Source organism: Bacillus sp. Root131 (assembly GCF_001429475.1).
Lineage (GTDB): Bacteria > Bacillota > Bacilli > Bacillales > Bacillaceae_G > Bacillus_A > Bacillus_A thuringiensis_S.
On the sequence record NZ_LMJQ01000001.1, the window covers coordinates 1,921,844 to 2,037,186 of the forward strand.

Consider the following 115,343-nt stretch of genomic DNA (forward strand, 5'->3'; position numbering starts at 1 on the left):
TTTAGTTATCTGCGCTTCTTAATTATGTTTTCTATCACAATTTGAAGTGAATTTCAGTTAATCTTATTTATTTTATGGGAATTATAAGGTATACTAAAAGTAGGTGCAAAATGTACCATTTGAAAAAGAGTGAATTGCAAAAAGGAATCCGTAAAGGATTCCTTTTTTGTTTCTTTGAAAATGAAGCAATGTTCTAATTATCTCATTCATTTTTATGAATACGCTGCGATCTTATAAACTAAAAAGGCTTTTATGGAAATTTGCCATATTCCTGTAACAAAACAAAGGTATGTTATGTGTGTTAAATATAAAGAGAAAGAAGGAAAAGTTGTGAAAAAAATTTTGCCAATTGTTGCGTTATTAGGCATGATGAGTTTTGGAGTACAGGAAATGAATGTAAGAGCTGATACATACCACAAGGGCGATTCGAAAATTAGTTTTTGGGATTCGAAAAGAAAGGGTACTAATTTCATGAATAGTACGTCATTACCTGAAAACTATAAAAGTGCAAAAGAAGCTAATATTGAATATGTACGTTTAGCACCTGATAAATGGGCAAAAGATAAAGATTTTCTATTTGAGGATAAACCAGATACTTCTGGAAAGGATTTTCTGATAGGTAATGCAGATAACTATCAGGGATTAGTAAAGGAGGATTTAGAAAAATTAAAGGCGGATTTAGATGCCGCACAATCACAAGGAATGAAAGTTGTTCTTACAATGTTATCGTTACCTGGTGATCGATGGCGCCAATTTAATAATAACAAGAATGACGACAGAATATGGGAAGAAGAGAGGTATCAAGAACAAGCAAGTCAATTTTGGAAGGACCTTGCTCTGGAATTAAAAGATTATCCTGCGGTGGTGGGTTATAATATTATAAATGAACCACATCCAGAAACAGCTAAAAATAATAGATATAATGATTTTTGGACAGAAGATTACGAGAAATGGTATGCAAAAGTGAAGGGAACGACAGCGGATTTAAACAGATTGTATCAAAAAGTAATCAATTCCATTCGTGAAGTAGACCAAGAAATACCAATTATTTTAGATTCAGGTTTATATGCTACTCCATGGGCTTTTAAATATTTAAAACCAGTAAAGGATAAAAAAACGCTTTACGCATTTCATATGTATGAACCATATGAATTAACGAGTCAAGGTGAAAAGAAAAATAAAGAATATCAATATCCAGGATTAGTAAAAGTAGGAGACTTAGAGAAACCTGTAATGTGGAATAAGCAGGGATTAGAGAAATTTTTGAAGCCAATCCAACAATGGTCTAAGAAAAATCATGTATCATCTAATCGAATTATTGCAGAGGAGTTTGGAATTAACCGTACTGTTCCGGGAGCTACCCAATACATGCAAGATCTTATTTCTATCTTCAACCAAAAAGGTTGGCATAAATCATTCTATGCATTCCGTGAAGACACATGGACAGGGATGAATTATGAATTGGGAACAGGAAAAATAAAATGGGATGAAGAGGGTAAACCGGTGCCTCAAGATAATTCACTCTGGGAAGTAATAAAAAAAGATTTACAACCACATAAATAGTTTAGAATATTTGTCCTAAGGACTAAATGTAAGCATCTAATTCAAGTAGAATTAGATGCTTTTTTTCAAAAAAGGTGGAAGTTTAAACAAATATAGTTGCAATTGAATTGACCTTTAAACTGAAAAATTTTTATGAATTTTTTGTGAGATTCCAACCCTTAAATGTTGAAAATTATTTACTGATTTCTCCAATTGGATATATTTCTCCAATCGGATGGAAGTTTAGAATACAGAATCAAAACATAATAAGTTGTTATCGATGAGTTTATCGTAAAGTTGTTATTTAATGTGTCATCAAATAACATTTATATACAATAATAAATAAAGAAAAGGAGATGTTTATGAAAAAATATAGAGTAATAGATACAACTTAAATAGTATGAATAGTTTAGATTGTAAAAACATGAAGAAGAAAACAAAAAATCCTTAAGAGTACTAAGGAAAAATGAAGGAGATAATATGGGGAATAATTCAAAATATAAAACTAGAAAAATACTTGCAGCTACTGCTACAGTAACTATGCTTGCGACTGGAATGATTTCTTCATCAGATGTCTTTGCGGAGCAAAAGGAGCAGCAAAAAAATTTATCGACATCACTGCAAAGTGAAAAATCAGTTAAATCAGAAAATAGAACATTTACAGTCCCAGGAAAAGGGGATGTTGAGCTAATAAAACAACAGGAAAGAAAAAGTATGGCATTTAGTCCATATGAACCAACTGGTTTATATGCAAAACCAAATGAACAAATAACGATTAATGTAGAAGGTAATCAAGATATTCAGGTATATATTGGAACGTATTCATATGATGCTTCTTGGAGAGAAGATTCTAAGATAAAATCATTTACATTAAAACCAGGTATAAACACAATCCAATCTCCAAATGGGGGGATGATTTATTTTTATAATAAACAACAAGGTGGTACCATTCGAACAACAATTACAACAGGCGGAACGACTACGCCTTTCTTTGAACTAGGAAAGCATACGAAACAAGATTTAATTAACATGCTGGACCAATATCCAAATGCACATGCAGTGGAGTTAAAAGGAGAACGTGTATTAATTACGGCCAGTCCTGCACGTATTAAGAAATATTTGTTGGGTTCTAATACAGATCCTGTACAACTCTTAAAAAAGATGGATGAAGCTACTCGAATTCAAGACAAAGTAGCTGGATTATCTGAAGAACAAGTAGATAAACATTATGTTCATTACGTAGAAGAAAATCATTCTCCTNTTAAGAAATATTTGTTGGGTTCTAATACAGATCCTGTACAACTCTTAAAAAAGATGGATGAAGCTACTCGAATTCAAGACAAAGTAGCTGGATTATCTGAAGAACAAGTAGATAAACATTATGTTCATTACGTAGAAGAAAATCATTCTCCCGATTATTATATGTATGCGACTTCTTATCGAACTGCATATGTAGGAGATGCAATTCAATATGTATTAGATATTAATAAATTTATAAAAGATGGTTGGGGTCCATGGCATGAGGCAGGGCATTTGAGACAGCAATCACCTTGGAAATTTTATAATATGACAGAAGTACAAAATAATATATACAGCCTTTCTGTAGAAAAAGCATTTACATCTAATCAACCTTTTAGATTGCAACAAGAGGGTGCTTATACTAAGGCATTTCAATACTTAGAACAACCTAATAAAAATTATGACGAAGTTAGTGATGTTTTTGTTAAGCTTGTTATGCTTTGGCAACTACAGCTAGCATATGGAGAGGATTTCTATCCTAAATTGCATCAATTGTATAGAGACATGCCTTCAAGTGAACTTCCACAAACTGATGAAAATAAAAAACAATTATTTATCATTTCAGCATCAAAAGTAGCCAAACAAAATTTGATTCCTTTCTTTGAGAAGTGGGGATTACGTCCAAATAACGATACTATTCAAAAAGTAGCTGCATTAGGATATCCAATTTTAACAGCAGAGATTTGGAAGAGTACGGATTCTAATCCAATTAAACCAGATATGCCTAATGAAAATAATATTTTAGAAGGAAACCAGTTTGCATGGTCACTAAAAGGAATTAGTGATTTCGAGTTTGCAAAAGTCAATTTTAATAAGTCGACAGAAGAGATGCAAATTGATTTAAAAGCAGGCGTACCACATCATTATTTTAATGAAACATATGCGAGTATTAAAGTACAAAATGCATCAGGAAAAGTAGTATACAATAAAGATATTTATGGGAACAAACAACAAAATGCTGAATCGCAAAAAGTTCCAGTTAAAATAGGGGATTATGTTGAGCTGACACATCTAGAAGGTGTGCATAGAGCTACTTTAATAAATGTAGGTAACAGTAAACAAGAAAGTTTTGGAAAAAAAGGCATGTACGAAGTTACAAAAGAAGGCTTGAAGAAAGTAGAAAAAATGCCAGAAACAACGGTTTTAGATGGAAATCATTTTGGGTGGTCTTTAAAAGGATATAGTGATAGAGAAATCGCAAAAGTAGATTATAATAGGACAACAGAGAAAATGCAGGTGAATTTAGAAGCAGGCGTACCACATTCTTACTTTAATAATACGTATGCAAGTATTACAGTAAAGAATTCAAATGGTGGTGTTGTGTACAATAAGGAAATAGTAGGGAATAGACAACAAACTGCTGAAAGCCAAACCGTGCCCGTAAAAGTGGGAGATTACATTGAGTTTACCCATATAGAAGGGGAAGCAGTAAAGGAAAAAACACGCGCTACACTTATTAATCTTGAGAATAATAAACAAGAATATATGGGCAAAAAAAGAACCTATCAAGTTACTTCAACGGGATTAAACAAAATAGATTAACATGAAAAACATTCTAAGTATTAGTTGGATGCAAATAGTCGTTCATTATGAACGGCTATTTGGCTTTTATTTAAAGAAAGGTGAAATGAAAATACTCTCTCTTTTGTATATACTTTCGTTTCCAAAAATTTCTACGTTTTTTTATCAGGGGGAAAATAATTTAAAAAATGTGCTTGAGAATTGATACATGTTTAATTGCTATAGATTTGAGAAAAAAGAAACAGAATAGTAAGGTATTTGTTGATAAATCCTCTCAAGTGTTACAAAATTTTACATATTTAGTATGATATATATGAGTTCTATGTATATTAAGGGAGGAATGGGAATGAAAAGGTTCATAACACGTGCAAGTGGTAATACAATCTCAAAAAGGTTAGTTTTAATGGTGTTGTCGATGGTTTTAATGATAGTGATGATTACACCATCGAATGATGTATCGGCAGCCAATCTATCAAAAGCAGGTTCACTAAAAGGCGTGAATTTATTTAATGGAAGTTGGACAGTTGCTATACAGGCAGCAAATTTACAATATGTTTCGGCTGAGCCTTCGGGAAATATAATAGCAAATCGTAATGCAGTTAATGAATGGGAGAAATTTGAATTAATTTCGACTGGGGAATTATATACGTACGCTTTAAAAGCTAAAAGTAATGGGAAGTATGTTTCGTTTGAGCCAAATGGTAGAGTAGTAGCAGATCGTACATCAATTGGTGCATGGGAAAAGTTTATCTTATATAATGGTGGAGACAATAGGATATATGTATTACAAGCACTAAGTAATGGTAGATATATATCAGCAAATGGTGGTAGAGAATTAACAGCTACTAGTTATGTAGCTGGAAGCTGGGAAAGATTTGTTATTGTATACTTCTAAACTTTGAAGTGTTATATATCTAAATGATAATAGCATGTTTAGTTTGTATAAATACCTAATACAATAAATTGTTAAGTATGTAATACAAGTGTATATTAACGTGTAAAAGGGCTGCAAATAATTAGCGGGCCTTTTTGCATGTTAAATAAGCACTTACTGAGGTTATAATGAAAAGAAAAAGAACCCTATAGGGTTCTTTTTCAAGGCATATTAACAGTAAGGAGAATCATGAAATGCTACTTCAAATCTTTATTAGGGGAAAGATTTTGAATAAGCTTAACATACATCTATTTTTACATAAATGTAATATATAGTAAATTGATAATGTTTATACTTACTATTACTAATATTCAATTAAGATAGTTAGCACTATTTGTATAGTGTTAATGAAGTGCATATTTAGAAAACTAATAATGGCCACAAGTTGGTTATATATGTCTAATATTATATTTTATTTACTAAAAGAGCTTATAGATATATTATTTTAAAAATTAATTAACATTTAAACAATTTTAACTGAAATTGGGTGTGTATTAACTAAAAGTAAATAAAATAAACAAAGACCCTGTAATGAATACAGGGTCAAATACAGGGTTAAGGGAACGCATAGTTTCTCAAAATCATAATAGCATATATTCTTTGTATAGCTACATGAGGATTTTGACAGAATTAAGAAAAAGACAGAAATCTGTAAGAAAGCAAATATATTGCTGGAAATTTGATTTGAAATTAAACTATAAGGCATATTGAAATAGATGGAAACTCTTGAGTACCGTGATTAAATATGAGGTTTAGATTAGAGGGATAATTGGATCTTACTGAAAAGGCAAAATGTTTTTTAGATTAAAAGAAGAAAAGGCACTTTTGGGTGCCTTTTCTTTAGGTAAACAGTTTACATATTGCTGAATTATACACGAAACCATAATTCGACTATGAAGTAAATCTTAATATAATTCTAAATAGAAAAATATGTAATATTATATTTGAGTTTTTAATTATTTTATCGAATATAGAGTAGCAATGTAAATAAAAGGGCATGCATTCGTATCTGCAGCCCTTTTTAGGAGGAATTCAAGATACCAATAGGACACGTATTGGTAAACAGGTTCAAAAATAGTATATGTGAAAAGAAAAAGTCCTATACCAAAAGTAGACAGGACCTTATTTTTTACAATTTCAAAAATGACATTCTGTCCTTTTTGAAATTAGTACAACACACACTTGGTTTGTAATAAAGTTAGAAAAAGTATACATGAAAATGGCAGACAACTATTTTGTTGCCTGCCGGTGCTAGTGGGTTGAATGAGTTAGTCAATTCAATAAATTGCTACCCCATTACCAGAAGAGTGAAGCCGCTAGTTCAAACGGCTTATACATAGTTTTCCTAATAAAGAAAAAATTATGAGTGAAGATTTTGTTTGCTCTATATGAAAAGATAAATAGATATTCATTAGACAAGGATAATTTAGCATACCTTGAATAGGGTGAAGGAACGAATTAAATAAAAGGATTTTTGTTTAGGAAGGGACTGACTCAGGAATGGGACTTTCGGACAGGGTTTGGGGGGCGATGATTGCCTTTGGCATTGCGACTAATATCGTTGCTTGTATGATGGCAGTATACATTCAAAAATATGAGCTAATGATAAATCATCTTACAAATATTTTATTTTTAATAATTATCTCTTTAACGTTTATTAAGATGAAAATTAACAGATGGGTGGCTTTAGGATTTACATTTGTTGTAATAGAGAAAGGTATTAAGGCGGGATATGACTTCTACACACATGATTATTATGGTGTCAGCTGGAGTTTAGCTATCATTGTCTATTGCATATACGAGATGAAAAAGTATCATATTGAAATAAATGAATAGTCTCAACAATAAGATGTTAGTAGGTGTAATTTTTTAAATAATAAAAAAAAGACACTACAAGAGTGTCTTTTTTTTGAAAATACTCTATAATTAACTTTGGGGAAGGTAATGTTAGAGTATTCGTTTAGCATTATCTTTATATTTGATAAACCATGAAATCGAAGGATTTTGTGGTTTATTTTTTGAACAATAGATATTACAGTATTGGCAGTGAGCTAGTGATCATTTTAAGCATTAGGAGAGAATGGATTAAAAGTCTAACATCGAATAACGGTTCCGGAATATAGTGTTGCGAAATGATCTCCCATATCCCAAACGGTACTTGCCTGTATATAGCCCTTAAAGCCTTCTGAAGAATAATAAATCTCTTTTGGTATACTTTCTTTAGTTTGGAAATGTGCTTTAGAGTACTTTACATAATGGTTTTTAACAACTTTTGCATCTGGAACAATAGTGTTTTTTTGTTCCAATGTTGGCCTAGCACTAGAAGGTGATATAAATTTTACAGTGTCTTGGTAATTAGGATCTAAGGTGTCAGCTTGTACACTGTGTGACGAAACAATTGTGCTTAAACTACTTCCCGCGATTAAAGTTGCAAATACTAACTTTGAGAATTTTGTTAATCTACTCATTCTATAATCTCCTTTTTATTATTTTGTAAGGTATCTCCTTACACCTCACAGTCTATATCCACTACAAAAGGGTGTACATACATATTGATAGACAAAATTCTACAAAATACCTCATGTTTTTGGGGACGTGTATAATAATCCAATGTTTAATAATTTATCAGAAGTAAAAAAGTAAGTCTTATATAAAAGAAAAAGAATAATTTATGCAGGTAATGTATATAAAATTATTGTTTGAATATTCTAAAACGAGTTGATAAAGATGTGGGATTGTTTTTTAGAAAATAAATGATTCCAAAGATTAAATTTAGAAGTTTAATTCTCTTTGTAAGTTTATTTTTATAATACTATTCACAGGTGTAGATTATTAAGATTTAAATATAAAATGTCTAAAGATTTTTGTACAACCAAACAGTTAAAATATAAAAAAGTGAGAAAAATGATAAACATTCTTCTCACTTTCATCAATTAGGGTGGCATATACATAAATATGCGTTTGGGTAGATTTTTGAATGAAAAATCCACATGCATAGTATAACAAAAAAAATAGGGCTTTTCACATGTAATATTGCATATGAAATATAGTAAAGTTTTAAATTTTAATATTACAAACTTGTATATACGTGTTACAATGTAATTCTCTAATTTATTTTATTCAGCTATTTAGAATTTATGTTTTAGTTAATTTATTATGGTAAGGATTTCATCTGATTGGATTAGCGCTAAACTAGATTTTTATCCAAACAAATCCAATAATTATTTTTAAAATGAAGTATATGTTGTATCCAATTTATTTGGAATAATTCGTAGTCTAATAATTGCTGAATCTAGAAAAAAACATATTCGAAAGGAGGACAGATAAAACTCTGCCTGTGAAATTTAAATCGCTAAATGGTAAAGTGCGGATGATAGGATGTAATTGTGATTTCATTTCGAATGGTACCATAAATGGATATGGAAAAATATAGGATAAAAATTTAAATAAACTATATAAGTAGTAAAAATGAAAAGGAGAAGTATCTAGTGTTTAATATAAAAGAAAGATTGGGACAAATAAAGCTTAAAACGAAGTTGTCTATGGCATTTATAGCAATATTAATTATACCAAGCCTTATCGTAGGAGTATCATCTTATAATAAAGCAAAAACAGATCTTAATGAAACAATTCTACAATCAGCAAAAGATAATATAAGTATTTTAGACAAGATTGTTGATGATGAATTAGAAAATAAGCATACAGATGTCACTCATTTTGCAAAGGTACTCACACAAGGGGATTATAATCCTGAACAATCGCAAAATGTACAGAGTAAATTTGATCAATATATACAGTTACATCCAGAGATAGAAACGATTTATACGGCATCCAGTAACAATCAATTTATTCATGCACCTGTTGGCAAAATACCAGAAGGGTTTAATCCGTTAGAAAGTAGTTGGTATAAGGATGCAGTAAAAGCAAATGGAGAGATTATTGTTTCATCTCCCTATAAATCAAAGTCTACAGGAAATATGGTAATTGCAATTGCAAAGCAAAATGCAGATAAAAGTGGTGTCATTGGCGTAGATTTGAATATTACAGATATCGTAAAAACATCCAAAATGATAAAAATTGGAAAGCAAGGATTTGTATCTATAGTTAGTCAAGATAAAACTATAGTTGTTCATCCATCACTAAAGCCTGGAGAGAAATTAGAGAAAACTTTAGCGGATGAATTGTACAAGACAGAAGATGGAGTAATTACTTATAGCCTCAATGGCGAAGATCGAAACATAAGCTTTAAGACAAATAAAAAAACAGGTTGGAAAATAGCTGGCGTAATGCCTACGAAAGAAATTGAAGAAGCTACTAATCCTATTTTTTATAAAACGTTCACTATAATAGGGGCTTCATTATTGTTAGGTGGAATTGTAATTCTATTCATACTCAGATCTATAATTACTCCACTAAGACAATTAGTCATTTCAGCTCAAAGAATTAGTCAAGGAGATTTAACCGAGAAAATAGATATTCGTTCAAAGGATGAACTTGGTCAATTAGGTGGTAGTTTCAATACAATGGCAGAGTCGTTACGTAATATTATTTCTCAAATTAACACATCTGCAGGACATGTAGCTGCGTCTTCTGAGGAACTAACTGCTAGTGTAGAGCAAGCAAGTGTTGCGACAGAACAAATTACAAAAGAGATGGAAGAAATCTCGAACAGTGCAGAAGTTCAAAATAATGAAGTTGAGTCTGGAGCTGAATTAATTGGTGAGGTAACACGAAATATTCAATATGTAGCTGAGAATGCATCTGAAGTATCGGCTTCATCCATATACACAAAACAAAAAGCCAATGAAGGTGAACAATTAGTAGAACAAACTGTAGCACAAATGCAGTCTATCCATCACTCTGTTTCTCAATCCGATAATGTAATAAAATTATTAGATAAGAAATCGCAACAAATTGGAAGTATATTAGAAGCGATTCAAAATATTGCGGAACAAACAAATTTATTAGCATTGAATGCAGCAATTGAAGCAGCTAGAGCAGGAGAACAGGGTCGAGGGTTTGCAATTGTTGCGGATGAAGTTAGGAAGCTAGCAGAGCAATCATCCGAATCTTCGATGGAAATTGGAAGCTTAATTAAGGAAATACAAGCAGACGTACATGAGACTGTAAAAGCTATGAATGAAGTGGGAGTAGAGGTACAGTCGGGAATTAAAGTTGCGAACGATACAAAGCAAAGTTTTTATGAGATTTCAAAATCTGCAAATGATATTGTGTCAAAAGTGCATGGTATGGTGGAACTATCTAATACAATGACTACTGATGCAATGAAAGTCGATACATCGATTGATCAAATAGCTATGGCTGTAAAAGAGAATTCTTCAAGTATGCAAACGATTGCTGGTTCATCTGAGGAACAACATGCTTCTATGGAAGAGATAAATTCTTCAGCAATACAATTAGCACAGATGGCAGAAGAACTTCAAGAGTTAATTGGTGGATTTAAGATTTAAGTTGAGATTCTAGGAGAGAATGCTAGAATCTTGTTACAGAGTGGAAATGCATAGTAAATAAGTATAATATATACTCTCTATGCGCGTATTGAACAGGCAGAAAACCCATTTAAAAACCCTCCATTTGGAGGGTTTTTAAATACATTTACATTAAATTTGTGGTGGTGCACCACCATAATCGCCAACACTATATGAAGGAGCAGGATAATGCCCATGAGTAGCAAGCTGATCTGTTTTAGAAAACTGAAAAATTCCCACCGTTAATACCCCAATAAAAGCAATGCCTGATAATAATAAGCTAATTTTTTTCATTATTTTAACACTCCTTTTGCAATTGATTTTTGTCTTGCTTGATAACAAATATGGAAATAGTCACTTACTTTTTGGTGGTTCTCTAATTGTCTACATTTTGTGGCAAATAATTCAGCGTATTCGACAACATATTCCCATAATTCTTCTTCCTTAAAGTATAAGATTCCTTCTTGAATGATTTTTTCTAATTCTTCCAATGGAATATTTTCGTTTAATCTTTTTAAAATAGAGAAGTGGTGTGTGTATTCTTCGTTATGAATTTTTCTGCAAATCTGTAATCCCTTATCAATGAGTTGGCTGGCCGTTGATTGTTCTCCTAATTTATAATGTTCCTTAGCTTGTAGGAAGATGGCCTTGAAGTGTGTAGGGATTTTCTCTGTTACTTCTGAAAGGTGACGAATAGCTAAAGTAGACATACTTTGATCAGAATACAGCCACCCCATAGTATTTTTTACATATAACAAGGAATCTTCTTCCCTATTTTTTTGTAGTAAATCAATTGCACAATGTAGATATTCTTCTGCTTGTTCGTACTGTTTTAAATAGATGCAGCAACCACCTAGCAAACTATTACAAAAGGCTGTTTTTACTTCATAACCTTCATACTTTGAAAAGATTGCTCTCGATTTATTTGCGTATTCGATAGAAGCGAGATTGTTATAGGTATGGTGATAGAAAGTAGCAATTCTATAGTAAAATTCAGCATGTTCAATTTCATCTGGTATAGCTACCAATATTTTTTCTGCTAGTTTATAATGTTCTTCTGCCTCAGTATAATTTGATATAAAAGTGGAATGAATGGATTTGAAAAAGTGATAATAGAATCGTAGAAATTGATCTGTAGGCATATCATAATCGCTAATAGTATCAAAACTATTTTGTTGAATACCAAGGCTATCTGTTAAGACCTTGTAACGAAATTCGAGTAGTGAATAGTATAGTAACAAATTTTGATCCTGATGTTCTTGATCCGGTTCAATGCTTAACTTATTAATTTTTTCATCAATTTTCTTTTTTAGATTAGTAGCTTTTATAACTTGTTGAGATAGCATTGCTCGATACCAGTCGTTCAATAGAGAGGTTAATTGCTCATTTCCCTTTACTGAAACACTCATAATATACGCCCCCATTTTCTAAAAAAATCCTAATCCAATTTAATTATAAACATCATAACAAAATAGAAGAAAAAATGGAGTGATATTACAATATTTTTCAAGAAAATTCAGAAAAAATAATCAATTTATGTCGAATATACTCATAATAAAACATCCGAAAATTATCAAAAGATAATATGAGTCTTTATACGTTCTATCAGGTGAACTTAGAAACTGTGATTGAAGATTTATGAAATTTTCTTTTCTTAAAACGGATCAATTACGTATTAATTTTTAAATTATTTTATCGGATACATATAGTATGTATCACCACCAAATGTATAAATCTTGCGTATGTAAATAAGAAAAGAATAAAGAAAACAAAAGAAGAACTTGTAAGAATTTCTACAAGTTCTTCTTTTGGATAATGTAAAAAGGTGAAACAGACTATCTCATTATTTGTAATAGTGAAATTATCTTACTTATGGTTTTGTTTTATAGAAGATGTACTATTATATTGGAAGATTTGTTCTAAATGTTGATTAAAGGAAAATTAAAGACTGGTAGGGGAGAAGTGCATAAAAGAGAAAGCCTTCTTTACTTATTCTGAAAAGATAATTCAAAAAGCAATTTGTGTATAGAATAAGCAATGCATGAATTCATCGACATTGGTGATAATAAATAAGAGAATCATAAGCATGAACTTTAGTGGAATAGCTACAAGAAGGGGATAATTATAAAATTGTTAAAGCTCAGTATAATTCTATAATAGTAGATATAATTATTGGAATTTTCAACTTAGTTACTTTTCGGGTAGGGTAAGTAGAAGAAAATAGGAAGTTTTTCTTTGAAGAAAGCTCTTTTGACAGGAATAGATTTTCTCATAACTAGAACAAATAAATTAATAATCGCATATACTGTATTGTCGTTAAAGCAAGACAGTATTTTCTCATAACAAGGGAATCACTAGAAAAATATGTGATTCCTTTATTCTTCAGTATAATGTCAATAGTTGATTTGAAATAATCGAAGAAATAAAATCTTTGTTAATGGACAATCACATCATTTTAGGTATAGTAGGTTTATAATTTAGACTATAAAAATTAATGTGTCTTTTATTATTTTAACCAAGAAGACTCCCTCCATAAGGAACTCACAGCAAGTATGAGTAAGTGGGAGTAGTTCAAAGCATGCAATATTGTTTGATTTGGCTAATACATAGATTTATCATCTCAGAACTGGTGTAAGAATTATAATGTTTATACCATTCTATTGTATTTTCTAAAGTCTGTTGTAGGGACCATTTTGGTTGCCAATCAAGATTGAATTTTGCTTTGCTAATGTCAAGATTTAGTAAATTTGCTTCATGAAAATTTATTGCGCCTATATTTTCTGCTGTCCAATCCCCACAGCCCCAAATATCTAGTAAACTTGTCACTAATTTTTCTACTGGAACAATATTGCTTAAGGATGGCCCGAAGTTCCATGCTCCTGAATAAAGGATACCATTATTTATAATTTTTTCTGTAAGGAGTAAATACCCGCTTAAGGGTTCTAGTACATGTTGCCAGGGTCTAATAGCAGTAGGGTTTCTAATAATAATCTTTTTGTTTGATTCTAATGCTCGTATACAATCAGGAATAATTCTATCTATTGACCAATCACCACCACCAATTACATTACCAGCTCGAACGCTTGCAATTATTTTCTTGTGGTGAGAAAAGTTTTCTTCTGAAAAGTAAGAATTTCGATAGGAAGAAATTAAAAGTTCGCAGCATCCTTTGCTTGAGCTATATATGTCATGGCCACCCATAGGATCAATTTCACGATAACCCCAAGGCCATTCTTTATTTTCATAGCACTTGTCACTTGTCACCATAATTCCTATTTTAGCTGATTCATGTAATCGAATTGCCTCTAGTACATTCATAGTTCCTACAACGTTTACCTCGTATGTTTCTCTAGGATATTCATATGAATACTTAACTAGAGGTTGGGCAGCTAAATGGAATACAATTTCAGGTTTATAATCTGTAAAAACCTTATTTAATTTATTAAAATCCCTAATGTCTCCACGAATATCAATTATATTGTTTTGAAGGTTAGTAATGTTAAAGTTATCATTTTTATTTTTAGGATCCAATGAATATCCGATTACAGTAGCACCTAATTCATTCAACCATAGGGATAACCAAGAACCTTTAAAACCAGTATGTCCAGTAATTAAAATTGTCTTTCCGTAAAAAGCATTATTAAAGTTTTGATTTAACAATTAGTCCACCTCCTTTAGTACCCTATTTTTAGGGGATTAGGTATAAATGTTTATTATTTTTATACCAATTAACAGTTTTTATAATTCCTTCTTCAATATTAATTCTAGGTTCCCAGGAAAGAGAGTTTTTTATTTTTTGCACATCTGCTTCAGGAACCCATCTTTCATTCGTTCTAGATGGAATTGCACCGTAATTTGGTCTGGAATTGGTTTTCAAATGTTTGAATAATAATTCTACATAATGTTTCAAGGGGTAAATAGTGCCACTCCCAATATTAAAGATTTCATTTTGTACAGTAGTATTCTCTACTGCTAGGATACAGGCATCTATTATATTTTCTATATAACAATAATCTCTTAATTGATTACAGAAAGTTAAATTTACATCTTTGTTTTGTAATACTTGCAAGATTATATAGCTAAAAATTTTATGTGGCTCCTCGCTTTCTCCGAATATGCCAAAAGGTCTTAATGTTATAAGATTAATGCTGTTTTCGCTAGCAATTTGATGGGCGAGTATAGTAGCAGCAGCTTTGGTACTTCCGTAGATATCCACAGGAGTTAGTAACATATTTTCATGAATAGGTTCCATCTTGTTACCGTATTCAGAACTACTCCCAAAATTGATAATTTTTTTACAATTCACCAATTTTGCTGCTTGAATAATGTTACATGTCCCTATAATATTTGTTTCTATAGCATGCATGTAATCTGTATGGGCAGAATTTACACCATAGGCTGCCAGGTGAAAGATATAATCCGGATTAACTTTCTTTATTGCATCCTGTACTTGTTTTCTATCTCGTATATCTATTTCATAGGTTTCAATATTTTTTATAATATCCTTTAGTCTCCAAAAATTTGATGGTGTTCTTATGAAAAGAACAATTCGTGCTTGTAAATTTAAAAGTCTTCGTGCCAAGTGAGAACCAATAAAACCGTATCCACCAGTAATAAGGAAAGTTTTATTTTTAAATGAAGTAATCATAGTGAAAATCTATCCTTTATTAAGATTTATTTTTAAATAAGGAGAGTATCAGTCTTAATTGTAATGAGGGGAGGAGTATTTAAAATAATTTTTTATTGTCGTTGTATCAATTTGGTCAGCAAATAAAGAGGAGGGGGATTTTTGAAAAGTATTATGAAGGGTATGACATGTCTTGTTCAATTGTTCAATATAAGGAATGTATATATAATCTAAAACTTCTGGAGGTAATTCTAAAGTTTCTTGTTTCCATAAATCGAACTCATTTGGATTAATAATTTGCATACTTCCAAAATGAAAAGCTATTAATTCATCTTGATCAATAAAAACTTTTTTATCTGTTTTTGATATAGAACTGCTATTTAAAATGACATTCCAAGGTGCTGCATCAATACCTTTATGAGTCATGATTTTTATATTAGAAAAGATGTTAGGAATGTGATTTAAATATTTTTGGTCACCCCATCTATTCATTTCAACATCATAATGATTATTGCAATATTCTAGGCATTTATCTTTCCACCATGTTAAAATTTCTTTGCTATTTTGATCGTTTTTGAAGCCTACTAAACCAGCTTGATATATACCGTGTATGTTTTCAATTTCAGTAGAGCTTCTTTGAGGGCAAAGGAATACAGAGTATTTCCACCATTCATCAAGAATGATATTAGGTGCTGTAAAGAAATACATATCAGCATCACAATATATAATGTGATCAACTTCCGGATAAAGACTAAGGACATGTAGACATAGGGGCGCTTTTAATGTCCAACAATATTCTTGTAAACTTCTATCATTTTTTATACTGAGGAGTTCATGATTTTCAATATCTTTTACTGGAATTAGTATGGCGTGCTTTAATTTTAATGTCTCTAATATTTGATAAGTTAAATCATCCATACAACAAATCCATACAGTAAATTTAGCGTTGAAATTTTCTAAGGAATAATAAGAGGTCAATCCTTGAATTAATCGTTCTTTACTTATAATCATGGAAAAGTTCATAAAATGATTGGATTGATTCATTTTTCTTCTTAATTGTGAATCTTTATATAAGGTTTGAGCTTTATTTATATCTTTTTTACTTAAAAATTGTTTAGTATCTTTATTGAATTTATTTTTTAATTGATTTAAAACAAATTGAATTCTCTCTAAATACGGAGTGTAAATATGGTTTAATATATTATTGGGTATTGAAATTGCTCCTAAAGACCAAAGATCAAAATCATTTTCATTAAAGATAGTAATACATGCAAAATGGTAAACAACTAGTTTGTCGTTTTCAATAAATACATCGTTTTTAGTCTTGTCAATTTTATAATCGTTATTATATATACAGTTCCAAGGCGCAGCATTTATACCTAAGTTATTTGAAATTTTTACTTTTGGAAAATATATAGGGATATAATCTAAATACTTTTGGTCTCCAAATTTCCCCTCCTCAGCCTCGGCACTGCACCAATCTAGACATTTATTTTTCCACCATCTTACACTTTTTAGTCCATAGAGATCATTCTTAAATCCAATTAGCCCAGCCTGATATTTTCCATACATTTTTTCTACCCAATCACGATCTCTTTGGGGGGTAAGGAAAATAGAGTATTCACCCCATTCCTCAAAAATAATATTAGGATCAGAGAAAAAGCATAAATCACCATCACAATATAGAATAGATGGTAAATCATAATTGAGCAATAAATATTCTATCAAGACAGATTTTAAAGTCCAACAATATTCATTTACTTTTCTTTTTCTTTTAATTGCTTTTAGTTCACTATCTTCTAATTCTTCAACTTGTAAAAGGTTTACATTAATTAAATTCATTTCTTTTAATAGTGAATATGCAAAAGGGTCTATACAACAAATCCACAATGTGAATTTTTCTGAGTACTGCATTAATGATTGCTGTAAAGCAATGATTTTCAAGACATATTCATTACCTACAATGACACAGAAATGATTATTTAGATCATGTTGTTGATTATAGAATTGGGGATTCATTCTTTTTTGAGTATTTTTTTTGGAGAGATTTGAAGCTTTAATTCCTGTTGAAAGCGGGTTAACTATTTTCTCATTAGAGGGGATATACAATCGAGGTAAACTTATTTTTTTATCATTAGAGTTCAATGTTTATTCAGTCCTCTCCACTAAAATTTATTAGGATTCCAACTTTCATCTACAGTTTTTAAATCTTTAGGTGTATCGACACTAGCCCAAAAGTCATTGTGTTCATAGACTGCGAGCTCATTGTCTTTTATTAAATTGCGAAGAGGATCTTCTTCTAGAACACAATCATCACTATCACCTAAATAATCGAATATTTCTTTGTTAAATACAAAAAAACCGCCATTAATTACTTCATCAAGTAATGGTTTTTCTTTAAAATCAATAGCAATTCCATTTTCGACCGTCAATAGGCCATATTGACTATTTTTTTTAATTCCAGTTAATGTAGCAATTTTTCCTTTTTCTTTATGGAATGCTATTAGTTGATCAATATCTATATTTGCTAATCCATCGCCATAAGTTAATAAAAAGGTTTCATCCTGTACAAAGGGTTCAAGTTTTTTTAGCCTTGCCCCGGTCATTGTATCAATTCCTGTATTTATAAAGTGTATATTCCAATTTTCTAATTCCTGAAGTAGCGTATATTGATTGGTTTTAAAATTCAAACTAAAGTCATTCTCTTTCCAGCTAAAGTCCATAAAATATTCTTTAATTTTCTCACCTTTATATCCTAGGGGCAAAATGAAATCAGAATGTCCATATTTTCTATACCAATTCATTATATGCAAGAGGAGAGGCTTTCCTTGAACTCGAACTAATGGTTTGGGAATGTCCTCTAAAATTCCTTGCATCCGAAGCCCTTTTCCGCCACACAAAATTATGACTTTCATAAATTTCTTTCCTTCCTCTCTATATATTTTACTAATTTAAACTATGTAGTTTGTTTGATAAATGTATACACGGTTGTACCATAATGACAATCAACTAAAAAATATATGTTAGATTTATAATTCAAATGCTGATTAAACGTGAAGAATACGCACTGTAGTTTATTCTCAATCTTATGTAAATTAGGTTATTCTAAAATCAATGCTTTATTTTATTTAATACTAATGAAAGAAATTACTTGTTTGTAAGATAAAAGAAGGGGAGGGGAATCAAGGGAATTAAAGAAGCTTATAATGAAAAATCTAAGAAGGAAATTAACTATTTAAAGGAAGAGTGAACAAATATTACATTGTAGATTTTACAAATTTAAAAAAGAGCACCGTATAAAGGTGCTCTAGTGATGGAATCAATTTTGTAAAGAACCATTTATTCAATAAAGAAGGACTTATGAGTTATTATATGAACGGTTTATTAATTAAGTGTGTATCAATTAGATGGGAATTTTATTTCTCTACACCTATTTTAATTTACTGGAAAAATCATGTTAAAAGTAAGAAGAAAAGTATTAAGTTAATGTTATTTTATTTAAAATATAATTCCAATCGGAATCATCACCTTCCCATCTATCCTGATAACGTGGGAGTTCAATTGAACAAACCCTCGATATTCCCCAATTTTGTTCAACGATATTAGATATATCCTCCTTAAAATTGACAATAAGAATATTAAAATCTTTATTTGTAATTTCGGATAATACGTTTTTTAATTCAACCGCTTCATCTCGATTTCCCCAAATCCTAATGAATAAAATTGATTCACTACTATTTATTTTTTCAAGGAATCGATTAATTCTAGTGTCTAATTTAGCTTTAAAAGAAGGATAGGTTGATTTCCAATCCTTTTCTGAGTCAATAGGAAAGTCATGCATTGAAAAACAATTATAATAAGTGTCCTTTATACAATAGGTAATTCGTTCTGCCCATTTAGTTTGATTATCAAATTCTGATTCAATAAGACCGTAACTTTCTGAACCTTCTATGACCATATTTTCCAACTTCATAAATTTTTCAAATCGATTTTGAAGTAATCTGTTTACATCTGAAAGTGATGGATAATAAAACCAATCTAAAGGTCCAGAAAATGTTCTTAAATGGTGCCTTTTGATTTGGTTAGTGACTTGACACAAGCCTCCTAAACTTACAATTACGCCATAGGATTTTTGTATATCATCTAGGTTCATCCTCATCATCCTTTTTAAAAGTAATTTAAATTATCTATTCAGTATATGATGCAATAACATATTGATGTGGACATATATATCAAAGTACATAGAGCTAAGACATTGGTATAAATTTGAAAAGTCAAAATCCCTAAGTTAAGGGGTTATATCTTTAATGTTATATCATTGAGTTGCTATTGGGATGAAAGCTGGTAGGGATTATACTCTCCAGTAACTTAAATTAGAAACCAGTTCTTGATTACTACAGTAAAATTGTTGTGCCTTTAAAAGAATCCTTAGATAAAAAAGAAAAATCTATTGGTTAGCATTTAACCAGTAGATTTTTCTTTGAGTTATTATCTTTTACATAATAATTATAGAAGATGGAAAATTCCACTTAGAAATAATTTTAAGCAGAAGAATAGACTAGTCTAATTTCTAATGGTTCCAGTATCTTTTATTTTGACGTGTGTCTTTACATTTATTTTAGCCTCTGCTAACGCTTGCAACCAATTTCCTTTTACTTTTTTCCACTCTTTATATTGAAATGCTCTAGCATATTGGGATAATCCGATTGGATCAATTTTATTCTGCTGTATTTCATATAACATATTTTGTAAATTATTATTAATTTCTTTTTGAATAGCATTTTTTAAATTATTTATATTTTTTTTATTATCATAGTGCCCTTTAATTGAATTCGGATTGGTTTTTTCTATTAAAGCTACATTAGCGTAAATATCGAGATTAAATACAAACTTTCCGTTTTGAAAATTAACAACTACCTTCCTTGTCGCGTTCTGTACGAATATGGAAGTGTTTGTTTTTTTGTTGGACTTTTTAGGAGGAAGCGCAAGGTGTAGTATCATTCGCCCGCTACTTTTTTGCTTATTTATAAGATTGAAAAATTTAACATCTTTTTTAGGGATATGAGTTAAATATTTCCCTTTTCGATTTAAAAATGCAATTCCTACTGTATCGATTTCATTCTTTGTTTTTTTGATAATTGGAACAGTTTGCGTCATTCCTTCTTCATTTTGTTCTCTCATTAATTGTTGAATTGTAGAAGAGACGGATTGGTTATTTTGAATTGACGATTCGATTACACCATTTATATAAGATGAAAGTGATGGTTTACTAGGCTTATGAATTGTAAAAATTTGTTCTGCAGGTCCATCTACAAGTACTACTTTAGCATTAATGGTAGCGTAAGGGTCACGGTAAGAAGAATCAAGCTCCTGCAACCAATTTGCTTCTTGCGCTAATTTTTTTCCAATTAAAATGATTTCAGCTTTGGAAGCTGTCATAAAGCCCGTTAACTTCGTATCTATCTTACTGAATCCAGTATATACAGTTGATGCTTGTGTCCAATGTTCTATAGTACTTTTTTGCTGTTTATGATGAAAGAGTGGTATGCTTGTTCCAACTTTTATGTCTCCATTAGGGGTTCTATCCAAGCCAATTAACAGGATTAATGAAACCTTCTCAAGAGGAATTCTCTGACTACAACCAATTATATATACACAACAAATTACAATCCATATCCATTTTCGAATCAAAGTTGTTTCCTCCTAGTAATCCAAGTAAAAAGAATACTGTAAGCGAAAAATAAGATTGGTAATAGAATAAAGAAAACGACATTTAAGATATCCATAAGAGAATATATAAACAAATATTGATCCACATCGGGATTTAGGAAAATAAATAGGCCAACTATAAATAACATAAAAGCAAGCAGCGCCCAATTGCGGGCGTTTTTTTGAAGTGAAATGGCTACAGATTCAAAACTGAAAAATAAATACGGATATATCGTAGTGGAAAATACAATTAAATAGTAAGCGATATATATAATTTCTAATCGTTCCATGAAAGAAAAACGAACCCCTTTTAACAGATGAAATACTGGCCAGATTACGTCTTTTATCCCCTCTGGACTAAAGTATATATAAGAAAGAATAGTAACATATAGATAGAAAAACATGGTTCCAGTATTCGCTATTAGTAGTCCTTTTATGGCTTTTTGCTTTTTTTGTAAGAATGGATATATATAATATGCAATTTCTAGGCCAGCATAAGGAGTAATGGTTTCTTTTGTTGCCTTTACAATAGGGTATAATCCTTCTTTAAATATAGGTAGTAGGTGTAAAGGATTGTAGTTAGTCTTTAGTGAAAAAAGAAGAAATAGTGGCATCCAAGTAGTGAAGAAGAAAACAAGCATAGAATAACTAGTAAGAGCCCTTAACCCACTCAGGGTTAAAATAATAAAAGGTAATAGTAATAATATGGTGATTTGATAAGCAGGAGTGGAAGGGAATATCCACACTTTTACAATATCGGTTGCCTTTAATAAAGTATTAAATCCAGCAAAAAATAGATAAAAGGCATATGCAAGAAAAAGAATTGTCCCTATCCATTTACCAAAGTATGTTTTTAAGATTTGTGAGAAATTTTTGTTAGGATTTTTTTGTAACATTAATATAATAAATACCCCGATTATAGAAGTCACTATCCATCCGAGAATGATCGAAATCCAGCCATCTGTGCCAGCATTAGTAGCAAGGGGGCTTGGCATAATTAACATACCAGATGCAAGTTGAAGCGAATGAATGAAAATAATAAATTCGAATAAAGTTACTTTTTGGAACTTAAGATTTCCCATGTTAACCACCTTCTTTTTTCTTTCTTTGTTTCGGCTGTCCTGTACTCGAGCGGGTGGTAATCATCGAAATAGGAAATCTTACAAAAGAATCTTTTAACTCTTGGAGACGAAATGGTGCGATTGGCATTCCATATGGTGAACCATAGGAAGTTAGTGAAACAAAATGAGCAAATAAAAGCATTAATCCACTAACAATACCTACAATCCCATAAAAGTAAGCCAATAACATCATTGGAAAACGGATAAGGCGTATAGAACTTGATAAATCATAATTAGAAACAATAAATGAAGCAATGGCTGTAATAGATACGATAATAACCATAACGTTACTAACAAGACCAGCTTGAACAGCCGCCTGTCCAATTACAATCCCTCCAACGATTCCAATAGTTTGTCCAATTGGTTGTGGTAAGCGAATGCCAGCTTCACGTAGCATTTCTAGTGTAATTTCCATTATAAAAGCTTCCAATAAGGGGGAGAAAGGGACTTTGACTCTTGATGTTGCAATAGAAGTGTATAAGTCTATAGGAATAATTTCAAAGTGAAAAGAGACTATAGCAATATAAAATGCGGGTAAAAAAATAGCTATAATAAATCCTGCAAATCGTAATAAGCGAAAAAATGATGCGATGAGCCAATGAATATTATAGTCATCTGGGGTTTGAAAAAATCCAATCAAATTCATAGGAACAACCATTGCACCAGGTGATCTATCCATTAACACTGCTACTTTCCCATCAAGTATATGATTTGAAATGGCGTCTGGGCGTTCGCTTAAATAAGCCTGTGGAAAAGGAGTCCAATTTTGATCTTTTGTATAATTAGATAGCTCTCCAATACTTAATACCGCATCTGTTTTGATTTTACAGATTCTAGTTTCTATTTCTTGGACTACATCTGCGTTTGCTACATCACCTAAGTAAATTAAATAGACTATAGAAGTGGCTCGTTCTCCAATCGTCAGCTTTTTGATTTTTAACTCTGTAGAAGGAATATATCGACGAATAAGACCTATATTTTTTGTGGCATTTTCAATAAATCCATCATGGGATCCTTTAATAGTAACTTCTGAAATTGGCTCTTGAATCGCCCTTTCTGCCCAGCCTTTTGTGTTTATTAGAAGTGACCGCTTTTCTCCCTCCATAAACAGTACACATTGCCCCTCAAGTAACCCTTCTTTAATTTCATTCCATGTATATACTATTTTGGTATGAGTAGCAATAATATTAGAATTAAATATTTGACTGTCTTCATTTACTTCTTGTAATAATGGTGTAACAACATTGGTTTTTAATGCAACACCATCTGTAAGGCCTTCAAAATAATATAGTAAAATATTCGTGTTTGTTTTTAATTGCAAAGGATGTTCAATTAAATCTGCACTAATATCAAAGATATTATCTAGTGTATTTTTAAGTTGTTTTAAGTTACTTGTTTGAATCTTTTCAATGGTTTTATCTGTCTTAGTTTCTAAGGTCTCTTCATTTAAGGACAAAATTGACACCTCTTTAATATATAACGATTAGTTGTATTTATTATTTTTATATGATTGAATTTTATTCACTAATTTAAACTAATTGGAGATAAGAATTAATAAATTTGATGTGCTATATTATTAATTCAATAATTGAGAGCAAAAAGCAGATGTAATTTGTGTGGAAATTTAAGTATTAAGATAGAATTGAAATTTGAATGATTATAATAAAAAGAACCCTTGATAGGTTCTTTTTTAGTTGGTAAATATGTTGTCAACAATAGATGGCGATAAAGGTAGTAATTTAGATGTCTTTATGTTAATCAGCTAAATTTTGTAGGAAGAATTCATTTTTCATTTATTTGGGTGTTCTAGTGTATTTGAATTTTGCGCACTAACAAATTTTGTTTAGGGACAAAATGCATTTTCTTAATTATCAGAAAAAATAGCGCGACAAAATTCCTATTAATTATTTTGGTAGGTATCAAATATTTCTTTGGCCTTATTTTCTTGATATTACCGTACGTTTATATGTTTCTAAGGGAAAGAAATACTTTCATGTTACCATCTATTGTTTGATTAAGATGGTAACATGAAAGTGAAACGTTTACAACCAGAAAATAAAGAAAAAATATTAAAATGCGACTTTTTTCGACAATTATTCTATGTTTATATTTAATTTTATTATAGGAAAAGGCGGAGGGAAGCGGACCTTTTCCTATAAACTGTTTTGTTGGAATTAGAAATAACTAAAAAAGTAATAATAGCTTAAAATTAAAATGAAATTCAATGATAAAGTTATTATTGAATTTTTGAACCTCAGGTGTCTTGAAAGTATGGTCAAATTTTAATCCACTTTGCATTTCTTCCTTTTGTAACTAGCTTAATATGGCCAAACAGTTGCAAGGAATTTAAAGCCTTACTGATTGTACTCTCTGCAATGTCTGGATAAGTGTTACGAATACTTTCTTTAGTAAAGGGTTGTTTTTGTTTAAGTATAAAATCCTGAATTCTCTCAACTTTAGTATGTTTACATATAGAATCTAGAACTGTGTTATGAAGATCTTTGTAAGCCTCTAATATAATGGTTAAAAACGTTTTTAACCAAAAGCTATTATTATGTTCCTCGCAGTACCAATTCACCGAAGATTTATAAATCGAATTGTAATAATCAGATTCATGTTTCTTAATATATTTATCCAAACATACATATTTTACAAATGTATGTCCACTCTTAATTAACAGCAATTGCATTAACATAAATGCCAACCTGTTATTACCTTGATTGAAAGGGACTATGCAATAAAAATTTAATATAAAACGAGCTATTAATAAAAGTGAATGAAGCCCCTTACTAGTATTTAATGAGTTGTATTGATCACATAATTGCTCCATAAACTGTGGAATAAGTTCATGTGGAAGAATGCGGTAACTATTCAAGTGCATTCCATGTTCTGGAATTCCTGGAATAATAAAAGGTTTTTCACGCCATTTGGCACTGTCAGAGGTAATGTAATGTATTAGTTGAAAATGTAATTCCTGTATAGTTGCTGGATTGATTAATAAAGTACAGGAGTTTTTATGTACAAAAGAAAGTGTTTGATAATAGCAAAAAATAGCATCTTCCGAAATATTTTGAGGTACGATATCATCTAAAATAAGTTCTTTTAATCTTTTATTAGGAACTTTTATATCCTCGTAAATAGTTGTGAAATTTTTTATGTAATGTAGTGGTATAGTTTTTTCTAAGCTATTAAATATGTCCTTGTTTTGTTCCTGATAAGCAGCTAATTTTCCTTTGAATTCGCTAATTTCACTTATTAAATTTATTAACCTCCTTTTCAATTCAATATTTTTATACTTATCATCAAAAAAGTCTCTCATTTTTGTTCCCCCTGTAACCCCTTAACACGTTGTTGCATATATCTTTCCATTCTAAAGGTATTCCACGACATCATTGTAAAATAACGACATTTTCGTTCTGATTTTAAATATATATCAGAATCTATATTTTTATTTAACAATTAAAACATGGAGATTATAAAGAAGAATCGTTAGGATTCAATTTTAATAGGCATAATCCTAACATCAAATGTACAAATGTACAATAAAAAAATAAAAAATATAAAACTATCGACTCTTTTGAAAGATTATTTAAAAGGGTTTTAAGAAATTGTAGGTATAGAGTGCTTTAGTTTAGCAGTAAATATTGAAGTGGTAATAAAGTTTTCATAGGTAATCATAAAGTAGATAAACTATTAATTTGTGACAATTATGTGTCTAATCTATTATATACTTTTATGAGAATTCTAAAATTAAATCCTAAAGAGCTGAATTTTCTATATTTATCATAAAGATCAGAAGAGGTGTGTTGATGAAATGTATCATTTTATATAAAAATATGTATCATTTTATATAAAAATATGTAACGTTTAATACTCGTATTGTAAAATATTTTGACATACGTTAATTTAAATATTAGGTACAGGAACATTTAATAAAAACTCAGTACTAAAATACCCTTTAAACGTTTCACCCTAAAATCGTTCTCAAGCACACTGAAGTTCATCCTTTGTTTCTGTGCCTTATTAGCTAAAAATAACATAATAAATTGTTAAAATGTGATAATTAAAAATGGGATTTTAAATCTTTTCTCTTTTCTTAAACGTTAACAATCTCTTGATAATCTGTTTAAAGTAAGGAAATACAGGATAGAAAATAGCTATTAATAAAGAAAATACAGTTAAGCTAGATACCTTAAGCTATTTTATGAGTAATTAAGCGTTAGTTTGAATTAGTAGGGGTATTATATGTGTTTTAACCTCAAGTGTATATGTTTAAGGTTAAAGGATTTGTGAGTGGTATAAAAGCAAAAAAGTCTGGAAGAAACGGATATAATCGGTTTCTTCCAGACTTTTTTGCTTTTTGTAATATAAAAAATTTATTTTTCCTATATGAGGAATTTTTTTGTTTTAATATTTGAATTTTTTGTGAAATTAAACGGAGTTTTTATTCTTCTTTTAATACATAATGTTACAAAATTGCGTAATTGTATTTACTTTATTTTTTATAGGAGATTAAAAATAATAATAAATGTACCAATTTATGAGAGATATTAATATATTAATTGATGATTTGTTCGTTTATCCTTATATTGCTATTATATTAGCGAAAGCAATATATTGGGGGGACAAAAATGAAATTGAAATTAACATCTAAATTGGAAAGATTAAGAACAAGTAAAAAGGGGATTGGTGCTTGTGTTTTGGCTGCAGGCATGACGGCAATCACAATGGCTCCTCAAAGTGCGTATGCACATGGGTTTGTTGAAAAGCCGAGTAGTCGTGCTGCTTTATGTAGTCAGAATTATGGGGTATTAAATTTAAATTGTGGAAATGTAATGTACGAACCTCAAAGTCTAGAAGCACCTAAAGGATTTCCAGATAGTGGACCGATTGATGGGAAAATCGCTTCGGCAGGAGGGTTGTTTGGAGGTATTCTTGACCAACAAACATCAAATCGTTGGTTCAAAAACACAATTAAAGGTGGAGTAAATACGTTTACATGGAAATATACAGCAGCACATTCTACAAGTAAATGGCATTATTACATTACAAAAAAGGGATGGGATCCTAACAAACCATTAACACGTGCTGAATTAGAACCAATCGGAACTGTGAAACATGACGGTTCGGCTGCATCAAATAATTTAACACATACAATTAATGTACCAACTGATCGTAATGGTTATCATGTTATTTTAGCTGTATGGGATGTAGCAGATACGTCAAATGCTTTTTATAATGTAGTTGATGTAAATTTAGTAAATAATGAAACTCCTGATACAGTAGCTCCAAGTCAACCAACTGAATTAAATGCCTCTAAAGTTTCTGCCAATAGTGTTGAAATAACATGGAAGGCTTCCACTGATAATATAGGTGTAAAAGAATATCAAGTGTTACGTAATGGAGAAGTAATTGATACGGTACCAGGTACAACTTTTATTGATAAAAAATTAAAAGCAGATACGGAATATACTTATACAATAAAGGCATTAGACTCTGCTGGAAACATATCAAAAGAAAGTGAAAAACTGAAGGTTAAGACAACACATACAATCCCCGATATAGAGGCTCCAACTCAACCAAAAGGATTACATAGTATGGGTACAACATCGACAACTGTTGATTTAATGTGGAGTCCGTCAGAAGATAATGTAGGTGTTGACCATTATATTGTATATAGAGAAAGCGCTGGGGTTATGAATAAAATTGGAACAGCGGCTAATACATCCTTTATGGATAAAGATTTGAAGGCTAATACATCGTATAATTATGTAGTGACGGCGGTTGATTTAGCTGGAAATGAATCTAGTAGAAGTGATGTTTTGAATGTAACAACAAAGTCAGAGAATTCCGCATATGAAAAATGGGATGCAAGAAAAGCATATACTAAAGGTGATAGAGTAGTACATGAGGGGAAAGTGTACGAAGCGGTTCAAAATCATCAAGGAAATGGCGACTCAAATTGGATTTTTGCTTTATCGCTTTGGAAGCCAGTTTTGAATAAATGATAAGCTGAAAAAGATAGTTTACAATTTTGGATTGCTCTTTAAAAATTAAGGGCTGTTCCAAATATAATTATCTAATGGATTAAATGATATGTTAATAAAGTGAAACTGTAATCAGTGGAGGTTTTGTTCATCCCCGACTGATTATCAGCCCTCACCAATCGGGCTTTTACGGGCGCCCGTTAACGCGGGATAAAATTTAATCGCTATCCTAATGTTTACGAAATGAAATTAAAAAAAGAATCCCAATGGAATTCCATTGGGATTCTTTTTTTCTAATTTGTAATAGCGTAAATTTTCACTGTGAATTTGCTAGTGGCACCAATTGGACTTGCAATATAATATTTAGTATTTGTGTAAGCTTCAGTCTTAGATTCATGTGAAATATTCTTCCAACGAGTGGAATCTATTCCCAGGGAAACATCAATCATTACATTGAAAGAAATAGTAGAAGGATAATCTTTTTCTGAAGGCTCAATAACCCATTTTAATTCTTTTGTACCTACAGGTAAACTATCAATTTTAAAGTTTTGGCTGGATCGATTTTGTTGCCCTGATAAAGGACTAGATTCAGATGCTATTTGCGAAATTAATATTTCTTTTTCATTTGAATGTATACCATTTAATTTAATGATACTATCAATTAAACCTGGACCAGGAAAATCAGCTGCGATGATACCAGAATGTTTAATTGCGCCTTGTTGTAAGAGTTCGGTCCCAAGTATATTCATCCCCCCATAGTATACTTGTCCGTTTCTATCGCGAGGGAAATCACTCCACGCATTAGTGGAATTCGTTTGAATCAATTTAGGACTACTGTCAGTATTTCTGCCTTCTTTTCCGCTTGCAACAAACCAAGGATATACATTATTTAAAAATGCGGCTGCGCCCCCCGTACCACTAAGATGGTTGAGGTAAATTTTTCCATTATTAAAGTTAGTATTTGTATTTCGTAGATGGTTTTTTATCGCAATCCATTTTGTGTATATTTCGTTTGGTCCGCTTCCAATTTCAAATTTATCTTGTATATTCAAACCTTCGTAATCAATTCCGTACAATTGAGTGGATGTAAAGTTTTGTAAGATTACAATTTTCCCGCGGGTATCTCCTAAAGTAGGATTATTTCTATCTGAAGTTTGTACGGAATTAGGATCCCAAAAATATGAAGCATTAACGTTTTTGTATTTTAAAAATATCTCCTCAAATGATAGAGATCCATTTTCAGGAGTAGTTTCTTCTTTTAAGCGCATTAATATTGTTTCTGTTGGATGAGCTTTTAAAAATTGAATGGTCTCTTTCAATACATCTTCAAACACAGCTTTTTGATTTACAACACCATGATACATTGCAAAAGAATCTTTTACACGTTTAACACGCATATCTACATATCGAATTCCGGAATTTAATTGTTGGGATAAACTCATAGTTTGATTTCTTGTCAAATTTTCATCAATAAAACTTGCTCCATGTAAAGCCATTGTACCGTGAGTCCCTGGAATAGATATTTCACTTATTTTTGTTGAATCTTCTATTTTCGCCATCCACGATGGATTTTGATACCCTATATTGGATTCATAGGAGTAACCTGGATGACTATTAGCTAAAATAGTAGATGGTGTACTTAAACTTGCTAGTGTAATACAAGTAAGGATACTAATTTTAAAGAAATTTCTCATTTTTATTTTGTTCATTTTTTCTCTCCTGACCTTTAAACAATTGTTAGATGATTTTTTACTATATTTATTGTTTTTCATTCTTAAGATAATAAATTTTTGTATTTGAAAATAATTAACAATAGGGGGAGTAAGTTATTTGAGACTTTAATAATTTGTTATTATAAATTGTCTCTAATAGCCAAATGGATTATTGAAAAATCGAAGTATAGCCTCCCAAAAAAACAACTGTTTATTGCATTGAATACAAACAAAACAGAAGTCCTGAAAAAGACTTCCATTTTGTGACATATAATGAATAATAAGGTGGTAAACAAATCAAGATAATGTGATTGAGTGGTAAAAATTTATTAATAGCTGTTTTAGAATCTCTTATAACAAGGCTGATTACAAAAAGCGGATCTCTACACTGCTAATAAAAATTGAAAAATTCTACTCATTAAAACTTAGACTAACTACAGTTGCAATTGATTGGGCTGCATGTTCCCAGCTTCCATCTATAACTTTACCAATTTGCTGACCAAGTGTATTTAAATCATTTGGATTAACTGGAATTCCATTATACGCAGCAAGAATTGATAAAAGTGGAGCGGCAAATGGTGTCCAACCACCTCTATCAATATTAAATACAGGTTTATCTAGTACCTTTCCATCTTGTACTGTAAACTCATAATAAAATTGATCATCTGGACGAAAACTTAAATGATGAGAAATTTGCCCCTTAACATATTTTTTTCCTGCACCTAGGTTTACTACTTCTATTTCTTTTACATTAAATTCATGTTCAAATACTTTAATTTTTTTGACTTCTGGACCATTTAAGGCAGCTTGAACGGCTGTTTCCAAATTATTTTGTGCCAAAGGTTGAATACTCGATTGTGCCTCTTTGTGTTGAATAGGAGCCTCTTTTTCTGCAGCAAACACCGAGGTAGTAGGTAGTGCACCTGTAGCTAACGTAGCGGCAAGTGCTGTTGTCATAATGATTTTTCTTTTCATCTTCATAGTTTTTCTTCCTCTCTTAAAGTTATGATATATAATCTTTTAAAGACTGGCACGGTGCAATTTTTTTCATAATGCACGTAAAAAATTAGTTTAAGAATTATGTGAAATCTTGTCAGAAAATTAAAGTTAATTATATATGTATTTAAGATGATATCTATCTACACATATTTTTTCAATTTTTAGATAAATGAAATAGTAATGACTTCTTAAGAATTAATTTAGCACCTTGTTTATCTAGAAAAGTCCTATAAACACATTTAATTCATAGTAAAAGTAATATATTTGATATTAAATGTCTTGCATAATGCGATAAAAGTTCACAATTTTTTTATCATTATATACAGAAAAAGGTAACGAAACTTAAGCGATATGTAATACTTGTCATAGTTGTGAATTATGTAAATCTATTTAGTGTAACAGCTAAGATGTTAGATCTTGTTTTTCTTAAAAACATTACTTATTCGGATTCATGAAAAGGATTTTAATGGATTAGTTTGATTTGATATAAAAAGAGGACGCATTTTTATTTGCGTCCTCTTTTTATGATAATTTATTTTACAAGTTAAGAAGAATCTTTGATCATCTAAATAAATTCTATCACCCTATTAGGAGATGCTAGTAGAACAATATGGACTTTTATTTAGTTCATTTTCTAACAGTTCGTTTAATTCAATACTATAGGCAAGCATAGTACTTAGTTCAGAACCTTCTTCTATTGTTTTATTGATTATTGATAATACTCTTTCTTGGTACTATTCTAAGTATTTTTCAGCTAGGTAAGAGGGGTATGTTGAAATAGGAGGGCCCATCTTAAAGTAGGATAAATTGGTCTTTGAAATCGGTATACAGTTCTTTAATAAATATAGTTTTTGCAATATATCTTTATCTATGGGATGAAGCATATAATCTGTCATGATGAAATAATTGTGATGGTAGATAAATACTTTTCCTTCTGGTAAAACCGCGTGACGAGATAAATTTGGATAAATAGGTGGTCCATCTGAAAATTGATTTAAACTACGTTGTGAAACTTTAATAATTTCTTGAACTGAAAATTTAAATTTGCGAAATGCAATGGTGTCAATAAATGGACGTTTTTGATTATTTTCTATATAAAATAACTCTCCTTTTTCACTTTGCACAACCCGTAGATTTGGAATTGACTCTGTAAGGGTTATGGGGGGCCCTTCTGTATATTTGTAGATAAATGGATCGGGAATTAAGACAATTTCATTTTGATTATATTTGAAGTAAGAAAGCATATCTTTCGAAATAAGCCTGCGTTTAAAGTTATCAATTAAAAATACTTTACCTTGTGAATTACTAAATAAAATACCATTTAAATCTTTTGAAGGGAGGTTAGCATATAGGTTTTGGAAAGAGAATGGTGTTTTAAAAGTAATATCGAGCACTTTGTTAATGGGATAAAAAGGTTGAAATGTATTTAGGCGTTTCCAAAACATTGCATCTCCAGCAAACCAATATAAAGGATTTGTATCCCAATATCCACAGTACTTTTCATAGACTTTTAATAATATTCTTCTAGTATGCATAATTGAACAATGATCTACAACATTAGCAGCTGTATATAAAATTTCCGAAGCTTCTCTCACAAATTCATTTGTAGGTTGTAGGTTATAATCAACATATTTTACGTATTGGGAAGAGTAGACTACATCAATTTCAGGATGTTTTTCTAAGAAAGACAACATTTCAGCTAATCTGTTTGGAAGGTATATAGTATCATCTGTTAAATAGCAAATATAATCCCCACAAGTTAATGGTAGTGCCTCATTGATAAGTGTTGCATATCTTGTAGTTTTATATCGTTCATCATCTTGTATAAAACTATTCGTATAAGTAATTCGAGGATCCTCTAGATAATTTTTTATGACATTTATAGTTTCTGGACAGGAGTTATCATCCATAATAAAAAGTTCCCATTCTTTATAAGTTTGCATTAGAACACTTTCAATAACTTGATTAATTAATGATGGCTTATTATAACTAGTAAGGATAATTGATATTTGGGGTTGCAAAGTCTTCACCTCTATTGAGAATATTGAATGTGTTTTTCTAGTGAAATCTAATAATTAAAGCTTTATCGACACTTTCTTTTTTATACTTAAATAATTTATGACTTTTTCATAGATATGGTATGGACTATAGTGGAGAAAAAAGAGACATGGGTGAATATAAATACTGCTATTAATTTTTTATAGATAAAGAAACCTTTTTTAAAATTATCGGAACGGTTTGTCCTTTCTATTTATATAATAACGTAACTGTTTTTGTATTTATTGATAAGGAGGAGAAAGAGATTTGCCTAAAATTTCAGTTATAATGACAAGTTACAATAAGCCTGCGTTTGTTGAAAAATCTATATTAAGTGTATTAAACCAAACCTTTCAAGATTTCGAGCTTTTTATAATGGATGATGATTCAGATGAAATGACCCAGAAGGTGATTCAACCATTCATAAATAATGAAAATGTACATTTTTATAAAAGTAATGTAGCTCATATTTCTGAAAGGACAAAAAAAGTAAGATATGCCGCTTTAATTAATGAGGCACTTAAGCATGCTAAAGGAGAATATATAACTTATATTACAGATGATAATCAATATGAAGAAGAACGTCTTAAAAAGATGTCTAGTTATCTTGATGAGAATAAAGATGTTCAAATTATTTATTCTGCATCAAAAACGATTCATATAGATGAAACAGAGATGCCTATTAAAACGGTTGAGAGACCTGCAAAAAAAATTACGAATAATGCTCCATGTACAATTGATCATTGTTCTATTATGCATAGAGCATCTGTTTTACCAATTCTTGAAAAAAGGTGGAATTCTTATTGGGATGAAGATCCTCAGTTTTACCGGATAGGAGATGCACGCTTCTTTTGGAGATTAAATCACTATTGGGATTTTTATCCCTTAGATGAAATTTTAGATATCAATTATATTACTCCCCATTCAATACATGCGCAGTTATTTGCAGAAGAAAAAAATGAATTTGTGCAATTATTACCACCACAAAGAACATGCAAAGAATTAAGGGAAGACTTAAGAAGAAAAAGAGGGTGAAAAATTGAGTGACATTTATTTGAAAAATTACTGGCTATTAAATTTAGAGTATATAAATATTTTTTCAAGGTTAAAGCAGTATAATATTCCTTTACCATTACTGAGTAATTTTTATCAATATTTAGATGAAGATATAAAAAATAAAATGAAAGATAATAATTTTTACAAGCAATTGTCAATTGAGCCAATAGCAGAAACACAGTTACAGTTAGAGTTTGAAAAAATAATGTCTGTATTTCAATCAAAAATAAAAAGAAAAAACCAAAATGGAGCAATCCTCCTAAATTCAGATTATCTCCGTTTTTCAGTAAGTAACTTTACTCACTTTAATCCAAATCAAACAAAGATATTAACTAGATCAAAAAAGACCGAACTCTATGGTCTTCCTACAGTTTGTGCACCAGATTATATAAATAAATCTGCTAATACCGCACATGTTTTTATAGAAAAAGCTAAAGAAATCTTTTTAAAGTTTAATAAGCACCCACTATTTTCAAACCTCTTTTTTCAAAAAAAATTACTAAGCGACCTTCCTATCATGATTGAGAAACTTAATATGGCTCATTTTATTTTTAAAGAACAAGATATTTCTGGTGTGATTGTCGGTACTACGGAAGATATAACAAGTAGAGCTCTTACTTTTCTTTCTAGTAGTGAGGGTATACCGAGTTATTGTCTGCAGCATGGTGCAGTAATGGGGGAAGAAGCATACTTTCCGGTTTTCGCAACAAAACAGGTCGTATATGGGAAATATGAAGAAGATTGGTACCTTCAAAAAGGGGTCAGTGAATCTCAAATCGAAATACTAGGGCACCCCAGATATGATGAGATCTTTGATAGAGTATATATGGATAAAAAGAATCTTTTTAATAAATTAAAAATAGACCCCTCTACAAAAGTGGTTTTTATTGCAACCCAGCCATTTAAAACTTCATTTTATACTGAATTGACAGAAAAGTTAGTGGAAGACAAAAATATTACGGTTATTATAAAACCACATCCTTGGGAAAAAGGGCGTAATTTAGTGGGAGAATATATTAAGTTAAGTAACTTATATCCTAATGTTAAATATATAACAAATGAAGTAAACATATATGATGTTATTTTACATGCAAATCTTGTGGTTATCTCAAATTCAACAGTGGGATTAGAGGCAATGTTATTAGATATACCTGTAGTTGTTTATAAATCTTTATTAGAGGAAAGGGATTATAAATATTACGATACATTAGATTGGCTTGTAAATCATTCTATGGAGGATATGACTAGCACGATTAAAAAGGTTCTAAATAATCCTTTACAATCAAATTTAGCAAAAGAATTAAGAAGAAAATTTATTAATGAAAACTATCCGCAAGAAGCATGCACAAAAAGATTAATAAATTTAATTCAAATTGAAAAAGATTAAAATCGTCACCATTTATAAATATTTGAAGTAAAAGATTATATCCTCAGTTTTCAATGATTAATATGTATTTTAAACTTGCAATAGAAACGTATGTTTCTATATCCGGCAAACTAGTTTATCTCTCAACAAATGGATTGCCTATGGAATTACAAACAAGTTGAAGAGAGTTTTTTTGCTAAAATTATTTTTTAATATGAGGAGGTATATATTTTCATGTTTTTTAAAGATAAAAATGTTTTAATTATTGGTGGAACAGGAACAATTGGAAAAAGCATTCTTTCTAATGTTCTACAGGAAAAGCCAAAAGTGGTAAGAGTTTTTAGTAGAAGTGAATACAATCAATTTTTATTACAAGAAGAATTTAGGGATAAAAATCGAAATATTCGTTATTTAATTGGGGATATTCGTAATTATGATCGAGTATTTAGTGCGATGGAAAATATTGATTATGTATTTCATGTGGCCGCGATGAAGCATGTTTCGTTTTGTGAATATAATCCGTTTGAAGCAGTTTTGACCAATATTTTTGGAACACAAAATGTAATAAAAGCGGCAATTGCTCAGAAAGTAAAAAAGGTAGTTTTTACAAGTTCTGATAAAGCGATTTCACCAACAAATAATTACGGTGCAACAAAATTGACTGCTGAAAGATTGATTACGTCAGCGGAATATTCAAAAGGTTCAAGTGAAACGACATTTACAAGTGTTCGCTTCGGAAATGTGATGGGATCAAGAGGCTCTGTCATTCCTTTATTTGAAAATCAAATTAAAGAAAACCAAAAAATAACTGTAACGGATCTTAGTATGAGTAGATTTATGATGACACTGAACCAAGCAACTATGTTAACAATTGAAGCAATGAAAATAGCAAAGGGTGGTGAAACTTTTATATTAAAAATGCCAGTTATTTCATTAAACGATTTAAGTGAAGTGATGATAGAAGAAGTTACAAAGTTATATGGATTGTCCAAGGAGAATATTAAAATTGAAGAAATTGGTTTAAAACCGGGTGAAAAAATGTATGAAGAACTTATGACACATGATGAATCTTTACAGGCTTTTGAATTACCAGATATGTTTATCATTCCTAGCCCATTAAAAAAGGGTACTCAATATGAAAATGCAAAAAGGGCGAAGGCAGGCTTTTACCGTTCTGATAATCAAAATGCTATTTCAAAAGAAGAGCTTAGAAATTTAATATTAAACCAGCAGCTATTAACAGGAGGGGAGAAAATATGAAAATATTAGTAACTGGTGGTGCAGGTTTTATTGGTAGGTGGGTTGTAAAGAGATTATTGCAGGATAAGCATGAAGTATGGATATTAGACAACTTAGCAAATTCAACTACTGCAAATATTACCGAGTTTGCACACGATCTAAATTTAAAACAATGCATTCAAGGAGATATTAAAGATAAAAAATTAGTTGCTCAATTATTTGAAAATAATTCATTTGACCTTTGTTATCATTTAGCAGCGAGTATCAATGTTCAAGATAGTATAGATGATGCTAGAGCAACTTTTGAAAATGATACAATAGGTACTTTTAATTTGCTAGAACAATGTCTTAATTATGATGTCAAAATGGTCTTTATGAGTACTTGTATGGTATATGATAAAGCTACTAATATACAAGGGATATCAGAATTAGACCCAATTAAACCAGCCTCTCCATATGCGGGATCAAAAATTGCTGCTGAAAACATGGTTTTATCTTACTATTATGCTTATAAGCTACCAGTAGTGGTTATTCGCCCATTTAATACGTATGGTCCATTCCAGAAAACAGGTGGGGAAGGTGGGGTTGTTGCCATTTTTATAAATAATAAATTAGATAATGTACCACTGAATATATATGGGGATGGAAAACAAACGAGAGACCTTTTATACGTTGAAGATTGTGCAGATTTTGTTGTGGCAGCAGGATACTCTGCAAAAGCAAATGGTCATATTATCAACGCTGGAACAGGGCAAGATATATCCATTAATAAATTAGCAGAATTGATTTCGGGAAATAAAGTAAGCATTCAACATGTAACTCATATCCATCCGCAAAGTGAAATTCAAAAATTATTATGTAACTATGAAAAAGCAAAAACAATATTAAACTGGGAACCAAAAGTTTCTTTAGAAGATGGAGTTATTAAAACAGAAGAGTGGATTAAATCTTTAAAAATTAATCCTAAGGAGAAAGAGTAATGGTAAGGGGAATCCTCGGTATGCATGGAGGAAAGCCTGTTAGAGAAACTTATTTACCATATGGCCAGCAACAAATTGATGAATATGATATTCAGGCTGTTGTAGATGTATTAAAAGGGGATTTTTTAACAACAGGACCAATGGTTCAACAGTTTGAAGAGGCTATAGCGAAATATGTGGGAGCAAAATACGCTGTTTCCTTTTCAAATGGTACAGCTGCATTGCATGCTGCCTGCTATGCAGCAGGCATAACTGAGGGAGATGAAGTAATTACAACTCCGATGACATTTGTAGCAAGTGCAAATTGTATTTTATACCAAGGGGGAAAGCCGGTATTCGCTGATATTGACAATGGAACATATAACATTAGTCCTAAATCTATAGAGGAAAAGATTACAAACAAAACAAAGGCTATTATTCCCGTACACTTTACTGGGCAGCCTGTAGAGTTAGAAGAAATACAAAAAATAGCAAAAGAAAACAATTTGATTATCATTGAAGATGCAGCCCACGCATTAGGAGCCACATATAAAAATAAAAAGATTGGTTCAATTGGTGATATGACAATGTTTAGCTTTCATCCGGTGAAACATATTACTACCGGAGAGGGGGGGGTAATTACCACAAATAATCCTCTGTTTTACGAAAAACTTTTTCAATTCCGTACGCACGGAATTGAAAAGAATCCTCGAAATCTTCTTGAAAATCATGGGCCTTGGTATTATGAAATGCAATTCTTAGGTTACAACTATAGAATAACGGATATACAAGCTGCTCTTGGCTTATCACAGTTAAATAAATTAGACTCTTTTATTAAAATTCGAAAGAAATATGTAGACATTTATAATAAAGAATTTAGTTGTTTATCTGAAATCATCATACCAAAGCAATTGCCTCAAACCGATTCAAGCTGGCACCTTTATATTATTCGTTTAAATACTAAATTATTAAAATGTAATCGAAAAGAAGTTTACGAGGCATTACAAAGAGAAAATATCGGTGTGAATGTGCACTATATACCCGTACATTTGCAACCGTTTTATCAAAAATTAGGTTATGGAAAAGGTATTTGTCCGCAAGCAGAAAATGTATATGAGGAAATTATTACGCTGCCTCTATTTCCTAAAATGACAGAAGCTGATGTGTGGGATGTAATACAAGCTGTGAGAAAAGTTCTTTCGTTTTATAGAGTTGCTAAAAATTAAATGAAAGGGGTGTTATTAAAATTGCAAAACCAAAAATTGTTAAGAGCAGTTACAAAAGGTGACATTAAAAAAGGAGAGATTATTACAGCTAATAAAGTAACAATGGAATTAAATGTTGTAGAAAATGCGCTGACCGAGCTTGAAGCAGAGGAATTATTACCTCAGGTAGCTGTATATAATTTGTCTGCAGGTACCCCAATAACAAAAGAGGTTATTGAACCTCCAAAGGTAGTAATAATTGTACTTTGCCGCTTAAAATCTACTAGGTTACCTTTAAAGGCAATATTGCCAATACACGGAGTTCCTTCCATTGAACGATGTCTTATAAATACATTAGCTATTCCAGGAAAACACCAGGTCATACTTGCTACTTCAGATATTGCACAAGATGACCCTTTGGAAAAATTTAATTTAGACGGGAAAGTTAAGATTTTTAGAGGTGATCCAGAAAATACCGCTGATCGCATGTTCCAAGCTGCAAAACAAGAAAATGCAAATATTGTCATACGGATTACAGGGGATTGCCCAGCTGTGTCACCTGAAATAAATACTTTTTTACTAGATGAACATTTGAAAAGTGGTGCAGACTATACACAGGCAGAGTTAAGTACGTTACCTGTTGGAACAGCAGGTGATATTTTTACATTAGAGGCAATCGAACGATTACTACAAACCCCAAAACCTTTAACTTATGCAGAATACCTTCCGTTTTATTTTATTAATAATCCACATTTATTTCGTATCAATGTAGTGAAACTTCCTCCAGCAGTTTGTTATCCTACTTGGAGGTTAACATTAGATGAACAACCAGATTTAGATATGTTCAATGAACTTTATAGAGGTCTGAATGTAAAATCTAAACCTTTATTCTTTCATCAAATAAAAGATTACATCCTTCGAAACCCTGAACTTATTGAAATTAATAGTCATGTAAAATTGAAATGGGCAAATCAACAATCATTAGTAGATGAGTTAAATAGAGAAACGATATTATAAATTAATAAATTGTAGTGCTTTTAGTGAGGAGGGAGTATCTTGCTTGAGAAAAAAATTGCCTTTCGCGCCGACGCATCTATTGAAATAGGTACCGGTCATATTATGCGTTGTTTAACACTGGCCCACGAGTTACGGAATAAAGGTGCTCAAGTATATTTCATTTGTCGTAAGCTAGAAGGTGATTTACATCAATATATTTTAAATAAGGGATTTTGTGTGTTTGTATTAGATGAAGATGGTGAAAATACAAATTTCTTAAGTTCAGAACACGGGAGTTATTTTAATTGGCTCAAATATCATTGGTTTGTTGATGCACAGCAGACCAATGATATTTTGTCGCAACTTCCCAAGTGTGATTGGTTAATCGTTGATCATTATGGATTAGATAATAGGTGGGAGTCTGCTTTAAGAAAAACTGTAAGGAAAATCATGGTAATCGATGATCTTGCAAATCGAATGCACGACTGTGATTTGTTACTAGACCAAAATTTATACGATAACCCTAATGATCGCTATAAAGATTTAATACCAGAGCACTCATTAGTAAAATTGGGGCCTAAATATGCTATATTACGGCCAGAGTTTCATGCTGCTAAGAAATTTTCACGAAAAAGAACAGGAGAAATTGAGAGGATTTTTATTTTTTTTGGTGGGCATGATGTAACAAATGAAACATTAAAAACATTAAGAGCTTTACAAAATATAAATCAAGATAACTTAAAAATAGACGTTGTGGTAGGAAGCCAAAATCCGCATAAAGAGGAGATTCAAACTTATTGTAAGAGTGTTTCTAACGCTTCATATTATTGTCAAATAGAAAATATGGAAGAGCTTCTCGTACGAGCGGATTTAGGGATAGGAGCTGGAGGAACAACCACATGGGAACGCTGCTTTCTTGGATTACCTTCTATTACAATTATAACTGCCCAAAATCAAATTGAAGTAACCAAGGCTGTAGCAAAGGTTGGAGCTACATGGAATATTGGTACAGCTGAAAGTGTTTCGGATAAAGCAATTATGGAATGTCTAAACAAACTTTTATCAAATTCTAAAATAGTGAAAGAAATGTCTAATAAAGCTCTTTCTATACAGTGTGCCAGTAATTCAAATGAAATAGCAAAAAATATTTTAGGAGGATAGTATGTTAGATATTGAGGATTTTCAATTGGAAAGGTTAGAAAAGAAAGATTTAGAACTTATTTTAAATTGGCGGAATGCAAAAGAAATACGTTCAGTTATGTATGAAGATCATCAAATAACAATAGACGAACATTTAAAGTGGTATGAAAAACTCGTAATGGATGAAACAAAGGTTGCAAGAATATTAATATATAAAGAAAAACCAATTGGATTTGTTAATTTTACAAAAATAGATGAAATGAATCGAACTTGTTATTGGGGATTTTATATAGGTGAAAAACAAAGTGTAAGACGTGCCGGAACTGTATTAGGTTTATTAGCATTAAATTTTATTTTTGAAATTAAAGACATACACAAAGTATATGCAGAAATAATAGAATCAAACTGTATTAGTTTAAATTTTCATCAGAAACTTGGTTTCCAAGAAGATGGAAGATATGAAGATTATATTTATAGGGACAATGATTATATAGATGTCATTACAATGACCTTGTCCCGTGAACAATGGGAGGAAAGAAAAGAAGCTATAAAAATAGAACTTGAAGGTGAAAAAAATGAGTAATGTATATATCGGAGGTAGAGAGATTGGCAATAGTTTGCCACCATTTATTATTGCAGAAATGTCAGGAAATCATAATCAATCATTAGATAGAGCGTTGAAAATTGTAGAGGCAGCTGCGGAGGCCGGGGCACAAGGATTTAAAATTCAAACATATACACCAGATACAATGACTTTAAATATAGAAAATGGTGATTTTTCAATTCACGATACGAAAAGTTTATGGAAAGGCAAATCACTTTATCATTTATACAAAGAAGCATATACACCATGGGAGTGGCATAAACCAATTTTTGATCGCTGTATAGAGTTAGGGATGATACCATTTAGTACGCCTTTTGATGAAACAGCTGTAGACTTTCTAGAGACATTAAATGTTTCATGTTATAAAATTGCATCTTTTGAAAATACTGATATCCCCCTCATACGTAAAGTAGCCGCAACAGGAAAACCAATAATTATTTCGACAGGTATGGCTTCAATTGCCGAACTAGATGAAACAGTAAGGGCTGCGAGAGAAGAAGGGTGTAAAGAACTAATTCTATTAAAATGTACGAGTACGTATCCTGCGTCTCCAAAATCTACAAATATAGTTACCATACCTCATATGAAAGAGTTATTTAAATGTCAGGTGGGTTTATCTGATCATACACTGGGTGTAGGAGTATCTGTAGCGAGTGTTGCCTTTGGGGCCACAGTAATTGAGAAACATTTAACGCTCTCGAGGTTGGATGGAGGAGTTGACGCTAAATTTTCAATGGAACCAGCTGAATTTAAATTATTAGTAAGCGAAACTGAAAAAGCATGGGAATCTTTGGGGAATGTATATTATGGACCGACTGATATAGAAAAAGATTCTTTAAAATTTAGAAGATCATTATATGTAGTAGAAAACATAAAAGCGGGAGAATTCTTTACAAATGAAAATGTTAAAGCTATTAGACCAGGGAATGGCTTATTACCAAAACACATATCCAAAATTATTGGGAAAAAAGCGAATAAGGATATCGAAAAAGGGACGCCTGTTTCATGGGATTTAATTTGATATCGAGGAAATGAGAGTGTTTATAGAAAGATTTATAACAAAAATACTATTTAAGTAGAGAATAAATTTTAAAGGCCCTGTTTAAAAACAGGGCCTTTAAAAAGGGCATAGTATTTAACAACTGAAGGTACCTTCATATTACCATTATTGGAATATCGATACCATATGTTAGGTGTTGAGAAATAAAAAGTTCATTCGGTACAACAAAGTGGCCAGCGAAGCTAGCTAAACACTTGTTGCACAAAAGAAAATTAGGCCCTGAAAGTAATAGATATGTAACCTAAAGTTACATTTATAGTGTTAACAAGCTTGCATATATTATACGAAAAGGTATCTAGTAAAAAATTTATTTTGTAGAAATAAAAAAGAAATTGTCACCGGATCACCTTTTGATAAAACAGCGTACTTTCAAACATAATATATTCAAATCCTTATGATATATGTAAATAAAAGAGCAGCTAGTGAAAGCTAGCTGCTTAATAAAGAAAAGAGAAGAACTACAGGGACGTTTAAATGAGTTCTGGCTTTCGCCTATCTTTAGTATTGACGGAATGTTTAGTTTTATGCTGAAAAACTTAAGAAGAGCATCTATAAAAAGACCTCTTTAAGGAAGAAATGAGATATTGAAAAGTGAATTAGGTTTTTAAAATTCAAGAAAATATATGACTATTTCATTATAATGTGACGATGAAACATAAAATAGTAGTTAACAAACTGGCCAGTATGGAAGCACAAACTTTGCATTTCAGCAAGGTAGGAACTATTTAATTGGTTTTGTACTGTTAATATTAGTTGCAAGTATTGAGTGGGATCAATGGCAAAATTTATCTTGTCCAATGTATATTATTGGATTTGCATCAATTGTTATATTAAAAATACTACCAGAATCAACATTTACTCCCGTTAAATTGGGAGCAAAAAGATGGTTTCAATTTCCTGTTATTGTTCAAATTCAACCATCGGAGTTTTTCAAAATTGCACTAATTATATTTGTCGCAAATTTAGTAATGAATCATAACGCTAAATATATGATTCGGACATATAAAACTGATTTCCTGTTGGTTGGAAAAATTATGTTAGTCTCAATTCCTCCTATTGCTCTGGTATATAGCCAGCCAGATACAGGGATGGTGTTCTTATACGCAGCATCTATTGTATTTATTCATATCAGGGATTCAAAAGAAATTAATTGCATTTTGTACATTCATTCCGGTAACTCTACTATCTACATTAATATTTACATACGTAAGATATCCAGATTTTTTCTTTAAAGAATTAGTTACTAGGTTAAAACCTCACCAACAATCACGCATTATAGGTTGGCTGAATCCAGCTGAAAATACAGATCAAGGGTATCAAACGCAACAATCTCTTTTAGCTGTTGGAAGTGGCGAATTACATGGAAAAGGATTTGGTCAAGGAAGTGTATATATTCCTGAAAAGCATACTGATTTTATTTTTGCTACCATCGCTGAAGAAGGTGGATTTATAATAGCGGCTCTCGTTGTATTGGTCTTGTTACTTCTTATATATCGAGTAACTATAATTGCATATTCAGCAGAGAATCTGTTTGGTACATTACTATGTGGGGGGCAATTAGTGTTCTAACACTTCGAATCTTCGAAAATATTGGTATAATGCCAGTAAAAGGAATTGCACTTCCTTTTTTATCATATGGAGGAAGTTCACTGTTTTCAAATATGATAATGATCGGGCTTATCTTATCGGTGCATAAAAATTATAAAAAATACATGTTTCAAGTGAAATAAAAGTTAAGAATATGTTATAGATTAATTTGAAGAAATCCCCTTGTGCATCTATATGCACAAGGGGATTTCTATTTTAATAAAGCTGTGACTGTAAAATAGTTGTTATAAAGTGGATTCTCTTATGAAAAGTATGCTGTGTTATCACTTTTGTATGAATTTTTTCAACCATTAATCTTTTTGAAATCGTGTCATCCAAATAAAGAGATACTTTATTTAAACAGTCTTCAAAGCTGTTATAGGATATAATTTCATCTTTATTGAAGAACGATAAAAGATCAGACTTTTCTTCAATAATTTGAAAGCCTTGGCAAGCGGCAATATCAAACGTACGATTATTAATAGTATTATTTTTTACTTTATTTTTATTTTTATTTTGTGGAAATAGATGACTACGATGAGGATTTAAAATAAGACTAGCGTTGTTATAATAGAGCGCAACTTCTTGAGGTGGAATCCATTCTTCTATAATTTTAATTCTTCGGTGATTTTTCCATTTTTTTAATAACTTATTTCTCCAATGTCGGCCAATAATAGTATAGTGATAGGGGGTATTTTCTAAAAGGAAATGTATTAATTTTACTCGGTTTGGATAAGGATAGCCAATGAATAATACTTCACTTTTATATTTTATATTTTTTAGACTAGGTTTAAATACGTCTATATTAGTTGCTAATGGTAAGTGATATACATTGGTATATCCTAAAGCTGTGTAATATTTAAGTGCTTCGCTATCAATAGTAAATATAAAATCAAAGTTATTTAATAGAAGAAGAGAAGTATCTATATAAAATGGATCCTCAGTTAACCAGACAGCTAATTTAATGTTCCATTTTTTAAAATATTGAATTGCTTTTTGTGGTAGATGATTACCTAATAAGGTGAATACAATATCGGGATGAAAAGTTGTTGTAATGAAATCCAATTGTTGTATTAATTCACTCGGTTGTATCGCTAACCATTCGAAATTTTGATCTATAAGTGTTCCTTGTATGCTTTGATCTAGATATTGATAAATTTTTGAGTAACCAGAAGTAATGTATAAGAGTTTCATATTTCAACCCCTGCTTTAGGTTTAAAATATATTATGAGATAAACGTAACACTTTCTATTTCTTTACAACTAATTTTAGTAATACTTGTAGTAGGAGGAGTAACTGAATTTTCCTCTTCTAATGTGACGATACAAGTATTAGGGTTAAAATTTGTAAAAATAGCAGGTCCAATAATATTCCCAGATTTACCAGTCACAGTAACGACTTCGCCTGGCTGTAAATTTTTAAAAATACTACATACTCCACCTGAACAACCAAATAAATTGCATAAGAACAAATTTATTCCTCCTTTAAACAATATACTATATCATATGAAGTTTTGTAGAACGATGTGTAGACAAGTAACCTTTAGAAGAGAAAAAATTTAAATTAAAGCAATTTATTGAAATAATAGGTCAATAGAATGTTACATCTCAGGGGATACTGATTAGATTTTTCATGAAAAAAGACATTCATTAGAATGTCTTAAATATGGATTAAGCTAGAAAAATATGAATCATTTCAAAGAGTGGTTAAAGTAACACTTTCTATATCTTCACAACTTATGAATGTAGTATTGGTAGATGAAGGGGTTATCACATCTTCTTCTTCCAATACTACTGCACATATATTCGGAAAGAACAGTGAAAAAGTAGCAGGTCCAATAATTTGACCTGATCTAGTAGTAATTGTAACAACTGTTCCCGTTGGCCACGAAGAGAATAGAAAACAAGCTAAACCTGTACAATCTGCCATAATAAATCCTCCTAACTTTAAGTTTTAATTGAAGTAATAAAGTCCAAACATTTTATAGTGTATGTGGGAGTAACATGAAGTGCTTGGACTAATAGAAATCACTTTCTGGTTTTATCTCTTTATGATCAATGAGATAACTATTAAATCCTACAATACAAAGGTTTAATAAATACAATATGGTCAGAAGGTTTAATGAAAAAGATATTCTATGATATAGTAATTAGCTATTCCAAGGTCAAAATACTGTGAATAGGAATTATAAAGTGAGGAATTTTTCAGAGTAACAAATGGAAGTTTTAATAATGTAACAAAAATTGAACATAATCTTCATTAAAAAAAGAACACAAATCAGTGCTCTTAGAAAGTAGACTATAGGGCTTTCGGATTAGTATATACTATCATATGCTCGTTTTTTTTAAGGGTGTAAACAAAATTAAATAAAAATAATACATATGAGGTTTTTAAAAGAGTAATAGCTCAACAGGATGGATTTGCATACATATAAACTAAATAACCATAATTTCATTTGTAAATTTATATAAACAAAAATATTTGAAAACAAACTTTTCGCATTGCTAAATTGAATATTCCGGTTCTTATAAGTGACAAAGGATACTTTGAGAGAGTATTGAGACAAGGATAAACTGTAAGGAAAAATTATATAAGTGATTAATTAATATAAAACCATCCTATTATTGTATATGTGGACACTGGATGTTTCTATGTAGTTTGTTTCAAGTGACTTATAATCCAATGTCTATTGGCATGTGATGTAATTAAATGTAGCTAGAATACAGTATAATATTGAAAAATATAAAGTTTGTAGTGTTTGAAACAAATTAAAGAAGTAACATAAGGAATTTACGCATAAAGTAATGTTGATGGTAAAATTAACAGAATTTTCATTTTAATAAGATAAAAATGTGATGTTTTTAACGTATAATAATTTTACTACGATGAAAATACGGCCACAAATTAGTTAATTTAAAAATTAAATTTAGATAGGAAGAGGATAATGAAGACCAGAGATAGTTATAAAATTATTGTCGTTGGTGCTGGGACTGCAGGACTATCTTCTACTGCACATTTATTAAGAAATATCCCCCTATTGAAAGAAAATATAGCGATTATTGATCCGTCAAAAAAACATTATTTTCAGCCACTATGGAGTTTAGTGGGGGGAGGAATTGTTTCAAAGGAAAGTACAATGCGTGATCAAGAATCGCTTATTCCAAAAGGGGCAACGTGGATCCCTAAAAGTGTTGTTAAGTTATTTCCGGATGAAAATAAGATACTGTTAGATGACGGACTGCTGCTTGAGTATGAAATTCTTATTGTAGCAGCTGGTATACAAATAAATTGGGAAGGTATTAAGGGCTTAAAAGAATCTATTGGGACTAATGGGGTATGTAGCAATTATTCTTATACATATGTTGATTCTACTTGGAGAGAAATCGAAAAATTTAAAGGAGGAAATGCGCTTTTTACCCACCCTAATACTCCTATTAAATGCGGTGGTGCTCCACAAAAAATTATGTATTTAGCAGAGGAGTATTTTTGTAATAGTGGTGTAAGAAACAGAAGTGAAGTAATGTTTTATTCTGCAAACACTGACATATTTCAGGTTCCACGATATGCAAATACTTTAGAACAAGTACTAGAAAGAAAGCAAATTATAACGAATTATAATAAAAACTTAGTAGAAATTATCGCCGAAAAGAGAGAAGCAATTTTTGAAGATACGCAAACGCTGAAAAGAGAAACCATACCATATAGTATGATACATGTTGTTCCACCAATGGGGCCACCAAATTTTATTAAAGAGAGTGAAATAAGTGATTATCAGGGATGGATAGATATACACCCTTATACTTTGCAGCATGTAAAGTATAAAAATATTTTCGGACTTGGAGATTGTACTAATTTACCTACTTCTAAAACTGGAGCGGCAATTCGAAAACAAATACCTGTCTTAAAACAAAATATTATGGACGTACTTAGTGGAAGAGATTTGCAGGCTAAATATGATGGGTATACATCTTGTCCAATTATTACAGGATATAAAAGTCTTATACTCGCTGAATTTAACTATAAACATGAGCCTCAAGAAACGTTTCCGTTTAATCAAGCGAAAGAAAGGTATAGTATGTTTTTACTTAAAAGATTTATGTTGCCATATATGTATTGGAATTTTATGTTGAAAGGGATCCTATAGGGGAAGATAGAAAGTGGTTATAAAAATTGAAAAGCAATTTGAAATACCTATTTGGAGGGAATAGCTATGCTTTTAAAATATTTTTATGATGAAAAATTAGCACATGCTTCCTATTTAGTCGGTTGTCAGAAGGAAGGCGTAGCAATTGTAATTGATCCAGGTCGCTATATAGAACAATATATAGAATTTGCTAAGAAAGAGGGAATGGAAGTAATTGCTGCGGCTGAGACTCATATTCATGCTGATTTTCTTTCTGGGTCTAGAGAACTTTCCAATCTTTATCATGCAAATTTATATGTATCTGATGAAGGAGATTGTGATTGGAAATATCAATATCTTAATGAAGGTCGATACAAATTGGTTAGAGAGGGCACAGAGTTTAAAGTAGGTCATATAAAATTTAATGTAATTCACACCCCAGGGCATACGCCTGAAAGTATTTCTTTTTTAGTGACTGATACAAGTCAAAATAATTATACGAATGATAAACCGATAGGGATATTCACAGGTGATTTTATATTTGTAGGAGATATAGGAAGACCGGATTTATTAGAAACTGCAGTCGGTATGAAAGATACTGCAAAAATAGGAGCGAAACAATTATTTGATTCTATACAAAAAATAAAAATACTTCCTGATTATTTGCAAATATGGCCATCACATGGTGCGGGAAGCGCATGTGGAAAAGCATTAGGAGCAATTCCAACTTCTACATTAGGTTATGAAAAGATGTTCAATTGGGCATTTCAGTGTAATGAAGAAAGTGATTTTATATCAACTTTATTGACGGGACAGCCAGAGCCTCCAAAGTATTTTTCATTAATGAAGAATTTAAATAAGTATGGTCCGCCAATTCGTAAGAAGAGAAAAAGTAATGCTATTAATACAGTAGAAGAACTTCAAGAAATTTTGAAGAGCGTTCATCAAATAGTTGATATAAGGGATGTAGAGAGTTTTGCTGCAGGTCATATCGAGAAGTCAATTAACATACCTTATAACAATTCTTTCACAACTTGGTGTGGATGGTTATTAGATTATAAAACAGAAACGTTAATAATTCTAGATGAGGAAAAGGTTAAAGTGGAGGCAATTATTAGAGAATTTGAATCTATTGGGTTAGATAATATTATTGCTTTTGCACCCTTAAAAGTAATACAAAGACTTGATAGATTTGAAAGTTACAAAGAAAAAACATCGATTGAATTATATCCGCATATAAAAGGTGGAAGCGTTAAGGTTATCGATGTGCGTAGTAAAAAAGAGTGGGAGGAAGGACACCTTCATGATGCAATACATATCACTTTAGGTAATCTATTTGAACAACTAGATTATATACCGAAAGATTGTCCAATAGTTTTGCAATGTCGAACCGGATTACGTTCCGCTATAGCAGCTAGTATTTTACAAAGAGCTGGTATAAAGGAAGTAGTGAATTTAAAGGGAGGATTTCTTGCATGGAAAAAAGAAAGGCTTCCTTATACAACAAGCAATCTCAATGTGTAGGAAAATATTATTACAATAGTAAAGAAGGTCGCCATTCACGGCGACCTTCTTTACTATGCGTTATACCCAAATAATTTTAAATCTTCTCCAGACCCTGAAATAATCTTCTCAAATCGTAATCCTACTTTTTCTAAAAGCTTTCCTGAGGCGATGTTATCTATAGAAGTAATTGCTACAATTCGATTCATGCCGAGCTTTTGTACACCGTATTCGATTATTGCAGAAGCTGACTCGTAGCCATATCCTTTTGAACGGAATGTTTCTAAAAAGGCAAATCCGATATCAACGTCTTCTAATGAATCTCTTTTAATAAGGCCACACATACCAAGTGGAGTGAGATCTTCTTTTCGTTCTACTAAGTAAAGGCCAAATCCGAGTTTGTTATACATATCGATGGGACCGTTTACAATATAATTTTTTGCATCTTCTAAGTTTCTAACTCCTTTGTCACCGATAAACTGAATCCATGCAGGATCGTTTACTAACTCAAGAATAAAAGGAGCGTCTTTTATATCAAACCAACGAAGGTTAAGACGTTCTGTTTTAAGAACTATCAATGATTACACCACCTTTAAAAGTTATAACAATTAGTATGGATTGTGTAAAACAAAAGTGCAACATATTTTAATGGGGCTTTGTTTGTTCACATAAAGTTCGTTTGTTTTGTATAGAGAGATATTTTATAATTAGGATTGATTGTAAAGAGTGAGGTGCTTATACAATGACTCCTAGGTGACTAGGAGTTTTTACTATATAACTATCATTATTACTAAATATGACACACTACACATTCTACTCAAGGAGGTACATAATGAAGAAATTATATAATGCATCGTTTACGTATTTGATTATCGGTTTATTATCAGGGATTTTCGCTAGGGAGTATGGTAAGTATAAAGGGATTTTAGGATCTACTTTGTTAAATCTTTTGCATACACATACACTTGTACTTGGCTTTTTCTTCTTTTTAATTGCTTTAGGATTAGCAAAAGTATTCGCGTTTCATGAAGTGCAAGGGTTTAATAAGTGGTTTGTTTTACATAACATTGCATTAACATTAATGTTAGGTTCGCTAGCAGCGAGAGGGCTTCTTCAGTTAAATGGAGCTGACTTTAAAGGGTTAACTTATATTGTAGGATTTTCTCATTCGTTGATGGCAGTTACTTTAATTTGGTTTATGTTGTTAATAAAGAAATCGTTTAAAATGTAGTGAAAAAGAACTTGTAGCGTGTGCTGCAGGTTCTTTTTTGTATGTTCAGGTTTAATAATCTTATTTTTCTAATTATTTTGTATAAAGATGGTATACTTGTTTTAAAATTAAAAAGGAGAGTTGATTATGGAAATAACAATTGAACATGTAGTAAATGAATTAAAAGGCATACTTCCTGAAGATCGAGTAGTAATAAATATGACAGTACGAGAGTTACATAGTAAAGATGAATCTTATCATACTAGTAGTTTACCTGATGTAGTTGTTTTTCCAAAAACGACCGAAGAAGTTAGCGCGATAATGAAAATAGCGATTCAGCACGGAACAGCTGTCGTTCCATTTGGAGTAGGGTCCAGTTTAGAGGGACATGTAATTCCTTACGAAAAAGGAATTACAATGGACTTTTCTCTTATGAACAAAATACTTGAAATAAGAGAAAAGGATTTTCTTGTGAGAGTACAGCCAGGGGTGACGCGCTCTCAGCTTAATAAAGAATTGAAAAAGTATGGATTATTTTTTAGTGTAGACCCAGGAGCTGATGCAACGTTAGGAGGAATGGCTGCTACAAACGCGAGCGGAACGACAGCAGTAAAGTATGGTGTAATGCGTGATCAAGTTCGAGATTTAGAAGTCGTTCTTGCGGATGGAGGGGTAATACATACCGGGAATTTAGCGGCGAAGTCATCATCAGGTTATCATTTAAATGGTATTTTCGTAGGATCAGAAGGAACACTTGGATGTTTCACGGAGTTAACTTTAAAAGTATACGGTATACCAGAACATGTTATGGCTGCGAGGGCATCGTTTCCAACTATAAATGATGCAGTAGAAGCTGTAATTAACATATTACAAGCAGGTATTCCAATCGCGAGAATTGAACTCGTTGATGAATTATCTATGAAACAAGTAAATCATTACAATGAAACAAGTTACAGAGAAGAACCGACACTATTTTTAGAGTTTCACGGCAATGAAGCAGGGTTAAAGCAAGATATTGAATTTACGAAAGAAATCGTTCTTGATCATAAATGTAAAGAAATTGCGTTTGAGACGGAAACAGCAGCAAGAAATAAACTGTGGGATGCAAGGCATAACTTAGCGTACTCTTACGTGCATAGTTATCCTGGTAAAAAGCTAATGAGTACAGACGTATGTGTGCCAATTTCGGAATTAGCTGGCGCGATTCAACATGCGAAAGAGGTATTAGATAAAGTAGGGCTTATTGGCGGTATTCTAGGTCATGTTGGAGATGGGAATTTCCATGTACTCTTAATGATTGACACAAATGATAAAGAGGAAGTAAAGAAGGCAGACGAAATAAACGAAAGTATCGTTCTGTATGCTCTTAAACGAGGAGGAACATGTACAGGAGAACATGGCGTTGGAATCGGAAAACGAAAGTATCAAGAAGAAGAACATGGTGCGGCATTATGTGTAATGGAGAAAATAAAGAAAGCTCTTGATCTGCAAAATATTTTGAATCCGAATAAGGTGTTTCAATTAAAAGATAGGGGCTGATCGGGTGAAAGTACTAGAAGCGATAAGTAATATAGCTGGAAAGTATTTTGCATTTTGGGTTATTTGTATTGCAGCTATTGCATATTTCATTCCCGCGCCATTTCTCGGGTTAACTAGTTACATAACGATTTTACTTGGGGTTGTCATGTTTGGGATGGGATTAACATTGAAGGCTGTTGATTTCAAAATCATAGCTACAAAACCATTAGCAGTTATTATCGGTGTATGTGCTCAGTTTATTATTATGCCACTTGTCGCATACGTACTAGCCTACGTTATGAATCTGCCAGCGGAATTAGCAGCTGGGTTAGTGTTGCTCGGTTCAGTACCGGGTGGCACTGCATCAAATGTTATGGTTTATTTAGCAAAAGGGAACTTAGCGTTGTCTATTGCAATGACTTCAGTATCAACGTTACTAGCACCAATTGCTACACCGCTCATTCTACTATTACTTGCAGGGCAATGGATGCCAGTAAATGCTATGTCCATGTTTCTTTCTATCGTACAAGTCATTATTGTGCCTATTATTTTAGGACTAGTAGTGAAAAAGTTTTTCCCTCATATCGTTAATAAAGGAATGACTGTTATTCCTTTAATATCAGTTGTAGCAATTATCATAATTGTTTCTGCAGTTGTTTCAGCAAATGTAAGTAGCGTTACTTCTTCAGGACTTCTTATCTTTATTGCGGTGATGCTCCATAATGCTTTCGGTTTTTTGCTCGGATATATAACTGCGTTCGTACTTGGACTAGACGAAGGGACAAGAAGGGCTATTTCAATAGAAGTAGGAATGCAAAATTCAGGTTTAGGTGTTGCACTGGCGACAGCGCATTTTGGACCGGCGGCTGCACTCCCAAGTGTATTAGCAGCAGTATGGCATAACATTGCAGGGCCAATATTAGCAACCATCTGGTCAAAAAATGCAAAAAATGAAAAGAATACTTTTAGCGATGAAAATGTATTAATAAATATAGAAAAATAGGAATGATAAATAATGCAAAAACGTATTGTACATTTTGAAGGAATGGTTGTATTTTTAGCCGCGATTTATATGTATTCGATATATGAGTTTAGTTGGATTATATTTTTTGTATTCCTTTTAGCGCCGGATCTATCAATGTTAGCATATGGGATTAATAATCACGTTGGTGCGAAAATATATAATGTATGTCACACATATATCATATCCATATTAATTGTTCTAATAGGTGTCTATTTTAAGATAGATACCGTTATAATGATTGGCTTAATATGGACAGCACATATTGGAATGGATCGAATGTTTGGATATGGATTGAAATATGAGACGGATTTTAAGGATACTCATATTCAGAGGTTATAAGAAAAAGTATTCATATTTAAAGCGGGTCTATTAAAATATTGAACAAAATTCAGTGAATGAATTTTGTTCAATTGTTGAGAAATATATATATAGATAGATACAAATAATCGAATTATGTTATTTTTATGATAATTAAAAGAAGGAGAGTGGATTTGATGAATATACAAATCACTGGCAATGAATTAATTAATAAGATGCTGAATGATTGGTATCGAGATATTAGAGCTCAACGTATAAGTGAAGCAAAAAAATTAAAAGAAGAGATCGATAAAAAGCTTTATATTATCGAATCAGATGTAAAGGTTTCATTTCACTATTATTTGTTAGAATTTCGATATAAAGTGCTAATAGATGGTTTAGGTAATTTGAAAAAAGCTTTTGATAAAATAGATGCATTGCCTAAACCGAATGATGAATATTCTAATTATTATTATTATTATTTATTCAAAGCCATTCATTATACAATTCTTACTAATTATAGTGAAGCTAGCAACTATTTTGAAAAAGCTGAAGGGTTATTAGAGCATATTTCAGATGAAATTGAATATGCAGAGTTTAATTATAGAGTTGCTATATTAAAATACCACTTGCATTACGCATATTCAGCTATTGAATACGCTTCAAAGGCAAGAGATATCTTTGTTAAACAAGCAGGGTATGAAGTGAACATAGCGCTGTGCGAAAATATATTAGGATTATCTTTTTCGGAATTAAAGCAGCATGATAAAGGTGAGGAATATATTGCTTCAACAATAAACATTTTACAAAAAAATGATGCTGAAATGTTAGTATTAAGAATCAGACATAATTTAGGTTTATTGTATGCGAGTCAAAATCTTTCAGTTTTAGCAATTAGACACTTATCTGAGGTTTCTAAAAAAATGCCTACTCATTATAAGGCAATCTTTTTAGAGGCAAGAGAATATTATAAATTAGGTGAAATAGAAAAAGCGAAGGAATTAATTGAAAGTGGATTGAAGGTTTGTGAGGAATTAAAAAATGATGAATATAGATATCACTTTTTAATTCTAAAGGGATTTTGTCAGCATTTAGAGGTAGAAAAAATAGAAAAAATTATTCTTGAAGGTTTTTCTTACTTTGAAAGAAAAAATTTATCGGAGTATATTCACGAATATACCGAAAGTCTGGCATTAGAGTTTCATAAGGTAGGTAATATAGAAAAAGCAGAAAAGTATTTTTTTATGAGTTATGAAATAAAAAAGAGAATATTTGAAAAAGAAGCATTAAAATAAAGAAAAAACTTGGATTATCTATAATGGGAATAGCAGCTGGAGTTATGGGGTTTTATGGTAGAAGGTCTTTGCAATAAATTAGCTCACAGTGGATATGGTAGAATGTTTATAATTATAAAACCTAATGAAAATCCATATGCTGTCTCTGAAGATACAACGATGCCTGCAAAACAAATCTTCTATTGAACGTGGGTAATTAAACAAGTCACAAATTATAATTTGTGACTTGTTTAAGGTTGGATACTAAATGTGTTGCTTTCAATATTGAAAGCAACTTTTAAGTTTGTGATTAATAGTTAACTTAATAAATTTTGGGTTAAAATAAAAACAAATTTTTAATCAAGTCCCACAAAAAGTACGATAAGGGCGATTCGTCGGTGCAGGCGGAATGCAGTATTCTTCTTGATCTGTAGAATACGCATAAGGGTTTGATAAAGCTTCAAGAAGTTTCTCCATTACGCTATAGTCGTCATTTGTAACAGCTGCTTCTAGTGCTTCTTCTACACGGTGGTTCCTTGGGATGATTGATGGGTTATTATTTTTCATCATTTCGTAGGCGTTTTCTTTCGATTGTTCTTGTCTTTTTAATCGAGATTGCCACAGTTTGTACCAATCTTTATATTCAGGACTTTCAAATAGAGCTGTATTTTCAATAGCATCAAGAGTTAATGAACGGAATGTATTTGTATAATCTGCTTTATATTTCTCCATCATTTTTAAAAGTTGCTCAATAAGTGGTTGATCTTGTTCTTCGGTACTAAATAGTCCTAATTTCTTTTTCATTCCAAGGAACCAATGGTTTTCATACTGTACGCTAAATTTCGAAATTTCGTCTTGGGCGATCTTTAATGCTTCTTCTTCATCTTCGTGCAGAATTGGTATTAAAGATTCTGCTAATCGAGCGAGGTCCCATGCGGCCATATATGGTTGATTTCCATATGCATAACGACCTTGTGTGTCAATAGAGCTAAATACGGTTCCTTGATTGTAATTGTCCATAAATGCACAAGGACCGTAATCAATTGTTTCGCCACTAATCGTTATATTGTCAGTGTTCATTACACCGTGGATAAATCCAACAAGTTGCCATTTTGCGATAAGACTGGCTTGTCTTTTAATGACTTCTTGTAGTAATGCAGTATATCGGTTTTCATGAGCTTCAATTTCTGGGTAATGCCTTTTTATCGTATAGTCAGCTAGTGATTTCAGGTCCTCTATTGAACCACGAGCTGCAGCATATTGAAATGTACCGACGCGTATATGGCTACTAGCTACTCTAGTTAAAATTGCTCCAGGTAACTTTGTTTCACGATATGTTGCTTCACCAGTTGTGACAACTGCTAAACTGCGAGTAGTCGGAATATCAAGTGCATACATTGCCTCACTAATGATATATTCACGTAGCATCGGACCGAGTGCAGCACGGCCATCTCCTCGGCGTGAATAGGGAGTAGGGCCAGAACCTTTCAGTTGAATATCGAAACGCTCACCTGAAGGAGTAATTTGTTCGCCAATTAAAAGAGCACGACCGTCGCCTAACATATTAAAATGTCCGAATTGATGGCCAGCATATGCTTGAGCTAATGGATGAGCTCCTTCTGGGAGTGCATTACCAGCGAAAATAGCAATTTCAGCTTCCTTTTTCAGTTCTTCAGGGGTCAAGCCAAGAGATATCGCTAATGAATGGTTTAGTTTAACTAACTCCGGTGAACTTACGGGAGTAGGGGGGATTTCTGTATAAAATGATTGTGGTAAAGTCGTATAACTATTATCTAAATTCCAACCTGTTTCATTATTTTTAGTCATTGTATCTCCTCCTTTTTGTATTTTAAGTTATGTATTTGTACGTATGTATTCTTTGTAAAGTTAACTAAAAGTATAATATAATATTTCCCCTTGCAATCTATTGTAAGGACTTCATTGCACTATGTCTATTTAACAGCAAATTTAAAACCTCCATTTTAAGAAAATGGAGGTTTTATTATTATTTAATTTTTACAATTATTTTTCCTTTTGCTCTTCCAGACTCTGAATATTCCATTGCTTTTTGCGCATCTTCAAAAGGGAAGACTTGATCGATTACCGGTTTGATTTTTCCGGCTTCAATATAGTTTGCAATAGTACGTAATTGATCCCCGCTTGGCTTCATAAATAAAAATGAATATTGAGCATTATGCTTTTTTTCAAGTGCAGTAAGTTTTTTGCTGGCTAATGAAAATAAGAGAGTTTTAAAGAATCCTGAACCAAATTCTTTACCGAAGCGTGCATTCGGCATACCTGAAACGGAAACAATGTTTCCTCTGCTTTTTATAATATTGAATGATTTTTCAAGCGTTGCACCGCCGATTGTATCAAATACCGCATCATAATTTTTTAGTATATCTTCAAATTTTTCTGTTTTGTAATTAATAATTTCATCTGCGCCAAGAGACGTTACTAAATTTGCACCAGCTTCACTAGCAGTCGTTGTAACAGTAGCACCCATTATTTTTGCTAACTGAATTGCGAAAGTACCAACACCACCGGATCCAGCGTGAATTAAAATCTTTTGTCCTTTTTGTAATTGCATGATGTCATGTAATGCTTGATATGATGTTAAGCCAACAAGTGGAATCGAAGCAGCTTCCTCAAAACTTAAATTTTTCGGCTTTAAAGCTATATCATCTTCATGAATGGCTATATACTCCGCGAAAGTACCAATCTTATTTTTTCTTGGACGAGCATATATTGCATCACCAACTTTAAAACGAGTTACTTTTGATCCAACCTTCGTGATGACACCGGCAAAGTCATTACCAAGGATTAGGGGCATTTCATATTTCAGTAACATTTTTACTTTTCCGTCGCGTATTTTAAAATCAATTGGGTTAATACTAGCTGCATGAATTTCTGCGAGCACCTCATACTCTTTTATTTCAGGAGTAGGTACCTCTGCCATACGCATTGGGACTTTTCCATATCTATCAATTATCATTGCTTTCATTTCTTATACCTCCAAGTTTTAATAAAAGTTTTGCAATAGCTTCTCAATATCTAATACAAGATTTTTTAATAAACCTAATTTTGTACGTATATCAATATAATAAAAATTCTTTGTACCTTCTTTTCTCATTAAAATAATGCCAGCTTCTCGTAAAATCTTAAGGTGATGTGATACTGCTGGACGGGAAAGGTGTGTTTGCTTCGTGATTTCTCCTACACGTAATCCTGTTTGACATTCCGTTTCCATTAGCACTAATAAAATAGCTTGACGTGTTTCATCACCAATTGCCAATAATACTTTTTGAGAATCAATAAAATCTTTTTTTATAATATTTAATTGTTCTTGTTTATTCATTTCAATCACTTTGCCTCCTGCTAATTAGTCGAAAGGTTTAAGATAACGAACCATTACTTCGATACGGTAATGCTACATGATTGTTGTATGAGGTGCAATATTGGGAAAGAAAATCGAGACGAATGAATTTTTTATTTTTGAAAATTATAGGGAGATAGAAAAGGGATTGGAAGGACTACATAACACAATAGATGAAGTTTTAAAAACAAAAAATGATGTAACAATAAAATAAGCGGTCGTAACCTTGTATAATCCATAAGGTTACGACCGTTTATAATGTTTTTATTATTTTTGATTTTTACGATAGAACATAGTTCAACGTAAAGTACGTTCTTTTGTTTTACACTTTCATACAGATATAATTCAGGTGGATTATATCTGTATGAAAAGGTAAAAGGGATTTTGGGGCGTAATCTATCTATATGATAATTCAAAATGAAATATAAGTCTATATTTTAATGTTTTTTTTGATTATATTTATGTCACTGAGCTCAGAACAATGATGTGGAGGGTAAATATATGAAATCGAATTATGTACCAGTTTTAATTGTTGGAGGGGGATTATCTGGGTTAGCGTCTGCGTTATTTCTTGCAAAACATAACATTGAGTACTTACTTATTGAAAGGCATCCGTCTACTGCCATTCATCCGAAAGCAGGCGGTCTTACTTTACGTACAATGGAGTTATTTCGAGAATTAGGCTTGGAACAAAGAATTAAATTGGCAGGTAAAGCATTAGAGAACTGCCGAGGAAGAATAGCGGTTCATACAATAGCTGAGGCGAATAAAGAAGAATTGGAACAAATGAGAGCGACGCAATACAGAAACGATGAAGAGTTACTTCAAAAAATAGAAAAGATTAGTCCATCAAAACAAACTGCATGTTATCAAATTATTTTAGAAGAGATGATGTTACAAGAAGCAAAAACGCTAGGCGGGCAACTATCTTTTTATCATGAATTAGTTTCATTTGAACAAAATGAAAACGGGGCAAAAGCAAAGATTCGAAATCGTGAAACAGAAAAAGAAAGTGTCATACATTGTGACTATGTAATTGCAGCGGATGGAGCGAAAAGTAAAATACGTGAGCAGTTAGGGATTAAAACTGAGGGGCGTGGAACCATTGGTGGCTATTATATGAATATTTATTTTGAAGCTGATTTAAGAGAGTTTATACAAGGAGACGCATTCGGTTTTTCGATGGTACTTCATCCGGAGGTTCTTGGTGCACTTATCCCAGTTGATAACGTAAAAAAATGGATTTATCATGTAGCCTACGATCCATTAAAAGGAGAGGGGCTAGAGGACTTCACTATAGAACGTTGTAAACAAATTATTCAAATAGCAATTGGAAGTACAAATGTTGAATCAAAAATATTAAGTGTTTTACCGTGGGAAGCGGCCGAAAGTACAGCGGTGAAATTTCAAGGAAATCGAACCTTTTTAGTTGGAGATTCAGCACATATTATGCCGCCAACAGGAGGATTTGGTTCAAATACAGGAATACAAGATGCGCATAACTTAGCTTGGAAATTAGCGGCTGTTATAAAAGGGAAGGCAAAACCAAAATTGTTAGAAACATATCATGAAGAGAGACACTCTGTTGCAAAATTAACGACAGCTTATGCAAGTAGTTTACTGTTTCGTGCTGCGAATAGAGAGGAAGGCAGTTTGAATAATATGGATGTTTTAGCTGTTACAGTTGGATATCAGTATTGTTCAGAGGCAATTATAGATAATTCAGTCACTCCACATAGAATGGATAGCATAGAGTTGAACGGGAGACCTGGAACACGAGCACCGCATTTATGGGGAACGTATGAAGGAAAGAAAGTTTCTACATTAGACTTATTCGGTAACAGTTTTGTATTACTTACAGGAGTAGAAAATAGTTCTTGGGCTGAGGCAGCACATGCTGTTTCAGCTAAATTAGGAATAAATATAAAAGGGTATCGTGTTGGCTTAAGTGGAGACTTTGTTGTTCCAGAAGATATTTTTAGCAAATTATATGGTATAGAGAATGGAGGTGCTGTATTAATTAGACCAGATGGCTTTATCGGATGGCGTTCGGAAAAAACGGTAGTAAATCCAGATATAGTATTGGAAGAGGTAATGAGAAATTTATTATGTGATTTTTAAGTAACTACAGAAATATTGTTTTATGTGCTTCACTGTACTGAAAAAAATATTCACAAATTTCAATAGGTTTGGTATGATTAAATTCGACAAGTTAATAGAGGCCGGAGATATTTGAGAAAAGCCATAAATTTATTTAGGGATACAGGAGTGTATTCTAAATAATTTATGGCTTTTTTTATTGAATGAATCGTACAAAATAGAGAGTTACATATGAAAAGGAGGACTATAGGAATTAAATAGGATAATACTAGTTTTCTATATTAATAATATAGATAAAGTATATTTGTAAGATTGGAATTTTAATATAGGTCTATAAAAATAATGAAAGTGTGTCTTCTATTTCGTGTAAATCTCATTAGCTTGTTGAAATTTGCAACGTAGGAAGGGTTAGAAGGATGAGAAAGATTATTAGCGTTTTAGTTATTTTCTTTATGACGGGAAGTATCTTTGTTGGGGGAGCTGTTCATGCGAAAGCAGAAGGGAAGCATGAATGGAATACGAATAAGTTTTTAAATATTGCACATCGCGGAGCAAGTGGACATGCACCTGAGCATACTTTTGCTTCTTATGATTTAGTGAAAAAAATGAAAGCGGATTATTTAGAGTTAGATATTCAATTAACAAAGGATGGCCAATTAATTGCAATGCATGATACAGCAGTTGATCGCACTACAAATGGAACAGGCGAAGTACGTGATAAAACGTTAAGCGAAATAAAGAGTTTAGATGCAGGAACGTGGTTTAATAAAGCGTATCCAGAAAAGGCTAAGCAAGAGTATGTTGGGCAAAAAGTTCCGACTCTTGAAGAAATCTTCCAAAAGTATGGAAGAAGCATGAAGTATTACATTGAAACAAAATCACCAGATGTGTATCCAGGAATGGAAGAGAAATTGTTAGCATTGTTAAATAAATATAATTTAGTAGGTCAAAACATGTCATCTAGCCGTGTTATGATTCAATCATTTAGTAAAGATAGTTTGAAAAAGATTCATAGTATGAATGAAAATATTCCGTTAGTTCAATTGCTTTGGTATTATTCAAATGAAAACAATGAAATTGTTGAATGGTCTGGCATTACACATGAACCGAAAAGTGTAACGAATGATGATTTTCAAGAAATTAAAAAGTATGCAGCTGGTATTGGACCAAACTTACGTAATGATAACGGAGAACTAATTATTGATGAATCATATATGAAAATAGCTAGGAAAAATGGACTGTTAATTCATCCTTATACAATTAATGAGAAACCAGATATGAGACTGTTAATCAAATGGGGTGCTACAGGAATGTTTACAAATTATCCGGATCGATTACATAGTGTATTGAAGGGGAAATAAGTGAAAAAGGGTATACCAGTGTTTTAGGTACACCCTTTTTAATTTAACTCCCCGATAAACAGAATCTCTTTTTCGTAGCATTCATCTTCATCATAAATAATTTCTTGAAAGCGAAGCGTTTCGAAGGAATGACAAACTGGAATTTCTAATTTCTCCCAAAAATCAATTTCATTTGAAAGAAGAATCCATTTTTGAAATTCACTATTTCTATTAAAAAAATTATGAAAGTAGTCCTCATTTTTAAATATAATGATTTGCGAACCCCACAAATTATTTATAGAAATTAAAACAACAACTCGATATGTATGTGTATCGCTCGGTTTCATATTTATTAAATGATTTGCTTGATTTAATAAGGTTTGAATACATAATCGCTTTACTTTTCTAGGTGTTTTACGAGAGTCGATAAAAGTTTGCGAAACTGGCAATAGCATATTCCAATATTCATCGTTATAGAAAATAGAAGGGAACGTTTTTGTATGTTCCTCAATTCGCTTTATTAAAGTGTTTGTTTTTCGTTTCATACCACGTATTTTCTTTTCACGCATTGTGAGTCATCTCCATAAATTTTTGTAATGCAGCAGAGTGATATATATCTTTTCTAGTAATAAAAGTAGTAGGAACTTTTTTGAAGCTATTTGGTAAAGGGTTGAATGATATGTCATGTTTATGATCATTTAAAATAGACTTCATCATAATTGCTATGCCCATACCTGATTTTACACATGCGAGTATCGCCTCAATTGTTCCGAACTCTAATACTCGCTTAGGTGAAATTCCTTCTTCTTGAAGCCAATCTTCTAATAAATTTCTATAATAGCACCCGCGACTAAATGCAAGTAAATTCATGTCTCCGATGTCTTTAAAGGAAGATAAAGGATTTTTGCTAATGAGAACTAATTCTTCTTCACGAAATATATTTGTATGAAGTTCAGTATGCTGAGTAGAGCCAGCTATAAACGCTCCGTCCAGTTTTCGTTCTAATACAAGCCTAATCAATTGTTCCGTCGTATTTGATTCTAAAATCAATTCGACTTTTGGGTATTTCTCATAATAGGCTGTTAATATAGATGGAAGTCTTACAGCGGTTGTAGATTCTGTACATCCAATTTTTAAAGTGCCTCTTGGTTCGATCCCATTACTTTGAACTGCTTTAACAGATTGATCTATTAAGTGGATAATTTGTTTGGCGTATGTTAATAAAATCTCACCGTTAGAAGTTAAAGTTACACCTTTTCCGTTTCGGTAAAATAAAGGCACACCTAATTCGTTTTCTAGTTGTTTCATACGCATTGTTACGCCAGACTGTACATAGTTTAAATTTTTCGCTGCGTGAGATATGTTTTTTTCTTTCGCAACTTCGTAAAATACAGTTAAATCTTTTATATCCAAGTATCATCCCTCCATAAAAGGTATCATTTTTTTTGATGGATTACATAATAAATCTTTATTTTATATGATATCAGAACTTTCATACAATGAAAGGGGGATGGAGGGATTATTGTGTTAATGGAAGAAAGGGTGAATAGTACTTATAAGTGGGTTATGTTAATTTTTGCGACAGTTGCTCAAACAACAGCGACACTTATAACGTATGGTGTTGGAGCGTTTGCATTATTTTGGAAAGAAGAATATGCACTTACGAATACGGAGAGTGGATTGCTAGTAAGTGTTGTAAATATAGGACCGCTATTTTGTATGCTTTTTGTCGGGCGGCTACTTGATCAATACAATGAAAAGTTGTTAATTTCGATAAGCTCATTTTTACTAGGAGGTTCATTTTTACTGACTAATATGGTCAATGAATTTAATGGGTTACTCTTTGTACTTTTATTAGTAGGAACGTTTTATAGTGTTTCGCAGCCAGGAGGAAGTAAGGTGATAATAAAGTGGTTCCCAAAAGAAAATCGCGGGTTAGCAATGGGGATTAGACAAGCTGGTATACCGATTGGTGGCACGTTAGCGGGAGTATTGATCCCGTTTCTTACAATAAAATATAATATGGCTTATGCGGTAAATAGTATTGCATGCATTTGTATAATTGGAGGGTTTTTATATTTTATAAGGAACCATATATTCAAGAGAAAGTTAAACAAGAACGTATTAAACTTTCTTTTTGGATGCAGTTAAAAGAAGTGATGTGTAAAAAAGAGTTGTATGCAATTTATATAACTGGCATTTGTATGATTTCATTGCAAATGGTGTTAGTTGCACACTTTATAAAATTTTTAGTATTGGAACAATCAATCACGCCAATTTTAGCTGGAAAAGTATTTTCCGTTATGTTCTTTTCTGGAATGGTTGGTAGGGTTATATTAGCAGCTACTAGTGATTTGTTTTATAAGGGAAATCGGCGCACCCCTTTATTTATAACTGTTTGTATTTCTATTCTCTTCATTCTAATATTAGTAATGAGCATACATACAATAACGAATGTATTGTATGGTGTAAGTGCATTGTTAGGGTTCTTTTCGATTGGATGGTTTAGTCTTTTTATAACTGAAGTTGCAGAATCAGCAAGTGAAGAATCGGTAGGGATGACAGTGAGTTTTGCACTTACATTAAATCAAATTTCCATTATTGTTGCACCTGCTTTATTTGGTTATATTGTAGATAAGAAGGGATATACGTATGCGTGGTTATGCATAGTTGTATTACTAACTATTTCAGCGGTTAGCTTATATAGGAATTATAGAAAATAAAGGAATGTTAGCAATGTAAATTTTTTGTGAAGAAAGTCTAAAGAAATGTTGAATGAGCGACATTTCTTTTTTTATTTGTTGTATAATCAAAATGTAAATGAGATTCGTTTTCAATTTCGTTCATTACCTCTTTTGAAATTACCTGTAATTTTAGCCATAATTAGCTGTTTTTCTTTATCGTTATTTGCATGATTTATTTTATTTAAAAATTTTTCAGCATCATTTCCTTTTAATATCATAATTTGTTTTCCGTAATATTCAATTAATACCATGTTGTTTTTTGTTATCCGATAATGAAACATCTTATCATCTAAACGGTTGCGTTTATCGGTGTTTTTCATATTACATCTCCATTCTTTTTAGTATGTAACAAATGTTACAAAAGAATTTGAAATTATAGTGTAATGCATCCGATTGTATGTTGGAAATTTTGCTAGAAAGAAATACAATAGAGAGTAGTCAAAATTGAAAATGAGAAAAAGGAATCTAGTTTTAACATAGTGAATATTAAATAATATTATAATATACTTGATAATTAAAAGATATAAAATAGAATGGATGTACGTTAAGTGAAACTAGATAAAAGAGGGTTCCTAGTATGTTAAAGAAATGGTTAATCGTTTTCTTTATTTTTGCTGTTTTTTGTGGAAGTGTTGTTACACTAATACATGAAAATAAAGGAAAAAAATATGATGTAAAGGCATTTTTAAATGTAAATAGTAAGCAAAAAGATGTTAAGCAGGAAGTTGATGCGAATGCGAAAAAGCGTTATGAAATTGCAGCTGGAAAACTAGATCAGTACTTAAAAGATAAAGGATTTAATGGGAGTGTTCTTGTAGCAAGTAAAGATCATGTCATTTTACGAAAAGGGTACGGTTATGCGAATGTGAAAGATCAAGTATTAACAACTCCAAGAACGAAATATCGCATTGGGTCTATTACGAAAACAGTTGTTGCAATATCTATTATGCAACTAAAAGAAAAAGGGAAGTTGAACATTGAAGACAATGTAAATAAATATATCCCATCGTTTCCGGCAGATAAAAACATTACGTTACGAAATTTGTTAACACATACGTCTGGATTACCAGAACAGGGACAAGGTAGTGTTGACGCAGCATCACGGTTAAAATTAGTAACGTGGATTGGGGCACAAACGTTACAATTTCCAGCAGGGACAGGATGGAAATATACAGATTATAATTATATGGTGCTTGCATATATTGTAGAAAAAATATCGAATAAACCACTTGCTGAATATGTGAAAGAAAATATTTTGACTCCTGTTGAAATGCATGAATCTGGAATGGGCGCAACACTTCCAGAGGATATTTTCTTAGCAGAAGGGTATACGAAAAAAGATAATAAGTTAATAGCCACGCCTCGCTTAAAAATGAACTGGCTGTATGGTTGTGGTGAAATGTATACGACTGTTGAAGATATGAAAAAGTTAGATGAAGCTATTATGGATGGTAAACTACTTTCTAAACAAAGTGTATCAGATATGTTTTCTGCATCACCTGCAAGAAAATATGGATTTAGTTTCTATATTTACCCAGATTATTATCATAACCACGGTGTATTAGCTGGCTGGAACACTTTTAATAATTTTAACTGGGATAAACGAACGTTTGTCATATTATTTTCTAACGTCCAAAATGGTATGAATGATGCATTTAATCAAGAATTTAGGAAAATGGCGAATGATTTAATAGAAGGAAAATAATTATAAAAAATCGGTATTGATATGTAATTATCAATACCGATTTTTTTATTTTGTAAAGTTTTACTTACTGCCCACAAATAGCGGGATAAATAGGTAAGAAAGGTGATTGGCATTTGAATAAACCAAAATAGGTAGTTAAATGCTAAGTAATGTAAAGAATAATTGGTAATTTTTACATTGATAAAAAAGCTTGAGCTTCACACTATGTGAAGCTTTACATTATTGGAGACAAGAACAGGAGGTTGAAAAAATGAAAAAAGTAATAAAGTTTTGTTTAATAGCTACATTATCTACAACGATTATTAGTGGATGCTCTTTTGAGGGTAACAATGAAAATGTTAAAGGGGAAGAAGGAGAAAAAGTAGAGGTACAGAAAAATGCTGGGAAATATACGATGCCAGATGAAAAAGATAAACATGAAGGTACATGGCTGCAATGGTCACATGAATACACATATGGTGAAGAGTATAAGCAGGAAGTTGAACCTATTTGGGTTAAGATGGCAAGTGCTTTAACTGAGGGAGAGAAAGTCCACATTGTTGCATATGACCAGGAAGAAAAGAAGAGAATCAATAAGCTTTTAACAGATGAAGGGTTAAATATGGAGAAGATTGATTTCTTTATCGCGCCTACTGATGATGTATGGGCAAGAGATAGTGGACCGATTTTTGTTTATGACAATAATAAAAATTTAAAAATATTAGACCCGGCATTTAATGGATGGGGAAAGAAAACGCCTTACAAAAATGATGCTCGAATACGAGAGAATGTCAGTAAACAATCAGGAATTGAAAGAATTGATTGGGGGAAATTTGTCCTTGAAGGTGGTGCAATTGAGTTAGACAGCAATGGAACTGCTTTATTAACTCGAAGTGCAGTAACGAATAAAAATAGAAATCCTAATTTATCAGAAAAGGAAATTGAAAAATATATAAGTGACCTTGGGGTATCAAACTTTATTTTGTTAGACGGAGTACCTAATTTAGATATTACGGACTTTCATATTGATGGATTTGCTAAATTCCATAATAACTCTACCATTGTAACGATGAAAGAAGATGACCTAGCCGAATGGGGTTTATCTAATAAAGATATGAATACATTGTTAGATGCCAAAAATGCTTCAGGACAGAAATATAAGTATGAATACTTGCCGCTTAGTAAAGAAAAAGTTGCTTTAGAAAATGGAAAAACTCTCGATTATAAGGGATCGTATATCAATTATTATATTGGGAATACAGTTGTATTAGTGCCTAATTATAATGATCCGAATGATAAAATCGCAAACGATACGATTCAGAAGTTATACCCGGATCGTAAAGTAGTTGGCATTGATGTGAGAGAGCTTTATAAAAATGGTGGCATGATTCATTGTGTGACACAACAACAACCAATTGCATTGAAGTAATTAATTGTAATTTCGTTGTGCTGCTATATAGACAAAATAGGTGAAATCTTATCTTTACCTATTTTGTCGTTCCTTATTATTTGTAAAAATAAAAATTAAATATAATGATAATTGAATTGTAGTGTATGTTCGCTTTTCGTTTTATATGGTAAAGGAGAAAAATGTTTGTGTTAAAGAATTTTAAAATAGTGTTTTCGTATTTCCCTATCGTTTTACAGTACATTTTAAATGTAGCTTTAATTTGCTTAGGGGTTGTTCTAAGTGTATTTCTTATGAAAGAAGTCATTCAGTTTATACAAGAACTGAAATTGGATGGTAATGAATCTAGTTATCATTTAATTGATAGTATCGTCGTATTCTTTTTGTACTTTGAATTCATCGTAATGATTATAAAGTATTTTCAAATGAATTTTCATTTTCCATTACGATATTTTATATATATAGGTATAACAGCTATTGTGCGTCTCATCATTATAGATCACGATAGTCCGTTAGATTTATTGTTATATGCCTGTGCAATCTTTGTATTAATTAGTGCGTTGTTCATTGCGAATTCTAAAATGATGCGTCGGGATTTAGAATAGTGAACATTTGTTGTTGAATTAAATAAGATATTTTATCTTTTTGCAAAAAAGGAGTAACGGTATTGAAAGAAATAATCTTAACCAGCCTCATAATGATAGGGTTTATGATTCTATTATTTAATTGTATACTTTCGTGATTTAAAAGAATAAAAGGTTAATAGAGAAAGAGGTTTTTGTAAATATGGTTCATTACAATAATCAAAATAGTTTACATTTATAAGTTTTGCATTCATAGGTATTGAAGCAATAGGGGTTGAAATTGAAGATCCCTTTGGTCAGGATCCAAATGATCTTCCGCTAGAAGGAATTTGTATAGGAGTAGAAGCGCATTTAGTGAATTTATATAATCAAAACGATCTATTAGAAGTAATGGGTTTGAATCGTGATAAAAAAATCATTTAATCATTTATTGTTGTTTTAAAATAGGTTATTTAAAAAACTTGTCAAGAGTCAATTTAAGGCTTAACGTCAGCTTTATATTTTTTATATAAATATATAATATTTCTCCATGCTATAATCCATTCATGAAATATACGCGGTTCATGAGTTGTAATGAAAAGAGAAATGAATTGAGGAATAGTTGGCTTTGTGAAATCAGTTATGTAACTACTATTAAAAAGCGAGGTAAATAATATGGAACAAAAACATAATGGGATTATTTTTACTGCAATACCAGACGAATCGAATGAATATTATCAACCATTTTATGAAGACTTGATTTACTTTAATGAATGTTTAAATGAAAAGAAATCAATGGCAGATCAACTTATATCTTTATCTGTTGAAGAACAAGACTTTCATACGAGCTGTTTTGAGTATGATGATATTTGGCTAAGAGATGTTGCACCGGTTGCCACAAATCATCTAGTTAAATTTAAATATCGACCAAATTATTTGCCAGATGATCAAGGGCGATATTTAGATCAACAATTTAATAAATGGTTGAAAAAGAATGACTTTGAATATGTAAAATCTCCATTAATATTAGATGGTGGTAATCTTATTTGGAATAAAAAAGATACTGTAATATTAACAGAACGCATATTTGATGATAACGATGATTGGACAGAAGAGGAAATTATTGAGCAGTTAGAATGGGATTTAGATGTGAGCCGAGTTATTATTATTCCTGCTGAAGAAGGGGATGTACTAGCACACGCAGACGGAATGGTTAAATTTATTGATGAACATACAATGTTTATTAGTGATTTTTTAGGGGATCATGAATTTAGATATAGTGTTCAAGAGATTATTCAAGAACAAATGCCAGAAGCTGCATTTATAGTTGTTCCTTCATCGTATACAGAGAAAGGACAATATGATCAAGAGATAGCATCGGCAAAAGGATTGTATATAAATATGTTAGAATCATGTGATGCTCTGTATGTTCCTAAGTTTGGACTAGCTAAAGACGAGGAAGTTTTACGATATATTCAACAGTATACGGAGAAACAAGTTATTCAAATTCATGTAGGAGAAATATCAACAATGGGAGGCGCGATGAATTGTTTAACGTGGTATTGTCCAAGTCATTTGTTACCTTCGAAAATAAGAAGATTGAAAAATCAGAATGAAGATTTTTCAATGAAGAAGATTTTTGATTGGTTTTAATAAATAAGTAATGAAAAGAAAATGTATTCAAGGAGTATTGATATGTATACCATCGCTGAGTTTTCTCGGATTTGTAAAATGAGTACGCGGATGTTAAGACATTATGAAAAAGAGGAGATATTAAAACCGGCATATGTGAATCCGGTTAATGGGTATAGGTATTATGAACAAGGACAGCTGGAAGTAGCGTTGAAAATCAAAAAGCTAAGGGAGTATAAATTTCCTCTTCCAAAAATTAAAATTGTTTTGCAGTCATCGGATCAAGATTCGTTTGTTCAACATATACAATCACAAATTATCGAGTTGTCTCAGGAAGTGAAGCAAAATTTACAGGTTATTTCAGAAATGAATGAAATGGTAAAGGTGAATAGTAGTCTAAATACTGCTCGTCATAGAAATTACGATATATTAATGGGAATGAGGAATGAAGTAACGATAATTATTCAAAGAGTAAAAATAGATATGGATGATATGGATGATATGGATGATTATTTTTATGACTTATATGAAGAGGTACAAAAAAATAATTTTCAAATAGTCGGTTCACCATCTGCAGTCTTTTATGATGAAGAATATATTCCAAGTAACAGTGATATTGAATTAAGAATCCCGGTTATGCAGGGGAATGATGAAGACGTAGCACAAGAGTATGAAATGAAAAAACTAAGTCCACATCAAATCGTTACTACTATGCATTATGGAAGTTACGACTATATTGGTTACGCTTATATAGCGTTAGAAGAATGGGTTGAAAAAAATGGGTGTGTAATAGTTAATTCGCCATATGAGGTTTATATAAAGGGGCCTGAATGTGATTGTTTAGCAGAAGAGTATGTGACACAAATTTGTTTTTTAGTTACGAAAATAGAATGAGAATAAGGATTGACATTAACATTATGTCAATCCTTATTCTATGTACGAAAGCAATTTATCATAATAAAAAGGCGAAATAAAGAGTCACCTTATAAAGTTGCTACAAGTAAATGAAGATATTCCTGTTGACCTTAACACGATGTCAAAGTATAGACTGTACGTACATTCATATAAGGGGTGAACACGTATGAGAAATATAGAAAATAGTTTGTTTTATATGCCTGCGGAATGGGAGAAACATGAAGGTACATGGCTGCAATGGCCTCATGATAAAGCTAATAGAGGTGAAGGTTACAGAGCTAAGCTAGATGATATTTGGGTAACGATGGCAAAGGAGCTTCATTACGGAGAAATTGTGCATATTGTTGTATATGATGAGGAAGAAAAAGTACATGTCCAATCGAAGTTAATGGAAGCGAAAGTGGATATGGATAAAATTGATTTCTTAGTTCAAGAGACGGATGATGTGTGGATAAGAGATAATGGACCGATCTTTGTAAAAGATAAGGAAGGCAATCTCTGCTTAACACACTGGGTTTTTAATGGTTGGGGAGATAAATATCCGTATGAAAATGATGCTGTTATTCCGGCAAAAATAAGTGAGATGTATAGTATTCCAAAAGTTAAATCTAGTGTCTGTCTAGAAGGTGGAGGAATAGAGATAAACGGAAATGGAACCTTAATGGCGGCAAAAACTTCTATTATAAATGAAAATCGAAACCCTACACTAAGTCAGGAAGAGATTGAAATGGAGTTAACGAAGTATTTGGGGGTAACGAATTTTATATGGATAACTGGTATTCGTGGTGAGGATAATTATGATGAAGATACGGATTACCATATTGATGGCGCAGCACGTTTTGTAAATGAAAATACAATTCTTTATGAATATGATCCTTTCGGGGAGAGTGAATCCTACCTTTTGGAGGCGTACGAAAAGCATTATCAAGAATTGAGACAAGCAAGAAATATAGATGGAAAACCATTTCAGCTTATACCAGTACCGGTGACAAGAAAAGCTGTAAAAGAAGCAGATTGTAAGGGCTCATATTTAAACTTTTATATTGGAAATGAGGTTGTATTGGTTCCTATATATGGCGATGAGCATGACAAGTTAGCGCTTCAAATTATTGAAGGGCAGTTTCCGGGAAGAAGAATTGTCGGCATTTATGTAAATGAGCTGTTTGCGTATGGTGGCATGATTCACTGTGTGACGCAGCAACATTTAGCATAAAGTAACCGAAATGAAAAAAGCATGCAGAGTATATACTCTGCATGCTTTTTATAATGCTGAAAACTCCTCAACAAGTTGAGTGAATTGTTTCAATGCACTTTCAATCGGTTCTGGCGTAGTTAAATCAACACCAGCTTTTTTCAATAAGTTTAGTGGATAGTCAGAACTTCCGCCTTTAAGGAATTCAATATAATGTTTTTGAGCATTTGGATCGCCGCTTAATAGTTTATCAGCGATTTGAATGGCAGATGCGAATCCAGTTGCATATTTGTATACGTAAAACGGGCGATAGAAATGAGGGATTCTAGCCCATCCGTATTTTACTTCTTCATCAAATACAAGTGAATCACCGTTATATTCTTTAAATAGCTTTTCATAAATTTCACTGAAGACTTGGGCATTTAATGGTTTACCTTGCTCAGCCATTTCATGTGTGATTTTTTCAAATTCTGCAAACATGATTTGTGTAAAGAAAGTACCTTTAAATTTCTCAATAAAATGGTTAACTAAATGGTTACGCACGTTCGTTTCTTTTGCTTCTTTTAATAAATAGTGAATTAATAACACTTCATTTACTGTAGAAGCGACTTCTGCCACAAAGATAGAATAATGTGCAGAAATTCTTGGTTGGTATCCATGTGAATAGTGCGTATGCATACCGTGCCCGCATTCATGAGTAAGAGTGAACAGGCTATTTAAATCATCGTGATGATTTAAAAGAATGAAAGGATGAACACCGTATACACCAAAGTTATAAGCACCAGAACGTTTTCCTGGTGTTTCTCTTACGTCTATATATCGTTTATCTTTAAAACTTTTTAATGTCTCAATATATTCTTCTCCTAAAGGAGCTAGTGATGCAATCATAATGTCAAATGCTTCACTATATGGGATGTCTTGTTTTGCACCTTCTACTAAATCGATGCCTAAGTCGTATTGTCTTAGTTCATCTACGTTTAATTTTTCTTTTCGAATTTCATTGTATGTATGTAATGTTTGAATGTTTTTTTTCGTTGTATCAATAAGGTTTTCATATACTTCTTTCGGAACCATATCGCCAAATAATGATTTCTCTAGCGCTGATGGATAGTTTCTTAGCTTCGAAACGGTAACATTATTTTTAATAGCAGCGGATAAAGTAGATGCGATGGAATTCTTTAACTGAACATATGGTTTGTAATATGCTTTATAAGCTTCTTTACGCTTTTCACGATTCGTATCTTCTATTAACTTTGCATACATTCCGCGTGTTAAGTTCACTTTTTCTCCATCGTCAGTCGTCACTTCACCAAATAATATATCTGCATTGTTTAACATACCAAATGTGTGCTGTGGAGAAGAAAGAGCTTCACCCATCTGTGATAAAATTGCTTCTTGGTCCTTATTCAATACGTGTTTTTTATAACGATATAATTCAAATAAGTCTTCTTTATAATATTGTAAGCCTTCTGTTTCTTCTATGTAAGAATGTAATGTGCTTTCGTCTATGCTAAGTAAGAAGGGGGAAAAGAAAGATTTAGCTGCACTTACTTTCACGTGTAATTGTGATACTTTATCGACAAGAGATTGCGCGTCAGTATCGCGTGTATCAAGGTCAGATTGTAATCGTGCATAAGCGAACATTAAAGATATTATGCTAGAAATTTCTTCACTCTTCGTTAAATAAGCTAATAAACTATTGCCATCGTGAATATTGCCATTAAACTCGTGTAATTCCTTCGTTAATACTTCAATTTTATGAAAATCACTTTCCCAATCTTCAATTGTATGGTAAATGTCTGTTAAATCCCATTTTTCTATATCAGCTACTTGTAATCGATCTTTAAGTTCTGTCATAATCATTTCCTTTCTAAACATGTAGTTATATTTCTATATAACTATGAAATACAACAAATTGCAAAAAATCCCTGCTGAAAATTGAAAAGCCTTGCTAAAATAACAAGGCTTACATACTTATAGTGTAATTCCAAATTTTGAATGTAAAAGGTTTGTAAATTGCATGTCTGTAACGGTTTCTTTCGTTTTTTTACCATTTTTCGCTACTGTAAGGCTATCTTTCGTTAAAGAGGCATGCCCATCTTCAGTTAGTTTTACAATAAGAGGTAGTTTATTAAAGGGTGATCCTTCATGTTCAACGATAATTTTTTGTGCTGTATTTGCTTTTTCTTCATCCACTTCTTCTATATAAAATGCATAGCCTAACGTCCAATCATCAGCAGAAGATTGATCCAAGAACTCATTGTTTTTCCGCATCTCTAAAATGTAGTTTCCCTTTTCGGTCATTTCTTTACGAATACGATAATCTCCTGTAACAGAGTGAATGACTTCACCTGAGAAAGGGACAGGGGCAAGAGGTAAGTATGATCCGAATCCTACTTCAATTAAATAAAGTTCATTATGATGTGTTAAAACGGTTGCAATATGGCCAGAATCAACAGCCCATATGGAGTTTGTAGCGTTATAAACTGTTCCTGAAACGAGATGAACATCGAATCCAGAATCTTTCAAGAAGTAATACATAGTAGGATTGAGTTCATAACAAAGACCGCCACGGTTATTTACTAAAATTTTCTCTTTCAAATTTTCTTTTGATATTTCTTTAAAATTCTTTTCGAGAATATTTAAGTTTTCAAAAGGAACAGTTTGTGCCATTGCGTACATAATGTTAGATAAATCTTCAAATGAAACTGTGTCTTTTTCTTCTATATATAATCGTACGAAAAATTGTTTTTGAAAGTCTGTCATAGAAATCCCTCCGTTATGTTTTTATAGGTAGATTGTAAACAATCTTGAATAGGATGTGAAATTAAAACTACGTTGAATATTTGAAGTGAGATTAAAAATAATGTGGGAGAGTGAGAGATTGCTACTTTACTAACGGTGGAACGAATATTATAATAATTCTGATAAACTATGCAAACGCTTTCTTAGAAGGGGATGGTGTACAGATGTTTAAAAGAGTAACAATAGTCGGATTGTCAGTTGTTATGTTTTTACCTAGTATATATGAGGGGAGTAAAGCATATGCAGATACAGTTAACAATGGAACGTTAATGCAGTATTTTGAGTGGTATGCTCCGAATGATGGGGATCATTGGAAGCGTTTGCGTACTGATGCTGAAAATTTAGCGCAAAAAGGAATTACATCTGTTTGGATACCACCTGCATATAAAGGAACTACGCAAAATGACGTAGGATATGGAGCATATGATTTATATGATTTGGGGGAATTCAATCAAAAGGGAACAGTGCGGACGAAATATGGGACGAAAGCACAATTGAAGTCTGCAATTGACGCTTTACATAAGAAAAACATCGATGTATACGGTGATGTAGTTATGAATCATAAAGGTGGGGCTGATTATACAGAAACTGTCACAGCAGTTGAGGTAGACCCAAGCAATCGAAATGTTGAAGTATCAGGTGATTATGAAATTAGTGCTTGGACAGGATTTAACTTTCCAGGGCGTGGAGATTCTTATTCTAATTTCAAATGGAAATGGTATCATTTTGACGGAACAGATTGGGATGAAGGAAAGAAATTAAACCGAATTTATAAATTTAGGGGCATAGGTAAAGCGTGGGACTGGGAAGTGTCTAGCGAGAATGGGAATTATGATTATTTGATGTACGCGGATCTTGATTTTGATCATCCAGATGTTGCGAATGAAATGAAAAAATGGGGAACGTGGTATGCGAAGGAATTAAATTTAGATGGCTTTCGTTTAGATGCTGTTAAACATATTGATCATGAATATTTGCGCGATTGGGTAAATCATGTTAGACAGCAAACGGGGAAAGAAATGTTTACAGTAGCTGAATATTGGCAAAATGATATCCAGACTTTAAATAATTATTTAGCGAAGGTCAATTATAATCAATCTGTGTTCGATGCACCACTGCATTATAATTTTCATTATGCTTCAACAGGAAATGGGAATTATGATATGAGAAATATTTTAAAAGGAACGGTAGTTGCGAATCATCCTACACTTGCGGTTACTCTAGTTGAAAATCATGATTCACAGCCTGGTCAGTCATTGGAATCTGTAGTGAGCCCTTGGTTCAAACCGTTGGCATATGCATTTATTTTAACGCGTGCAGAGGGATATCCTTCTGTTTTCTATGGTGATTACTATGGTACAAAAGGAAATAGTAACTATGAAATTCCAGCGTTAAAGGACAAAATTGATCCGATTTTGACGGCACGAAAAAACTTTGCATATGGTACGCAGCGGGATTATTTTGATCATCCAGATGTAATTGGCTGGACAAGAGAAGGTGATAGTGTACATGCTAATTCTGGTTTAGCAACGTTAATCTCTGATGGACCAGGAGGGTCAAAGTGGATGGATGTTGGGAAGAATAACGCAGGGGAAGTATGGTACGATATTACGGGTAATCAAACAAATACTGTAACAATTAATAAGGACGGGTGGGGGCAGTTCCAAGTAAGTGGAGGATCAGTTTCCATATATGTTCAGCAGTAATTTTGTGATGAAAAAGGAGAGGTAGACTGAAATATAAGTTTTCCTCTCCTTTTTATATGGTGCATATTTATTTTTCCTGAATCTTTATTGTAATAAAAGAACTAGTCGACCTTTATAACAACAAGAGATGCATTGGAATAAATAATGTCACCCGTGGCTTCTCTTATTCGTAATCGAAGAACATCTCCTTGGTTTAAAGGTAATAGATCAGTTCTGGCGGATGTGGCTCTTACCCCAGAAGCACCACCAACTCGTGTTTCAATTGCGAATTGAATGGAATCGTTTATTGTAAGATTTAATATGCTAGACGAAATAGCTTGTATTACAAATACGATTGAAAAGGATACAGAGTATACACCAGTGGTATCAATTGTAATGGAGTTGTCTACTGGATTTAGAGTAGTTCCACTAACAGGTCCTGGAATGGTAAAGTTGACATTTGTATTAACTACTGCTGAAAAACCGATTCCTACTTCAGAAGTTATTGTTCCAAATACGGGAAGAATCCCTAAACCAGTTGCGCCAGTGGGACCAGTTATTCCAATTCCGGTAGGGCCTGTAACCCCAGTGGGACCAGTTATTCCGATACCGGCAGGACCTGTAACCCCAGTGGGGCCAGTTATTCCGATTCCGGTAGGACCTGTAACCCCGGTGGGACCAGTTATTCCGATTCCAGTAAAACCTGTCGCACCGGTAGGGCCTGTGATTCCAGTAGGTCCAGTAGGGAAAGTAAATGGTGGAATTGATGGTAGTGTGGGACCGATTAAATTTGGTTCCAGAGCAGGTCCATGTAAAGTATTATATTCTTCATTCATATAGTAAACCTCCTATCATTGCTTGTCATAATTATTAAATGTATTAGAGGAAGTAAATGACATTCGCAATAGCGGAGCCGCTTCTATAATTTTTCCTCAGCAAATATAGGTCTAGTTTAAGTGATATTGAAGCGTACAGTTACGTACTACTTAAGTATGACACCTTTACTTCTCACGTAACATATAGTATGATGATTTCAATAAATTAGATTTCAATGACTATAATATAAATTAATGAGAGGTGCTTTTTGTGAGTGCGGTAGGTACTAAATAGGAAAAATTTAATGAAATAAGTCAGATAAGAACAGGGGATTTTTATGTATACCATACCCCTAACTTTGTCATGGATTTATTTCGATACCTATGAAGATACCTACAATACTTTATAAAGCGTGTAATAAGGGACTGCCATCTATTTTTTTATGGCTTATTTCCTCATATGTTATTACACATGCCTTGTAAATGTAAAAGCTGCGGTATCCCCGCAGCTTTTTTGTATATATTTTTAATGTATAAAAATGGTAATTGAATAATGTAGAACTCATTGGAATCTAATGAGTAGGTATCTTCATTTATGATAAAAATCAATCATAGTGAGGAGAAACAAAATGAATACGATGACTTTTGAAAAGTTACAATATAACGAATTAAAGGATATAGTGAAATCTTATTGTGTAAGTGGATTAGGTAAGGAATTATTAAACAAATTAGAGCCGAGTACGAGTCTAAAAGTAGTGAGAAATCGCTTGAATGAAACGACAGAAGCACGAGCTATATTAGATGCAGAGGGGCATGTTCCTTTCTTCGGCATTTCTAATATTGCTAGTACAATTCAAAAATTAGAAAAAGGGATGATTTTAGATCCAGAAGAATTAGTAAGTGTTTCAGACTTTTTACGTGGATGTAGAAAGATTAAAAAGTTTATGTTAGATAAAGAATTTTTTGCACCAGTATTAGCTTCTTATGCAAATTCAATGACTGAATATAAAAGTATTGAAGAGGAAATTAACTTTTCAATTAAAGGAAATAGTATTGATGTAGCTGCAAGTAAAGAGTTAAAGCGAATTCGAAATAATATTGATTCTGTAGATGGGAAAATAAAAGAACGTTTAATGAAATTTTTAAATAGTAGTGCAAATAAGAAATTCATTCAGGAATTCTTTATTAGTAAAAAGGATGACCGTTATACGATTCCAATTAAATCTTCCTATAAAAATCAAGTTGCTGGAAGTATTATTGAAGCCTCGGCAAAAGGCTCTACTGTATTTATAGAACCGCATACGGTTACGAAATTGAATGCAGAATTAGCAGGTTTGAAAGCAGAAGAAGCGGTTGAAGAGTATCAGATTTTAGCGACTTTATCAGGAATGGTGTTAGAAAACATTTATAGTATAAAGATTAACATGGAGCTAATTAGTCAGTATGATATGGTATTTGCGAAGGCAAAGTTTAGTAAATCGATTGATGGAATAGAGCCGAAGTTAAATGATCATGGCTACATTCATTTAGTGAATTGTAAGCATCCGCTTTTAACAGGGCAAGTTGTACCGTTACATTTTAAAATTGGTCAAGAGTATCGTAGTTTAATTATTACAGGGCCGAATGCGGGCGGAAAGACAATTGTGTTAAAAACGATTGGATTGTTAACATTAGCTACAATGTCAGGCCTTCATATTGCAGGAGATAGAGGTACAGAAATCGCTATTTTCGAAAATGTATTCGTAGATATTGGTGATAATCAAAGTATTGAAAATGCATTAAGTACATTTTCGTCTCATATGAAAAATCTTTCTGAGATTATGAGGATGTCAAATAATAATACGTTGCTATTATTTGATGAAATAGGGAGCGGTACAGAACCGAATGAAGGTGCAGCACTTGCAATTTCTATTTTAGAAGAATTGTACCTTGCGGGATGTATTACCGTTGCGAGTACGCATTACGGAGAAATTAAACGCTTCTCAGAAATGCACGATGACTTTATGAATGCAGCGATGCAATTTAATAGTGAAACGTTAGAGCCGCTTTATAAATTAGTTATCGGAAAATCAGGGGAAAGTAATGCACTTTGGATTGCGAATAAAATGAGCGTAAAAGAACATGTACTGAAAAGAGCGAAAGAGTACATGGGAAATAAAGAGTACGCTTTAGAAAAAGTGAATGAAAGTAAAATTAGAAAACCGAAATTTGTACAAGAAAAAAGAGAATCTCATTATGAGTACAAAATCGGCGATCGTGTGAATTTATTGGATTATGATGATTTTGGTATCATCTATAAGGAAAAAGATAATTTTTATAACGTTGTTGTATATTATAACGGTGAATTCGTTGAAGTAAATGTAAAACGTATTACTTTAGAAGTAGCAGCGAAGGAGTTATATCCAGAAGGATACGATTTAAATACACTATTTGTTGATTATAAAGAAAGAAAAATGCAACACGATATTGAGCGCGGATCGAAAAAAGCACTGCGTAAAATTCAAAAAGAAATAAGAAAGAATAGAGGATAAGTTAAAATGGTAACGATTAGACAAGAACAAAAAAATGATTATAGAAAAACAGAAGAAGTCGTAAAAGAAGCATTTTTACTTGAAGAATTTAGTGATAAAACAGAACATGAACTTGTAAAACGTATTAGAGAATGTGACGCGTTTGTTCCGGAGTTATCAATTGTTGCGGTAGATGAAGATATAGTTGGTCACATTATGTTATCGAAAATTACAATAGAACAAGATGGAACTTCTGTAGAATCGTTAGCACTTGCGCCAGTTTCAGTTGCTAGGGGCCATCAGAAGAAAGGAATTGGCGGAAAACTGATTACGGCTGCTTTAGAAAAAGCGAAAGAACTTGGATACGGATCAGTTGTAGTATTAGGACATCCAGAGTACTACCCGAAATTTGGTTTTAAGAAAGCAAGTGAGTGGAATGTAAAAGCACCGTTTGAAGTGCCTGAAGAAGTGTTTATGGCGATGGAGCTAAGAGAGAACGCTCTCCAAGGTGTAGAAGGAGTTGTTCAGTATTCGAGTGCTTTTGCTGAGTAGGAGTAACGGTTAAGAAATGTAATCATAAAAGATGCTATTTTTTTGTATGGATATACAGAAAGATAGCTTTTTTTATTAAGCGGATCTACTGACGTATATTTTGCTCAATGAATAATTGAGGTGGTAAAATTGAGATAGAAACGTAAAGGGAGAGAATAGAATGAATAAGCGAGAAACAGATAGCAATGAGAATGCAGTTACGTTATATGTTACAAGACACGGTAAAACAATATTAAATACGAATCATCGCGCGCAAGGTTGGGCTGATTCTCCATTAGTAGAAAAAGGTGTTGAAGTTGCCACAAATTTAGGAACAGGATTAAAAGATATTCATTTTATGAATGCGTATAGTAGTGATAGTGGCCGAGCGATTGAAACTGCTAATTTAGTATTAAAATATAGTGAGCAATCAAAATTAAAACTTGAGCAAAGAAAAGATTTGCGAGAATTAAATTTCGGTATTTTTGAAGGTGAAAAACTTGAGAATATGTGGGATGTGGTTGGAAAAGCTGCAGGCGTTCCATCACCAGAAGAACTTATGAAGTTTTCTATTCAAGAAGTGATTAATCTTATTAGAGTAGCAGATCCTACAAAACAGGCGGAAGATTGGGAATTATTTTCTACTCGTATAAAAGCTGAGATAGATAAAATTAGTGAAGAAGCTGCTGGAAATGGTGGCGGTAACGTTTTAGTTGTCGTTCATGGGCTTTTGATTACTACCTTAATAGAAATGTTAGACAGTAGCAAAACAAAACTTGGGGTGGAAAATGCTAGTGTGACGAAGATTGTATACCAAGATGGAACATATACAGTCGAGTCGGTTGGAGATATGAGTTATGTTGCAAAAGGGAAAGAAAGTGTGGAAATATAATTAAATCTCCAAGAGATATAAGAAAAGGAAGGTAGAGAAATCTAGCTTCCTTTTCTTATTGGAACGATTATGGAATTAATAAAATCTTCCCTGTACTTTTTCTGCTCTCTAATAATTTATGTGCAAGAGCACCATCTTGTAAGGAGAATGTAGTAGGGCACTCAATGTTTAATTTGCCAGTTGCGATCCAATCGAATAATTGAGTAGATCGTTTTTTACGTTCTTCATAAGTGGTAAGAACGTTCCAAAGGTCTCCGCCAGTTAAAGTTTTTGAAGTATCCATAAGCATACGTGGATCAACTGGCGCAGGATTACCACCAGCCATTCCGTAAAATACGACAGTACCGCCAATTTTAGTAGCGTTAAAACTGTCCTCTAATGTAGAACCTACTGATTCATATACAACATTTACTCCAGTTCCATTAGTCATTTCAAGTACTTTCGTATGCCATTCTTCGTTATATAAAAATACGTGATCGGCACCAGCTAATGTAGCTATCTTTGCTTTCTCTTTTGATGACGTTAAACCAATTACTTTTCCACCATATAGTTTAATCATTTGAACAAGAAGTTGACCGACGCCACCAGCTGCAGCGTGTACTAAAGCTATATCACTTTGTTTTAGTTGATAGCTATCTTGCGTTAAATAATGTGCAGTTAATCCTTGTAATAAGACAGAAGCAGCTGTTTCAAAAGAAATAGAATCTGGTAGTGGGATTACTTTTTCAGATGGAACGGCAACTAGTTCTGCATTTGCAAATGGGACGTCCGCAAATGCAATACGGTCTCCTAGGTTGATAGTAGTAACGTCAGCTCCTACTTTTTCAACAATTCCAGCTCCTTCATAACCTAATACATAAGGCGGATTGCCAGCAAGATGATAATCGCCGCGGCGTCTATAAATATCAGCGAAGTTTAATCCGATTGCTTTCGTGCGGACTAGAATTTCATTTGGATTTATGATTGGATCATGTATTTCTTTATATTGTAGTACATCTGGATTTCCAAACTGTTCGAAACAAAGTGCTTTCATATGGAATCCCTCCATTTGTATTGTTTGTCGATGCTCTTTATCATACAATACAAATATCAATAGGCAAAGAGGATTATTTTGATGAAATCAATCGGAAATATCGATTGAAAAGAGGGATGATAAATGGAGATAAAACAATTAATTACATTTAAAGTAGCAGCAGACACTTTGAATTTTACACAAACTGCAAAGAAATTAAATTTTGCCCAATCAAGCGTAACGGCACAAATTAAAACGTTAGAAGCTGAGCTTGGTACACCGTTATTTGAAAGATTAGGAAAACGCCTTTTCTTAACTGAAGCAGGAAGAAAGTTTCAACTATATGCGGACAAGATAATCGCACTTAGTAAAGAAGCAAAGACGGCCGTGAAAGATGATGAGGAAATAGCAGGTACGTTAATAATTGGTGCACAAGAAAGTCAATGTACATACAGACTGCCTTCTATATTAAAGAGGTTTAAAGCACAATTTCCTCAAATAAAACTTATATTTAAACCAGCACATTCCAATAAAGATGCAAAGGAACAATTGATGGAGGGGAAAGTAGATCTTGCATTTATTTTGGACGAATGTAAAACAGAAGATGTTTTACATGTGGAACCACTTATGAAAGAAGAATTAAAAGTAGTAGCTGCTCCTACGCATCGTTTACTTGAACAACCTTCAGTTTCTATAAAAGATTTAGAGAGTGAAACACTTCTACTAACAGAATTAGGCTGCTCGTATCGGACTTTATTTGAAGAACTATTTCGTACAGAAGATGTGTATCCAGCAAATAAAATTGAGTTCGTTAGTGTCGAGGCAATTAAACAATGTGTTATTGCAGATTTAGGTATAGCTGTTCTACCAGCGATAGTAGTAGAAAAAGATATAAGAGAAGGGACAATAAAAGAGTTACATTTAGAAAATGCAATTTCATCGATTTATACACAAATTGCTTGGCATAAAGATAAATGGATGACAGCACCACTGCAGCAATTTATTGATGTAACAAGGGAGTTTTTTACAACGGATTAAGTGGAGAAATATTTATTTTATATAAAAGAAAAAATGGCAATTTTGTATAAAGAACCGATGCTTGAATATAACAAGTATCGGTTCTTTTATGTTTTAAATATAGAATGCTATAAAATGTGTATTTCTCAACTTTTTTCTTACAAGGATAAGTAAAATTCTTCGTATATTCCAATAATCATCAGGGAATTTACAACGTTTATTCGTTTCTGTAAGATGCCTCTAGGAAGAGTGAAAGGAGGGCTTACATAGCAGTATAGCTTGTCTTTAGTATACGTACTTATTGTGAGGGGGAATTTAAAATGTTTAAAAAGTTAATGAAAGTATGTGTGTTAAGTGCGGCAAGTATAGGTGTATTATTTAGTTTTCAAGGAAGTACATTTGCAGCTACTGATTTAAGTAGTTATTATGACGGGAAAAATCCAGCAACAACGAAAGTATACGGGGGAAGTACAACATGTGATGCAGATGGATTTAATGCAAAGTCTACAGTAGTTTATGAAGGTAGTAAAAAAGTGGGGACAGTGTATTTACGTTACAGTAATAAATGTCATGCAGCATGGGCTAAGTTTGTGTTAGATCAACCAGCACCAGCTGTTTCGGGAGGAGTGTACGCGTACGCTGTTGTAAATAAATACAAAAATGATGTATTCCAAAAATCAGTTACTTCTAATCAGGGGAACGGCACAATAAAAACAGGTCAAACGAGCACTTATACAGGAATGGTATTTGATTTAACTGCTGATTTCGGATACACAGCAGATGCTGAAGCAGTTACGTTTAATAACGGTTACGGGAAAACAGCACGTTACTAATAAAGGAGTGAAATTATATGAAACTTTTAAAAAAGACGAGTGCATGTTTATTGCTATCTTTACTCGTTGTAACTAGTATGTTTAGCACGATTAATAGCGATAAAGCATATGCAGAAGATCATTCATATGATGGGAAAAGTCCTTATTATAATAGTTGTGATCAATCCGCAGTAACGAAAGAGAAGAAATGGATAGATTCAAATTCTTATGTAGAATTAAAATTTAGCACGACGTGTAAGACGGCTTGGGCGAAAGTTACTGTAACTCGTCCAGCAGTTTATAATAACGAAGCTGATGCAAGGGTTGTTAGAAAAACAGATGGAAAGGCATATACTTGCGGAAGTGCTGGAGGAAATGGTGTTGTAAATAAAGGACAAACATCATGCTATACGCCAATGGTATATGACTTGGATCCAAGAAAAGCGCAAGCACAGGGGAAACATGCCATTCCGAATAGCGATGCTTATAATTATGCGGAGACTATTTGGTATTGATGAGGATATGGAGATTGTAAGGTAGAGTATTTTAAGAGCATGTTTAGATTGGATTTCAAAACATGCTCGATTTGTATTCATTCTAATTTTTTCGGTAATCATAAACCATTGAATTAACTAAGGTCAGTATCAGGAGGAGTATATCCAAGGTACCTAGCCATCGATACAATTTGTCCTTTATGATGAAACTCATGAGTCTCCGTATGAGTTAAAAGCCATAGCGGAGTTGTGCTCCAAGGTTCTTTTTGCCACTTTACTTCATTTGCTATATTTTCGAGCCAACGGTCATTGTATTCATCTAAAAAACGTTGTACAGTCTCATCTACTAACTTAAATCTAGCACGGACTTTTTCCACATCTGCATGCTCAATTTCGTAATCGCTAGCAAATGAAAAATCTGCTCTTTTTTGCTTGAATGCGAATGATCCAAGCCAGTATCGGTAGCAATCGGCTACATGAATATGCGTCTTTATAATGCTACCGCTCCCGAAATTAGGAACAGTGCTATGTAATTTTTCTAGTGGGATTTCTTCCAAAAACGAAAATAGAGTTTCTCTTGTAGAGCTAATAAGATCATATTGTTGTTTTAAAACATGTAACATGTAATTGACACTCCTCTATTATTTACTAAACTAACTGTGTAGTAAGTAATTCTATATTTATTAGGGGTGAACCTTTTAATTATTTTTACTAAGCATATTAGATGTTTTTCTTAATCGTTTCTGATAGATTAAACAAGGTGAAACGTTAATAAGTTGAACATTCTTAGTTCATAATAAATTGTACATCAAGAAGGGGAACGATAAAATGAATAGACTAGTGGGTTTAAAACAATTTGAAATAACGCGCGGGGCGTTACTTAAATTTATGGAAACGTTAGATGATAAAACTGCGGATACGCAGCCAGAGGGTTTTAACAATACAATTCGTTGGCATATCGGTCATGTGTTAACGGCAGCAGAGGTTTTCATGTTTGGAAAAGAATTCAAACAATTACCAACTGAATATCCAGGTATGTTTGGGTATGGATCACGACCATCTAAATGGAAAACAGAAGGACCATCGTTAGAAGTATTAACGGCTCAATTAAAAGAACAAGCAAAACGTATTAACGAAATTCCAGCAGAAGCATTTGAAAATAAACTGCCAGAGCCATTCCTAGGATTGGAAACAGTAGGGGAGCTTTACGGTATGATGCTTTATCATGAAGCTGATCATATTGGGCAAATGAAAGCGATGGATCGTATTATTAAAGCTCTTTAGTCTTAATTGCATATAACAAGCAATACAGTTGTAATGTTAAATAATATATACAAAAAAGGTAGATAAATTATTATCTACCTTTTTTGTATAACTTCTTGAAGGATTAGGGATTATCATCGTGGTGCTGATGAAGAAGGATTAGAGAATTTTATAATTTTTTAGGTTGTGATTATTAATTGTAGTATTCCTAAATATGGAATATAAGTATAATGATAGAGAAGAACTAGAAATAGGGGTGAATACTATGATTACATTAGAGCAAAAGTTAGAGCAATATAAACATACATATGTACAGTTAAAGGGAGAACTAAAATGGAAAACGAGTGATTCTCGAACAGGAATGATGATTGCTGCTATGTATGCAGGTAGTGATAAATTGTTTAATCTCGAACGTTTTTTAGAAATTAGTAGTTATATTAAGAATCAGGTAGGGATGTTTTCATACTTAAAGTCTTATCATCGTTTTGTAGTGGCCGCAACATTAGATATTCACTTTACAGATTACAAGAAAGCTTTTCGGACGTTTTTAGATTTATATGAACAATTGGTCACTAGTGGCTTTAGCCGGAGTATATTTACTTATCTCGCAGCAGCTGTGCTTTTAACAGAAGAAAATGAACAGCATGGCGCGCACATTCAGCGTTCGATGCAAGTATATAAACGCATGAAAAAGGATCACCTCTTTCTTACAAGTACAAATGATTATCCGCTCGCGGTTTTATTAGCAGGACAATCAGAGAATGTAGAAACACTTATGGATCGTGTAGAACGTCTGTATCAGAAACTAGCGAAAGCTGGTTTGCGTAAAGGGAATGATCTTCAGTTTTTAAGTCATATTCTTTCACTAAAGAAGGATGTCCGTGAAGAAATGTTAGTTGCAACATGTACAAACATATGGAATTTGTTAAAACAAGAAAAGGTAAAAGTGAAACAGATGCATTATCCAGCAATCGGGCTACTAGCGTTACTTGAAGATGGAGAAAAAGAGATTTATGCTATTAAAGCGTTGATTGAAAAACTGCAGGGGGAGAAATTATTCCGTTGGCATGCAGATGCGAATATTCTTATTGCTATTCAACTGTTCGTAAGTCAGAAAGGTGAGGAAAGTAAAGCTACCAACACAGGTTTACAAACTATGATAGAAGTCCTCATACAAGCACAACAAGCAGCTATGATGGCAACGATTGCCGCTTCATCTGCAGCAACATCTTCTGCTAGTAGTAGCTCATAATATGTAACTACTTTAATAAGGAAGGTAAAAAAGCCCATCACTTTCTAATGAGTGATGGGCTAACTATTTTTACATAATCAGCATTATTTTTTCGACTCTTTCAAATGTTTGAGTTGTGTAACAATCATAATGCTAATAACAACGAGTAAAAACCATGAACTAATTTTGCTTAAGTGAACGAGATTCCACGCTTCCCGTTGATTTGGATATTGCCATGCTCCGAAAAATGTTGCGATGTTCTCTGCAATCCAAATGAAAAATCCGATAAGGAAAAAGGAGAGAACGAGTGGCATTTTATATGTAACGCCTTGTAATGAAAATTGTACAAATGTGCGAGAGAAAACAATGAATAGTAGTAAAGTTAATATCCATCTAAAATCGTATGTAAAGTGGTGTGTGAAAAAATTGAAGTAAATCATAGCTCCTAACGGCACGGCAAAAATAGCTTTCGGCCAATGATGCATTTTTAAATGCAACCTTCTCCACGCTTGACATATGTAACTCGCGACACTCGCATACATAAAACCGCTGTATAGCGGAACTCCAAAAACCTTCGAATATGCCTCTTCGGGATAACTCCATGAACCGAAATGTACTTTATATATTTCTAGTAAAAGGCCGATGAGGTGGAAGATGGTAATTACTTTTAGTTCGTCTTTTGTTTCAAGACCCGTCTTGTACATAATCCACTGCATAAGAAGGCATACGATGAGTATGAAATCATAGCGGTATAACCCTGGGATTGAAACAATTTTTGAAAGGGCTAGTGTTAAGAAAATAACAACCGGGAACAAACAGGATAATGCTTGTTCATAAGTGAAATTGAGTAGCTGTTTTATATAAAACATGTTTTCACCTTCTATAATTTTTCGTTTTAATTGAATAATCTGAAGAATAATTAAGTATACTATAGTTCTAAATGATAGAAAACTATAATTAGTTTGTTTGAAAAAACAAAAAATGTAAAATGAAGTTAATTCAATGTAGAGGAGATGTACCAATGTCAGCGCTTATTGTAAGTATCCCGTTTATAAAGCAGTTTATGGAACTAGGGGATAAATGGGCTGAAACAATTATCCCCATTATGTAATAAAGGGGGATTTTGAAATGACAATGAATCTTTTTCGAAATAAAACGATTAAATTATCAGTTATGAGAGAAAAAGATGTTGAATTGATGGCTATGTGGCAAGAGGATAGTGAGTATTTAAGAAATGTAGATACAGATGTAGCATTCCCGCAATCTTTAAATGAAATAGCAAGTGATGAGTTATTAAAAGGACGGAGATCGAATAGTGTTTCTTTCATGGTAAGGACAGTTCAAGAAGATCGCTTAATTGGTTTTGTGGCGATTCATGGTATAGAGTGGAATAACAGAACAGGTTTATTAGCCATTGGTATAGGAGATGCGAATGATAGAGGAAAAGGATATGGGAAAGAAGCAATACATCTTATTCTAAAGTATGCTTTCTATGAATTGAATTTACACCGCATCGGTCTCGATGTTATTTCGTATAATAAACCTGCCATTGCATTGTATAAAAAGATGGGTTTTCAAATGGAAGGCTGTATGAGAGAAGCGGTTCAAAGAGATGGGAAGTGTTTTGACCGTCTGATTATGGGGATATTGCGGGATGAATGGATAGAGCTGCAAGGTTAGAAAGTACATTCGAAATTATATATGTAGTATGCAGGAGATATAATGGTAATTGGCGAAAATTTACAGTGTGTTGATTGAATTTATAAGGAGTCATGCAAAATGAATTTAGAAAAGGCAAAACCAGTAAATGAAGAGGTCGCCGAATTAAAAGAACTTATTAAAGAGTTACACGGAAGTGTGCACCAACTTCAAAGTGAAGTGCAGCAACTAAGGCACGAAAGACCAGTTGTTGAAGTGAGAAAAGGTGTTCAATTATCACCAACAATTGTCGGACAAATTGGTGGTATGATTTTAGGTGGTTTAGCAATTATCGGTATATTTTGGTGATGAAAAAAGGTTTGCAGCACGGATGCTGCAAACCTTTTGTATTTGACGATATAATTTCATGCAATACAACTTTTACATTAAATAACGTAAATATATATAAGCATGTGATAACAAGAGTGCAACAATAGTTAATGGTAAACCAATTTTTAAGAAGTCCATATAAGAGAAGCCATGTCCTTCACGTTTTGCAATACCAGCAGCGACTACGTTTGCAGATGCTCCGATTAGTGTTCCATTTCCTCCTAAGCAAGCTCCAAGAGATAACGCCCACCATAGTACTTCGATTTGCGGAGAATCGACAGATAGTCCGAGTCCTGTAGCTAAGTCTTGAATAAGAGGAATCATCGTTGCGACAAATGGGATGTTGTCGATTGTCGCAGATGCGATGCCAGATACCCATAAAATAAGTATAGCTGCGAATCCGATGTCACCGTTTGTTACATCGATTACTTCTCTTGCAAGTGAAGAGATAAGTCCGATATCAATTAACCCGCCAACGAGAACAAATAATCCGGCGAAGAAGAAAATGGTAACCCATTCAACGTGGGCAAATACATCTTCAATATCATGTTCTTTCACGCCGATTAACATAAGAAGTGTAGCGCCTGTCATCGCGATAACAGCAGCGTCTACATGAATAATCGAATGAAGTACGAAGCCTAAAATTGTTAGTCCTAAAATCGAAATAGATTTTAAAAGGAGGCTTTGATCTTTAATGTAATCTTTTTCGTTTAATGCCATTAGTTTTTCGATTTGTTCAGGTGTTGTTTTTAGTTTGTTACGATACATGAAGTAAATAATGCCAAGTGTCACGATAGAAATAATAATTACGATTGGAGCTAAGTTAAGTAAAAAGGCGTTAAAGTCTAAATGCTTGTTTGCTGATCCAATCATAATATTAGGTGGATCACCGATTAATGTTGCTGTTCCGCCTATATTTGAAAACAGCACTTCTGAAATCAAATAAGGCACAGGATTTACTTTTAAAATACGTGTAATGGATAATGTAACAGGAACGATTAATAAAACAGTCGTTACATTGTCCAAAAATGCTGATCCGACAGCAGTTAATAGGGATAGTAATAATAAAATGCGAATCGGTTTTCCGCCAGCTGCTTTTGCCGCTTTAATGGCCACAAATTCAAAGACGCCTGATTGACTCGTAATATGTACGAGAATCATCATCCCAATTAAAAGGGTAATCGTTTCCCATTGAATATGTGATGTGAAAGCAGTATGTAAATCTACAACTCCAAAAATAATCATAATAGCAGCACCGAATAGTGCGATTACAGCACGATTCAATTTCTCAGAAATAATAAATCCGTACGTGATTAAAAATACGGCAATTGCAAAATAATATTGCCAATTTGCTACTTCATGTGCTGACTGTTCCAATCATGTCACCTTCTTTAAATTATGTATTCAATTGTCGAAATGTATCTCGCTGCAATAATACGGGATAAAATATATTGTAGCAAATTCAAAAAAGAAAGAAAACTATTTAACAAAGTGAAGGAAAAAATGTATTTTTTACATATCATATAAAAAATATAAAAAACACAGTGCAAATTATTAGGAAAAGTGAGCGTTGTCCTCTAATATAGAGATAGCAATTTACATTATTTTTGCGTAAAATGGTTTAAAGAGGTGAATTCCGATGGAAATAGTAAAAGATAGTTCTCTTATTCAAAATGAAATTGAACGTTTTGTAAATAAAGATGTATATATTCATTTAGAAACGACAAACGGAGCGTATGCATCACACATAAATGAAAAGATGATGACAGTTGGTGCTTTCATTCGAAATGCGATTATCCGTTTTGAACGCGGGAAGATAACTGGAACAAATCCATACCGAGTTGGTCTGAAAATGGATCACGGTTGGGTATATGCTGAAGGTATTACGCACTGGGAAGTAGACGATCAAGAGCGTTTATTATTAGCTGGACATGATAATTTAGGTCGTCTAGCAGTTGCACTTGAGTTAAGCTTAACACCATTTAAGTAAGAAGGAGGGAAACTTATGGAGAGACATGTACTTGTTGTATTTCCGCATCCAGATGATGAAGCATATGCTGCGGGAGGAACAATTCGCTTATTAACAGATCAAGGAGTACCTGTAACATATGCATGTGGTACTCTAGGACAAATGGGACGTAACATGGGTAAGAACGTATTCGCTAACCGTGAAACGATTCCACATATCCGTAAGAAAGAATTGAAAGATGCTTGTGAAGCAATGGGTATTAAAGATTTAAGAATGCTTGGCTTCCATGATAAAACGTTAGAATTTGAAGATGTTGATTTCGTTGCTGACAAAATTGAAGCAATCATTCAAGAAGTAAATCCATCTCGAATTATTACATTTTATCCAGAGCACGGTGTACATCCAGATCATAATGCATTTGGCCGCGCTGTCGTTCGCGCTGTATCACGTATGCCAAAAGAAGAGCGCCCAGTTATTCATGCTGTTGCGATTACGAAAAATCGTGAAGCAGTATTAGGAGAACCGGATGTTGTAAATAACATTAGTGAAGTATTTGATCATAAATTAACTGCATTAGGTGCGCACCGTTCACAAACAGAAGCAATGCTTGAAGACACGCATGCAAAAATAAAAAACAAAGATGCAGCAACATTAAAATGGCTGCAACTTGAACAGTTTTGGACTTATAAATGGGAGTAGGCTAGAAGGATACCTTCTAGTTGCTCTTATATAGAAAAGCGCCGTCACTTGTGATGGCGCTTTTTTTATTGAAGACTATATATTTCTTAGGGGGCTTCAAAATTTTTAAATTAACATGCAGTATAGCCTCCATCAACAAGAAGTGTTGTACCGTTAACAAAACTAGCATCATCACTTGCTAAAAATAAGACAGCTTTAGCGACTTCTTCTGGTGTTCCAAGTCTGCCTTGTGGATGAAGTGAAGCTAAATATTCTTTCTGTTCAGGATTAACACTACCAAGTAAAGGGGTGTCAATATAACCGGGGCACACCGCATTAATACGTATTCCGTATTTAGCGTAGGCAGTACATAAATTTTGAGTTAATAGTTTCACACCACCTTTTGCAGAGGAGTATGCTGTTGGGGTAGGTAATGAAACAAAACTATGAATCGAACCAGCGTTAACGATGACACCACCTGTACCTTGTTTAAGGAATTGTTCAATCGAATATTTATTAGAAAGGAATACCCCAGACAAATTAATATCAATAGTTCTTTTCCATTTTTCATAGGATAATTCATTTGCCGGTGCATCATCAGCAACGCCGGCATTGGCATACATAATATCTAATTTACCGTATGTACTTACTGTCTCATGAATTAGCTGTTTAATATCTGCCTCTTTTGTTACATCAGTTTTAATAAATAACGTATTATATCCATGTGCATTCAATTCATCTGATAGTTCTTTTCCACGTTCAGAAAAGTCAGCAATAACTACTTTTGCACCTTCTTCGATAAAAAGACGAACAGTAGATTCGCCAATTCCACTTGCTCCACCAGTTATGATTGCTACTTTGTCTTTCAATTTCATATAAACCTCTCCATTCATCAATGAATTTAAGTCGAATTTTAAAATCTGATTATATCACTATTAACCTTAAATAGTAAGTAGATAGAAGAAAAAGCTCGCGTTTACTTAATTGTAAAAGCCCGATTGGTGAGGGCTAATAATCAGTGAGGGATGAACAAAACCCCCACTGATTAAAGTTTTACTTTATTGTACTTTTTGATACAGTGATGGATGAAAATATTAATTTGGTCAATTTTATCATTAGATTGAATATTTGGTAAAGAGCTCTCGAAAAGAGCGAGTGCCGATGCTGAAAAATTAAAATAAACATTCAGTATTATTTGTAGGGTAAGGAACAAAGGGGAGAGATGCATAACGAAAAATACTATGCTAGTTAAATAGGAAAAAGCCTTGCAGGGGGGCAAGGCTTTAAACAGGGTATTAAAAATTATTGATTTATTAAGAATAACTTCTTCTTGTGAATAAACTAATTTTAGCATGATAACTCATATATATGTGTTACGAATTTGTGAATAAAAACTCAATGATAAAAGTATGAGTGCAAGGAAATAATGTATTTGAAATATGCATTATTACACAAAGTTCAGTTGAAATAGGGAGGGAAATAAAAAAGCGCAATGAGCAAAATAATTAAAAGACGAATTATACCAAAGATTAGTGGAACGCCTAATACTAAATTACTTTTTGCATTTAATTCTTTAGAATTGATTTTTAATAATGTATGTGAGAAGCGTATATTTTGAATTATTTAATAGAATAATATATATTTATATTGATTTAATGATTTTAGTTTTTTAAAAATGGGGAAATGGATATGAAGGTTAAATTTGCCGTAATAAAAGATGAGAACTTTGATTGTAGTTTATTGGAAACAAAATTATTGAAAACTTTTAAAGAAGTAGATTGTGAAGCAGATATTGTAAAGGTTGAGGATGAAATTTTTGAAAACAATGATATACAAATGCATTTGTCAGAAATAACCATTAATGTTACTGGGAAAAATATCGGATTTAGATCCGTTTCAGCCAGTATATTTATTGTTCTAGAGAGTTTATCAATACAGCTATTTCGTATTCATATTAGTATACTTTAAGCAGTTCAAAAAGTGGATTCTTCAGAAAATCATACTGATTATATTGAGTTGTAAATATGAAAATAATAGAAATTATCGTAGGTGCTCCCGAATGTTGGATTGCACATTGTTTGTTGTTAAATAAACAAGGGATACTTTTTCTAATTTGAACGTATCTTAACGCTAATTTATAAATAGAAGAATGGAAACATGTGAGTAATTCAATTAAAATGTACAAATAATTTGGTACGCGGATATACGGAATGTATTCACAGGTAAGAGGGTTGTCTCATAATATATATAGATTTTTCTATTAAGATGAACAGAGGGTGTGAATATATGGAAGATGTTTACGCTAAAATTGACAGTCTCAAGGCGGAGCAAAAAGAAATTATGCGAGACATTCGAAATTTAGAAACGCGTACCACTATTAATGAGAAAGACATAGCAACAATCAATAAGCAATTAGAAAAAATAAGTACAAACACAACTTGGATTTTGCGAATTATTATTAGTACGATAATAATGTCAGTTTTAGGATTGATATTAAAAGGAATGATTTAGTCTTGTGAAATAGAACAATATAAAAGAAAGAGGGGAGCTCCCTCTTTCTTTTATATAAATGAGAAGCTATAAATTTTCCGTTTCCTTTTCCTTTTCATCTGCATATTTTTCCTCTAAAGAAATTAATAGAGGAATGGATACAGTTACTAGAATGATTAAAGTAGTTATAAAAGATTTAGAAAGAGAAAAAGAACCTTCAATGAAAGGTGATAAAAACTTGAATGAAAGTATACTTGTTATTAAGGAAATTACTAAAAAGCTAAAAAGAGATATATTTTTATTCTTTATAGATGTCTCTATAAAGTCTTTAACACAGGTTATTACGACAAATATAGTTAATATGATAAGAGAAACAAAATAATGTGTTAAATTCGTCATACTAATAGTAGGGTCTTCTATTATGTAAGCAAGTAACTTAGATACTAATATTCCTCCAAACAATAAAATAATAAAAGCAAGTAATCCTTCCAATATATAAGTGCTGAAATTGTCTTTCTTGTTAAAGAGTTTATAGTTTAGAGTAGATTGGGTTATTTGAATTAGGAATAGGGTAATAATCCATACATAATATACAAATGGTAATTCTCCTGAGAATAGAGAAATTAGAAAGTTTACTACTGTCCTTAAAATTTCAATCATTACGAAAGTCCTCCTACTTGTTCAGCTTTATGACATTAGGAATATATGAGTATATCATTTTATAATTAGGTTTATAGATTCAAACTATTTCTAATTATTCCATAATAAGGTGGTTATATCAAGTAGTTATCTTCTATGGCGTGTATTAGTTGTTCACTAATATAGTTAATACTAGAAAAATAAAAGTAATATGTAATATAATTGAAAAAGTATATTTAAAAATCGATGTTAATATTACCCTCCTATAAGTATTAACATACGTAATTGAGGTGTTTTCTTTGTTGTTTTATGACCGGATTTCTATAATGGCCCCTCCTGTTCCGTAGCTAAGGAAAGTCTTTTTATTTCTGGGATTTTCAAAGTTATAGGAGGGTATGAAAAATGAAAAAAGTCTCAGTACCATCACTTTTGTTAATGATTGTTCTTGTCGCATTTCCGCAAATTAGTGAAACGATTTACACACCGTCTTTACCTGATATTTCAAAGGCGTTACATGTAAGTAATAATGAGGTGCAGTTAACGCTTAGTGTGTATTTTGCTGGATTTGCTTTAGGTGTATTTTTTATTGGATGGCTATCAGATATAATTGGCCGTCGCCCAGCAATGTTATTTGGAATTGTAATATATGGCGCTGGGAGTTTCTTATGCTATATTGCAAATTCCATTGAATTTTTATTGGTAAGTCGTTTTATTCAAGCGTTTGGAGCAAGTGCAGGATCAGTTGTGACGCAAACGATTCTTCGTGAAAGTGTAGAAGGGCATAAGAGGCATGTTATGTTTGCTCAAATCTCGGCAGTCATTGCTTTTACACCAGCGATAGGACCGTTAATTGGTGGCTTTCTTGATCAAATGTTTGGATTTAAAATAGTATTTTTAAGTTTAGTAGTTATGAGTATCGGTATTTTTCTGTATACGTTTGTTTCTCTTCCTGAAACAAAAACGGGCTCAGTAACGAATAAAATAAATGTATTTTCAGTCTTGAAGAGGCTAATTACAAATCCGAAAGTAGTAACATATGGGCTATTAATTGGAGGAGCAAATGGTGTTTTATTTAGCTATTATGCAGAAGCGCCGTTTATCTTTATTGAATACTTTCAATTATCGCCTAGTATGTATGGATTTCTAGGAATTGTTGTAGCGTCTGCTTCTATTGTTGGAGCGAAAGTTTCGAAACGTTTACTTGCTACTTATAAACCAGAGAAAATTATATATATCGGTTGTCTCGTAATGACAGGAGGAGCTATCCTTTTATCTGTTATTACGTTTGTTGGATCAAATCCAAACATAATATATATGATTGGATTTTTAGTAGCGATGTTTATATTGCTATTAGGAATTGGAGTAGCATTACCTAATTGTTTAAGTTTAGCGTTAGTAGATTTTCAAGATGTCATTGGTACAGCAGGTGCATTGTTTAGCTTAGGGTACTATGTAATTGTAACGATGACAATTTGGGGAATGAGTCAACTGCATACAGGATCGTTAATGGTGATGCCACTTTATTTTCTGGTTATTGTAGTTATAATGGTAGTGTTTACTAGGGTGTTTATCTTTGGTAAGCAAACTTCGAAATCGATTTAAATATGAAATGGTAAAAGGGTCTCATTAAAAATGAGACTCTTTTATATTTTATGCCTCAAAATTGGACTGGACTAAAGAAGTTAGTAATTTATTAATATATTAAATTTCTGATTGGTATATGAATCTAACGTTTGGGAAATCACGTTATCAACTATGAAGATTGAAGTACATGAGATGTGAAACCGAGGAAGAAATGCCATCCTTGGTTATTTATATTGTAATAATATTCATACCGGAATCATATTGAATAGATGTATTTTATTGTTAATTTAGTTAAAAATTAAGCAGGCTTATGTATAATAATTTATTGAAAAAATAATTGAATTTTTCAGATTAATGAATTAATATAAGGTAAGTAATTTTAAGATTTATAGAATATTGGAAGATGAAGGTTTTGAGAATTTTATTAGGAGCACAAAACGATTTTAGGATAGCTTTAAAGCTAGTGTAAAATGACGTTTGCTTCATCATTTTCAGGGCCGAAAGGAATTAGGGGAAAGCATCTTGTTTTAAAATGCGGCTATGAATCATCTAAGAGGGGGAAGTGAAGTGGCAAACAAAGAATTGAAAAGAGGTTTAGAAGCACGTCATATTCAAATGATTGCTTTAGGCGGAACAATTGGTGTTGGTTTATTTATGGGGTCAGCCAGCACAATTAAATGGACAGGTCCGTCAGTAATGCTTGCTTATGCAATTGCAGGTATTTTTATCTTCTTCATTATGCGTGCCATGGGAGAAATGTTGTATATGGAGCCAAGTACAGGCTCATTTGCGACATTCGGTCATAAGTATATTCATCCGCTAGCTGGTTATATGACAGCGTGGAGTAACTGGTTCCAGTGGGTTATCGTTGGGATGTCAGAAATTATCGCGGTTGGAGCGTATATGCAATATTGGTTCCCGGATTTACCAGCTTGGATACCAGGTATAATTGCCATGGTCATTCTTGGTGCAGCTAACTTAATTTCTGTTAAGTCATTTGGTGAATTTGAATTTTGGTTCGCGATGATTAAAATTGTTACGATTCTATTAATGATTATTGCGGGATTTGGTCTTATTTTCTTCGGAATTGGTAACGGTGGAGAAGCGATTGGTATATCTAATCTTTGGTCAAATGGCGGTTTCTTTACAGGTGGTTTTTCAGGATTCTTCTTTGCATTATCACTTGTAGTTGGAGCATATCAAGGTGTGGAATTAATCGGGATTACTGCTGGTGAAGCGAAAAATCCGAAGAAGACACTTACAAGAGCAATTCAAAGTACAATTTGGCGTATTTTAATATTCTATATTGGTGCTATTTTCGTTATTGTAACTGTGTATCCGTGGGATCAATTAAGTACAATTGGTAGCCCGTTCGTAGCGACTTTTGCGAAAGTTGGTATTACGGCAGCAGCTGGACTTATTAACTTCGTTGTAATTACAGCGGCAATGTCTGGTTGTAATAGTGGTATTTATAGTGCTGGACGTATGCTTTATACGTTAGGGATAAATGGACAAGCACCAAAATATTTCACAAAACTTTCTGGAAATGGTGTACCTTTATTTGGTACAGTTGGCGTAATTATCGGTTTAGCGGTTGGTGTTGTATTAAGCTATATTGCACCGAAAAACTTATTCGTATATGTATATAGTGCGAGCGTACTTCCTGGTATGGTACCATGGTTCGTCATTTTAATTAGTCAAATTCGTTTTAGAAAAGAAAAGGGAGCAGAGATGAAAGATCATCCGTTCAAAATGCCATTTGCTCCTGTAACAAACTATTTAACGATTGCCTTTTTAATTATGGTATTAATCGGAATGTGGTTTAACGATGATACTCGTATTTCACTAGTTGTAGGTATTATTTTCTTAGCTATCGTTACAATTAGTTTCTATGCTTTTGGAATAGGGAAGCGAGCTCCGTTAGACGTTCAAAACAATAAAGAGATTTCAAGTAAATAAAGAAAAGGCTGTTCATCTGGAACAGCCTTTTCTTATTGTTGATATAATTTGATTTGTGATAGATATATTTGAAAAATCGTTGATATATTGTACGTTATGATAGATATATTTGAAAAATCGTTGATATATTGTACGTTATGATAGATATGTTCGAAAAATCGTTAATATAATTTCACATACTATCTGTCACTATCATGATTAAAATTTCTCTAATACGATTTTCCCGATGGTACGTCCACTTTCAAGTAGTGCATGTGCCTTCTTTAAGTTTTCAGCGTTAATCGGTGTTAATGTTTCATTTAAGGTAGTCTTTAAAATGCCTTCATCTAGTAGTTCGCTTACTTTATTTAATAGTTCGTGCTGCGTAATCATATCGCCAGTTTCATACATTGCTTTTGTAAACATAAACTCCCAAACGAGTGTAGCACTTTTACTTTTTAAAATACCCATTTCAAGAGGGTGTTCATTTTCTACGATAGAGCAAATTTTGCCTTGTGGTTTAATAAGGTCACATATTGCTTGCCAATGTTGATCTGTATTGTTTAAGCAGAAAATATAATCTACATCGCTGAATCCAAGGCTTTGTAATTGCTTTTTTAAAGGGGCATGATGGTCAATTGTATGGTCAGCTCCAAGCTTTTTAACCCAGTCTATCGTTTCGCCGCGGGAAGCAGTTGCAATTACATTTAGTCCAGCCCATTTCGCCAGTTGAATTGCAATTGAACCGACACCACCAGCTCCGCCGATAATTAAAATGTTTTTAAATGAGTTCGTATCTTTTTTAGTATGATCAATGCCTAAACGTTCAAATAAACCTTCCCAAGCTGTAATCGCTGTTAAAGGAATTGCGGCAGATTCAGAATCATTTAACGTTTTTGGTTTCTTACCAACGATTCTTTCATCAACTAAATGATATTCACTATATGTACCTTGTCTCGTAATGCTTCCAGCGTAAAACACTTCGTCGCCTTCTTTAAATAACGTACAACCTTCGCCCGTTTGTACGACAATACCACTCGCATCCCAGCCGAGTATTTTTGCTATATCTTCTTTTTTATCTTTCGGAGAGCGAACTTTTGTATCAACTGGATTAACGGAAATTGCGTTAATTTTAACGAGTATATCTCTTCCTGTAGCAACAGGTCTTTCAACTTCAATATTAATTAAACTGTTTTCTTCTTCAATAGGTAAGTATTCATGTAAACCAATTGCTTTCATTTCTATTCCCTCCATTAAAGTAAGAGTCATTTACTCTTTTATTATAGATGGTGAAATGCCATTATGTAAAAAAAGTACACTCTTTTTTATTTATGCTGGTATGAAAGTGTGGAAGGAGTTTATTTCTAAAAAGCAGAATTTTTTATTGTGTTACTTTATCTTAAATTAAATGTAAAGGTGGATACATAATGACAGTAAAAAAGCTTTATTTCATCCCAGCAGGTCGTTGTATGTTAGACCATTCTTCTGTTAATAGTACGCTCACACCGGGAAATTTATTGAATTTACCTGTATGGTGTTATCTTTTGGAGACGGAAGAAGGGCCTATTTTAGTAGATACAGGTATGCCAGAAATTGCGGTTAATAATGAAGGTCTTTTTAACGGTACATTTGTTGAAGGACAGATTTTACCGAAAATGACTGAAGAAGATAGAATCATAACTATTTTAAAGCGTGCAGGGTATGAGCCAGATGATCTCCTATATATTATTAGTTCACATTTGCATTTTGATCATGCGGGAGGAAATGGTGCTTTTTCGAATACGCCAATCATTATACAGCGTGCTGAATATGAGGCGGCGCAATATAGAGAAGAATATTTGAAAGAGTGTATATTGCCGCATTTGAACTACAAAATTATTGAAGGGGATTATGAAGTGGTACCTGGTGTTCGGTTATTGTATACACCAGGACATTCGCCAGGGCATCAGTCACTGTTAATTGAGACAGAAAAATCCGGTCCGATATTATTAACGATTGATGCATCTTATACGAAAGAGAATTTTGAAGATGAAGTGCCGTTTGCAGGATTTGATTCAGAATTAGCTTTATCTTCAATTAAACGTTTAAAAGAAGTTGTGGCGAAAGAGAAACCAATTATTTTCTTTGGTCATGATATAGAGCAGGAAAAGGGATGTAAAGTGTTCCCGGAGTATATATAGTGCAAAAAGTCATGAGCTCGCGTGCTCATGACTTTTTCGTTTAAATAATTTTTTTAAATAAATTATAAACTTTTTTTGAACTATCTTCGTTTAACTGATAGTACGTAAGGTTTACATCATCAGGAGTATCTTGCTGAGCAATCATCACTTCGCTGTTGTGATGATCAACTACCCATATGAAATATTTTTTATAAGTTCCATCTTCGAAAGTAATCCACATATCACAATCTATTAAATCTGATCCTTCCTCATCCAATGTTAATTTGCCTTTTTTTGCGGTATTCATACTGTTAATAAACGTTTTTAACTCATCTGTTTTTGTGAGAAAGATATCCTTTTTTGTTTTAATTGATTCGACATGTATATCTTTTATTTCCTGTTTTCCTAAAAAAACAGGAGGCTCATTTGGATCTCGGGAGCTTGAAATAATAGTAGCTTTCTTTTTCGGCTTATTTGCAGTATACAGATCTTGAATAGATTTTCCCGAGTTTACAAACCATACAATTCCAGAAATAATTAATACGCTACCTAACAATAAAATAATTTTTTTAATAGGATTTTCTCCTCTCTATTACTTTGTGTGAAGAGCTTTTCTATTAATATATGATAGGTAAGCGTAAAGTATTATAGTTGAACTTGGTTATGCTTCACAGTTTTTATCGGGCGATCTATGAGTAAATTGTAAGTGAGCCCAATTAATACGAAAATGCCACCGATAACTTTACCGATAGAGAGTTCATTTGTCAGGAAGAAATCAATAATAGTCCCCGCAAATAATTGTCCGATAAAGATGAGTAATGTTAAATAAAAGGCTGATATTTTAGGAGTAATATAGTTGGATAATGAAATAACGATAACGCCTACTAATCCGCCTAAGTACACGGCGATAGGAATAGATTGCAACGTATGAATAGGGATATACAATGAATCTGAACTGAAAATTAAAAATAACATAGAGAAAAATAATCCAGTAATATAATTGAAAAACGTGCCTTCCCAGTTTCCAATTTCCTTTGCTAAATTCGCGTTAATAATTCTAGCAACGACGATAGAAACACCAGCTAAAATAGCGATCGTAATATATAACATATTTTTGCCCCCATTAATAAATTGTCATGATAATAATCCCAGAAGAGATGAATGCTAATCCAACTAGTTTTTTCTTTTCAAACTTTGCAACTTTCATTCCTAATAAGCCGAAATGATCAATAACGATGGAAGCAATAGATTGACCGAGTAAACTTAATGCGATCGTAATAGAGGCACCGAGGACGGAGAAACTTATATTATTAAAAAGAACAGTGAATACTCCAATCGCTCCAGCGCTATATAAAAAAATCGGAATACCTTTATCGAAATGAATTCTATGTTTGTTTAAGATTAAAATGAAGATAACTGCAATTAAACCGACGAGGTGAATGACAACGCTTGCTGTATACTTCCCAATTAACTCGGATAAAATTCCATTCAATGGGAGCATAACGGCGATGAGCACACCAATAAAGACAGAAAGAAAGTTATACAATGTAATATCCCCTTTATATTTCATATTTGTAATGACTGTATCATGCTGAAATTGTGTATTGTTATGACATATGTCATAGTGGAAGAAGAAAATTTTAATTACAATGGGGATGAGTTGTAAAGGTGGGGGACTATGAAGAAAGTATGTAATTCTATTAAACTAGCAGAGTATATGAAGAAAAATAATATTGATTCATTTTTTAGTCATGATATGAAGCCATATATGGAACTTATATTTTTTAAAAAGAATGAGTTTATTTGTAGAGAAAATGAAGAAATAGAGTATTTATTTTTCTTCGTTGAAGGAAAAGCGAAAGCGTTTAATACATTAAGTAACGGGAAATCTGTATTGCTATGTTTCTATGATAGTTTGCAGCTGTTAGGAGATGTTGAGTTAATTCATTCTCAAAAGACTGCTTCAAACGTACAAGTAATGGCAGATTCATATTGTGTTGCTTTACCTTTAGGAAAAGTGAGAAATCAGCTATTTCATGATGCGAAATTTTTAAGATGTATTTGTGGATCGTTAGCACATAAGTTAAATCGACTTTCAAAAAATAGTACAATTAATTTACTATATCCACTTGAAAATAGACTTGCAAGTTACATGTTAGCAGCAGGGGAACGAGCGGTGCAGCACGGAAATCGAATTGTGTTTAGTGGGAATTTAACGGAAACAGCTGAATTGTTAGGAACGAGTTATCGGCACCTATTACGTACATTAAATATTTTTTGTGATAAAGAGATTATAAAGAAAAACAATGGTTGCTTTGAAGTAGTGAATGTGGATGTTTTGAGGGAATTGGCTGCGGATGTTTATAAATAGGAGATGAAGTTATAAATGATTACACCTATATTTAGAATTTTTGATATTGAAAAAGCAAAACTATTTTACATAGGTTTTTTAGGATTTAAACTGGATTGGGAACATCGGTATGAGGAAAATATGCCATTATATATACAAATTTCGTTAGATGATACTGTGATACATTTATCAGAACATCATGGTGATGCCTCACCAGGTGGTACGATTCGGATCAAAATAGATGATGTAAAGGATTATCATTCTGTATTATTAAGTAAAGAATATGCTTATTCGAAGCCGAATATAGAAAAAACACCTTGGGGTACAATTGAATTAACTGTGATTGATCCGTTTTTAAATAGAATTATATTTTATGAGGAAAAATTGTCGGAGTAGAAAGGATTCATATACAAATATTCATGGGTTAAGTAGTGTAGTTACGTGGTAAATGTAATGAAGAGTAGTTCATAAAGTAGTGAACTGCTCTTTTTCATGTTGTTAAACAGATTGAATTATTGAAAAATAAATCGTATGATAAAATACATGAACAAATGAGCATATATTCATTTGTTGTAAGGAGGAGGGAAAAGATGTTAGATGCAATCATTGTTGGAGCTGGTCAAGCGGGATTGACAATAGGATACTACTTGAAGCAGGCAGGATATAATTTTTTATTACTCGAGGCAGGAAACCGAATTGGTGATTCATGGAGAAATAGATATGATTCTTTGCGGCTCTTTACACCGAGTGAATATAGTAGTTTACCAGGTAGGATATTAAAAGGAGCAAGGAATGAATTTCCACATAAAGATGAAATTGCAACTTATTTAGAAGAATATGCAAGACATTTTCAATTACCGGTACAATTACAAACGGAAGTTCTAAAAATAAAGAAAGAAAAAGAAATATTTGAATTACATACTCCTACAGAAATTTTACAAACGAAAAAAGTTATTATCGCATCAGGTGGTTTTCAGCATCCATTTATTCCCTCAGTTTCAGCAAATCTTTCACCACATATTTTTCAAATACATTCATCACAATATAGATCATCATCGCAAATTCCACAGGGGAAGGTACTTGTAGTAGGTGGCGGAAATTCAGGAATGCAAATCGCAGTAGAACTTGCAAAAACGCATGAAGTTACGGTGTCTATTAGTCATCCCTTAACGTTTTTACCGTTACAACTTTTTGGAAAAAGTATTTTTAATCTGCTAGAAAAAGTGGGTTTATTGTACGCTGAAATAAATACAAAGAGGGGAAGATGGTTTCAGAAGAGAAAGGACCCTATTTTCGGTTTTGAAGGTAAGAAACTTATTCGTAATGGAGCAATCAAACTACAAGAAAAAGTAGTAAGTGCATCAGGAAATAACATTATGTTTCAGAATGGTGATATTTATAGTGCAGAAAGCGTTATATGGTCAACTGGTTTTGTTCAAAATTATAATTGGATTGAAATTGAACAGGCAGTGAATGAGAAAGGGTTTCCTAATCATATAAAGGGAGTTAGTCCAGTAAGAGGATTGTATTATATCGGATTGCCGTGGCAATCTCAAAGAGGCTCTGCGCTTATTTGTGGTGTAGGAAAGGATGCAGTATATTTGCTTTCTGAAATCAAAAAAATAGATCAGTAGCAATAACTACTGATCATCCATATGTACATGAATTAGGAGAGGTCAAACATTTATTAACTTTATTATAATAGATTTTCATAGAATTAAAAACTGAAAATTCAAATTTCGTGTTGAGAAAGTTTTTTGTATCGAAATATATGAAAAAATAGGGATTTTCATCCCACATTAACGGACAGTAAGGCCTCCACTGATTAAAGTTTCACTTTATTAAAAGGAAAAATGATATTTATATTTTAGTAAATTATGATATAGTCTAAATAAGTGTGTTTTTCCATAAATGTAATTATTTTCATTGTAGTTTCGTTTATATAAGGGAAGGAGAAGTAATTATGAAGTTTGATGATCAACGCTTACTAGGAGTCCGATTAGGTTCTGTACTTGTGACAGAGGAAAATCAATATTTAGTAATTAAGAAAAAAGATCATTATGCACTATTAAATATACATAATTTAGAATGCACTCATGTTGAAGTGCAGTTAGAACATTTGGAAGAAATGTTACATGAAGATTTCCAGGAAAGTATAACGGAGATTATCGCACCAGAACATATAAAAATTGTTGCGAAAAATGTTATATAGATAAAGAAGCTGGAAGGAACAGCTTCTTTATTTTCATTATAAGGATAACGTTTTTACAACCTCACCAATGATCCCTTCCATTTGATGAACACCTAAATCGGAATTGGTCATAATAACAGCGCCATTCCCGCAGTATGGATAACAAACCATCATACATTGAAATCCGACGCCCCATCCGAGTGAATAAATCTGTAATTCTTCATTAGAATCATCTAGAAAAACACCTAATCCAGTCCATTTTGAGCAACCTTGAGGAGAAATCATGTCTAGTACTAATTTTTGAGAAAGTTTTAGTTTGCCCTTTCCTTGTAAGGAATGAATGATTTCAATGACTAAAGCTGATAAGTCAGTTGGTGTTGTCCAAATGCCTGAAGCAGCTGCGAATGGATAAAATGGAAATCTCTCATTTGTTACAGTTCTATCTTTATTATGGCCGCAAGCAAAAACATCGGTTTTATCTATGTCTTTTGGAGAGAAGAGTGTACTATTTTTCATTTGTAGTGGCTGAAAGATATATTCTTCAAGTAAAAGGTTAAATGGTTTTCCAGTTATATCTTCAAGTAGTAGTTCGATAATACAAAAGTTTGCATCAGAGTAGTGAAATTCACTTTCTGGTTTATAAGTTATTTCTATTGGTACTGAACAATATGATGTTTTACCAGCAAGGAGTTCAGATAAGTTTGGTCGCCCTTGTGCAAATGTAAAATGTTCAAAACTATTAGGAGGATCAATAATTCCAGATTGGTGACTTAATAAATTTCGCAGGGTGACTTTTTTCTGTGAGGTAAATAGATTGGTAGGTATGTTCCAAGATGTAAGTCTATCATTTACGTCTTCATCTAAATATACGATACCTTGCTCTGATAATGTTAGTACGAGCATTGTAGTGATGAATTTGCTGATAGAGCAAGAATTAAAGAGAGAATTTGTAGTAACAGCTCTAGTTGTTCCATCTTCAAGTGTTCCAAAGGCAGTCGCTTCATCTAGTTTGCCATTACGTATAACAGCGAGGCTTAAACCTGCAACGGAATATTGATTCATTTTTTCGTATATATTGCTACTTTTTAAGTTCATGGTGACTCCTTTCTTTAAAGACAGAATATTATTTTTATTATACAGTAGTAAAAAAAAGAAAACACTTCGTCATTCACCAATGAAGTGTTTTCTTTTTTAGTTAGTTTGAAGTGAACTTTTGAAAAAATTTGTCTCGGTACATGTACATAACCCATGAGGTTGTTATTAAAGAAATGATGATTTGTTTGTTTTTAATTGGTGCATTGAAAACAAGCCAACCCACTATATCAAATAATAAATGTAGCATGATTGAAAGAACTACAAATTGAAGTAACGTATTTAAAAATCTTTTCATAAAGTGTCCCCCTAAAATAATAGGTTTTATTAACAGTTTGATATAGTGGTATTATACAGTAAATGTTTCTTGTGGTGAAATTTACATAAGTTAGTGAAATAAAACAAATGAAAGTTAGTAAGGGGGAACATTCATGGAATTCTGGATGGTTATACCGATAGTAGCCTTTGGATTCATTTATATCGCTGAAAAATTAACTACAATTGAAAAGAAAAATGATGCGCGTTTAAAGAGAATTGAAGATAGATTACAATTAATTACGAAAGAATTGGGAATTGTAGAAAGAGAACCTGAAATTAATAAAGAACTACGCCAGCTTGTAGAAGAAGGCAAAAAAATTACAGCAGTTAAGAGAGTAAGAGAAGCTTTTGGTTTTTCCTTACTAGAAGCGAAGCAATATGTTGATAAATTATAAAAAAGATTACCCATTTGGGTGATCTTTTTCACTGCACCATGCGTGTATTTACATAAGCCGCGATTATAACGTGTCCAATTATAATGATAGGAAATAAGATTTTGGCATTAGGAGTAGTGAAGACACTACCGATTGTCGCAATGACACCAGCAATTAAATTATAAAGACCTACTATTTTTGATAGTGTCACTTTATCAAGCACGCGGCGTTCGTTGAATCCTGATAAGAGGCAAGTGTATTGTTTTACTCCGATGAAATAAGCTAGTGCAAATGAAATGATTGCTACTATGAATAATGATGGTGAAGCGAAGAGAGTCATTGCAAACACCTCCGTTAATGGGCTATAAATAAATTATAGTCTGAATGTTATAATTTAACAAAATACAATTTTGATTTTAAATGTAATAGAAAAATGGAGTATTTGTAATGAGGGGAGATTAAGTATGAATATTGTGGAGTTTCAGATTGGGATGACAAATTAACGAAGGAACTAATAGAAATGGTAGAAAAGAAATTTCAGAAGCGCGTAACGGATTTCATTATTACACATGCGCACGCTGATCGAATTGGCGGAATAAAAACGTTGAAAGAAAGAGGTATTAAAGCGCATAGTACAGCATTAACTGCAGAATTAGCAAAGAAAAATGGATATGAAGAGCCGCTTGGAGATTTACAAACAATTACGAGTTTGAAGTTTGGCAATACAAAAGTAGAAACGTTCCATCCAGGGAAAGGACGTACAGAAGATAATATTGTTGTTTGGTTGCCACAATATAAAATTTTAGCTGGAGGCTGTTTAGTGAAATCTGCGGAAGCAAAAGATTTAGGAAATGTTGCAGATGCATACGTAAATGAATGGTCTACATCGATTGAGAATGTGCTGAAGCGATATGGAAATATAGATTCGGTAGTACCTGGTCATGGAGAAGTAGGAGACAGAGGATTACTTTTACATACATTGGATTTATTAAAATAAGAAATTGTAGAAATACAAAAGAGAGGAGAAATAATTTTCTCCTCTCTTTCTTCTAACTATATTTAAATGCTGAATCTGTCGATTACGCCAGCATGTATTACTGAGATTTTAATTCCAAGTATACAAATACTAGAACTGTCATAATTGCTATAACAACGTAAGTAGCATCAAGCATTATAAGTGTTTTTAAAGTTTCAGTCATTCTAATTCACCCCTGTTATAAAAATATAACATGATCTTTTTATTGATTAGATAAGAGATCATAAAGATAAAATGTATATGAAATTTCTTAAGTAGTTTCTATATAAATATATCATATAAATAATGTAAGTAATGTTAAGATAGTGTAAATGTATTGTAAATAAAAAGCTTTACAATAAAGGCTTTAATAAAAAATGATAGTTCCTTAAAATAAAAAATACGCTATTCTTTCTATTGAATGATAGAAAGAATAGCGTATTTGTATGTCTATTTTCATATGTGATGAATTGCAACTATTTGTATAAGGGTTCAAAAAATTTTCGTTGTATATATTTCTCCAAATTAATTATTTAGCTATTTAAAAGTATCGAAAGATGTGTGCACACTAATGTACATTTTTTAGTGTCAATAAAAATATTATGTCAACAATATGAACTGTCACAAATCTTTATATATTATTGTGATTGATATCACATCACTTTTTTTCAATGGGTATTATGCTTAAGGTGTAATAAATGATTGAGAGAGGGTGGGATGATATGTTTTGTTATCAATGTGAACAAACGCCAACAGGCGGATGTAAAGTGATGGGTGTTTGTGGTAAGAATGAAACGATTGCGAGTTTACAAGATACGATTGTGTTTGGGCTAAAAGGAATTGCAGCTTATCGCACACATGCTGCTCAGCTAGGGTATACGGATGCATTTGTAGATGCTACAACACAAGAAGCTTTATATATGACATTAACAAATTCTAATTTTAACGAACAAGAGCATATTGATATGGCTATGAAAGTTGGGAAATCAGCTTTACGGGTGATGGAGTTATTGGATGAGGCACATACGAATCATTTTGGTGTGCCAGAACCTGTACAAATTACACAAAATCGTGTAGAAGGTAAAGCAATTGTAGTTACGGGCCATAATTTATTTGCATTAGAAGAACTATTAAAGCAAACAGAAGGAAAAGACATTAATATTTATACGCATTCTGAAATGCTACCAGCACACGGATACCCGCAGCTGAAAAAATATAAACATTTAAAAGGAAACATCGGTAAGGCATGGTATGATCAAAGACGCCTTTTTGAAAAATTTACTGGTGCCATATTAGCTACAACGAACTGTGTTATGCCAATTAAAGGCTCGTACTCTGATCGATTCTTTTCATATGACATTGCAGGTTTAGAAGGTGTACAAAAAATTGAAAATGATGATTTTACAACGTTAATTCAAAAAACGCTAGAACTTCCAGAAGTACATATGGAGTCGGATGAACAGTTAGTGACAGGGTTTCATCATAATACAGTATTATCATTAGCTCCAGAAATTATTGACGCAGTAAAAAAAGGGAAAATAAAGCGTTTCTTTGTTATCGCCGGTTGTGATGCACCGGGAAAAGGCGGAGAATATTATCGTGAATTAGCAACGTCACTTCCGCCAGAAACGGTTATTTTAACAACTTCTTGCGGGAAATTCCGCTTTAATGATGTGGATTACGGTGTTGTACCTGGTACGGAAATTCCGCGTTACATTGATTTAGGACAGTGCAATAATTCAATTTCTACAGTGAAAATAGCGGCTGCTTTAGCTGATGCTTTTCAATGTGAAGTGAATGAATTGCCAGTAAGTATTGTCCTATCATGGTTTGAACAAAAAGCGGTTGCCATTTTACTAGGGCTATTTAGTCTTGGGATTCAAGATATTCGCATCGGTCCAAAGGCTCCTGAATTTATTTCAGCTGGCGTGCTTGATGTATTACAAGAAACATTTGGTTTAAAACTAATTACAAATGCAGCAGAAGATATGGCTATGATGTTATCGTAACGGAAAAGATGTTTTCACTTAATTGTGGCTTTATAAATCATTTGTATGTGTGTGAGTAAACGTACATACATACAAATGATTATTAATAAAGAAAATTTGCTATATCTATAAATTTTATAATTTTATAAAGCTTTTAAAGTGTAACACCACATGCCCATCACCTTAAGATTTTAAGTATCCCCAAAACGAAATTTTTACATGAATATCTATAATTTCACCTCTTTTTCATTTGATTTGAAAATAAGCTTTCTATTTTTAAAAACCAACGATACCACCTCAAATTATATGAATAAAATCCATTCATTTATTAGGAAAATGGATTAAAAATAATAAGGTAGACTAAAAAGTAAAATATTATTTATGATAATCATTCTTTTATAAAATTCAAATTGGAAATAGCCCTACTCATTTTCAAAATGGAGGGGCTTTTTTTACTGTAAAATCAATATCTGCAGCTTATTTTTGTTGAAAAAATTCTCATTCTTATTTTGATAGTGATATGGGTACATATACATGCACATCAATCTTTTATTATGAAGTAGCCCTTGAATATATTGTTTTTTATTGACAGACATAAAAATGATTTATTTGCTGTATTGATAATTTATAGACGTTATAATAAAATGTTTATGTATATGTAAACTTAATTTATTTTTGTTTGGTTTCATTGGGAGGTTAGGCAGTGTTAATAACAATAAAATAATGGATATATCACCTGCAAAAAGAATGAAACCAATACGGAGAAGATGATTTCGTTAAAAATTCGAAAAATAAGCGTTATTAGCTCTTGAAGAAAAATGACTAGAAAAATTACAAGCATATGGAAAATAGGGTTATACAAAAAGTCTTAAAGGGGGACGGAATTATGGAGAAAAGAAAGTATTCAGTAACACCACAAGATCGAATGAATTATGTATTAGGTCTTTATTCTGCAGATCAACAAATTAATGCAGTTCTTTATTTTCCTGTAGGTATATCCAAGGAAATACTTGAAGAATCAGTAAGGATAACGTTGCAATTGCAACCAGTTTTGAACAGCCGGTTTGTAGAAAATGATATTCCTTACTGGGAGGAACATTCATCTGACACTAACTCATCTATTTGCTTTTTTGCAGAAGGAAATAATCAAGAACTTGAAATAATGGCAATAGATTTTATTAAAGAACCTGGTGATCGTATACAGGGGCCTATGGTTCAAACGAAATTATTACGGGGCACTACAACAGATATGTTAGTTGTGAAATTATCTCATCTATGTTCAGATGGTGCAGGAGTCAAGGAATATATTAAATTGCTTGGAACAATATATACGCACCTTTCATTGGGACGGTCTAAGAAGCAAATTATAAAGGAATTTGATGAGGGAAATGAGAGTTGTCGAGATCAATCACATGTATTCAAATACGCTGGAATATCGGACATAAAAAGTGCGTATCGTCCTAACCAAGAACAACAGGCATCGTTATGGTCTTTTCCATCTCAACCTAACAAAAATAAATTTCCCCAAATGTCCGTACGGCGATTGAGCCATGAGCAAACTCTACGTTTAACCCAATGGACAAAAGCACAACAGGCTACCTTGAATGATGTAATCATGACTGCATACTTCCGAGCTTTATCACATTTCACTGTGTATGCAGAACCTCGCACTGCAGAAAAAATGATTGGCTTGACAATTGATTTACGTCGATATCTGCCTAATAATACAACTGGTGCTATTTGCAACTTATCCGGTATGGAAATGCCAGTGATTAAAATGGAAGACGATGAAACATTTAAGCAGACTCTTGTTCGAGTTAAACAATCAATGGATAAAATAAAGTCTCAAAATCCAGGTCTTTCTTCAGCAGCAGGAATGGAGCTACTGGCAGAAATGAAGCTATCTACAGTGAAGGAAATGTATAATCAGCAATATGAAGAGGCTGTACAGATGGGGATGGCGTTGCCATTACTGACAAATTTGGGAGTGATCGCTGAGGAACCTATTCAGTTTGGTCAAATTCAAGCTGAGGACGGGTATATGGCATCGCCTATTATGTATGCACCATTCTTTTCAATGGGAGTAAGCTCTTATAATGGAAGACTTACATTTACGATTGGTTATCATGCGCCGGATACATCAAAAGAAAAGGTAGAAAAATTTTTAGATAGTGTTGTGAATCAACTATCAGAAATAAAATAAAAGAGAATATAGAGAACAAATTTCTAACAGAATTGTATTTTAGGGGCTCGTATCATGTACGGATAATCTCTGGGAATTTTCTCTGACCGCACTTGCCTTTATGCTTTATATGCAATGGGAATGGTAGTGAGAAACAATTTGTATCGTGAAAAAACATGATATATCGGTATGAAAACAATAAAGCAGAGCTGATTTAAATTACACTTTGAATCAGCGCTGTTTTACTAGTTTGATGGCCCTTACAACAAAAAAAGGAGACTGTATCCGGTTAGGGTAAAGCGGATTTTTAATTTTTTTGAAAATAAAGTTGACATCCACAACTACTTAGTCATACAATGTAGTTGTAATAAGTAATACTGAATAGTGTAGTTTTACTCAAAAGCTATTCAGTAAAAATTCGCCTTAGTACTCTGTAGTACTGAATATAAGCCAGACAGAATAGGGGGTAAAGGAGGATCAGGACATGGAAAATTTAACTGAAATGCTGAAAGGTTCACTGGAAGGGTGTGTACTGGAAATCATTAGTCGCCGTGAAACGTATGGCTATGAGATTACCCGCCACCTGAATGATCTTGGGTTTACCGAAGTTGTAGAAGGTACGGTGTATACTATCCTCGTACGATTAGAGAAGAAAAAGCTTGTGAATATTGAAAAGAAACCATCAGATATGGGGCCTCCTCGTAAGTTTTATTCATTAAATGAAGAAGGCCGCCAGGAGCTTGAATTGTTTTGGGAAAAATGGGATTTTGTATCGTCAAAAATTAACGTCTTGAAGTCAAAATAGGTTCATAAGATAAAATGTTCTGGCCGATACTTTGAGAATTTCTTGTTCGGCTTTATAAAAAAGGAGGAAAATAAGATGTTAGAAATGTTCAAAAAGTTAATTGGTGATAAAAAAGAGTACAAAATGATGATGGCACGAGTTGAGACTCTGCCAGAGGACTACCAATTTGTATTTAAGAAAATTCAAAACTACATGTGGAATTTCTCAGCGGGTAACGGGATGGATATGTTACACATACAGTATGAATTAATCGATTTGTTCGAAGCGGGTGCAGCGGAAGGAAGACAAGTGCTTGACATTACTGGGGATGACGTGGCTTCCTTTGCTGACGAACTAGTGGCAAACGCTAAAACGTATGTCTCCAAGTATCGTGAAGATTTGAATGAAAGTATTATGAAGAAATTGAGAAAAAAATAAATGCAATTAGTAATACCGACTGATTAGCTGGTTACAAATGTGAATTGCCGCCATCGCTATTCAGTTATATTTTTAAACCAGTACTAAGTAATACAGATTATCAGTGATACTAAATAGAGGGTGTATGTAATCTAATTCTATAAGGGGGAAAAAGTATGAGCAATGCAGCAATTTCTATAAAAGGGTTAAAAAAATCTTTTAAAGATAAAGAAGTCTTAGAGGGAGTGGATTTTGAGGTGCAGCGTGGCGAAATTTTTGCGCTGCTAGGCTCAAATGGAGCGGGAAAGACGACAACGGTCAATATCCTTTCGACGTTAATGAAACAAGATGATGGTGAAGTGAGTATTTGCGGTTTTGACGTCCAGCGACAACCAGATCATGTTCGTCAAAGCATCAGTTTGACAGGACAGTTCGCAGCTTTAGACGGCATGCTTACTGGAAGGGAAAACTTGATAATGATCGCTAAGTTACGTGGTGTTTCCAATCCCGCACAAGTTGCTGATAATCTACTTGCAAGATTTAGCCTGACTGATGCGGTCAACCAGAGGGCAGACCAGTATTCAGGCGGGATGAAGCGCCGACTTGATATCGCGATGAGTTTGATTGGGGCGCCAGCAGTTATTTTTCTTGACGAACCAACGACTGGACTTGATCCGGAAGCGCGGATCGAAGTGTGGGATACCGTCAAGGAACTTGCCGGCAGCGGCACAACGATCTTGCTCACTACTCAGTACTTGGAGGAAGCGGAACAACTGGCGGACCGTATCGCTATTTTGCATGGCGGAAAAATTATTACGACAGGTACTCTTACTGAACTGAAAGAGATGTTCCCGCCAGCAAAAGTAGAGTATATCGAGAAGCAGCCGACGTTGGAAGAAATTTTCCTTGCGATTATCGGTAAAAAGGAGGAGATGTAAATGAAAAGCAAAACAGGGGTATTACTAGGGCGCTTAATGCGCAATATTATGCGTAGTCCGGATACAATTATTACGGTAGCAATTACACCGATTATGATGATGCTATTATTTGTTTACGTATTTGGCGGGGCTATAAAGACAGGAACGGATAACTACGTTAATTATTTATTGCCGGGAATTTTGCTAATGGCTATCGCATCCGGTGTAGCTTACACTTCCGTGCGACTATTTACGGATGTAAAGAGTGGGCTGATGGCACGTTTCATTACGATGCCTATTAAGCGCTCATCGATATTGTGGGCTCACGTTTTAACCTCTTTTGTTGCTAATGTACTTACTATCGTGGTGGTTATTCTTGTTGCATTATTAATGGGTTTCCGTTCCAGTGCTAATATTCTAGAGTGGCTCGCGGTAGCTGGAATACTTGGGATGTTTACGCTGGCGCTAACATGGCTAGCTATCATTCCAGGATTGAAAGCGAAGTCTATGGAAGGGGCGACTGCTTACTCGTACCCGCTAGTTTTTCTTCCATTTATTAGTTCGGCCTTTGTGCCTACCGAAACGATGCCAAAAATTGTTCGTGCGTTTGCAGAGAATCAGCCTGTAACTTCAATCGTGAATGCGATTCGTGCTCTTTTATATGAAGGAACTGTGGGTAACGATATTTGGATTGCACTCGCTTGGTGCGTAGGTATAATGGTCATCTCTTACTTTTTCGCCAGTAAAGCATTTAAACGTCAGTTAGGGTAAGAAACGAGATAAACGAAACCTTCAGGAATAATATATATTTAGAAAAGCACGGGAGATTTTCCGTGCTTTTATTATTTATCATGCTCTCATTGTAGTAAATGAAATGGTATTTAAAAATAGGATAATTATCCAGTGATAAAGCTTAATATTTGAGGCTCACTGCTTATGGAATGTATAAGCACACTCGTTTTTGTAAATCTGCTAATACTTCATCGGGTATTTCTTTGATTTTAATATCCTTCCCTAGAAAAAGCAGCCAATTTATTATTTCCATCACTTCATCGGGATTGTTAACATTGA

At 32.6% G+C, this 115,343-nt stretch carries 103 protein-coding genes and 5 pseudogenes (1 of these 108 cut by a window edge); 66 read left to right on the forward strand and 42 right to left on the reverse strand.

Features of this window, described 5'->3' with window-relative positions; all coding sequences use genetic code 11:
* Positions 1-294 precede the first annotated feature (294 nt).
* The 5 genes and pseudogenes from ASE54_RS09705 (at position 295) to ASE54_RS09720 (ending at position 7,132) form a co-directional block, all read left to right on the forward strand.
* Complete coding sequence (locus ASE54_RS09705) at positions 295-1,563, forward strand: cellulase family glycosylhydrolase (RefSeq protein ID WP_033795298.1); 1,269 nt, start codon at positions 295-297, stop codon at positions 1,561-1,563.
* 459 nt (positions 1,564-2,022) lie between these two features.
* Positions 2,023-2,802, forward strand: a 780-nt coding sequence (locus ASE54_RS35670; RefSeq protein ID WP_218010734.1) for a M60 family peptidase N-terminal accessory domain-containing protein, incomplete at its 3' end; no start/stop codon positions are given.
* A gap of 1 nt (position 2,803) precedes the next feature.
* A pseudogene (locus tag ASE54_RS09710) lies at positions 2,804-4,383 on the forward strand (M60 family metallopeptidase); the annotation flags it as partial.
* 325 nt (positions 4,384-4,708) lie between these two features.
* Complete coding sequence (locus ASE54_RS09715; RefSeq protein ID WP_000819434.1) at positions 4,709-5,257, forward strand: hypothetical protein; 549 nt, start codon at positions 4,709-4,711, stop codon at positions 5,255-5,257.
* 1,539 nt (positions 5,258-6,796) lie between these two features.
* Positions 6,797-7,132, forward strand: a complete 336-nt coding sequence (locus ASE54_RS09720) for a hypothetical protein (RefSeq protein ID WP_000524430.1) — start codon at positions 6,797-6,799, stop codon at positions 7,130-7,132.
* A gap of 257 nt (positions 7,133-7,389) precedes the next feature.
* On the opposite strand, the gene ASE54_RS09725 is transcribed toward ASE54_RS09720, so the two are convergent.
* Positions 7,390-7,764: a hypothetical protein gene (locus ASE54_RS09725; RefSeq protein WP_000088964.1), complete on the reverse strand. Its 375-nt coding sequence runs from the start codon at positions 7,762-7,764 to the stop codon at positions 7,390-7,392.
* A gap of 1,020 nt (positions 7,765-8,784) precedes the next feature.
* On the opposite strand from ASE54_RS09725, the gene ASE54_RS09730 reads away from it, so the two are divergent.
* Positions 8,785-10,767: a methyl-accepting chemotaxis protein gene (locus tag ASE54_RS09730; protein ID WP_000481863.1), complete on the forward strand. Its 1,983-nt coding sequence runs from the start codon at positions 8,785-8,787 to the stop codon at positions 10,765-10,767.
* A gap of 150 nt (positions 10,768-10,917) precedes the next feature.
* On the opposite strand, the gene ASE54_RS36300 is transcribed toward ASE54_RS09730, so the two are convergent.
* From ASE54_RS36300 to ASE54_RS09785, 11 genes are all read right to left on the reverse strand, one after another.
* A complete protein-coding gene (locus ASE54_RS36300) occupies positions 10,918-11,079 on the reverse strand; it encodes a hypothetical protein (protein ID WP_000724107.1) in 162 nt (53 codons plus the stop codon).
* Positions 11,079-12,194, reverse strand: a complete 1,116-nt coding sequence (locus ASE54_RS09740) for a Rap family tetratricopeptide repeat protein (protein WP_000116956.1) — start codon at positions 12,192-12,194, stop codon at positions 11,079-11,081. Before ASE54_RS09740 ends, ASE54_RS36300 begins: the two co-directional genes overlap by 1 nt.
* A 1,162-nt stretch (positions 12,195-13,356) precedes the next feature.
* Complete coding sequence (gene rfbG, locus ASE54_RS09745; protein WP_000934343.1) at positions 13,357-14,445, reverse strand: CDP-glucose 4,6-dehydratase; 1,089 nt, start codon at positions 14,443-14,445, stop codon at positions 13,357-13,359.
* 28 nt (positions 14,446-14,473) lie between these two features.
* A complete protein-coding gene (locus tag ASE54_RS09750; RefSeq protein ID WP_000633065.1) occupies positions 14,474-15,433 on the reverse strand; it encodes an NAD(P)-dependent oxidoreductase in 960 nt (319 codons plus the stop codon).
* Positions 15,434-15,487: 54 nt separating this feature from the next.
* Positions 15,488-17,557, reverse strand: a complete 2,070-nt coding sequence (locus ASE54_RS09755) for a hypothetical protein (protein WP_001087534.1) — start codon at positions 17,555-17,557, stop codon at positions 15,488-15,490.
* Positions 17,558-17,577: 20 nt separating this feature from the next.
* Positions 17,578-18,327, reverse strand: coding sequence for a sugar phosphate nucleotidyltransferase (locus ASE54_RS09760; RefSeq protein ID WP_000864426.1), 750 nt, complete (start codon positions 18,325-18,327; stop codon positions 17,578-17,580).
* A 563-nt stretch (positions 18,328-18,890) separates the two neighbouring features.
* Positions 18,891-19,565: a papain-like cysteine peptidase gene (locus ASE54_RS09765; RefSeq protein ID WP_001046794.1), complete on the reverse strand. Its 675-nt coding sequence runs from the start codon at positions 19,563-19,565 to the stop codon at positions 18,891-18,893.
* Between the two features lie 410 nt (positions 19,566-19,975).
* Positions 19,976-21,103, reverse strand: coding sequence for a Ger(x)C family spore germination protein (locus ASE54_RS09770; protein WP_000619983.1), 1,128 nt, complete (start codon positions 21,101-21,103; stop codon positions 19,976-19,978).
* A complete protein-coding gene (locus ASE54_RS09775) occupies positions 21,100-22,203 on the reverse strand; it encodes an endospore germination permease (protein WP_000527367.1) in 1,104 nt (367 codons plus the stop codon). The genes ASE54_RS09770 and ASE54_RS09775 overlap by 4 nt, the downstream gene beginning before the upstream one ends.
* Position 22,204: 1 nt before the next feature.
* On the reverse strand, positions 22,205-23,698 hold the full coding sequence (locus tag ASE54_RS09780) for a spore germination protein (protein ID WP_000055704.1): 1,494 nt from the start codon (positions 23,696-23,698) through the stop codon (positions 22,205-22,207).
* An 819-nt stretch (positions 23,699-24,517) separates the two neighbouring features.
* The gene (locus tag ASE54_RS09785; protein WP_001204206.1) at positions 24,518-25,561 is read right to left on the reverse strand and encodes a Fic family protein; all 1,044 of its coding nucleotides are present in this window, start codon (positions 25,559-25,561) and stop codon (positions 24,518-24,520) included.
* Between the two features lie 1,312 nt (positions 25,562-26,873).
* On the opposite strand from ASE54_RS09785, the gene ASE54_RS09790 reads away from it, so the two are divergent.
* The gene (locus tag ASE54_RS09790; protein ID WP_000769023.1) at positions 26,874-28,250 is read left to right on the forward strand and encodes a lytic polysaccharide monooxygenase; all 1,377 of its coding nucleotides are present in this window, start codon (positions 26,874-26,876) and stop codon (positions 28,248-28,250) included.
* Between the two features lie 272 nt (positions 28,251-28,522).
* Here the strand turns inward: ASE54_RS09790 and ASE54_RS09795 are convergent, their stop codons facing one another.
* From ASE54_RS09795 to ASE54_RS09805, 3 genes are all read right to left on the reverse strand, one after another.
* The gene (locus ASE54_RS09795; protein ID WP_001033598.1) at positions 28,523-29,938 is read right to left on the reverse strand and encodes a phosphatidylinositol-specific phospholipase C; all 1,416 of its coding nucleotides are present in this window, start codon (positions 29,936-29,938) and stop codon (positions 28,523-28,525) included.
* Positions 29,939-30,352: 414 nt separating this feature from the next.
* A complete protein-coding gene (locus tag ASE54_RS09800; RefSeq protein WP_000782791.1) occupies positions 30,353-30,922 on the reverse strand; it encodes a hypothetical protein in 570 nt (189 codons plus the stop codon).
* Positions 30,923-31,674: 752 nt separating this feature from the next.
* Positions 31,675-32,961, reverse strand: a complete 1,287-nt coding sequence (locus tag ASE54_RS09805; RefSeq protein WP_001183018.1) for a glycosyltransferase family 2 protein — start codon at positions 32,959-32,961, stop codon at positions 31,675-31,677.
* A gap of 283 nt (positions 32,962-33,244) precedes the next feature.
* Between ASE54_RS09805 and ASE54_RS09810 the strand changes: the two genes are divergently transcribed.
* The 10 genes and pseudogenes from ASE54_RS09810 to ASE54_RS33900 all read left to right on the forward strand — a co-directional run.
* Complete coding sequence (locus ASE54_RS09810) at positions 33,245-34,012, forward strand: glycosyltransferase family 2 protein (protein WP_001124407.1); 768 nt, start codon at positions 33,245-33,247, stop codon at positions 34,010-34,012.
* A 4-nt stretch (positions 34,013-34,016) separates the two neighbouring features.
* Positions 34,017-35,420, forward strand: coding sequence for a CDP-glycerol glycerophosphotransferase family protein (locus ASE54_RS09815; RefSeq protein WP_001280560.1), 1,404 nt, complete (start codon positions 34,017-34,019; stop codon positions 35,418-35,420).
* Between the two features lie 213 nt (positions 35,421-35,633).
* Positions 35,634-36,659 carry an SDR family NAD(P)-dependent oxidoreductase gene (locus ASE54_RS09820; RefSeq protein WP_000465155.1) on the forward strand — a complete coding sequence of 342 codons (1,026 nt, stop codon included), beginning with the start codon at positions 35,634-35,636 and terminating at the stop codon, positions 36,657-36,659.
* Positions 36,656-37,618: a GDP-mannose 4,6-dehydratase gene (locus ASE54_RS09825; RefSeq protein ID WP_000699376.1), complete on the forward strand. Its 963-nt coding sequence runs from the start codon at positions 36,656-36,658 to the stop codon at positions 37,616-37,618. Before ASE54_RS09820 ends, ASE54_RS09825 begins: the two co-directional genes overlap by 4 nt.
* A complete protein-coding gene (gene pseC / locus ASE54_RS09830) occupies positions 37,618-38,823 on the forward strand; it encodes a UDP-4-amino-4,6-dideoxy-N-acetyl-beta-L-altrosamine transaminase (protein WP_000251480.1) in 1,206 nt (401 codons plus the stop codon). The genes ASE54_RS09825 and pseC overlap by 1 nt, the downstream gene beginning before the upstream one ends.
* The gene (locus ASE54_RS09835) at positions 38,824-39,819 is read left to right on the forward strand and encodes an SAF domain-containing protein (protein WP_000679359.1); all 996 of its coding nucleotides are present in this window, start codon (positions 38,824-38,826) and stop codon (positions 39,817-39,819) included.
* Between the two features lie 39 nt (positions 39,820-39,858).
* Entirely contained in the window at positions 39,859-40,959 is a 1,101-nt protein-coding gene (gene pseG / locus ASE54_RS09840) for a UDP-2,4-diacetamido-2,4,6-trideoxy-beta-L-altropyranose hydrolase (protein WP_000890379.1), read from the forward strand.
* 1 nt (position 40,960) lies between these two features.
* Entirely contained in the window at positions 40,961-41,521 is a 561-nt protein-coding gene (gene pseH, locus ASE54_RS09845) for a UDP-4-amino-4,6-dideoxy-N-acetyl-beta-L-altrosamine N-acetyltransferase (RefSeq protein WP_000884084.1), read from the forward strand.
* Positions 41,514-42,563, forward strand: coding sequence for a pseudaminic acid synthase (gene pseI / locus ASE54_RS09850; RefSeq protein WP_000073381.1), 1,050 nt, complete (start codon positions 41,514-41,516; stop codon positions 42,561-42,563). Before pseH ends, pseI begins: the two co-directional genes overlap by 8 nt.
* A 701-nt stretch (positions 42,564-43,264) precedes the next feature.
* A pseudogene (locus ASE54_RS33900) lies at positions 43,265-44,332 on the forward strand (FtsW/RodA/SpoVE family cell cycle protein); the annotation flags it as partial.
* Between the two features lie 73 nt (positions 44,333-44,405).
* Here the strand turns inward: ASE54_RS33900 and ASE54_RS09860 are convergent.
* The 3 genes from ASE54_RS09860 to ASE54_RS09870 form a co-directional block, all read right to left on the reverse strand.
* Positions 44,406-45,383 carry a DUF3880 domain-containing protein gene (locus ASE54_RS09860; protein WP_000772272.1) on the reverse strand — a complete coding sequence of 326 codons (978 nt, stop codon included), beginning with the start codon at positions 45,381-45,383 and terminating at the stop codon, positions 44,406-44,408.
* Between the two features lie 31 nt (positions 45,384-45,414).
* A complete protein-coding gene (locus ASE54_RS09865) occupies positions 45,415-45,660 on the reverse strand; it encodes a hypothetical protein (RefSeq protein WP_000477970.1) in 246 nt (81 codons plus the stop codon).
* Between the two features lie 224 nt (positions 45,661-45,884).
* On the reverse strand, positions 45,885-46,118 hold the full coding sequence (locus ASE54_RS09870) for a hypothetical protein (protein WP_000752669.1): 234 nt from the start codon (positions 46,116-46,118) through the stop codon (positions 45,885-45,887).
* Positions 46,119-47,133: 1,015 nt separating this feature from the next.
* Here ASE54_RS09870 and ASE54_RS09875 point away from each other — a divergent pair.
* Both ASE54_RS09875 and ASE54_RS09880 read left to right on the forward strand, forming a co-directional pair.
* On the forward strand, positions 47,134-48,333 hold the full coding sequence (locus ASE54_RS09875; RefSeq protein WP_000857325.1) for an FAD/NAD(P)-binding oxidoreductase: 1,200 nt from the start codon (positions 47,134-47,136) through the stop codon (positions 48,331-48,333).
* 66 nt (positions 48,334-48,399) lie between these two features.
* Complete coding sequence (locus tag ASE54_RS09880; RefSeq protein WP_000925301.1) at positions 48,400-49,836, forward strand: MBL fold metallo-hydrolase; 1,437 nt, start codon at positions 48,400-48,402, stop codon at positions 49,834-49,836.
* 53 nt (positions 49,837-49,889) lie between these two features.
* On the opposite strand, the gene ASE54_RS09885 is transcribed toward ASE54_RS09880, so the two are convergent.
* The gene (locus ASE54_RS09885) at positions 49,890-50,393 is read right to left on the reverse strand and encodes a GNAT family N-acetyltransferase (protein WP_000636433.1); all 504 of its coding nucleotides are present in this window, start codon (positions 50,391-50,393) and stop codon (positions 49,890-49,892) included.
* 254 nt (positions 50,394-50,647) lie between these two features.
* Between ASE54_RS09885 and ASE54_RS09890 the strand changes: the two genes are divergently transcribed.
* The 6 genes from ASE54_RS09890 to ASE54_RS37370 all read left to right on the forward strand — a co-directional run bounded on the left by ASE54_RS09890 (position 50,648) and on the right by ASE54_RS37370 (position 55,345).
* On the forward strand, positions 50,648-51,046 hold the full coding sequence (locus ASE54_RS09890) for a DUF2871 family protein (protein WP_000737896.1): 399 nt from the start codon (positions 50,648-50,650) through the stop codon (positions 51,044-51,046).
* 126 nt (positions 51,047-51,172) lie between these two features.
* Positions 51,173-52,564, forward strand: a complete 1,392-nt coding sequence (locus tag ASE54_RS09895) for an FAD-linked oxidase C-terminal domain-containing protein (RefSeq protein ID WP_000406575.1) — start codon at positions 51,173-51,175, stop codon at positions 52,562-52,564.
* Between the two features lie 4 nt (positions 52,565-52,568).
* Positions 52,569-53,546 carry a bile acid:sodium symporter family protein gene (locus ASE54_RS09900; protein WP_000865817.1) on the forward strand — a complete coding sequence of 326 codons (978 nt, stop codon included), beginning with the start codon at positions 52,569-52,571 and terminating at the stop codon, positions 53,544-53,546.
* Positions 53,547-53,558: 12 nt separating this feature from the next.
* Positions 53,559-53,906 (forward strand): DUF4260 domain-containing protein, encoded by a 348-nt coding sequence (locus ASE54_RS09905; RefSeq protein WP_001172057.1) that lies wholly within the window; start codon positions 53,559-53,561, stop codon positions 53,904-53,906.
* 155 nt (positions 53,907-54,061) lie between these two features.
* Complete coding sequence (locus tag ASE54_RS09910) at positions 54,062-55,159, forward strand: hypothetical protein (RefSeq protein ID WP_001025502.1); 1,098 nt, start codon at positions 54,062-54,064, stop codon at positions 55,157-55,159.
* Positions 55,160-55,213: 54 nt separating this feature from the next.
* Positions 55,214-55,345, forward strand: coding sequence for a hypothetical protein (locus tag ASE54_RS37370; RefSeq protein ID WP_000229165.1), 132 nt, complete (start codon positions 55,214-55,216; stop codon positions 55,343-55,345).
* A gap of 153 nt (positions 55,346-55,498) precedes the next feature.
* Here the strand turns inward: ASE54_RS37370 and ASE54_RS09915 are convergent, their stop codons facing one another.
* The 3 genes from ASE54_RS09915 to ASE54_RS09925 all read right to left on the reverse strand — a co-directional run bounded on the left by ASE54_RS09915 (position 55,499) and on the right by ASE54_RS09925 (position 58,505).
* On the reverse strand, positions 55,499-56,965 hold the full coding sequence (locus tag ASE54_RS09915) for a protein adenylyltransferase SelO (protein ID WP_000164912.1): 1,467 nt from the start codon (positions 56,963-56,965) through the stop codon (positions 55,499-55,501).
* A 178-nt stretch (positions 56,966-57,143) separates the two neighbouring features.
* Positions 57,144-58,142, reverse strand: coding sequence for an NADP-dependent oxidoreductase (locus tag ASE54_RS09920; protein ID WP_000646431.1), 999 nt, complete (start codon positions 58,140-58,142; stop codon positions 57,144-57,146).
* 18 nt (positions 58,143-58,160) lie between these two features.
* Complete coding sequence (locus ASE54_RS09925) at positions 58,161-58,505, reverse strand: metalloregulator ArsR/SmtB family transcription factor (RefSeq protein WP_000571870.1); 345 nt, start codon at positions 58,503-58,505, stop codon at positions 58,161-58,163.
* A gap of 91 nt (positions 58,506-58,596) precedes the next feature.
* Here ASE54_RS09925 and ASE54_RS37375 point away from each other — a divergent pair, with 91 nt between their 5' ends.
* From ASE54_RS37375 to ASE54_RS09940, 3 genes are all read left to right on the forward strand, one after another.
* The gene (locus ASE54_RS37375; RefSeq protein WP_000516656.1) at positions 58,597-58,728 is read left to right on the forward strand and encodes a hypothetical protein; all 132 of its coding nucleotides are present in this window, start codon (positions 58,597-58,599) and stop codon (positions 58,726-58,728) included.
* A 287-nt stretch (positions 58,729-59,015) separates the two neighbouring features.
* The gene (locus ASE54_RS09935) at positions 59,016-60,635 is read left to right on the forward strand and encodes an FAD-dependent oxidoreductase (protein WP_000841683.1); all 1,620 of its coding nucleotides are present in this window, start codon (positions 59,016-59,018) and stop codon (positions 60,633-60,635) included.
* 395 nt (positions 60,636-61,030) lie between these two features.
* Positions 61,031-61,975: a glycerophosphodiester phosphodiesterase gene (locus ASE54_RS09940; RefSeq protein ID WP_001226362.1), complete on the forward strand. Its 945-nt coding sequence runs from the start codon at positions 61,031-61,033 to the stop codon at positions 61,973-61,975.
* A gap of 38 nt (positions 61,976-62,013) precedes the next feature.
* Here the strand turns inward: ASE54_RS09940 and ASE54_RS09945 are convergent, their stop codons facing one another.
* Positions 62,014-62,523 (reverse strand): DUF3916 domain-containing protein, encoded by a 510-nt coding sequence (locus ASE54_RS09945; RefSeq protein ID WP_001208325.1) that lies wholly within the window; start codon positions 62,521-62,523, stop codon positions 62,014-62,016.
* On the reverse strand, positions 62,516-63,367 hold the full coding sequence (locus tag ASE54_RS09950; RefSeq protein ID WP_000351677.1) for a LysR family transcriptional regulator: 852 nt from the start codon (positions 63,365-63,367) through the stop codon (positions 62,516-62,518). The genes ASE54_RS09945 and ASE54_RS09950 overlap by 8 nt, the downstream gene beginning before the upstream one ends.
* Positions 63,368-63,478: 111 nt before the next feature.
* Between ASE54_RS09950 and ASE54_RS09955 the strand changes: the two are divergent.
* A pseudogene (locus ASE54_RS09955) lies at positions 63,479-64,677 on the forward strand (MFS transporter).
* 110 nt (positions 64,678-64,787) lie between these two features.
* Here ASE54_RS09955 and ASE54_RS09960 read toward each other — a convergent pair.
* Positions 64,788-65,018 (reverse strand): hypothetical protein, encoded by a 231-nt coding sequence (locus ASE54_RS09960; RefSeq protein ID WP_000798793.1) that lies wholly within the window; start codon positions 65,016-65,018, stop codon positions 64,788-64,790.
* 257 nt (positions 65,019-65,275) lie between these two features.
* Here ASE54_RS09960 and ASE54_RS09965 point away from each other — a divergent pair, with 257 nt between their 5' ends.
* The 7 genes and pseudogenes from ASE54_RS09965 to ASE54_RS09990 all read left to right on the forward strand — a co-directional run bounded on the left by ASE54_RS09965 (position 65,276) and on the right by ASE54_RS09990 (position 72,113).
* Complete coding sequence (locus ASE54_RS09965; RefSeq protein WP_000915208.1) at positions 65,276-66,403, forward strand: serine hydrolase domain-containing protein; 1,128 nt, start codon at positions 65,276-65,278, stop codon at positions 66,401-66,403.
* A 250-nt stretch (positions 66,404-66,653) separates the two neighbouring features.
* On the forward strand, positions 66,654-67,811 hold the full coding sequence (locus ASE54_RS09970; protein WP_000755770.1) for an agmatine deiminase family protein: 1,158 nt from the start codon (positions 66,654-66,656) through the stop codon (positions 67,809-67,811).
* 167 nt (positions 67,812-67,978) lie between these two features.
* Positions 67,979-68,395, forward strand: coding sequence for a phosphate-starvation-inducible protein PsiE (gene psiE / locus ASE54_RS09975; RefSeq protein WP_000916570.1), 417 nt, complete (start codon positions 67,979-67,981; stop codon positions 68,393-68,395).
* 210 nt (positions 68,396-68,605) lie between these two features.
* Positions 68,606-68,797, forward strand: a pseudogene (locus ASE54_RS33910) (bestrophin family ion channel); the annotation flags it as partial.
* Positions 68,798-69,028: 231 nt separating this feature from the next.
* Entirely contained in the window at positions 69,029-70,006 is a 978-nt protein-coding gene (locus ASE54_RS09980) for an agmatine deiminase family protein (RefSeq protein ID WP_000435525.1), read from the forward strand.
* A 42-nt stretch (positions 70,007-70,048) separates the two neighbouring features.
* Positions 70,049-70,879, forward strand: coding sequence for a MerR family transcriptional regulator (locus ASE54_RS09985; protein WP_000287989.1), 831 nt, complete (start codon positions 70,049-70,051; stop codon positions 70,877-70,879).
* A gap of 187 nt (positions 70,880-71,066) precedes the next feature.
* The gene (locus ASE54_RS09990) at positions 71,067-72,113 is read left to right on the forward strand and encodes an agmatine deiminase family protein (protein ID WP_001244192.1); all 1,047 of its coding nucleotides are present in this window, start codon (positions 71,067-71,069) and stop codon (positions 72,111-72,113) included.
* Between the two features lie 48 nt (positions 72,114-72,161).
* Here ASE54_RS09990 and pepF read toward each other — a convergent pair whose 3' ends face one another.
* Positions 72,162-73,949, reverse strand: a complete 1,788-nt coding sequence (gene pepF / locus ASE54_RS09995; RefSeq protein WP_000137532.1) for an oligoendopeptidase F — start codon at positions 73,947-73,949, stop codon at positions 72,162-72,164.
* Between the two features lie 117 nt (positions 73,950-74,066).
* Positions 74,067-74,858: an arylamine N-acetyltransferase gene (locus ASE54_RS10000; protein ID WP_000129232.1), complete on the reverse strand. Its 792-nt coding sequence runs from the start codon at positions 74,856-74,858 to the stop codon at positions 74,067-74,069.
* Positions 74,859-75,061: 203 nt separating this feature from the next.
* Between ASE54_RS10000 and amyS the strand changes: the two genes are divergently transcribed.
* Positions 75,062-76,603 (forward strand): alpha-amylase, encoded by a 1,542-nt coding sequence (gene amyS, locus ASE54_RS10005; RefSeq protein ID WP_000476897.1) that lies wholly within the window; start codon positions 75,062-75,064, stop codon positions 76,601-76,603.
* Positions 76,604-76,704: 101 nt separating this feature from the next.
* On the opposite strand, the gene ASE54_RS10010 is transcribed toward amyS, so the two are convergent.
* Positions 76,705-77,418, reverse strand: coding sequence for an exosporium leader peptide-containing protein (locus ASE54_RS10010; RefSeq protein ID WP_001001586.1), 714 nt, complete (start codon positions 77,416-77,418; stop codon positions 76,705-76,707).
* Between the two features lie 608 nt (positions 77,419-78,026).
* Between ASE54_RS10010 and ASE54_RS10015 the strand changes: the two genes are divergently transcribed.
* The 3 genes from ASE54_RS10015 to ASE54_RS10025 all read left to right on the forward strand — a co-directional run bounded on the left by ASE54_RS10015 (position 78,027) and on the right by ASE54_RS10025 (position 81,330).
* On the forward strand, positions 78,027-79,928 hold the full coding sequence (locus tag ASE54_RS10015) for a mannonate oxidoreductase (RefSeq protein WP_001095201.1): 1,902 nt from the start codon (positions 78,027-78,029) through the stop codon (positions 79,926-79,928).
* A gap of 6 nt (positions 79,929-79,934) precedes the next feature.
* Positions 79,935-80,459, forward strand: a complete 525-nt coding sequence (locus ASE54_RS10020) for an N-acetyltransferase (RefSeq protein ID WP_000256473.1) — start codon at positions 79,935-79,937, stop codon at positions 80,457-80,459.
* 160 nt (positions 80,460-80,619) lie between these two features.
* Positions 80,620-81,330 carry a histidine phosphatase family protein gene (locus ASE54_RS10025; RefSeq protein WP_001042048.1) on the forward strand — a complete coding sequence of 237 codons (711 nt, stop codon included), beginning with the start codon at positions 80,620-80,622 and terminating at the stop codon, positions 81,328-81,330.
* Positions 81,331-81,397: 67 nt separating this feature from the next.
* Here ASE54_RS10025 and ASE54_RS10030 read toward each other — a convergent pair whose 3' ends face one another.
* Entirely contained in the window at positions 81,398-82,363 is a 966-nt protein-coding gene (locus ASE54_RS10030) for a quinone oxidoreductase (RefSeq protein ID WP_000645236.1), read from the reverse strand.
* A 123-nt stretch (positions 82,364-82,486) separates the two neighbouring features.
* On the opposite strand from ASE54_RS10030, the gene ASE54_RS10035 reads away from it, so the two are divergent.
* The 3 genes from ASE54_RS10035 (at position 82,487) to ASE54_RS10045 (ending at position 84,686) form a co-directional block, all read left to right on the forward strand.
* Entirely contained in the window at positions 82,487-83,380 is an 894-nt protein-coding gene (locus tag ASE54_RS10035) for a LysR family transcriptional regulator (protein ID WP_000403874.1), read from the forward strand.
* Positions 83,381-83,679: 299 nt separating this feature from the next.
* A complete protein-coding gene (locus ASE54_RS10040; protein ID WP_000473737.1) occupies positions 83,680-84,192 on the forward strand; it encodes a DUF2690 domain-containing protein in 513 nt (170 codons plus the stop codon).
* Between the two features lie 17 nt (positions 84,193-84,209).
* The gene (locus tag ASE54_RS10045; RefSeq protein WP_000771161.1) at positions 84,210-84,686 is read left to right on the forward strand and encodes a DUF2690 domain-containing protein; all 477 of its coding nucleotides are present in this window, start codon (positions 84,210-84,212) and stop codon (positions 84,684-84,686) included.
* A gap of 113 nt (positions 84,687-84,799) precedes the next feature.
* On the opposite strand, the gene ASE54_RS10050 is transcribed toward ASE54_RS10045, so the two are convergent.
* A complete protein-coding gene (locus tag ASE54_RS10050; RefSeq protein WP_000903443.1) occupies positions 84,800-85,288 on the reverse strand; it encodes a DinB family protein in 489 nt (162 codons plus the stop codon).
* Positions 85,289-85,493: 205 nt separating this feature from the next.
* Between ASE54_RS10050 and ASE54_RS10055 the strand changes: the two genes are divergently transcribed.
* Together ASE54_RS10055 and ASE54_RS10060 are read left to right on the forward strand one after the other, a co-directional pair.
* Complete coding sequence (locus ASE54_RS10055) at positions 85,494-85,949, forward strand: DinB family protein (protein WP_001081118.1); 456 nt, start codon at positions 85,494-85,496, stop codon at positions 85,947-85,949.
* Positions 85,950-86,142: 193 nt separating this feature from the next.
* Positions 86,143-87,180: a DUF4003 domain-containing protein gene (locus ASE54_RS10060; protein WP_003309751.1), complete on the forward strand. Its 1,038-nt coding sequence runs from the start codon at positions 86,143-86,145 to the stop codon at positions 87,178-87,180.
* Between the two features lie 83 nt (positions 87,181-87,263).
* On the opposite strand, the gene ASE54_RS10065 is transcribed toward ASE54_RS10060, so the two are convergent.
* Positions 87,264-88,028, reverse strand: a complete 765-nt coding sequence (locus ASE54_RS10065) for a DUF817 domain-containing protein (protein ID WP_000499395.1) — start codon at positions 88,026-88,028, stop codon at positions 87,264-87,266.
* 259 nt (positions 88,029-88,287) lie between these two features.
* On the opposite strand from ASE54_RS10065, the gene ASE54_RS10070 reads away from it, so the two are divergent.
* A complete protein-coding gene (locus tag ASE54_RS10070) occupies positions 88,288-88,839 on the forward strand; it encodes a GNAT family protein (protein ID WP_000178511.1) in 552 nt (183 codons plus the stop codon).
* A gap of 99 nt (positions 88,840-88,938) precedes the next feature.
* Positions 88,939-89,166 (forward strand): hypothetical protein, encoded by a 228-nt coding sequence (locus ASE54_RS10075; RefSeq protein WP_001047304.1) that lies wholly within the window; start codon positions 88,939-88,941, stop codon positions 89,164-89,166.
* Positions 89,167-89,238: 72 nt separating this feature from the next.
* Here the strand turns inward: ASE54_RS10075 and ASE54_RS10080 are convergent, their stop codons facing one another.
* Entirely contained in the window at positions 89,239-90,564 is a 1,326-nt protein-coding gene (locus tag ASE54_RS10080; RefSeq protein ID WP_000437991.1) for an ArsB/NhaD family transporter, read from the reverse strand.
* A gap of 262 nt (positions 90,565-90,826) precedes the next feature.
* Here ASE54_RS10080 and ASE54_RS10085 point away from each other — a divergent pair, with 262 nt between their 5' ends.
* The gene (locus ASE54_RS10085; RefSeq protein WP_000407045.1) at positions 90,827-91,177 is read left to right on the forward strand and encodes a YojF family protein; all 351 of its coding nucleotides are present in this window, start codon (positions 90,827-90,829) and stop codon (positions 91,175-91,177) included.
* 15 nt (positions 91,178-91,192) lie between these two features.
* Positions 91,193-91,855, forward strand: a complete 663-nt coding sequence (bshB2, locus tag ASE54_RS10090) for a bacillithiol biosynthesis deacetylase BshB2 (RefSeq protein ID WP_000439483.1) — start codon at positions 91,193-91,195, stop codon at positions 91,853-91,855.
* A gap of 110 nt (positions 91,856-91,965) precedes the next feature.
* Here the strand turns inward: bshB2 and ASE54_RS10095 are convergent, their stop codons facing one another.
* Complete coding sequence (locus tag ASE54_RS10095) at positions 91,966-92,709, reverse strand: glucose 1-dehydrogenase (protein WP_000768019.1); 744 nt, start codon at positions 92,707-92,709, stop codon at positions 91,966-91,968.
* 814 nt (positions 92,710-93,523) lie between these two features.
* Here ASE54_RS10095 and ASE54_RS10100 point away from each other — a divergent pair.
* Both ASE54_RS10100 and ASE54_RS10105 read left to right on the forward strand, forming a co-directional pair.
* A complete protein-coding gene (locus ASE54_RS10100) occupies positions 93,524-93,802 on the forward strand; it encodes a hypothetical protein (RefSeq protein ID WP_000865002.1) in 279 nt (92 codons plus the stop codon).
* Between the two features lie 318 nt (positions 93,803-94,120).
* The gene (locus ASE54_RS10105) at positions 94,121-94,345 is read left to right on the forward strand and encodes a hemolysin XhlA family protein (protein ID WP_000390464.1); all 225 of its coding nucleotides are present in this window, start codon (positions 94,121-94,123) and stop codon (positions 94,343-94,345) included.
* Positions 94,346-94,411: 66 nt separating this feature from the next.
* Here the strand turns inward: ASE54_RS10105 and ASE54_RS10110 are convergent, their stop codons facing one another.
* Positions 94,412-94,984 (reverse strand): DUF5823 family protein, encoded by a 573-nt coding sequence (locus tag ASE54_RS10110; protein WP_000570041.1) that lies wholly within the window; start codon positions 94,982-94,984, stop codon positions 94,412-94,414.
* A gap of 381 nt (positions 94,985-95,365) precedes the next feature.
* Between ASE54_RS10110 and ASE54_RS10115 the strand changes: the two genes are divergently transcribed.
* Together ASE54_RS10115 and ASE54_RS10120 are read left to right on the forward strand one after the other, a co-directional pair.
* Complete coding sequence (locus ASE54_RS10115) at positions 95,366-96,565, forward strand: multidrug effflux MFS transporter (RefSeq protein WP_000758008.1); 1,200 nt, start codon at positions 95,366-95,368, stop codon at positions 96,563-96,565.
* Positions 96,566-97,114: 549 nt separating this feature from the next.
* Entirely contained in the window at positions 97,115-98,506 is a 1,392-nt protein-coding gene (locus ASE54_RS10120) for an amino acid permease (RefSeq protein WP_001284408.1), read from the forward strand.
* Between the two features lie 198 nt (positions 98,507-98,704).
* Here ASE54_RS10120 and ASE54_RS10125 read toward each other — a convergent pair whose 3' ends face one another.
* The gene (locus ASE54_RS10125; protein WP_000643783.1) at positions 98,705-99,724 is read right to left on the reverse strand and encodes a zinc-binding alcohol dehydrogenase family protein; all 1,020 of its coding nucleotides are present in this window, start codon (positions 99,722-99,724) and stop codon (positions 98,705-98,707) included.
* 188 nt (positions 99,725-99,912) lie between these two features.
* On the opposite strand from ASE54_RS10125, the gene aiiA reads away from it, so the two are divergent.
* A complete protein-coding gene (aiiA, locus tag ASE54_RS10130) occupies positions 99,913-100,665 on the forward strand; it encodes an N-acyl homoserine lactonase AiiA (protein WP_000216598.1) in 753 nt (250 codons plus the stop codon).
* Positions 100,666-100,705: 40 nt separating this feature from the next.
* On the opposite strand, the gene ASE54_RS10135 is transcribed toward aiiA, so the two are convergent.
* The 3 genes from ASE54_RS10135 to ASE54_RS10145 form a co-directional block, all read right to left on the reverse strand.
* Positions 100,706-101,200, reverse strand: coding sequence for a hypothetical protein (locus ASE54_RS10135; RefSeq protein WP_000901705.1), 495 nt, complete (start codon positions 101,198-101,200; stop codon positions 100,706-100,708).
* Between the two features lie 89 nt (positions 101,201-101,289).
* Entirely contained in the window at positions 101,290-101,754 is a 465-nt protein-coding gene (locus ASE54_RS10140) for a DMT family transporter (protein WP_000965812.1), read from the reverse strand.
* Between the two features lie 13 nt (positions 101,755-101,767).
* On the reverse strand, positions 101,768-102,214 hold the full coding sequence (locus tag ASE54_RS10145) for a DMT family transporter (protein ID WP_003259412.1): 447 nt from the start codon (positions 102,212-102,214) through the stop codon (positions 101,768-101,770).
* Positions 102,215-102,322: 108 nt separating this feature from the next.
* Here ASE54_RS10145 and yeiL point away from each other — a divergent pair, with 108 nt between their 5' ends.
* From yeiL to ASE54_RS10165, 4 genes are all read left to right on the forward strand, one after another.
* Positions 102,323-103,015: a transcriptional regulator YeiL gene (yeiL, locus tag ASE54_RS10150; protein ID WP_000754833.1), complete on the forward strand. Its 693-nt coding sequence runs from the start codon at positions 102,323-102,325 to the stop codon at positions 103,013-103,015.
* A 15-nt stretch (positions 103,016-103,030) separates the two neighbouring features.
* On the forward strand, positions 103,031-103,390 hold the full coding sequence (locus ASE54_RS10155) for a glyoxalase superfamily protein (protein ID WP_000632390.1): 360 nt from the start codon (positions 103,031-103,033) through the stop codon (positions 103,388-103,390).
* Between the two features lie 194 nt (positions 103,391-103,584).
* Positions 103,585-104,628 (forward strand): NAD(P)/FAD-dependent oxidoreductase, encoded by a 1,044-nt coding sequence (locus ASE54_RS10160; RefSeq protein ID WP_000882898.1) that lies wholly within the window; start codon positions 103,585-103,587, stop codon positions 104,626-104,628.
* Positions 104,629-104,957: 329 nt separating this feature from the next.
* On the forward strand, positions 104,958-105,206 hold the full coding sequence (locus ASE54_RS10165) for a hypothetical protein (protein ID WP_000666947.1): 249 nt from the start codon (positions 104,958-104,960) through the stop codon (positions 105,204-105,206).
* A gap of 36 nt (positions 105,207-105,242) precedes the next feature.
* On the opposite strand, the gene ASE54_RS10170 is transcribed toward ASE54_RS10165, so the two are convergent.
* Together ASE54_RS10170 and ASE54_RS10175 are read right to left on the reverse strand one after the other, a co-directional pair.
* A complete protein-coding gene (locus ASE54_RS10170) occupies positions 105,243-106,280 on the reverse strand; it encodes a serine hydrolase domain-containing protein (protein ID WP_001050192.1) in 1,038 nt (345 codons plus the stop codon).
* Between the two features lie 100 nt (positions 106,281-106,380).
* The gene (locus ASE54_RS10175) at positions 106,381-106,575 is read right to left on the reverse strand and encodes a hypothetical protein (RefSeq protein ID WP_000819656.1); all 195 of its coding nucleotides are present in this window, start codon (positions 106,573-106,575) and stop codon (positions 106,381-106,383) included.
* A gap of 133 nt (positions 106,576-106,708) precedes the next feature.
* Here ASE54_RS10175 and ASE54_RS10180 point away from each other — a divergent pair, with 133 nt between their 5' ends.
* Positions 106,709-106,990: a hypothetical protein gene (locus tag ASE54_RS10180; protein ID WP_000397727.1), complete on the forward strand. Its 282-nt coding sequence runs from the start codon at positions 106,709-106,711 to the stop codon at positions 106,988-106,990.
* A gap of 28 nt (positions 106,991-107,018) precedes the next feature.
* Here ASE54_RS10180 and ASE54_RS10185 read toward each other — a convergent pair whose 3' ends face one another.
* Complete coding sequence (locus ASE54_RS10185; RefSeq protein ID WP_000171767.1) at positions 107,019-107,309, reverse strand: DUF3784 domain-containing protein; 291 nt, start codon at positions 107,307-107,309, stop codon at positions 107,019-107,021.
* Positions 107,310-107,456: 147 nt separating this feature from the next.
* Between ASE54_RS10185 and bla the strand changes: the two are divergent.
* The 7 genes and pseudogenes from bla to ASE54_RS10220 form a co-directional block, all read left to right on the forward strand.
* A pseudogene (gene bla / locus ASE54_RS10190) lies at positions 107,457-107,966 on the forward strand (subclass B1 metallo-beta-lactamase); the annotation flags it as partial.
* Positions 107,967-108,706: 740 nt separating this feature from the next.
* A complete protein-coding gene (gene hcp / locus ASE54_RS10195; protein ID WP_002082429.1) occupies positions 108,707-109,993 on the forward strand; it encodes a hydroxylamine reductase in 1,287 nt (428 codons plus the stop codon).
* A gap of 865 nt (positions 109,994-110,858) precedes the next feature.
* A complete protein-coding gene (locus tag ASE54_RS10200) occupies positions 110,859-112,175 on the forward strand; it encodes a condensation domain-containing protein (protein ID WP_000415486.1) in 1,317 nt (438 codons plus the stop codon).
* A 463-nt stretch (positions 112,176-112,638) separates the two neighbouring features.
* The gene (locus ASE54_RS10205; protein ID WP_000429487.1) at positions 112,639-112,959 is read left to right on the forward strand and encodes a PadR family transcriptional regulator; all 321 of its coding nucleotides are present in this window, start codon (positions 112,639-112,641) and stop codon (positions 112,957-112,959) included.
* Positions 112,960-113,034: 75 nt separating this feature from the next.
* Positions 113,035-113,376: a DUF1048 domain-containing protein gene (locus ASE54_RS10210; protein WP_000891989.1), complete on the forward strand. Its 342-nt coding sequence runs from the start codon at positions 113,035-113,037 to the stop codon at positions 113,374-113,376.
* A gap of 155 nt (positions 113,377-113,531) precedes the next feature.
* Complete coding sequence (locus tag ASE54_RS10215) at positions 113,532-114,293, forward strand: ATP-binding cassette domain-containing protein (RefSeq protein ID WP_000063307.1); 762 nt, start codon at positions 113,532-113,534, stop codon at positions 114,291-114,293.
* A complete protein-coding gene (locus ASE54_RS10220; RefSeq protein ID WP_000837798.1) occupies positions 114,294-115,043 on the forward strand; it encodes an ABC transporter permease in 750 nt (249 codons plus the stop codon).
* Between the two features lie 163 nt (positions 115,044-115,206).
* Here ASE54_RS10220 and ASE54_RS10225 read toward each other — a convergent pair whose 3' ends face one another.
* On the reverse strand, positions 115,207-115,343 hold the final stretch of the coding sequence (locus ASE54_RS10225; protein ID WP_000717857.1) for an HTH domain-containing protein. 826 nt of this gene lie beyond the right edge of the window; only the last 137 of its 963 coding nucleotides appear in the window; its start codon lies off the right edge, out of view — the gene reads right to left on this strand; the stop codon is at positions 115,207-115,209.

Coding starts and splice junctions, on each gene's coding strand:
- ASE54_RS09705 (WP_033795298.1), top strand. CDS start 295: ATGTGTGTTAAATATAAAGAGAAAGAAGGAAAAGTTGTGAAAAAAATT.
- ASE54_RS09715 (WP_000819434.1), top strand. CDS start 4,709: ATGAAAAGGTTCATAACACGTGCAAGTGGTAATACAATCTCAAAAAGG.
- ASE54_RS09720 (WP_000524430.1), top strand. CDS start 6,797: ATGGGACTTTCGGACAGGGTTTGGGGGGCGATGATTGCCTTTGGCATT.
- ASE54_RS09725 (WP_000088964.1), bottom strand. CDS start 7,764: ATGAGTAGATTAACAAAATTCTCAAAGTTAGTATTTGCAACTTTAATC.
- ASE54_RS36300 (WP_000724107.1), bottom strand. CDS start 11,079: ATGAAAAAAATTAGCTTATTATTATCAGGCATTGCTTTTATTGGGGTA.
- ASE54_RS09740 (WP_000116956.1), bottom strand. CDS start 12,194: ATGAGTGTTTCAGTAAAGGGAAATGAGCAATTAACCTCTCTATTGAAC.
- ASE54_RS09750 (WP_000633065.1), bottom strand. CDS start 15,433: ATGATTACTTCATTTAAAAATAAAACTTTCCTTATTACTGGTGGATAC.
- ASE54_RS09760 (WP_000864426.1), bottom strand. CDS start 18,327: ATGAAAGTCATAATTTTGTGTGGCGGAAAAGGGCTTCGGATGCAAGGA.
- ASE54_RS09765 (WP_001046794.1), bottom strand. CDS start 19,565: ATGAACCTAGATGATATACAAAAATCCTATGGCGTAATTGTAAGTTTA.
- ASE54_RS09775 (WP_000527367.1), bottom strand. CDS start 22,203: ATGGGAAATCTTAAGTTCCAAAAAGTAACTTTATTCGAATTTATTATT.
- ASE54_RS09785 (WP_001204206.1), bottom strand. CDS start 25,561: ATGAGAGACTTTTTTGATGATAAGTATAAAAATATTGAATTGAAAAGG.
- ASE54_RS09790 (WP_000769023.1), top strand. CDS start 26,874: ATGAAATTGAAATTAACATCTAAATTGGAAAGATTAAGAACAAGTAAA.
- ASE54_RS09795 (WP_001033598.1), bottom strand. CDS start 29,938: ATGAACAAAATAAAAATGAGAAATTTCTTTAAAATTAGTATCCTTACT.
- ASE54_RS09800 (WP_000782791.1), bottom strand. CDS start 30,922: ATGAAGATGAAAAGAAAAATCATTATGACAACAGCACTTGCCGCTACG.
- ASE54_RS09820 (WP_000465155.1), top strand. CDS start 35,634: ATGTTTTTTAAAGATAAAAATGTTTTAATTATTGGTGGAACAGGAACA.
- ASE54_RS09825 (WP_000699376.1), top strand. CDS start 36,656: ATGAAAATATTAGTAACTGGTGGTGCAGGTTTTATTGGTAGGTGGGTT.
- pseC (WP_000251480.1), top strand. CDS start 37,618: ATGGTAAGGGGAATCCTCGGTATGCATGGAGGAAAGCCTGTTAGAGAA.
- ASE54_RS09835 (WP_000679359.1), top strand. CDS start 38,824: ATGAAAGGGGTGTTATTAAAATTGCAAAACCAAAAATTGTTAAGAGCA.
- pseH (WP_000884084.1), top strand. CDS start 40,961: ATGTTAGATATTGAGGATTTTCAATTGGAAAGGTTAGAAAAGAAAGAT.
- pseI (WP_000073381.1), top strand. CDS start 41,514: ATGAGTAATGTATATATCGGAGGTAGAGAGATTGGCAATAGTTTGCCA.
- ASE54_RS09860 (WP_000772272.1), bottom strand. CDS start 45,383: ATGAAACTCTTATACATTACTTCTGGTTACTCAAAAATTTATCAATAT.
- ASE54_RS09870 (WP_000752669.1), bottom strand. CDS start 46,118: ATGGCAGATTGTACAGGTTTAGCTTGTTTTCTATTCTCTTCGTGGCCA.
- ASE54_RS09875 (WP_000857325.1), top strand. CDS start 47,134: ATGAAGACCAGAGATAGTTATAAAATTATTGTCGTTGGTGCTGGGACT.
- ASE54_RS09880 (WP_000925301.1), top strand. CDS start 48,400: ATGCTTTTAAAATATTTTTATGATGAAAAATTAGCACATGCTTCCTAT.
- ASE54_RS09890 (WP_000737896.1), top strand. CDS start 50,648: ATGAAGAAATTATATAATGCATCGTTTACGTATTTGATTATCGGTTTA.
- ASE54_RS09895 (WP_000406575.1), top strand. CDS start 51,173: ATGGAAATAACAATTGAACATGTAGTAAATGAATTAAAAGGCATACTT.
- ASE54_RS09905 (WP_001172057.1), top strand. CDS start 53,559: ATGCAAAAACGTATTGTACATTTTGAAGGAATGGTTGTATTTTTAGCC.
- ASE54_RS09910 (WP_001025502.1), top strand. CDS start 54,062: ATGAATATACAAATCACTGGCAATGAATTAATTAATAAGATGCTGAAT.
- ASE54_RS37370 (WP_000229165.1), top strand. CDS start 55,214: ATGGTAGAAGGTCTTTGCAATAAATTAGCTCACAGTGGATATGGTAGA.
- ASE54_RS09915 (WP_000164912.1), bottom strand. CDS start 56,965: ATGACTAAAAATAATGAAACAGGTTGGAATTTAGATAATAGTTATACG.
- ASE54_RS09920 (WP_000646431.1), bottom strand. CDS start 58,142: ATGAAAGCAATGATAATTGATAGATATGGAAAAGTCCCAATGCGTATG.
- ASE54_RS09935 (WP_000841683.1), top strand. CDS start 59,016: ATGAAATCGAATTATGTACCAGTTTTAATTGTTGGAGGGGGATTATCT.
- ASE54_RS09940 (WP_001226362.1), top strand. CDS start 61,031: ATGAGAAAGATTATTAGCGTTTTAGTTATTTTCTTTATGACGGGAAGT.
- ASE54_RS09945 (WP_001208325.1), bottom strand. CDS start 62,523: ATGCGTGAAAAGAAAATACGTGGTATGAAACGAAAAACAAACACTTTA.
- ASE54_RS09960 (WP_000798793.1), bottom strand. CDS start 65,018: ATGAAAAACACCGATAAACGCAACCGTTTAGATGATAAGATGTTTCAT.
- ASE54_RS09965 (WP_000915208.1), top strand. CDS start 65,276: ATGTTAAAGAAATGGTTAATCGTTTTCTTTATTTTTGCTGTTTTTTGT.
- ASE54_RS09970 (WP_000755770.1), top strand. CDS start 66,654: ATGAAAAAAGTAATAAAGTTTTGTTTAATAGCTACATTATCTACAACG.
- ASE54_RS09980 (WP_000435525.1), top strand. CDS start 69,029: ATGGAACAAAAACATAATGGGATTATTTTTACTGCAATACCAGACGAA.
- ASE54_RS09985 (WP_000287989.1), top strand. CDS start 70,049: ATGTATACCATCGCTGAGTTTTCTCGGATTTGTAAAATGAGTACGCGG.
- ASE54_RS09990 (WP_001244192.1), top strand. CDS start 71,067: ATGAGAAATATAGAAAATAGTTTGTTTTATATGCCTGCGGAATGGGAG.
- pepF (WP_000137532.1), bottom strand. CDS start 73,949: ATGACAGAACTTAAAGATCGATTACAAGTAGCTGATATAGAAAAATGG.
- ASE54_RS10000 (WP_000129232.1), bottom strand. CDS start 74,858: ATGACAGACTTTCAAAAACAATTTTTCGTACGATTATATATAGAAGAA.
- amyS (WP_000476897.1), top strand. CDS start 75,062: ATGTTTAAAAGAGTAACAATAGTCGGATTGTCAGTTGTTATGTTTTTA.
- ASE54_RS10010 (WP_001001586.1), bottom strand. CDS start 77,418: ATGAATGAAGAATATAATACTTTACATGGACCTGCTCTGGAACCAAAT.
- ASE54_RS10015 (WP_001095201.1), top strand. CDS start 78,027: ATGAATACGATGACTTTTGAAAAGTTACAATATAACGAATTAAAGGAT.
- ASE54_RS10020 (WP_000256473.1), top strand. CDS start 79,935: ATGGTAACGATTAGACAAGAACAAAAAAATGATTATAGAAAAACAGAA.
- ASE54_RS10025 (WP_001042048.1), top strand. CDS start 80,620: ATGAATAAGCGAGAAACAGATAGCAATGAGAATGCAGTTACGTTATAT.
- ASE54_RS10030 (WP_000645236.1), bottom strand. CDS start 82,363: ATGAAAGCACTTTGTTTCGAACAGTTTGGAAATCCAGATGTACTACAA.
- ASE54_RS10035 (WP_000403874.1), top strand. CDS start 82,487: ATGGAGATAAAACAATTAATTACATTTAAAGTAGCAGCAGACACTTTG.
- ASE54_RS10040 (WP_000473737.1), top strand. CDS start 83,680: ATGTTTAAAAAGTTAATGAAAGTATGTGTGTTAAGTGCGGCAAGTATA.
- ASE54_RS10045 (WP_000771161.1), top strand. CDS start 84,210: ATGAAACTTTTAAAAAAGACGAGTGCATGTTTATTGCTATCTTTACTC.
- ASE54_RS10050 (WP_000903443.1), bottom strand. CDS start 85,288: ATGTTACATGTTTTAAAACAACAATATGATCTTATTAGCTCTACAAGA.
- ASE54_RS10055 (WP_001081118.1), top strand. CDS start 85,494: ATGAATAGACTAGTGGGTTTAAAACAATTTGAAATAACGCGCGGGGCG.
- ASE54_RS10060 (WP_003309751.1), top strand. CDS start 86,143: ATGGAATATAAGTATAATGATAGAGAAGAACTAGAAATAGGGGTGAAT.
- ASE54_RS10065 (WP_000499395.1), bottom strand. CDS start 88,028: ATGTTTTATATAAAACAGCTACTCAATTTCACTTATGAACAAGCATTA.
- ASE54_RS10070 (WP_000178511.1), top strand. CDS start 88,288: ATGACAATGAATCTTTTTCGAAATAAAACGATTAAATTATCAGTTATG.
- ASE54_RS10075 (WP_001047304.1), top strand. CDS start 88,939: ATGAATTTAGAAAAGGCAAAACCAGTAAATGAAGAGGTCGCCGAATTA.
- ASE54_RS10085 (WP_000407045.1), top strand. CDS start 90,827: ATGGAAATAGTAAAAGATAGTTCTCTTATTCAAAATGAAATTGAACGT.
- bshB2 (WP_000439483.1), top strand. CDS start 91,193: ATGGAGAGACATGTACTTGTTGTATTTCCGCATCCAGATGATGAAGCA.
- ASE54_RS10095 (WP_000768019.1), bottom strand. CDS start 92,709: ATGAAATTGAAAGACAAAGTAGCAATCATAACTGGTGGAGCAAGTGGA.
- ASE54_RS10100 (WP_000865002.1), top strand. CDS start 93,524: ATGAAGGTTAAATTTGCCGTAATAAAAGATGAGAACTTTGATTGTAGT.
- ASE54_RS10105 (WP_000390464.1), top strand. CDS start 94,121: ATGGAAGATGTTTACGCTAAAATTGACAGTCTCAAGGCGGAGCAAAAA.
- ASE54_RS10110 (WP_000570041.1), bottom strand. CDS start 94,984: ATGATTGAAATTTTAAGGACAGTAGTAAACTTTCTAATTTCTCTATTC.
- ASE54_RS10115 (WP_000758008.1), top strand. CDS start 95,366: ATGAAAAAAGTCTCAGTACCATCACTTTTGTTAATGATTGTTCTTGTC.
- ASE54_RS10125 (WP_000643783.1), bottom strand. CDS start 99,724: ATGAAAGCAATTGGTTTACATGAATACTTACCTATTGAAGAAGAAAAC.
- aiiA (WP_000216598.1), top strand. CDS start 99,913: ATGACAGTAAAAAAGCTTTATTTCATCCCAGCAGGTCGTTGTATGTTA.
- ASE54_RS10140 (WP_000965812.1), bottom strand. CDS start 101,754: ATGTTATATATTACGATCGCTATTTTAGCTGGTGTTTCTATCGTCGTT.
- ASE54_RS10145 (WP_003259412.1), bottom strand. CDS start 102,214: ATGAAATATAAAGGGGATATTACATTGTATAACTTTCTTTCTGTCTTT.
- yeiL (WP_000754833.1), top strand. CDS start 102,323: ATGAAGAAAGTATGTAATTCTATTAAACTAGCAGAGTATATGAAGAAA.
- ASE54_RS10155 (WP_000632390.1), top strand. CDS start 103,031: ATGATTACACCTATATTTAGAATTTTTGATATTGAAAAAGCAAAACTA.
- ASE54_RS10160 (WP_000882898.1), top strand. CDS start 103,585: ATGTTAGATGCAATCATTGTTGGAGCTGGTCAAGCGGGATTGACAATA.
- ASE54_RS10165 (WP_000666947.1), top strand. CDS start 104,958: ATGAAGTTTGATGATCAACGCTTACTAGGAGTCCGATTAGGTTCTGTA.
- ASE54_RS10170 (WP_001050192.1), bottom strand. CDS start 106,280: ATGAACTTAAAAAGTAGCAATATATACGAAAAAATGAATCAATATTCC.
- ASE54_RS10175 (WP_000819656.1), bottom strand. CDS start 106,575: ATGAAAAGATTTTTAAATACGTTACTTCAATTTGTAGTTCTTTCAATC.
- ASE54_RS10180 (WP_000397727.1), top strand. CDS start 106,709: ATGGAATTCTGGATGGTTATACCGATAGTAGCCTTTGGATTCATTTAT.
- ASE54_RS10185 (WP_000171767.1), bottom strand. CDS start 107,309: ATGACTCTCTTCGCTTCACCATCATTATTCATAGTAGCAATCATTTCA.
- hcp (WP_002082429.1), top strand. CDS start 108,707: ATGTTTTGTTATCAATGTGAACAAACGCCAACAGGCGGATGTAAAGTG.
- ASE54_RS10200 (WP_000415486.1), top strand. CDS start 110,859: ATGGAGAAAAGAAAGTATTCAGTAACACCACAAGATCGAATGAATTAT.
- ASE54_RS10205 (WP_000429487.1), top strand. CDS start 112,639: ATGGAAAATTTAACTGAAATGCTGAAAGGTTCACTGGAAGGGTGTGTA.
- ASE54_RS10210 (WP_000891989.1), top strand. CDS start 113,035: ATGTTAGAAATGTTCAAAAAGTTAATTGGTGATAAAAAAGAGTACAAA.
- ASE54_RS10215 (WP_000063307.1), top strand. CDS start 113,532: ATGAGCAATGCAGCAATTTCTATAAAAGGGTTAAAAAAATCTTTTAAA.
- ASE54_RS10220 (WP_000837798.1), top strand. CDS start 114,294: ATGAAAAGCAAAACAGGGGTATTACTAGGGCGCTTAATGCGCAATATT.